General features: G+C 71.6%; 71 protein-coding genes, 1 tRNA gene and 3 pseudogenes. 38 read left to right on the forward strand and 37 right to left on the reverse strand.

Going from position 1 to position 84,746, the window contains the following annotated elements; translation table 11 throughout:
- Positions 1-153: 153 nt before the first annotated feature.
- The gene (locus tag GU5_RS0101220; protein WP_010523758.1) at positions 154-1,647 is read right to left on the reverse strand and encodes a glycosyltransferase family 4 protein; all 1,494 of its coding nucleotides are present in this window, start codon (positions 1,645-1,647) and stop codon (positions 154-156) included.
- A 404-nt stretch (positions 1,648-2,051) separates the two neighbouring features.
- On the opposite strand from GU5_RS0101220, the gene galE reads away from it, so the two are divergent.
- Positions 2,052-2,990, forward strand: a complete 939-nt coding sequence (gene galE, locus GU5_RS0101225; RefSeq protein WP_010523759.1) for a UDP-glucose 4-epimerase GalE — start codon at positions 2,052-2,054, stop codon at positions 2,988-2,990.
- 57 nt (positions 2,991-3,047) lie between these two features.
- Here galE and rsmI read toward each other — a convergent pair.
- A pseudogene (gene rsmI / locus GU5_RS15740) lies at positions 3,048-4,024 on the reverse strand (16S rRNA (cytidine(1402)-2'-O)-methyltransferase).
- Between the two features lie 119 nt (positions 4,025-4,143).
- Here rsmI and GU5_RS0101240 point away from each other — a divergent pair.
- The 6 genes and pseudogenes from GU5_RS0101240 to GU5_RS0101265 all read left to right on the forward strand — a co-directional run bounded on the left by GU5_RS0101240 (position 4,144) and on the right by GU5_RS0101265 (position 13,388).
- Positions 4,144-5,853 (forward strand): dolichyl-phosphate-mannose--protein mannosyltransferase, encoded by a 1,710-nt coding sequence (locus GU5_RS0101240; RefSeq protein ID WP_010523762.1) that lies wholly within the window; start codon positions 4,144-4,146, stop codon positions 5,851-5,853.
- A 26-nt stretch (positions 5,854-5,879) separates the two neighbouring features.
- The gene (locus tag GU5_RS0101245) at positions 5,880-7,712 is read left to right on the forward strand and encodes a long-chain fatty acid--CoA ligase (protein WP_010523763.1); all 1,833 of its coding nucleotides are present in this window, start codon (positions 5,880-5,882) and stop codon (positions 7,710-7,712) included.
- Positions 7,713-7,855: 143 nt separating this feature from the next.
- Entirely contained in the window at positions 7,856-8,794 is a 939-nt protein-coding gene (locus GU5_RS0101250) for a TatD family hydrolase (protein WP_010523764.1), read from the forward strand.
- A pseudogene (gene rsmA, locus GU5_RS15745) lies at positions 8,791-9,802 on the forward strand (16S rRNA (adenine(1518)-N(6)/adenine(1519)-N(6))-dimethyltransferase RsmA). Before GU5_RS0101250 ends, rsmA begins: the two are co-directional and overlap by 4 nt.
- 433 nt (positions 9,803-10,235) lie before the next feature.
- Positions 10,236-11,213 (forward strand): 4-(cytidine 5'-diphospho)-2-C-methyl-D-erythritol kinase, encoded by a 978-nt coding sequence (locus GU5_RS0101260; RefSeq protein ID WP_010523767.1) that lies wholly within the window; start codon positions 10,236-10,238, stop codon positions 11,211-11,213.
- 249 nt (positions 11,214-11,462) lie between these two features.
- The gene (locus tag GU5_RS0101265) at positions 11,463-13,388 is read left to right on the forward strand and encodes an ABC-F family ATP-binding cassette domain-containing protein (RefSeq protein ID WP_010523768.1); all 1,926 of its coding nucleotides are present in this window, start codon (positions 11,463-11,465) and stop codon (positions 13,386-13,388) included.
- Between the two features lie 69 nt (positions 13,389-13,457).
- On the opposite strand, the gene GU5_RS16570 is transcribed toward GU5_RS0101265, so the two are convergent.
- Genes GU5_RS16570 through GU5_RS0101290 form a run of 5 tightly spaced genes read right to left on the reverse strand, consistent with a single transcriptional unit; the run spans position 13,458 to position 19,180 of the window.
- Positions 13,458-15,098, reverse strand: a complete 1,641-nt coding sequence (locus GU5_RS16570; RefSeq protein ID WP_010523769.1) for an HAD-IA family hydrolase — start codon at positions 15,096-15,098, stop codon at positions 13,458-13,460.
- Positions 15,095-16,159: an ABC transporter ATP-binding protein gene (locus GU5_RS0101275; protein ID WP_010523770.1), complete on the reverse strand. Its 1,065-nt coding sequence runs from the start codon at positions 16,157-16,159 to the stop codon at positions 15,095-15,097. The genes GU5_RS16570 and GU5_RS0101275 overlap by 4 nt, the downstream gene beginning before the upstream one ends.
- Entirely contained in the window at positions 16,156-17,157 is a 1,002-nt protein-coding gene (locus GU5_RS13400) for an ABC transporter permease (protein WP_083830259.1), read from the reverse strand. The genes GU5_RS0101275 and GU5_RS13400 overlap by 4 nt, the downstream gene beginning before the upstream one ends.
- Positions 17,145-18,050: an ABC transporter permease subunit gene (locus GU5_RS0101285; protein WP_010523772.1), complete on the reverse strand. Its 906-nt coding sequence runs from the start codon at positions 18,048-18,050 to the stop codon at positions 17,145-17,147. Before GU5_RS0101285 ends, GU5_RS13400 begins: the two co-directional genes overlap by 13 nt.
- Positions 18,047-19,180: an ABC transporter substrate-binding protein gene (locus GU5_RS0101290; RefSeq protein WP_010523773.1), complete on the reverse strand. Its 1,134-nt coding sequence runs from the start codon at positions 19,178-19,180 to the stop codon at positions 18,047-18,049. The genes GU5_RS0101285 and GU5_RS0101290 overlap by 4 nt, the downstream gene beginning before the upstream one ends.
- A 315-nt stretch (positions 19,181-19,495) precedes the next feature.
- Between GU5_RS0101290 and GU5_RS13405 the strand changes: the two genes are divergently transcribed.
- The 4 genes from GU5_RS13405 to GU5_RS0101310 all read left to right on the forward strand — a co-directional run bounded on the left by GU5_RS13405 (position 19,496) and on the right by GU5_RS0101310 (position 23,004).
- Positions 19,496-20,257: a GntR family transcriptional regulator gene (locus GU5_RS13405; RefSeq protein ID WP_010523774.1), complete on the forward strand. Its 762-nt coding sequence runs from the start codon at positions 19,496-19,498 to the stop codon at positions 20,255-20,257.
- Between the two features lie 86 nt (positions 20,258-20,343).
- A tRNA-Gln gene (locus GU5_RS0101300) sits at positions 20,344-20,415 on the forward strand.
- Between the two features lie 84 nt (positions 20,416-20,499).
- Positions 20,500-21,975, forward strand: a complete 1,476-nt coding sequence (glmU, locus tag GU5_RS0101305; protein ID WP_010523775.1) for a bifunctional UDP-N-acetylglucosamine diphosphorylase/glucosamine-1-phosphate N-acetyltransferase GlmU — start codon at positions 20,500-20,502, stop codon at positions 21,973-21,975.
- A gap of 48 nt (positions 21,976-22,023) precedes the next feature.
- Positions 22,024-23,004 (forward strand): ribose-phosphate diphosphokinase, encoded by a 981-nt coding sequence (locus tag GU5_RS0101310; RefSeq protein WP_010523776.1) that lies wholly within the window; start codon positions 22,024-22,026, stop codon positions 23,002-23,004.
- A gap of 117 nt (positions 23,005-23,121) precedes the next feature.
- Here the strand turns inward: GU5_RS0101310 and GU5_RS13410 are convergent, their stop codons facing one another.
- Positions 23,122-23,943: an alpha/beta fold hydrolase gene (locus tag GU5_RS13410; RefSeq protein WP_010523777.1), complete on the reverse strand. Its 822-nt coding sequence runs from the start codon at positions 23,941-23,943 to the stop codon at positions 23,122-23,124.
- A gap of 287 nt (positions 23,944-24,230) precedes the next feature.
- Here GU5_RS13410 and GU5_RS0101320 point away from each other — a divergent pair, with 287 nt between their 5' ends.
- Both GU5_RS0101320 and pth read left to right on the forward strand, forming a co-directional pair.
- The gene (locus GU5_RS0101320) at positions 24,231-24,875 is read left to right on the forward strand and encodes a 50S ribosomal protein L25/general stress protein Ctc (RefSeq protein WP_010523778.1); all 645 of its coding nucleotides are present in this window, start codon (positions 24,231-24,233) and stop codon (positions 24,873-24,875) included.
- A 52-nt stretch (positions 24,876-24,927) separates the two neighbouring features.
- Positions 24,928-25,512 (forward strand): aminoacyl-tRNA hydrolase, encoded by a 585-nt coding sequence (gene pth / locus GU5_RS0101325; protein ID WP_029513917.1) that lies wholly within the window; start codon positions 24,928-24,930, stop codon positions 25,510-25,512.
- 76 nt (positions 25,513-25,588) lie between these two features.
- On the opposite strand, the gene GU5_RS17160 is transcribed toward pth, so the two are convergent.
- The gene (locus GU5_RS17160; protein WP_010523780.1) at positions 25,589-26,092 is read right to left on the reverse strand and encodes a DUF2505 domain-containing protein; all 504 of its coding nucleotides are present in this window, start codon (positions 26,090-26,092) and stop codon (positions 25,589-25,591) included.
- 307 nt (positions 26,093-26,399) lie between these two features.
- Here GU5_RS17160 and mfd point away from each other — a divergent pair, with 307 nt between their 5' ends.
- The gene (mfd, locus tag GU5_RS0101335; RefSeq protein WP_029513918.1) at positions 26,400-30,020 is read left to right on the forward strand and encodes a transcription-repair coupling factor; all 3,621 of its coding nucleotides are present in this window, start codon (positions 26,400-26,402) and stop codon (positions 30,018-30,020) included.
- Positions 30,021-30,026: 6 nt separating this feature from the next.
- On the opposite strand, the gene GU5_RS0101340 is transcribed toward mfd, so the two are convergent.
- From GU5_RS0101340 to GU5_RS0101365, 6 genes are all read right to left on the reverse strand, one after another.
- Positions 30,027-30,293 (reverse strand): hypothetical protein, encoded by a 267-nt coding sequence (locus GU5_RS0101340; RefSeq protein ID WP_010523782.1) that lies wholly within the window; start codon positions 30,291-30,293, stop codon positions 30,027-30,029.
- Between the two features lie 95 nt (positions 30,294-30,388).
- Positions 30,389-31,432, reverse strand: a complete 1,044-nt coding sequence (locus tag GU5_RS13415; RefSeq protein ID WP_010523783.1) for an acyltransferase — start codon at positions 31,430-31,432, stop codon at positions 30,389-30,391.
- Between the two features lie 11 nt (positions 31,433-31,443).
- Complete coding sequence (locus tag GU5_RS0101350; protein WP_010523784.1) at positions 31,444-31,719, reverse strand: hypothetical protein; 276 nt, start codon at positions 31,717-31,719, stop codon at positions 31,444-31,446.
- A gap of 94 nt (positions 31,720-31,813) precedes the next feature.
- Positions 31,814-32,551 carry a deoxyribose-phosphate aldolase gene (gene deoC, locus GU5_RS0101355; RefSeq protein WP_010523785.1) on the reverse strand — a complete coding sequence of 246 codons (738 nt, stop codon included), beginning with the start codon at positions 32,549-32,551 and terminating at the stop codon, positions 31,814-31,816.
- A gap of 144 nt (positions 32,552-32,695) precedes the next feature.
- Positions 32,696-34,483 (reverse strand): phospho-sugar mutase, encoded by a 1,788-nt coding sequence (locus GU5_RS15750; RefSeq protein ID WP_010523786.1) that lies wholly within the window; start codon positions 34,481-34,483, stop codon positions 32,696-32,698.
- A gap of 158 nt (positions 34,484-34,641) precedes the next feature.
- Positions 34,642-35,532: a purine-nucleoside phosphorylase gene (locus tag GU5_RS0101365; protein ID WP_010523787.1), complete on the reverse strand. Its 891-nt coding sequence runs from the start codon at positions 35,530-35,532 to the stop codon at positions 34,642-34,644.
- Between GU5_RS0101365 and GU5_RS15755 the strand changes: the two are divergent.
- The 5 genes and pseudogenes from GU5_RS15755 (at position 35,519) to GU5_RS13430 (ending at position 42,198) form a co-directional block, all read left to right on the forward strand.
- Positions 35,519-37,142, forward strand: a pseudogene (locus GU5_RS15755) (NAD(P)H-quinone dehydrogenase). The gene GU5_RS0101365 and the pseudogene GU5_RS15755 sit on opposite strands and share 14 nt — an antisense overlap.
- Positions 37,139-38,890: a DUF885 domain-containing protein gene (locus GU5_RS0101375; RefSeq protein ID WP_010523790.1), complete on the forward strand. Its 1,752-nt coding sequence runs from the start codon at positions 37,139-37,141 to the stop codon at positions 38,888-38,890. The pseudogene GU5_RS15755 and the gene GU5_RS0101375 overlap by 4 nt, the downstream one beginning before the upstream one ends.
- Positions 38,887-39,579 (forward strand): GNAT family N-acetyltransferase, encoded by a 693-nt coding sequence (locus GU5_RS0101380; RefSeq protein ID WP_010523791.1) that lies wholly within the window; start codon positions 38,887-38,889, stop codon positions 39,577-39,579. The genes GU5_RS0101375 and GU5_RS0101380 overlap by 4 nt, the downstream gene beginning before the upstream one ends.
- A gap of 401 nt (positions 39,580-39,980) precedes the next feature.
- Complete coding sequence (locus GU5_RS0101385; RefSeq protein ID WP_139084255.1) at positions 39,981-40,856, forward strand: hypothetical protein; 876 nt, start codon at positions 39,981-39,983, stop codon at positions 40,854-40,856.
- A 16-nt stretch (positions 40,857-40,872) separates the two neighbouring features.
- Complete coding sequence (locus GU5_RS13430) at positions 40,873-42,198, forward strand: hypothetical protein (protein ID WP_050806545.1); 1,326 nt, start codon at positions 40,873-40,875, stop codon at positions 42,196-42,198.
- Positions 42,199-42,229: 31 nt separating this feature from the next.
- Here the strand turns inward: GU5_RS13430 and GU5_RS0101395 are convergent, their stop codons facing one another.
- Complete coding sequence (locus GU5_RS0101395; RefSeq protein ID WP_010523794.1) at positions 42,230-44,008, reverse strand: tetratricopeptide repeat protein; 1,779 nt, start codon at positions 44,006-44,008, stop codon at positions 42,230-42,232.
- Positions 44,009-44,068: 60 nt separating this feature from the next.
- Between GU5_RS0101395 and GU5_RS17165 the strand changes: the two genes are divergently transcribed.
- From GU5_RS17165 to GU5_RS0101410, 3 genes are all read left to right on the forward strand, one after another.
- Positions 44,069-45,157, forward strand: coding sequence for a glycine betaine ABC transporter substrate-binding protein (locus GU5_RS17165; protein WP_158217709.1), 1,089 nt, complete (start codon positions 44,069-44,071; stop codon positions 45,155-45,157).
- Between the two features lie 121 nt (positions 45,158-45,278).
- Positions 45,279-46,532, forward strand: a complete 1,254-nt coding sequence (locus GU5_RS0101405; RefSeq protein ID WP_010523796.1) for an aminotransferase class I/II-fold pyridoxal phosphate-dependent enzyme — start codon at positions 45,279-45,281, stop codon at positions 46,530-46,532.
- A gap of 80 nt (positions 46,533-46,612) precedes the next feature.
- The gene (locus GU5_RS0101410) at positions 46,613-47,851 is read left to right on the forward strand and encodes a pyridoxal phosphate-dependent aminotransferase (RefSeq protein ID WP_010523797.1); all 1,239 of its coding nucleotides are present in this window, start codon (positions 46,613-46,615) and stop codon (positions 47,849-47,851) included.
- Between the two features lie 109 nt (positions 47,852-47,960).
- On the opposite strand, the gene GU5_RS0101415 is transcribed toward GU5_RS0101410, so the two are convergent.
- Positions 47,961-48,260, reverse strand: coding sequence for an exodeoxyribonuclease VII small subunit (locus tag GU5_RS0101415; protein ID WP_010523798.1), 300 nt, complete (start codon positions 48,258-48,260; stop codon positions 47,961-47,963).
- Complete coding sequence (gene xseA / locus GU5_RS0101420) at positions 48,257-49,597, reverse strand: exodeoxyribonuclease VII large subunit (protein WP_010523799.1); 1,341 nt, start codon at positions 49,595-49,597, stop codon at positions 48,257-48,259. Before xseA ends, GU5_RS0101415 begins: the two co-directional genes overlap by 4 nt.
- A gap of 212 nt (positions 49,598-49,809) precedes the next feature.
- On the opposite strand from xseA, the gene GU5_RS0101425 reads away from it, so the two are divergent.
- From GU5_RS0101425 to GU5_RS0101440, 4 genes are all read left to right on the forward strand, one after another.
- On the forward strand, positions 49,810-50,766 hold the full coding sequence (locus tag GU5_RS0101425; RefSeq protein WP_010523800.1) for a hypothetical protein: 957 nt from the start codon (positions 49,810-49,812) through the stop codon (positions 50,764-50,766).
- A 31-nt stretch (positions 50,767-50,797) separates the two neighbouring features.
- Positions 50,798-51,901 carry a 4-hydroxy-3-methylbut-2-enyl diphosphate reductase gene (locus GU5_RS0101430; protein ID WP_029513919.1) on the forward strand — a complete coding sequence of 368 codons (1,104 nt, stop codon included), beginning with the start codon at positions 50,798-50,800 and terminating at the stop codon, positions 51,899-51,901.
- 39 nt (positions 51,902-51,940) lie between these two features.
- Positions 51,941-52,144, forward strand: a complete 204-nt coding sequence (locus GU5_RS0101435) for a hypothetical protein (RefSeq protein WP_010523802.1) — start codon at positions 51,941-51,943, stop codon at positions 52,142-52,144.
- 104 nt (positions 52,145-52,248) lie between these two features.
- On the forward strand, positions 52,249-53,013 hold the full coding sequence (locus GU5_RS0101440) for a TSUP family transporter (RefSeq protein WP_010523803.1): 765 nt from the start codon (positions 52,249-52,251) through the stop codon (positions 53,011-53,013).
- Between the two features lie 9 nt (positions 53,014-53,022).
- On the opposite strand, the gene rmuC is transcribed toward GU5_RS0101440, so the two are convergent.
- On the reverse strand, positions 53,023-54,303 hold the full coding sequence (rmuC, locus tag GU5_RS16950; protein WP_139084256.1) for a DNA recombination protein RmuC: 1,281 nt from the start codon (positions 54,301-54,303) through the stop codon (positions 53,023-53,025).
- Between the two features lie 123 nt (positions 54,304-54,426).
- On the opposite strand from rmuC, the gene GU5_RS16955 reads away from it, so the two are divergent.
- Complete coding sequence (locus tag GU5_RS16955; RefSeq protein ID WP_139084257.1) at positions 54,427-55,272, forward strand: hypothetical protein; 846 nt, start codon at positions 54,427-54,429, stop codon at positions 55,270-55,272.
- A gap of 96 nt (positions 55,273-55,368) precedes the next feature.
- Positions 55,369-56,124, forward strand: coding sequence for a histidine phosphatase family protein (locus tag GU5_RS16160; RefSeq protein ID WP_010523806.1), 756 nt, complete (start codon positions 55,369-55,371; stop codon positions 56,122-56,124).
- 10 nt (positions 56,125-56,134) lie between these two features.
- Here GU5_RS16160 and GU5_RS0101460 read toward each other — a convergent pair whose 3' ends face one another.
- The 5 genes from GU5_RS0101460 to GU5_RS0101480 all read right to left on the reverse strand — a co-directional run bounded on the left by GU5_RS0101460 (position 56,135) and on the right by GU5_RS0101480 (position 60,833).
- Positions 56,135-57,097: a universal stress protein gene (locus GU5_RS0101460; protein WP_010523807.1), complete on the reverse strand. Its 963-nt coding sequence runs from the start codon at positions 57,095-57,097 to the stop codon at positions 56,135-56,137.
- A 119-nt stretch (positions 57,098-57,216) separates the two neighbouring features.
- Positions 57,217-57,858, reverse strand: coding sequence for a response regulator transcription factor (locus GU5_RS0101465; protein ID WP_010523808.1), 642 nt, complete (start codon positions 57,856-57,858; stop codon positions 57,217-57,219).
- Entirely contained in the window at positions 57,855-59,036 is a 1,182-nt protein-coding gene (locus GU5_RS13445) for a sensor histidine kinase (RefSeq protein WP_139084258.1), read from the reverse strand. Before GU5_RS13445 ends, GU5_RS0101465 begins: the two co-directional genes overlap by 4 nt.
- A 64-nt stretch (positions 59,037-59,100) precedes the next feature.
- Positions 59,101-59,862, reverse strand: coding sequence for an ABC transporter permease (locus GU5_RS0101475; RefSeq protein ID WP_010523810.1), 762 nt, complete (start codon positions 59,860-59,862; stop codon positions 59,101-59,103).
- Positions 59,859-60,833 carry an ABC transporter ATP-binding protein gene (locus tag GU5_RS0101480; RefSeq protein WP_010523811.1) on the reverse strand — a complete coding sequence of 325 codons (975 nt, stop codon included), beginning with the start codon at positions 60,831-60,833 and terminating at the stop codon, positions 59,859-59,861. The genes GU5_RS0101475 and GU5_RS0101480 overlap by 4 nt, the downstream gene beginning before the upstream one ends.
- Positions 60,834-61,054: 221 nt before the next feature.
- Between GU5_RS0101480 and GU5_RS13450 the strand changes: the two genes are divergently transcribed.
- A complete protein-coding gene (locus GU5_RS13450) occupies positions 61,055-61,465 on the forward strand; it encodes a hypothetical protein (RefSeq protein ID WP_010523812.1) in 411 nt (136 codons plus the stop codon).
- A gap of 144 nt (positions 61,466-61,609) precedes the next feature.
- Here GU5_RS13450 and GU5_RS0101490 read toward each other — a convergent pair whose 3' ends face one another.
- The 3 genes from GU5_RS0101490 to betT are packed head-to-tail and all read right to left on the reverse strand — an operon-like array spanning position 61,610 to position 66,871.
- Positions 61,610-63,184 carry a GMC family oxidoreductase gene (locus GU5_RS0101490; protein ID WP_010523813.1) on the reverse strand — a complete coding sequence of 525 codons (1,575 nt, stop codon included), beginning with the start codon at positions 63,182-63,184 and terminating at the stop codon, positions 61,610-61,612.
- A 14-nt stretch (positions 63,185-63,198) separates the two neighbouring features.
- Positions 63,199-64,680 carry an aldehyde dehydrogenase family protein gene (locus GU5_RS0101495; RefSeq protein ID WP_029513922.1) on the reverse strand — a complete coding sequence of 494 codons (1,482 nt, stop codon included), beginning with the start codon at positions 64,678-64,680 and terminating at the stop codon, positions 63,199-63,201.
- Between the two features lie 34 nt (positions 64,681-64,714).
- A complete protein-coding gene (betT, locus tag GU5_RS13455; RefSeq protein ID WP_010523815.1) occupies positions 64,715-66,871 on the reverse strand; it encodes a choline BCCT transporter BetT in 2,157 nt (718 codons plus the stop codon).
- A 211-nt stretch (positions 66,872-67,082) separates the two neighbouring features.
- On the opposite strand from betT, the gene ychF reads away from it, so the two are divergent.
- Entirely contained in the window at positions 67,083-68,168 is a 1,086-nt protein-coding gene (gene ychF, locus GU5_RS0101505) for a redox-regulated ATPase YchF (RefSeq protein WP_010523816.1), read from the forward strand.
- Between the two features lie 522 nt (positions 68,169-68,690).
- Here the strand turns inward: ychF and GU5_RS0101510 are convergent.
- Entirely contained in the window at positions 68,691-69,101 is a 411-nt protein-coding gene (locus tag GU5_RS0101510) for a VOC family protein (protein WP_010523817.1), read from the reverse strand.
- Positions 69,102-69,215: 114 nt separating this feature from the next.
- On the opposite strand from GU5_RS0101510, the gene GU5_RS0101515 reads away from it, so the two are divergent.
- On the forward strand, positions 69,216-70,208 hold the full coding sequence (locus tag GU5_RS0101515; protein ID WP_010523818.1) for a YafY family protein: 993 nt from the start codon (positions 69,216-69,218) through the stop codon (positions 70,206-70,208).
- 976 nt (positions 70,209-71,184) lie between these two features.
- Here GU5_RS0101515 and GU5_RS0101525 read toward each other — a convergent pair.
- Complete coding sequence (locus tag GU5_RS0101525; protein ID WP_010523819.1) at positions 71,185-72,039, reverse strand: NAD(P)H-binding protein; 855 nt, start codon at positions 72,037-72,039, stop codon at positions 71,185-71,187.
- Positions 72,040-72,213: 174 nt separating this feature from the next.
- Between GU5_RS0101525 and GU5_RS0101530 the strand changes: the two genes are divergently transcribed.
- On the forward strand, positions 72,214-72,810 hold the full coding sequence (locus GU5_RS0101530; RefSeq protein WP_010523820.1) for a TetR/AcrR family transcriptional regulator: 597 nt from the start codon (positions 72,214-72,216) through the stop codon (positions 72,808-72,810).
- A 119-nt stretch (positions 72,811-72,929) separates the two neighbouring features.
- On the opposite strand, the gene GU5_RS0101535 is transcribed toward GU5_RS0101530, so the two are convergent.
- Entirely contained in the window at positions 72,930-73,184 is a 255-nt protein-coding gene (locus GU5_RS0101535) for a PspC domain-containing protein (protein ID WP_010523821.1), read from the reverse strand.
- Between the two features lie 116 nt (positions 73,185-73,300).
- Between GU5_RS0101535 and GU5_RS13460 the strand changes: the two genes are divergently transcribed.
- The 6 genes from GU5_RS13460 (at position 73,301) to GU5_RS0101565 (ending at position 78,689) form a co-directional block, all read left to right on the forward strand.
- A complete protein-coding gene (locus GU5_RS13460) occupies positions 73,301-74,836 on the forward strand; it encodes a BCCT family transporter (protein ID WP_010523822.1) in 1,536 nt (511 codons plus the stop codon).
- Positions 74,837-74,917: 81 nt separating this feature from the next.
- On the forward strand, positions 74,918-75,475 hold the full coding sequence (locus tag GU5_RS0101545; protein WP_010523823.1) for a dihydrofolate reductase family protein: 558 nt from the start codon (positions 74,918-74,920) through the stop codon (positions 75,473-75,475).
- Positions 75,476-75,532: 57 nt separating this feature from the next.
- Entirely contained in the window at positions 75,533-76,138 is a 606-nt protein-coding gene (locus GU5_RS0101550) for a bifunctional 2-polyprenyl-6-hydroxyphenol methylase/3-demethylubiquinol 3-O-methyltransferase UbiG (RefSeq protein WP_029513924.1), read from the forward strand.
- Between the two features lie 9 nt (positions 76,139-76,147).
- Positions 76,148-77,335, forward strand: coding sequence for a low temperature requirement protein A (locus GU5_RS0101555; protein ID WP_050806546.1), 1,188 nt, complete (start codon positions 76,148-76,150; stop codon positions 77,333-77,335).
- Between the two features lie 9 nt (positions 77,336-77,344).
- Positions 77,345-78,151: an alpha/beta fold hydrolase gene (locus GU5_RS0101560; RefSeq protein ID WP_010523826.1), complete on the forward strand. Its 807-nt coding sequence runs from the start codon at positions 77,345-77,347 to the stop codon at positions 78,149-78,151.
- A 130-nt stretch (positions 78,152-78,281) separates the two neighbouring features.
- Positions 78,282-78,689, forward strand: a complete 408-nt coding sequence (locus GU5_RS0101565) for a hypothetical protein (protein WP_010523827.1) — start codon at positions 78,282-78,284, stop codon at positions 78,687-78,689.
- 25 nt (positions 78,690-78,714) lie between these two features.
- On the opposite strand, the gene GU5_RS13465 is transcribed toward GU5_RS0101565, so the two are convergent.
- The 7 genes from GU5_RS13465 to GU5_RS17740 form a co-directional block, all read right to left on the reverse strand.
- Complete coding sequence (locus GU5_RS13465) at positions 78,715-79,635, reverse strand: CHAD domain-containing protein (RefSeq protein WP_010523828.1); 921 nt, start codon at positions 79,633-79,635, stop codon at positions 78,715-78,717.
- A gap of 209 nt (positions 79,636-79,844) precedes the next feature.
- Positions 79,845-80,672, reverse strand: a complete 828-nt coding sequence (locus GU5_RS0101575) for an aldo/keto reductase (protein ID WP_010523829.1) — start codon at positions 80,670-80,672, stop codon at positions 79,845-79,847.
- 31 nt (positions 80,673-80,703) lie between these two features.
- The gene (locus GU5_RS13470; RefSeq protein WP_010523830.1) at positions 80,704-81,408 is read right to left on the reverse strand and encodes a maleylpyruvate isomerase family mycothiol-dependent enzyme; all 705 of its coding nucleotides are present in this window, start codon (positions 81,406-81,408) and stop codon (positions 80,704-80,706) included.
- 71 nt (positions 81,409-81,479) lie between these two features.
- Entirely contained in the window at positions 81,480-82,985 is a 1,506-nt protein-coding gene (locus GU5_RS0101585; RefSeq protein ID WP_010523831.1) for an MDR family MFS transporter, read from the reverse strand.
- Between the two features lie 89 nt (positions 82,986-83,074).
- Positions 83,075-83,713, reverse strand: coding sequence for a TetR family transcriptional regulator (locus GU5_RS0101590; RefSeq protein WP_010523832.1), 639 nt, complete (start codon positions 83,711-83,713; stop codon positions 83,075-83,077).
- Between the two features lie 105 nt (positions 83,714-83,818).
- Positions 83,819-84,493, reverse strand: a complete 675-nt coding sequence (locus tag GU5_RS0101595; protein WP_010523833.1) for a M23 family metallopeptidase — start codon at positions 84,491-84,493, stop codon at positions 83,819-83,821.
- Positions 84,494-84,588: 95 nt separating this feature from the next.
- A complete protein-coding gene (locus GU5_RS17740) occupies positions 84,589-84,741 on the reverse strand; it encodes a VOC family protein (RefSeq protein ID WP_033227702.1) in 153 nt (50 codons plus the stop codon).
- Positions 84,742-84,746: the final 5 nt, after the last annotated feature.

Here is an 84,746-nt window from a genome sequence, read left to right on the forward strand (position 1 = left end):
TCCGGGCGGCGCGCAGCCGGCGGCGCAGCGCAGTCTTCGACGACATGCCCCCAGCCTATCCGCTGCCTCCGGCCCGCAGTCGGCGCGGTCGGCACGGTCGGCGGGGCCGGGCGGACGTCGGACACAGCACCTTTCACCCCGGGCCGGGGAAGGTCACGCCGGGTCGGGGGAGGCGGCCTCGTCCGGCGTGTCGGCAGCCGTCGAGGTGTCCACCACCGGAATCGGCGTGGTCAGCCCCACATGCGTGCTGCTGGGCAGGCTCAGCAGGCGCAGGACCTCGCCGGCGCGCCGCGTCCAGGTATGGCGCTCGACGACGGCGGCCCGGCCGGCGAAGGCCATCCGAGCCCGCAGATCCGGCTGGTCGGCCAGCTGGCCCAGCGCCGCGGCCAGGGCGCCGACGTCGCCGGGCGGCACCAGCAGTCCGCGGTCGGCGTCGGAGATACGCTCGGCCGAGTCCACCGGCTCATGGGTCGGCTGATCGCCCGAGGCGTCCTGACGAGAGGCCGGTCCGCGCAGCAGCGCCGGCAGATCGCCGACGGCCGAGGCGACCACCGGCACGCCGCAGGCCAGGTGCTCGTAGACCGTCAGCGGGGAGATCGGTCGTCCCTCGCCCTCCTGCGGGGCGGGGAAGGGGGCCACTGCCACGTCGACGCGGGTGAGCATCTGCGGCATGTCCGAGGAACGGACCGGACCGTGGAACGTCACCTGACGGTAGACGTCGAGCTCCACGGCGCGGACCTGCAGCTGTTCCATCTGCGGGCCGCCGCCGATGATCTCCAGCATCCAGTCCCGTCGCCGCGGGTGGGGCGCCTCGGCCAGCGCGCGCAGCAGCAGGTCGATGTCGTGGCGGGGGTCCAGCGAGCCGACCAGTCCGATGGTGAACGGAGCATCCGGGTCGCGGTCTGCGGGGATGAAACGGTCGGTGTTGACGCCGTGGGGGACCACCGCGATGCGCGCGGCCGCCGCCTGTGCGGCATCGGAGCCCCGTTCGGCGCCGCGCTCGTCCCGCTCGTCCGGGTCGTCGCTCCCGTCGCCGGCGAGCAGTTCGCCGGCCCAGCGAGCCAGCGAGCTCGAGGCGCAGGTGATCAGGTCCGCCGCCGTCAGTGCACGGACGGTGGGCGACCAGCAGGAGGTCTTCGCGTCGGTGCGCTCCTCCACCAGCGGGGCGTCGAGCTCCATGACCAGCTGGGCGGAATGCCCGGCGGCGGCCAGCTGCTCCTTCGCCCGGGCGCCGGCGTCGGAGAACATCGAGCATCGCTCGTAGATCAGGTCGAACGGCACCGCCTCCTCGACCGCGCGGGACGCCAGCTGCGCCGCGGCACGGCCGACGGCCTCGCGGCGGGCGTCGGCGGACACGGCCCGGACGGGCCCCGTCGGGGCCCCGTCCTCGGCCTCGGCCGGCTGCACCGGACTCGGCGGCACCTCGATCGGCACTGTGACCACCGGGAGCCCGCGCAGGTCGGCGGGCTTCAACCCGGGGGCCGCACCCGAGCCCTCCTCCGGGCGGTCCTGCTGGGTCAGGCAGAACACCGTGACGTCGTGGCCGTGCGCCTGGAAGGCGCGGATCATCTCCTGCACGCGGACCGAGGCCCCAGTCGTGCCGAAGAGCCCCACCTCAGGGTCGACGAGCAGATAGGCGATCTTCATGCGAATTCCTTCCCCACCAGGTGCGTCCTGCAGATCGACCGGGCGACGGCGTCGGCGACGAGCTGCCCGGGTCGCCTCGGCGACATGCGGCCGTTCGATGCGACGGGTCGGTCCCGGCGGGACGAGCGGCCGAGCCGGGCCCGGCATCGGCGGTCATAGTACGCGGCGAGTCTCGACGTCAGCTGTGCAACGCCTGAACGTCCGTCGGCGGTCCGCTGGATCCGCAGTGGACCACGGTCGACCCGGCGATCGACCGCGTCGTCCGCCGTCGGGACTGCTAGGCTCCGGCACGGAGCAAGGAGGACGGTGCCTCGGCACGGCGTTCCGGCCCCGTCGAGGGACGACGGCGCCGCGGCGACCACCGGTGGTCCGTCGAGACGGCGAAGCAGCGAGGAGAGACCTGCATGAAGGTGCTGGTGACCGGAGGAGCCGGCTACATCGGAGGCGTGGTGGCCCAGCAGCTGCTCGCCGGCGATCACGAGGTGGTGATCCTCGACGATCTTTCCACCGGCCATGACGACGCGGTGCTGCCGGGGGCGCAGTGGCGCGCAGGCAGCATCGCCGACGCGGGCGAGGTGCTGGACTCCAGCTTCGACGCGGTCATCCACCTGGCGGCCAAGTCTCTGGTGGGCGAGTCCGTCCAGCACCCCGAACGGTACTGGCACGGCAACATCGTGGCCTCGCTGGCGCTGATCGACGCCGTCCGCGCCGCCGGCGTGCCGCGGTTCATCTTCTCCTCGACCGCGGCGGTCTACGGCACTCCCGTCAGCGACGCGATCACCGAGGACCACCCGACTGCTCCGATCAACCCCTATGGCGCCTCGAAGCTGGCCATCGACCACATGCTCGCCGCCGAGGCGACCGCGCACGGGCTGTCTGCGGCGAGCCTGCGTTACTTCAACGTCGGCGGGGCCAGCGACGGACTGTCCGAGCGCCACGATCCGGAGACGCATCTGATCCCGAACCTGCTGCGGGCCGCGGCCGGCGGCGGCGAGCCGGCGAAGCTCTTCGGGACCGACTACCCGACGCACGACGGCACGGCAGTGCGCGACTACATCCACGTGCTGGACCTCGCCGACGCGCATCTGCGCGCGATGGAGCAGATCCGGCCGGGCACCCACGAGGTGTTCAACCTCGGCACTGGCGTGGGCTCCAGCGTGCGCGAGGTCCTCGACGCCGTCGAGACCGTCACCGGTCGGCGGGTGCCGGTGATCGAGGAGGACCGCCGCCCCGGCGACCCGGCCACGCTGGTCGCCTCCGGGGAGAAGGCCCGCGAGGTGCTGGGCTGGACGCCGCGGCGCGATCTGGTCGGCATCGTCCGCGACGCCTGGGAGCACCTCTGAGCCGTCCCCGGCGCTGAGTCGCCCCCGGCGTCGTCGTGGCGCTCCGCTGCGGGACGATCAGCTCTTCCGGGCGGCGACGGCGGCGTCGTAGAGCTCGCGGGAGGTCGTCCCGTGCTCGGCGGCGACCTCCTTGGCCGCGGCCTTGACCTTCTCACCGGCTTCGGCGCGGCGCAGCACCGCGGCGACCAGGTCCTCGTGGGAAGGAGCCGCGCGCTCCTCGGCACCGCCGATGACCAGCACCACCTCGCCGCGCAGCTGCCGGGAAGCGGTCTGCTCGGCCAGCTCGGCGAGGCTGCCGCGCAGCACCTCCTCGTGCTTCTTGGTCAGCTCCCGGCACATCGCGGCACCGCGTCCGCCGCCGAGCTGTTCGGCGCATTCGGCCAGCGTGGCCGCCGTGCGATGCGGGGACTCGAAGAGCACGGTGGTCCACTCCTCGTCCGCCAGCCGGCGCAGCAGCCGACGGCGGTCGGCGCCCTTGCGCGGCATGAACCCGGCGAAGGTGAATCGATCGGTGGGCAGGCCGGAGAGCGCCAGGGCGGTGGGCACCGCCGAGGCTCCGGGGCCGCGGTGACCTCCACTCCCGCCTCGACGGCGGCGGCGACCAGCCGGAAGCCGGGGTCGGAGACGGCCGGCATCCCGGCGTCGGAGACCACCAGCACCCGGGTTCCTGCGGCGGCCTGCTCGACGACCTCCGCGGCGCGGGAGGCTTCATTGTGCTCGTGCAGGCTGACCAGCCGCCCGGCCGGGCGCACGCCCAGTGCCCGGCAGAGGTGCCGGGTGCGGCGGGTATCCTCGGCGGCGATGATCTCGGCGGTGCCCAGCAGCGCGCGCAGCCGCGCGCTGGCGTCGGAGAGATTGCCGATGGGGGTCGCGGCGAGCACCAGCGGCACGTCCCAGAGCCCGGAGGGGGCGGCGTCGGCGGTATGACCGGCGGTGTCATCGGCCGTGTCGTCGGCGCGGTCGGCCGGCGCGCCCTCCGAGGCCTCGTCGTGCGGCCCGCCCCGGAGCTCGTCCTGCGCGTCGTGGTCGGACATGGCGGCGGCCTCCATCGGCGGGCGGGGGTGCGGGAGCGTTCCGGAGATGCGGTGCGACGTCGCGACCGTCCGGAGTGGGAGCGCCGAGGTCTCGGAGCTCGCCACGTAGCATACCCATCGTGACCCGCCAGACTCCCACCGTCGCCGCGACGGACCGCGCGACGTCGACCGAGGCCGCCGTCGGCTCCCGGCGCGCGCGGCTGCTCCGTCGGCTGGGCGCAGAGCCCTTCCGCCCGGGGCTGTGGGGCGTCTGGATCCCGGCGCTGGTGACGATGCTCGCCGCCGCGCTCCGCCTGCCGGGGCTGGCGCGCCCGCACGAGCTCATCTTCGACGAGACCTACTACGCCAAGGACGCCTACGCCCTGCTGCAGGCCGGCTACGAGCTCTCCTGGCCCGACGAGGCCGACGACGCCTTCCTGGCCGGCTCCCCGGCTCCGCAGGACGAGGCTTCGTTCGTCGTCCATCCGCCGCTGGGCAAGTGGCTCATCGCGCTGGGCATCCGAGCCGTGGGCGCGGATTCCGCCGTCGGCTGGCGGATCGCCTCGGTGGTCGCCGGGGTCCTCGGCGTGCTGCTGGTCGCGCTGATCGCGCAGCGGATGTTCCGCTCGGTCTTCCTGGGCGGGGTGGCCGGCGTGCTGCTGGCCGTGGAGGGTCACCATCTGGTGATGAGCCGGGCGGCGCTGCTCGACATCTTCCTCTCGCTGTTCGTGCTGGCGGCCTTCGGCGCGCTGCTGGCCGATCGCTGGCAGGGACGACGGCGGCTGGCCGAGCTGCTGTCCCGCGAACCGGAGGCCGGAGGCGTGGGCGGCGGATCCTTCCGGAGCCGCCGCGGTCCGCTGCTGCTCTGGCGCCCGTGGCGGCTGGCGGCCGCAGTGCTGCTGGGCTGCGCGACGTCGGTGAAGCTCTCGGCCCTGGCCTTCGTCGCCGTCTTCGGCGTCATGGTCGTGCTCTGGGATCTGCAGGCGCGTCGCGCGGCCGGACTGCGCGGCTGGCCGAGCGCCGGGCTGCGCGACGGACTGCTGGCCGTGGTCACCGTGCTGCCGCTGGCCGCCGTCACCTATACGGCCACCTGGACCGGATGGCTGGTCACCTCCGGCGGCTGGGGGAGGGGCTGGCATCTGACGCATCCGGCCGAGGGCATCGGGCAGCTGGTGCCCGGGCCGCTGCGTTCGCTGTGGCAGTACCACGTCTCCATCCTCTCGTTCCACGAGGGGCTCAGCGACGGGCACGACTACGCCTCCTCGCCCTGGACATGGCCGTTCATGGGGCGTCCGGTGTCGATGCACTACGAGTCGATCGAGGCCGGGTCGTCGGGCTGCGGCGAGGCGGCGTGCTCGCAGGCGGTGCTCGACCTGGCGAATCCGGTGATCTGGTGGGGCGGGCTGGTCGCGCTGCTGGTCGTCGTCGCGCTCTGGCTGGGGCGTCGGGACTGGCGCCACGGGGCGATCCTCTCCGGGATCCTCGCCGGTTGGGCGGTCTGGCTGCTCTTCCCTGCCCGGACCATGTTCTTCTTCTACACCGTCGCCTACGAGCCTTTCCTGATCCTGGCGCTCGTCGCCGTCGCCGCCCTGGTGATGCGCCGCGGAGCCGCCCGCGCCGGCGGGGTGGACGCCGTCCGGGCCGCCCGCGCGGCGAGCAGACGGCGCGGGGGACGACGGTCCGTGGATCGCCCCGGGGCCCTCGGTCCGCTTCAGCGTGCAGCGGCGCTCGTGCTGGTCTTCGTGCTGCTGGCGACGGCGGCCTCGATCTTCTTCCACCCGATCTGGACAGCGGAGCTGATCCCGACGGACCAGTGGCGATGGCGCATGTGGCTGCAGTCCTGGGTCTGAGCCGCCCGGCGGATATAGTGGCGGGCGTGACTGCTGAAGCCCCGATCACCGAGGCGGCCACCGAACAGGTGGCGCATCTGGACCCGGCGACCAATGTGACCGACGGCGTCCTCGCCCTGCGCGAGAGCGATCCCGGATGTCCCGTCTACGCAGTGCCCAACGGCGCCGGCGGCTGGGTGGACGTGACCATCGACAGCTTCGTGGACCAGGTGCGTCGCACCGCCCGAGGCCTGATCGGTCTCGGCGTGGACGTCGGCGACCGGGTGGTGGTCATGGCCCCGACCAGCTACTGGTGGGCGGTGATCGATCAGGCCGTCTGGTTCGCCGGCGGCGTCTCGGTCCCGATCTACGAGACCAGCTCCCCGCGGCAGGTCGCCGACGTCGTACACCATGCTGCGCCGCGGCTGGCGCTGGTCGGCGGCGCGGAGATCGCCGAGACGGTCCGCCGCGGAGTCGAGGCCGCCGCGGAGGAGGTCCCTGTGCAGGCCTTCGACGGCGCGGAGGCGCTGCGTGCGATCGCCGCCCACGGCGACGGCGTCGACGAGGCGACGCTGGAGGCGGCCCGCTCGGCGGCGCGCCTGGACGACGTCGCCACGCTGGTCTACACCTCCGGGACCACCGGACGCCCCAAGGGCGTGCGCATCACGCACCGCAACCTGGCCGAGGGAGCGGCGAACATCGTGCCGTTCGCCCGCGACATCCTCGGCGCAGGGCCTTCGCGCACGCTGATCTTCCTGCCGCTGGCCCATGTCCTGGCCCGGGCGGTGCAGCTGATCTGCCTGCACCACGGCATCCAGGTCGCCCACAGCCCCGGCGCCGCCCGGCTCACCGAGGACCTGGCCAGCTTTCGGCCAGAGTGGATGCTCGCGGTGCCGCGGGTCTACGAGAAGGTCCACCAGTCGCTGCAGGAGGCCGCCCGCGACGCCGGCCGCGAGCAGATCGCCGAGTCGGCCCGGCGCACGGCGGTGGAGTACTCGCAGGCCCGGCAGCGGCAGGCCGACGGCGGTGAGGGGCCCTCGGCGGCGCTGCGAGCGAAGCGCGCGTTCTACGATCGACTGGTCTACCGCCGGCTGCGAGCCCGGCTCGGCGGGCAGATCCGCTATATGGTCTGCGGCGCCTCCGCACTCAACCCGGAGATCGCGCACTTCTTCACCGGAGCCGGCCTGCCGATCCAGGAGGGCTACGGGCTGACCGAGTCCACCGCCCCGATCACGTTGAACGTCCCCGGCGCCACGCGGCTGGGCACAGTGGGGCTGCCCGTGCCGGGCAGCATGGTGCGCGTCGCCGACGACGGGGAGGTCCTGCTGCGCGGCTCGGTCGTCTTCGACGGCTACCACCGCGACGGACGGGCCACCGACGAGGCCTTCGACGAGGCCGGCTTCTTCCGCACCGGCGACCTGGGTGCACTGGACGAGGACGGGTACCTGGCCATCACCGGCCGGAAGAAGGAGCTGCTGGTCACCGCCGGGGGCAAGAACATCCACCCGGCGCCGCTGGAGGAACGGATCCGGCTGTGTCCGCTGGTGGCCCAGGCGGTCGTCGTCGGCGACGACCGGCCCTTCGTGGCCGCGCTGATCACGCTTGACGCCGAGGCGGTGGCCTCCTGGAGCGCCGCGGCCGGCCACGAGCAGATGAGCCTGGCCGAGGCCGCCGAGCATCCTGAGGTGCGCGACCAGGTGCAGCAGGCGGTGGACGCGGCCAATGAGACGGTCTCCCGAGCCGAGTCGGTGCGGACCTTCCGGATCCTGCCGCTCGAGTTCAGCGAGGAGACCGGGCACATGACGCCGTCGCAGAAGCTGCAGCGTCACCGGGTGATCGCCGACTGCGCCGAGGAGATCGAGGCGATCTACTCCCGGTGAACAGCACGGGGCGGATCGGCCGGGGCGCATCGGGGCACCGGAACCGACGTCGCTGGGCGGGCCGACGCCGTCGGCGGCTAAGCTGGGGTGCTGTGAGTGATGAAGCTGCGAGCGAGCCCGCTGTCCGCGAACCGCATCCCGTCGTGCCCGGTGAGACCCCGGCGGTCTATCAGCCTCGGGACGCCTCCACCCTCGGGGACGAGGCGCCCCGTCGCGATCCGGCCGAGGAGAACTCCGGCCGTCGTCGGCGTCTGGAGTACCCGCCGGCGCCCGAGCCGCTGGCGGTGCCGGTGATCGACAACCACGCTCATCTGGACTTCCGCGACGGCCAGGTGGCGGTGAGCGTCGTCGAGGCTCTGGACGCGGCCGCGTCGGTCGGCGTCGCCGGGGCGATCAACGTCGGCTACGACGTCGACTCCAGCGAGTTCTCCGTCCGTGCCGCCCGCCAGGATGGTCGGCTCAAGGCAGCCGTCGCGCTGCACCCCAACGATGCCCCGGAGCTGGCGGCCGTCGGCCAGTACGACGACGCGCTGGCCCGCATCGCCGAGCTGGCCGGCGACGAGGAAGTCGTCGCCGTCGGCGAGACCGGCCTGGACTACTTCCGCACCGGCGAGGAGGGCCGTGCCGCGCAGCGACGCAGCTTCGCCGATCACCTGCAGCTGGCCGCCGAGCGGGGCCTGCCGGTGCAGATCCACGACCGCGACGCTCACGACGATGTCGTCGCCGTGTTGAAGGACGCCCCGCGGCTGCCCGAGGTGGTGGTCTTCCACTGCTTCTCCGGCGACGCCGAGCTCGCCCGGATCTGCTCGGAGCACGGCTGGTACATGTCTTTCGCCGGGACGGTGACCTTCAAGAACGCCGAGCCGCTGCGCGAAGGGCTCGACGTCGCCGATCCCGAGCTCATCCTGGTCGAGACGGACACGCCGTTCCTCACGCCGCACCCGCACCGCGGGCGTCCCAACGCCCCCTACCTCATCCCGCAGACGATGCGACTGATGGCCGAGCGGCGCGGCGTCGAGCTGGACGCGCTGTGCCGACAGGTCATGGACAACACGGTCCGCGCCTACGGAGCCTGGCTGTGAGCGGCCCGGGCGACGGCGCCGAGAGCGGCGAGCTGCTCAGCGCGCCGCGGATCCGCGCCCTCGCCGCGGAGCTGGGGGTGCATCCCACCAAGCAGTGGGGGCAGAACTTCGTCGTGGACCCGAACACCATCCGGCGGATCGTCGGCCTGGCCGAGCTCGACGGCTCCGAGCACGTGCTCGAGGTCCGGCCCCGGGCTGGGGTCGCTGACGCTGGGCCTGCTGGACGAGGCCGCGCAGGTCACCGCCGTGGAGATCGACCCTCGGCTCGCCGCGCGGCTGCCGGAGACGATGGAACAGATGCGCCCCGCCGGCGCGCAGCGGCTGCGCGTGATCCGTCAGGACGCGCTGAAGCTGGGAACGGGCCGCGGCGACGGACGGACGATCCACGAAGCTGACTCTCGGGGCGATGCGGCCGCCGCCGGAGACGAGGCTGAGCTGGGCTCTCCGGACGTGCTGGTGGCCAATCTGCCCTACAACGTCGCGGTGCCGGTGGTGCTGCACCTGCTCCAGGTTCTGCCGAGCCTGACTCGTGGGCTGGTCATGGTCCAGGAGGAGGTCGCAGACCGGCTCTGTGCCGGCCCGGGGTCGAAGATCTACGGCGTCCCCTCGGTCAAGGCCGCCTGGGACACCTCCATGCGCAAGGCCGGTGCCGTGGGCACGCGGGTCTTCTGGCCCGAGCCGCGGATCTCGTCGGGGCTGGTGCGCTTCGACCGGCGCGAGCCGGCCTCGGAGACGGTGCGTCGTGAGGAGGTCTTCGCCGTCGTCGACGCCGCCTTCGCCCAGCGCCGCAAGACGCTGCGGGCCGCGCTGTCCTCGCTCGCCGGCTCGGGGGCGGAGGCCGAGGAGGTGCTGCGCGCCGCCGGCGTGGACCCCCGGGCCCGCGGCGAGACCCTGGAGGTCGGCGCCTACACGCGGATCGCCGAGGCGCTGCGGGACCGGGGCGACGTCGACTCCGACGTCGACTCCGACGTCGACGACGGGCGCGGCACGGAGGCGGGCGCGCGCTGAGATGATCCGGCACTCTCCGTCGGCGCCGCCTGGGCGCCGCTGCTCGTCGAGCGGCTGCCCGGCCGGTTCCGTCGAGCGCTGCGCGCGGTCGAGTGGTGCGCCGTCGTCGCGCTGCTGGCCCACGGCGTCGTCTGGCACATGCTGTTCAGCGGGCTCGGGCTGCTCGGGCTGCTCGGCGCACCGGAGGACCCCGCGGCGCTGACCGGCCGCCTGCTGATCTGGGGGCCGCTGTTCTCGCTGTGGGCCGCGGCGCTGCTGGCGGCCCTCGCGCGGTCCGGGCCCTCCAGCAGTGATCCCCTGTTCCAGCTCCTGACCTGGAGTGTTTCCGTCGTGTCGGCTGACTGTGACCTGGACGTCAGCGCGGACGCCGTCCAGTCGAGCGCGATAGAGTGCCGGATCAAGCACATCGATCTCCCAGGAGGAACTCCCCAGGATGAGGGACAGCGAATTCTTCGGCCATGTCACCGCGGTCGCCCCCGGCAAGGTGAACATGAGTCTGCGCGTGGGGCCCCTCCGCGAGGACGGCTACCACGAGGTCGCGACCCTCTACCTGGCGGTCTCGCTGCAGGAGGAGGTCAGCGTCGTCCCGCGCGACGACGAAGCCATCACGCTGAGCCTCTCCGAACGCTCGGCATTCACCGCCGCTCCCGTCGACGACCCTGACGTGGACGACGCCTCCGATCCCGGGGTGCCGCTTGACGAGCGGAACCTGGCCCATCGGGCGGCGTCGAAGCTGCGCGATCGGCTGGGTCATCGCCGCGGGGTGGACATCACCCTGACGAAGAACGTCCCTGTGGCCGGGGGGATGGGCGGCGGATCCGCGGACGCGGCGGCGACGCTGGTCGCCTGCTCGGCGCTCTGGGAGGCCGGGCTGACCAAGGAGCAGCTGGCCGAGACCGGCGCCGAGCTGGGGGCGGACGTGCCCTTCGCCATCCTCGGCGGCGCCGCCGTCGGGCAGGGCGTCGGCGACGAGCTCTCCCCGCTGCTGACCCGCGGCGAGCTGCACCTGGTCATCGTCCCGGCCGCCGCGGGACTGTCGACGCCGCAGGTCTACCGGCGACTGGACACGATGCGCGCCGAGTCCGAGGTGGAGGTCGAGGCTCCGCAGCTGGACCCCGACCTGGTGCGCGCGGTGTGCACCGCCGACGCCGAGATGATCGCCACGCTGATGGCCAACGACCTACAGGCTCCGGCGGTGAGCCTGATCCCGTCGCTGGAGGACATGCTCGACGCCGGACTCGTCGACGGCGCGCTGCAGGGCATCGTCTCCGGCTCCGGGCCGACGGTGATGTTCCTGGCCCGCGACGCCGAGTCGGCCGGCCAGGTCGCCACACGGCTGCAGGAGCGCACCTCGGCCTGGGCGATCCCGGTGACTGCTCCGGCGCCGGGGGCGCGGCTGCTGACCGCCTGATCGACGGGAGCGGGTGCAGCTCGTCGCCGTCGCACCGACTCTGCGGTTCCGGGTCTGCGTCCCGTCCGTCCCGTCCGTCCCGCCCGTCCCATTCGCTCTCGTGTCACGTCCGCACCGTGTCGTCACGTCCCTGTGCGGGCGTGAGAACCCGGTGCGGACGTGACACATCGCAGTGGGCGAACCGGAGTCGTCGCCCCGCTCGGGCCGCTGATTCTGCCTGAATCCGGGCGGTTCAATACCCTGGAGTCCATGGCGCATCTCCTCGGAGCCGAAGGGCTCACTCTGACGTTCGGCACCCGCACCATCCTCGACGGGCTGACCATCGGCATCGACGCCGGCGACCGGATCGGCATCGTCGGCCGCAACGGCGACGGCAAGTCGACTCTGATGCGTCTGCTGGCCGGCCGCGCGGAGGCCGACGACGGCCGGGTCACCTGGCGCGGCGGCGTCGACGTCGGTTATCTGGACCAGTCCGACGTCCTCGACGGCGACGACTCGATCCGGCGGGCGGTGGTCGGCGAGATGGCCGACTACGAATGGGCCTCCAGCCCGGTGCTCCGCGACGTCGCCGACGGGCTGCTGGGCGGCCTCGACTGGGATCAGCCGGTCGGCGCCCTCTCCGGCGGCCAGCGGCGTCGCGTGGCGCTGGCGAAGCTGCTGATGGGCGAGCACGACGTGCTGATGCTCGACGAGCCGACCAACCACCTCGACGTCGAGGGCGTCGCCTGGCTGGCCGACCATCTGAAGAAGCGCTGGAAGGCCGACGAGGGCGCGTTCCTGGTGGTCACCCACGACCGCTGGTTCCTCGACGAGGTCTGCACCACCACCTGGGAGGTGCACGACGCGACGGTCGACACCTACGAGGGCGGCTATGCCGCCTACACGCTGGCCCGCGCCGAGCGGGACCGGGCCGCCGCCGTCGAGGAGCAGAAGCGCCAGCAGCTGGTGAAGAAGGAGCTCGCCTGGCTGCGCCGCGGCGCCCCGGCGCGCACCTCGAAGCCCAAGTTCCGCGTGGACGCGGCGACTGCGCTGATCAACGACGTGCCCGAGCCGCGCGACACCGTCTCGCTGCGCCGGATGGCCACCGCCCGGCTGGGCAAGGACGTCCTCGACCTGGAACATGTCACCCTGCGGCTGCGCGGCGAGGGCGACGAGCCGGCGGTCGCCGACGGGCGCACCCTCTTCGACGATGTCACCTTCCGGCTCGGGCCCGGCGAGCGGGTCGGCGTCGTCGGCGTCAACGGCGCCGGCAAGTCCACGCTGCTGCGCCTGCTGGACGGGCAGGTCGAGCCGGACGACGGGCGGATCAAGCGCGGCAAGACCGTCCAGACCGCGATCCTCTCCCAGGAGGTCGAGGAGCTGACGGCGAAGGCGCATATGCGCGTCCACGAGGTGATGACCGAGGAGAAGAACGTCTTCTTCGTCGGCGGCAAGGAGCTCTCCGGGGCGCAGCTGCTCGAGCAGATCGGCTTCAGCCGCACGCGCCAGTGGACGCCGGTGGGCGACCTCTCCGGCGGCGAGCGACGGCGGCTGCAGCTGCTGAAGCTGATGACCGGCGAGCCGAACGTGCTGATGCTCGACGAGCCGACCAACGACCTCGACACCGACACGCTGGCGTCGATGGAGGATCTGCTCGACGACTGGCCCGGCACGCTGGTGGTCGTCAGCCACGACCGCTATCTGCTCGAACGGGTCACCGACCATCAGGTCGCGCTGCTCGGCGACGGCTCGGTCCGCCTGCTCCCCGGAGGAGTCGAGCAGTACCTGCGCATCCGGTCGGGCAAGGAGCCGGCCCCCGGCGAGGCGATCCGCACGTACCACGGTCAGACCAGCACCGAGGCCGGGGCGACGGCCGGATCGCGCGGACCGGCGGCCTCGAAGGCGACGGCGCGCTCGGCGTCGTCCTCCGGCTCCGCGCCCGCCGGCGGGGCTGAGGGAACCGACGGCGTCTCCGAGGCCGCGAAGCGGCAGGCTCGCAAACAGATGCAGCGGGTGGAGAAGCAGATGGAGAAGCTCTCCTCCCGGCAGCAGGAGCTGCACCAGGAGATGGCGGGGGCCTCAGAGGCCGGCGACGTCGACCGGCTGCGCACGCTGCAGGCGAAGCTCGACGACGTCGACGCCCAGCTCGGCGAGCTCGAGGAGACCTGGCTGGAGGCCGGCGAGCTCGTCGAGTGAGTCCGCCCTGCGGCGGGACAGCCTCTCCGGTCGTCGGGAGGCGGTCCCGCAGGGGAGAGGCTTCGGGCCTCACTCGGCGGCGAGCACCGTGCGCACCGCCAGGTGGTCGGACGGAAAGTCGTTGTCCTGATGGTCAGGGATGTGCCGGCACACGCCGCCGAACTCCACGAAGCCTTCGTCGGCCGGGGCGTCCTCGGCATCGGCCGCGCCGCCGAGGTGGTCGGCGGCGAGCACGTCGAGCCCGCGCACGTAGACGAAGTCGATGCGGTCGCGCGGCTCGTCGTCCAATGTGTGGATCTGCGCCCAGGAGCGCCCCGGTGCGCGGCGCGGGTCCGGGTGCACGATGCGGAAGGCGTCGGCGTAGCCGGCGTCGACCAGCCGGCGGGTCGCCGGCCAGTCGACCGCAGGGCGGTCTGCGCCGTCCCAGTCGACGGCGGAGGGCACGTTGAAGTCGCCGGCGATGATGACCGGCATCGAGCCGTGCTGCTCGAGCAGTCGGTCCGTCTCCTCCAGGACGCGCTGCGCCTGTCGGTCGCGGGCGACCTCGCCGGACTGCGCGAAGACCTCCTCGCTGGCCGCGGGCAGCTCGTCGGCGCGATAGGGGCCGTAGTCCTCGGGAGCCAGATGCACCGACCAGGCCAGCACCTGGCCGGCGGCAGTACCGACGACGGCCGCCGTGGCGTAGGGGGCGGTGTCGGTGGTCAGCAGCTGAGCGGGCCCGGTGCTGAGCACCGCGTTGTCCCAGGACTGCTGCGCGACGGTCATCCCGAGGGTGCGGCCCAGCCGGCCGCCGGCGTCGCCCCAGCATTCCTGGAGGAACAGCAGGTCCGCCTGCTGCTCGCGCAGCACGTCGACCTGCTTATGGCGGCCGTTCTCGACCTCGGCTCCGCCGAACCAGAGGTTCCAGCTGATCAGGCGCAGAGTCGGACGGTCGGTCTCGGCGGTGAGTGCGGTGACAGGCATGGTCTCCTCCAAGGAGCGGGCGGATCGGTCGGCGGAACGGGTGGGATCGGTCGGTCGCGTCGGGAGGACGTCCAGCCCGACCAGGGAGTCGATTCGGTGGCTGCAGGGCATCGTGGCCTCCTCGGCGTCGACGCCGACGACGGTCATACCCGCCGCGCGGGCCGCCTCGGCCCCGGCGACGGAGTCTTCGAAGGCCACGGTCCGGGACGGGTCGACGTCCAGGGCCCGGGCCGCGGCCAGGTACACGTCCGGTGCCGGCTTGGCCGCGTCGACGTCGTCCAGCGTCCGGACGACGTCGACGAGCTCGAGCAGCCCGACGTCGGCGAGCATCGCGGCGACGTCGGCCCGCAGGCCGTTGCTGGCCACGGCCACCGGGACGCGGCCGACGAGGGCGCGGACCAGAGCCACCGCCCCGGGCATCGGCGTCACGCCGGCGGCCAGCCGGGCGGAGTAGTCCTCGACCAGGACGTCGCGCAGTTCGGCGACGGGTTGGGTCTCCCGGCTCCGGGAGGCCAGGCGTGCCGCGGCGTCGCCGACGTCGAGTCCGCGGAACTGTCCCGCGGCCTCGACGGCGGCCGTCGCCGAGAGTCCCAGCCGGCGGTGCTGCTCGGCGATCAGCTCCAGCCAGACCGACTCCGAATCGACCAGCAGGCCGTCGCAGTCGAAGACGACCGCCTCGGCGTCCAGGAGGAACTCGGGGGAGCGGGACGAGATGATGGCGATGCCGCGCGGGGCCTCGGCGCTCATGCCGGGACCCGCTCGGCGGCCGATGCCGCGGCCGGCAGGCGCAGCGCCGGCTCGTCGAGGACATGCGGGATCACTCGGGTGCCGGGGACGAGGTCGGCGGCCTCGGCGGCGGAGACCGAGCTGATCAGCTCCGGGCCCTCGTCACCGGAGGCGCGGACGATGGTCCGCTCGCCGGTGAACGTCTGGGAGACCACAGTGCAGGTGCCCTCCGCCGCGGGGCTCAGCGTGAGGTCCTCAGGGCGGACGAACAGCGTGTCCAGGCCGTGGGCGGGCCCCTGCACCGGCAGCGCGCCGCGGGTGAAGGAGGGATCGGCCCCGAGCCGGGTCACCGTGCCCACGAACTGGGCGACGAACTCGGTGGCCGGTCGGCGGTAGATCGTGCGGGGCTCGTCGACCTGCTCGATCACCCCGCCGTTGAGCACGGCGACCCGGTCGGCGATGGCCAGCGCCTCCTCCTGGTCGTGGGTGACGAACATCGTGGTGATGCCCAGCTGCTGCTGCAGCCGGCGGATCTCCTCGCGGATCTGGTGGCGCACGATGGCGTCCAGGGCCGAGAGCGGCTCGTCGAGCAGCAGCACCGAGGGCTGGACGGCGAGCGCGCGGGCCAGCGCCACCCGTTGCTGCTGTCCGCCGGAGAGCTGGTGGGGGTAGCGGTCGGCCAGCTGCGGCAGGCCGCACATCTCCAGCAGCTCCTCGGCGGTGCGACGGCGCGCTTCGCGCCGGACGCGGCGCACGCGCAGTCCGTACTCGACGTTCTGCCGGACCGAGAGGTTCGGGAAGAGGCTGTAGGCCTGGAAGACCATGCCGATGTCCCGGCGGTTCGGGGCGACGGCGGTGAGGTCCTTCCCGCTGACCAGCACGCGGCCGGTGGTCGGCTTCTCGAAGCCGGCGAGGATCCGCATCGCAGTGGTCTTGCCGCAGCCCGAGGGACCCAGCACCGAGACCAGCTCGCCGGCGGAGATGTGCAGGCTGAGGTCGTCGAGCACTGTGGTGGGGCCGAAGCGCTTCGTGATGCCGTCGAGGACGACGGCGTTGTCCTGGGTGGTGGTCGTGCTCATCATCGGGTCACCTTCTCGGGGTCGGCCTGCTCACAGGTGGGTGAGTGCGGGGCGTGGGCGCGGGTGCGGTCCTCGGCAGATGAACCGTCGGGGGAGGGCCCGTCCTCGGCGTCGTCGGCGGAGGTCTCCTCGCCGGTGCCGCCGGTGCCGCCGGAGCGGCCCGGGGCGAATCGCTGGGTGGCGAGGGTGCCGATCAGCATCAACCCCCAGGTGGTCAGGTTCAGCAGGACCGCGACGGCGATGGAGGCCCGGAAGTCTGTGTTCGAGACGGTGAACAGCCAGACCGGCACCGTGTCCTGGCTCAGCGTGGCCGCCACGGAGAACTCGCCGAAGCACAGGGCGGTGGTGAAGAAGATCGAGAACAGCACGGGGCCGCGGATGTTGGGCAGCACCACCCGCAGGATCGTCCCCCAGGTGCTCGAGCCCAGGCTCGCCGATCCCTCCACCATGGCCTTCAGCGGGATGGTGCGCAGCCCGGCGTCGATGGAGCGGAAGGTGAACGGCAGGCAGAGCACGACGTAGGTGCCCACCAGGATCAGCGGCAGGTCCGGATGCTGGACGAACTGGCTGATCGCATTCGGCAGCGTGCCCCGCCCCTGCTGGGCGCCCCACCGCAGCAGGGAGACGATGCCGGCGGCCAGCGCGATCGCCGGGACGACCAGCGGCAGCGTGCACAGGATCTCCAGCACCGGGCGCAGCCGCGGGGCCCAGAGATGCACGGCGACGACGGCGGGCACCAGCGTCAGCAGCAGCGCGACCACGGTCAGCACCGCCACGGTGACGGTGCGTCCGGCCGCCGAGAGGAGGCTGGCGTCGTCGCCGAGCACCGAATAGGCGCTCAGCGAGAACGACCAGCCGGGCAGCACGGCGTAGCCGATGCTGCAGAGCAGCGGCACCGCGATGTAGATCGCGACGGCGAGGACCGGCAGCCACATGGTGGCGCGGCCGCTCCGCCGGGCGAGGGTCGGGCGGTCGTGCGGGACAGGGGTCACTGCAGCCATCGAGCGCTCCTCCTCTGCAGACGGGTGAACAGGAACAGCACGACGACGGCGATGACCACCATGGTCACGCCGAGGGCCATGGCCGTGGCCTCCCCGCCGGTGCTCGCCCCGGAGCGCAGCTCGGAGGCGATGGTCAGCGGGACCAGCGGGTAGACGCCGGTGCCGATGAGCACTGCTGCCGAGGCGTGGGTGGCATAGGCTGAGCCGACCAGCAGGATCCAGCCGCCCAGCAGCCCCGGTGCGGCGACCGGCAGCCCCACGCGACGCCAGAAGGTCCAGGAGGATCCGCCCAGGGCGGTGTTGGCCTCGCGCCACTGACGGCGCAGTCCGGCGAAGGTCGGCAACGTGACCATCACCATGGTGGGGATCAGGAAGTACTGGTACATCACCACCAGGCCCTGCCAGCTGTAGAGCGAGAAGCCCGTCGCATCGAGATGCAGGAGGCTGAACAGCAGTCCCGCATTGCCCAGCGTGACGATGAAGGAGAACGCCAGCGGCGCCCCGCCGTCGTTGGCCAGCACCGAGGACAGCACGGCGACGACGGAGTCCAGCCGACGGCTGCGGATCTGCGAGATGCAGAAGGAGGTCACTGCGCCGATGGCCGCGCCCACGGTCGCGCCGATCAGCGAGACGCGGGCGGAGTTTCCCAGGGCCTCGGCATGGTCGGTCAGATCGGCGAAGTGCGTCAGCCCCGCCCGGGCCGCGCCGGAGGGTCCCTCGACGGTGAAGGCGATCAGCGCCATGCCGCCGATGGGCAGGGCGAAGAAGAGCAGCAGCACCAGCGTCATCGGTGCCAGCGAGACCACGGCCGGCGAGCCGAGGCGGCTGAGCAGTCGCCCGCCGCCGGACCGGGCGCCGGCGGCGGAGTCGGTGGGTGTGGTCGCCGAGCTCACTGGATGGCTCCCGACCACTGCTCCTCGAGCACCTTCTGGTTGGCCTCGCGCTGGGCCAGCGTCGGGATCTCGCCGGCGATGCCCTCGTCGGAGGGCAGCGCGTCCAGGGCCTCCTGGTCGATGGTGCCGGCCTCGATCATCGCATCCAGGCGTACGGGGGTCACCGCGCCCTCGAGCAACAGGTTCTGGCCCTCGTCGGAGAAGAGGAACTCGTAGAACAGCCGGGCCACCGCCGGGTGCGGGGCGTCGTCATTGATCGAGGCCGCGTAGAACGAGGAGATCCGGCCGTCCTCGGGCAGGGTGATCTCCAGTTCGATGCCGGAGTCTGCCTGCAGGTCCTCGGCGATGGGCTGCAGCAGGTAGTCCCAGTTGAGCACGATCGGCGTCTCGCCGGTCTCGATGGTCCCGGCGCCGGCCTCGACGGGGATGAAGTTGCCGCCGGAGGAGAGCTCGGAGAAGAACTCGACGCCGGGCTCGATGTCGTCGAGGCTTCCGCCGTTGGCCAGCGCGGCGGCCTGGACGATCATGAAGCCGGACTCTCCGGTGGTCGGGTCGCCGGGGATGGCGACCTGGCCCTCGTACTGCTCGTCGAGCAGATCTTCGAAGGAGGTCGGGCACTCCTGGACGCGGGAGGTGTCGCAGCCGATCGCGACGGTCCCGCCCAGGTGATTGATCCAGGTGCCGTTCTCCCCGATGTGCTCGTCGGCGATGTCGTCGACGCTCGCCGGGCTGTATTCGGCCAGCAGGCCGTCGGCGTCGGCCTCCTCCGCGAAGCTGGTGCCGGTGTCCAGATAGTCGAGCGAATCGTCCTGTCCCTGACGATTGACCACGGCGTTGATCAGGTCCTGGCTGGATCCGGTCGAGGTGTCGTTGACGATCTCGATGTCGTACTTCTCGGAGAAGGCCTGCAGCAGGCCGCCGTAGTTCGCCCAGTCCTCGTAGAGGCCCATGGCGTTGAACGTGCCCTCGGCCTGGGCGTCCTCGATCAGTTGCTCCATGCCGCCGCCGTCCTCGGCGGAGGTGGCCTCGCGCCATCCTTCGGAGGCCGCGCCCTCACCTCCTCCGCAGGCGGTCAGCCCCAGGGTCGCGATGGTCAGCGTGCCGAGCAGCGTCCGCGTCGTCGTGCGCATCGTCCTCATCAGCGGTGTACCAAGCCTTTCAGCGTCGTGGTGTCGAGTGTCGTCGCGCCGGACTCCGGCGGCGGCAACGAACACTATGTTCACTAGTGAAGTTGTGGGAGTCAAGTCTAAGGTCACTAGTGGAAATGACGATCAGGGCACGCTACAGTGGATCAGCGATGAACAGTTCTCGACGGCCCGGGTCCGCCGGGGGTCTCGTCGGGATCGGGCCGATCGGAGCCTCCGCGTACACTGGCCGACGACGTCGGGGCGCTGTGCGGGGGCGCCGTCGAGCACTGTCGTGATCGGTGACGAGGGGGAGATGACGTGGGCGCATTCGCCTTCCGGCACATCGCCGAAGCTCTGCGCGAGGACATCCGCGGCGGCGTCGTCGGCGTCGGCGGCTCGCTGCCGTCGGAGCGCGAGCTCAGCCGCCGTTTCGAGGTCTCGCCGGGGACGGTGCGCGTGGCGCTGAAGGAGCTCGTCGCCGAGGGTACCGTGGACGGTACGCGCGGGCGGCCGAAGACCGTGGTGCGGGTCCCGCGCCCGAGCTCCAGCTTCGACGAGTTCCACAGCTTCGCCCAGTGGGCCCGCGGCCACGGCCGTGCTCCGGGCGGCCGCGTGGTGGAGAAGCGCTGGCAGATCGCCTCGGAGATGGACGAGACGCTGCTGCAGGCGGCGCCGGGGCGTCGGATCCTGGCGGTGACCCGCGTGCGCACGCTGGACGGGGAGACGGTGATGCTCGAGCGGACCCACTACCCGGAGTGGCTCGGCGAGATCGTCGACGCGCTGCCCGACGACGTCGCCTCCGTCACGTCCCGGCTCGCCGACGAGCACGGAGTGCATTTCAGCCACGCCGAGCACATGTTCGGCGCCGAGGGGGCCAGGGCCAGGGATGCGGCGATGCTCGGGATCTCGCGCGGGACCGCGCTGCTGATGCACCGGCGCGTCTCCCGCGACCCCGCGGGTCGGCTCCTGGAGTGGGCGACCGACCGTTATATCTCCGGGCGGATCATGGTCTCGGTGGGAAATTCGCGGAACTCCAACCCGCTGCGCTGGGCGCTCCCCGGCTCCGAGCCGGGGATCTGAACGGTTCCGCGCCGGGCGGACCGGCGGATGTGAACTCCCCGCGCCTCCCATGCGAAGATGGACTGCATGCGTGCCCGCGCGTGTGGTCCGCCCTGGTGTAATGGCAGCACGCCAGCCTTTGGAGCTGTGCAGTCTAGGTTCGAGTCCTAGGGGCGGAACGGCCCCGGCCCCAGGCTCCCGGATCGTCGGGTTCCCGATAGGATCGAGGGGTCCTCCGCCCCCGTGTCAAGGAGCATCAGCACGTGCCCACGCTCAAGACTCGCCCCGCCGCAGTGATCGTCTTGGCGGCCGGCGCCGGCACCCGCATGAAGTCGCGGACGCCGAAGATCATGCATCGTCTCGGGGGAGTGTCCATGATCGGGCACGCTCTCACCGCCGCCGCCGGCCTGCGCCCCGAGCACCTGGTGGCCGTCGTGCGCCATCAGCGCGAGACCGTCGCCGGGCACATCACCACCTTCGACCCGTCGGTCGTCCTCGCCGACCAGGACGAGGTCCCCGGCACCGGTCGCGCCGTCGAATGCGGCCTGGAGAAGCTCGCCGCCGACGGCGTCGCCGCCGAGTCCGGCACCGTGGTGGTCACCTACGGCGATGTGCCGCTGCTGAGCACCGAGATGCTGACCGAGCTCGTCGCCGCCCATGAGGCCGACTCCAATGCCGTCACCGTGCTGACCACGGTGCTCGACGACGCCGGCGCCTACGGCCGGGTGCTGCGCGCCGAAGACGGGTCGGTCACCGGCATCGTCGAATACAAGGACGCCACCGAGCAGCAGCGCGCCGTCCGCGAGATCAACTCCGGGATCTACGCCTTCGACGCCGCCGTGCTGAGCCGTGCGCTGGCGCAGGTCTCCACCGACAACGTCCAGGGCGAGAAGTACCTGACCGATGTGCTCTCCCTGGCACGGGCCGAGGGCGGCCGCGTCGCCGCCGTCGTCACCGAGGACCGCTGGCAGGTCGAGGGCGCCAACGACCGCGTCCAGCTGCAGGCCCTGGGCGCGGAGCTGAACCGGCGCACCGTCGAGGCGCATATGCGCGGCGGCACCACCGTCGTCGACCCGGCGACCACCTGGATCGACGCCACCGTCACCCTCGACGAGGACACCACCGTGCTGCCCGGCACCCAGCTGCACGGTGCCACGCGCATCGGCCGCGACGCCGTCGTCGGGCCGGACACCACGCTGACCGACGTGATCGTCGGCGAGGGCGCGGAGATCGTCCGCACCCACGGCGAGGGTGCGGAGATCGGCGACGGTGCGCGCGTCGGCCCCTTCACCTACCTCCGCCGCGGCACCCGGCTCGGCGAGACCGGCACGATCGGCGCGTTCTACGAGACGAAGAACGTCGAGATCGGCCGCGGCGCGAAGCTCTCCCACCTGGGCTACGCCGGCGACGCGGTCATCGGTGAGCACACCAACATCGGCTGCGGCAACATCACCGCCAACTACGACGGCGAGGCCAAGCACCGCACGGTGATCGGCTCGCATGTGCGCACCAGCTCGAACACGGTGTTCGTCGCGCCGGTCGAAGTCGGCGACGGCGCCTACACCGGCGCCGGTGCGGTGGTCCGCAAGGATGTGCCCGCCGGAGCGCTTGCGCTGTCGGTGGCCCCGCAGCGCAACGCCGACGGCTGGGTGGAGCGCAGGCGTCCGGACAGCGGATCGGCCGAGGCGGCCCGTCGCGCGGCGGGATCCTCGGACGAGCCGGCGGATGCGGCGGAGTAGAGTCGAGACAGCAGCCAGGGAACCGACCGGAGAGAAGGAAGAACAGGCATGGACGAGATCAGGCTGAGCGGGGAGAAGACCCTCGTCGTGGCATCCGGACGGGCACACCCCGAGCTGGGGGACGAGATCGCCGCCGAGCTGGGGACCGAGCTGCTGCCGATGAGCGCCTACGAGTTCGCCAACGGCGAGCTCTATGTGCGCTCCTCGGAGTCGGTGCGCGGAAAGGACGTGTTCCTGCTGCAGTCGCACCCGTACCCGCTGAACAACTGGCTCATGGAGCAGCTCATCATGATCGACTCCATGAAGCGCGCCTCGGCCAAGCGCATCACCGTCGTCTCGCCGTTCTACCCGTATGCGCGGCAGGACAAGAAGGGCCGCGGCCGTGAGCCGATCTCGGCGCGCCTGGTCTCCGACCTGTACAAGACCTCCGGCGCCGACCGGATCATGTCGGTCGACCTGCACACCGCGCAGATCCAGGGCTTCTTCGACGGCCCGGTCGACCATCTCTTCGCCGTCCCGCTGCTGGCCGACCACATCAAGGCCCAGGTCGCCGGCGACGAGGTCACCGTGGTCTCGCCGGACACCGGCCGGGTGCGCGTCGCCGAGCAGTGGGCCGAGCGCCTCGGCGGGGCCCCGCTGGCCTTCGTGCACAAGACCCGTGATCTGACCCAGCCGAACATGGCCGAGTCCAAGCAGGTCGTCGGCGAGATCGAGGGCCGGACCTGCGTGCTCATCGACGACATGATCGACACCGGCGGCACGATCTCCGGTGCGGTGAAGGTGCTCAAGGACGCCGGCGCCAAGGACGTCATCATCGCCGCCACCCACGCGGTGCTCTCCGAGCCGGCGCCCGAGCGCCTCGAGCAGTCCGGCGCCCGGGAGGTCGTGGTCACCAACACGCTGCCGATCCCGGACGAGAAGCGCTTCAGCAACCTCACGGTCCTCTCCATCGCCCCGATCCTGGCGCGGGCGATCCGCGAGGTCTTCGAGGACGGCTCGGTGACCTCGCTCTTCGAGGGCAACGCCTGACGGACCCCGCCGTCGGCGGCTCAGCACAGCGTGAGCCGCGGGCCTGAGCCGGTGCACAGTGCGGGCCGCCGACCGGATGGTCGGCGGCCCGCACTGCGTCCGCGGCCGGGCGGCGCACTAGCCCTGCAGGAAACCGCGCAGCAGCTCGGCCGTCTCGGCCGGCTTCTGCGTGGGGATCTGGTGGGCGACGCCGGGCACCGTCGTCGCCGATCCCTGAGGCACGCCGGCGGCGATGGTCTCGGCCTGCTCCGGCGGGGCCACCGGATCGTGCTCTCCGGCGACGGCGAGCACCGGCACGGCGACCTCGGAGAGCCGGTCGCGCAGGTCGAAGCGGCTCTGCACGCTGCACAGCGCCGCGTAGCTGGCGTCGTCGGCGGTGCGCAGCGAGTCCAGCACCGCCTCGACCTCGTGAGCGTGCTCGCGCCGGAAGTCCTCGGTGAACCACTTGCCCGCGCTGCCCTCGGCCAGCGAGGCGGTGCCCGCGGCGCGGATCGTCTCGGCCCGCTCGATCCAGGTCTGCGGGTCGCCGAAGCGCGGCGCCCCGCCGACGACGACCAGGCGGGCGAAGCGGTCGGGGTGGTCGATGCCCAGCTGCAGCATCAGACCCCCGGCCAGCGAGGTCCCGGCGGCGCTGACCGGCACCTCGGTCAGCTCGGGGCGGCGGGCGCGGTGCTCGACCACCGCCTCGACCAGCAGGTTCCCCAGGGCGCTCATCGTCGGCTCCGCAGGGGCGTCGGTCCACGGGGCGGAGAGCCCGTGGCCGGGCAGGTCGACGCCGATCACCTGGGGGCCGGCCGCGGCCCCGCCGTCGACCAGGTGGGCGGCGGTGTGCGCCCAGGTGCTCGCCACGTCGGTGCCGAGACCCGGCACCAGGACGAACAGCGCGGTCGGCTCGCTCGGGGCGTGCAGCGTGGTGGTGCTCAGCGTGGTGTGCTCCATGGTGCCGAGTATCGTCGTCCGCGCCGTCGGCGGGCAAGGTCGGGGTGCGCCGTCTCCGGTCGCGGGCGGCTGCGGCGGCGTCGTGGGCGTCTTGGGCGCCGCCCGGGCCGTGATAGCATGAGCGACTGTGCCCAGGCGAGGGAGCGCGGTCGGCGAGGCCGCCGCGACTCCGTGATCGACGAGGCGACGCTCGAGAGCCCACCGCATGCTGTGCAGCGTGCGACGGTCCGACGTCTTCCCCCGTCGGCCCCTGGACGTCAGGACCGTCGACCAACGAAGGACACATCATGTCGGACAAGATCGTCATTCAGGCCCACCTCCGGAGCGACTTCGGCAAGGGTGCGGCCCGCCGGGCCCGCCGCGAGGGCTGGATCCCCGCCGTCGTCTACGGCCACGGCGAGGACCCGCAGCACCTGCTTCTGCCGAAGCACGAGACCACGCTGGCGGTCCGCAACCCCAACGCGCTGATCACCCTGGACATCGAGGGCAAGGACCAGATGGTGCTGCCCAAGGACATCCAGCGCGACGCCATCTACCGCAGCGTCGACCACCTCGACCTCATCGTCGTCCGTCGCGGCGAGAAGGTCGTCGTCGACGTCACCGTCGAGGTCATCGGCGAGCCGGCCGCGGGCCTGGCCCACCTGCTGGACCAGCCGACCGTCTCCGTCGAGGCCGAGGCGACCCACCTGCCGGAGTCGGTCAGCATCGACATCACCGACCGCACCGAGCACGCGCTGCCGGAGCTGCTGCAGCTGCCCAAGGGCACCACCCTGGCGCTGTCGGACCTCGAGTCCCCGATCGTGACCATCTACGAGCCCGCCGCGCAGGACCTGGGCGAGGACGAGGAGTCCGACGAGGACGAGGACGAGGCCGCCGAGGCGTCCTCCTCCGAGGAGTCGGGCGAGGGCGAGGGCTCCTCCGAGGAGGAGTGAGCGCTCCGGAGCCGATGCGACCCGCGGCGAGCGGGTCGATAGACTCGACTCCATGAGTTCAGAGAACTGGCTGGTGGCGGGGCTCGGGAATCCCGGGCCCCGCTACTCGCGCACGCGGCACAACGTGGGGCAGATGGTCGTCGACGAGCTCGTCGGCCGCATGGGGGCCGGCCTGGCCCGCACCAAGGTCGGCGCGCGGATGGTCGGCGCCCGCCTGCAGCCCGGCGGTCCCAAGATGCTCTTCGCCGTCTCCGAGGGCTATATGAACACCTCGGGCCAGCCGATCCGCCGGTTGATGGACTACTACGACGTCGACCCGGCGCGGCTGATCGTCGTCCACGACGAGGTCGACCTGGACTTCGAGCGGATCAAGCTCAAGCGCGGCGGATCCGAGGGCGGGCACAACGGGCTGAAGTCCATCACGCAGCACCTCGGCGGCGACCGCGACTACATCCGGGTGCGGGTGGGCGTCTCCCGCCCGCCGGGGCGCATGGACACCGCCGACTATGTGCTGCAGAACTTCTCCGCCGAGGAGCGGAAGGCGCTGCCGCAGCTGCTGCAGCGCGCCGGCGACGCCGTCGAGAACGTCATCACCGACGGCCTGACCGCCGCGCAGAACCGCGTGCACCAGCTCTGAGGCTCCGGTTCCGACGACGCCGGCCCGGGCTCCGCTCACCGCGGGGCCCGGGCCGGCGTCGTCGTGTCGGGGCGGATCAGCCCTGCTGGTCGATCCAGGCGGAGACCTCCCGGGCCTGCACCGCCACGAACTTCTTCATGTAGGGCTCGGCCGCTGAGGCCAGCTTCTTGCCGATCAGCGGCACCGACGTGGTCACCTCGCCGCGCACCGTCGCCAGCGTCTCGGAGTCGCCGCGCGCGTGCAGCACCTGCGAGGCGGTGGCCTTCACCGGGGCGGAGTGGATCGCGACGTCCATGTCGGAGCGGCGGGAGCCGTCGGCGTCCGGACCGGACCAGGTCTCGGTCACGGTGACCTGGACCTGACCCTTGATGACCTTCTTGGCGATGTCCGGCAGCTGGTCCACCGACATTCGCTGCTCGGAGGTGACGGTGACGGCTCCGGCCGGATCGCCGTCGACGGCGAAGCTGATCAGCTCCGAGCCGACGCGATCCGCCAGATGCGCGTGGAAGTCGCGGGAGGTGTAGGCCTGCAGGATCTGCTCGGCGCCGTGGGGTATCACGGTCTCGGTCTCGAGGGCCACGGAGGGGTCTCCTTCGCTGGGGGACGTATCCCGATCATCATAGGGGGCGGCGCGGTCGATCTGCTCTCGGCAGGTCCGCCGTGAGCAGGATTCGTGGGCGCCGGGACGTCGCCGCGCGGCCGGCCGACGTTCCGTTCGCGCCTCCGTCCGACGTTCCCGCTGAGCGGACGCATGTGCCCGCGGCCCGGCGGGGCAGTATCCTGTGGAGGTCCTCCCGACCGGGGCGCGGGATCCGTCCGCCGGCCCGGACGGCACCTGCGAAGGCACCCCGACGACGGTCCTGTCACGAAGCGAGGCGAGCAACTCCATGGCATTGTCCGGTCTGCGTACTGCCCTGGCGGCGGATTCCTCCTATGCGCGGGTCGCCGCGGCGGCGTCGAGGCCGGCGCCCGAGCGGACCGAGGAGCTGCAGATCGCCGCGACGCCCGGCATGCGCCCGGCGCTGGTCGCCGAAGTCGCCGAGCAGCTGCGCGCCGCCTCCGACTCCGGAGTGCTGCTCACCGTCACCGCCACCGACCGCGAGGCCGAGGACCTGGCCTCCTCGCTGCGGGCCTACCGGCCCGACACCCGGGTCGCCCACTTCCCCTCCTGGGAGACGCTGCCGCATGAGCGGCTCTCGCCGCGCTCGGACACCGTCGGCCGTCGGCTGGCGGTGCTGCGCCGGCTGGCCCACCCGGAGGAGGCCGGCGCGCTCGACGTCGTCGTCGCCCCGGTGCGCGCCGTGGTCCAGCCGATCGTCGCCGGGCTGGGGGAGCTGGCCCCGGTGCGGCTGAGCGTCGGCGAGGAGCGGGACTTCGACGCGATCGTCTCCGCGCTGGCAGACGCCGCCTACTCCCGTGTGGACATGGTCACCCGGCGCGGCGAGTTCGCCGTCCGCGGCGGCATCCTCGACGTCTTCCCGCCCACGGAGCCGCATCCGCTGCGCGTGGAGTTCTTCGGCGACGAGGTCGAGCAGATGCGGTACTTCTCCGTGGCCGACCAGCGCTCCCTCGACGACGAGGGGCCCGCCGTCCTCGACGCGGCTCCCTGCCGCGAACTGCTGATCACCGACGACGTCGCCGCCCGGGCGAAGGCGCTGCTGCCGCAGATGCCCCATGCTCAGGACCTGCTGACCAAGATCGCCGAGGGCATGGCCGCCGAGGGCATGGAGTCGCTGGCTCCGGTGCTGGTCGAGCAGATGGTCCCGTTCGTCTCCGAGCTGCCGGAGAGCTCGCTGACGATGGTCGTCGAGCCGGAGAAGACCCGCACCCGCGCCCACGACCTGAACACCACCAACGAGGAGTTCCTCGCCGCGGCCTGGCAGGCCAGCAGCGACGGCGGCTCCGCCCCGCTGGACCTGACCAGCGCCGAGCGCGACGACCTCGCGGCCGGCTCCTTCGCCAGCCTCGCCGAGACGCGGGAGGCCTCGCTGGAGCACGGCGCCGGCTGGTGGTCGATCACCTCGCTGGGCCTGGACGAGGAGCTCGAACAGGACGCCGACATCGCCTCCATCGACTCCCGCGAGCCCTTCGGCTACCGGGGCAGCGTCGACGAGGTGATGACCTTCCTCGCCGAGCGCGCCCGCGACCGCTGGTCGGTGGTCGTCACCACCGCCGGCGCCGGATCCGCCCAGCGGGTGGCCGAGCTGCTCACCGAGAACCGGGTGCCGGTCGAGCGGGTCGAGGAGCTCGCCGAGCCGCCGACGCCGGGACGGATCACCGTCACCACCGCCGAGGTCTCGCAGGGCTTCGGGATCGACTCGCTGCAGCTGGCGCTGCTGACCGAGTCGGAGATGCTGGGCCGCTCGATGCGTTCCAGCCCCGGCGAGGGGCGGAGGATGCCGGCGCGGCGCCGGCGGCACGCCGTCGACCCGCTGGCGCTGAGCCCCGGCGACTACGTCGTCCACGAGCAGCACGGCATCGGCCAGTTCGTCGAGCTCGTCCAGCGCAAGGTCGGCTCCGCCCAGGCGGTCAAGGCCGGCACCGCCGGCATCCGCGAATATCTGGTGCTGGAGTACGCGGCCTCGAAGCGCGGCGGGCCCAAGGACCGGCTGATGGTGCCCACCGACCAGCTCGATCAGGTCAGCCAGTACGTCGGCGGGGATGCGCCGAGCCTGTCGAAGATGGGCGGCAGCGACTGGGCGCAGACGAAGAAGAAGGCCCGGAAGGCCGTCCGTGAGATCGCCGGCGAGCTGATCCGGCTCTACGCCGCCCGCATGGCCTCCCGCGGCCACGCCTTCGCTCCCGACACCCCCTGGCAGGCCGAGCTGGAGGACGCCTTCCCGCATCCGGAGACCCCGGACCAGCTGACCACCATCGACGACGTCAAGCGCGACATGGAGCGCGAGATCCCGATGGACCGGCTGATCTCCGGCGACGTCGGCTACGGCAAGACCGAGATCGCCGTCCGCGCGGCGTTCAAGGCCGTCCAGGACGGCAAACAGGTCTCGCTGCTGGTGCCCACCACGCTGCTGGCCTCCCAGCACTATGAGACCTTCACCGAGCGCTTCGCCGGCTTCCCGGTCACCGTGCGCGCACTCTCGCGCTTCCAGACGGCCAAGGAGTCGCGCGAGGTCCTCGACGGCGTGCACAGCGGCGAGATCGACGTCGTCATCGGCACCCACCGGCTGCTCAGCAGCGAGGTGAAGTTCAAGGACCTCGGGCTGGTGATCATCGACGAGGAGCAGCGCTTCGGCGTCGAGCACAAGGAGGCGCTGAAGAAGCTGCGCACCAACGTCGACGTGCTGGCGATGTCGGCGACGCCGATCCCGCGGACCCTGGAGATGTCGATGGCCGGCATCCGCGAGACCTCCACGCTGGCCACCCCGCCGGAGGAGCGCCACCCGGTGCTGACCTACGTCGGGCCCTTCACCGACAAACAGGTCTCGGCGGCGATCCGCCGCGAGCTGATGCGCGAGGGCCAGGTGTTCTTCGTGCACAACCGGGTCTCGTCCATCGAGGAGACCGCCGCGAAGGTCCGTGAGCTGGTGCCCGAGGCGCGCGTGGAGGTCGCCCACGGGCAGATGAGCGAGTCCCGGCTGGAGCAGATCATCCAGGACTTCTGGGAGAAGCGCTTCGACGTGCTGGTCTCGACCACGATCATCGAGACCGGCCTGGACATCTCCAACGCCAACACGCTGATCGTCGACCGCGCCTCGACCTACGGACTCTCCCAGCTGCATCAGCTGCGCGGCCGCGTCGGGCGCTCGCGGGAGCGCGCCTACGCCTACTTCCTCTACCCGGCGGAGAAGCCGCTGGGCGAGGTCGCCCTGGAGCGGCTGAAGGCCGTGGCGGCGAACAACGAGCTCGGCGCCGGGCTGCAGCTGGCGATGAAGGACCTCGAGATCCGCGGGGCCGGCAACCTGCTCGGCGGCGAGCAGTCCGGTCACATCGCAGGCGTCGGCTTCGACCTCTATCTGCGGCTGGTCGGCGAGGCGGTGGCCGACTACCGAGGCGAGGCCGAGGAGCGGACCACCGAGGTCAAGATCGAGCTGCCCGTCGACGCGCATCTGCCCGAGGACTACGCCCCCGGCGAGCGGCTGCGGCTGGAGGGATACCGGAAGCTGGCCGCCGCCGACACCGACGAGGCGATCGAGGAGGTCGTCACCGAGTGGCGCGACCGCTACGGCGAGCCGCCGCAGGCGGTGGCGAACCTGGTCGAGGTCGCCCGGCTGCGCAACCGGGCCCGGGCGATCGGCATCGACGACATCGGCACCCAGGGGAAGTTCATCCGCTTCGCCCCGGTGGAGGAGCTGCCCGAGTCGCGGCAGATGCGACTCGATCGGATGTACCCGGGCAGTCAGATCAAGTCCTCGCTGAAGGCGGTTCTCATCCCGAAGCCGACCACGGGCGGGATCAGCGGCCGGGAGCTGGCCGACGCCGAGCTGCTGTCCTGGCTGGACCAGGTGCTCACCGCGATCTTCGAGCCCGCGGCGTCGTCGACGAGCTGAGCCGGATCAGTGGCCGGACGCGTCCGCCGGCGTCGGCGACGATGGCGAGGCGAGGGCGGCGGCGCCGCGCCTGACCGCCTCGCGGCGGTGGGACCAGCGCACGACGGTCAGCGCCGCATAGCCGCTGCAGAAGACCGTGACGAGCACATACAGACGCGGCCATCCGGTGAGCTGGACGAGGATCTCGGAGAGCACGGCCAGCAGCACGGGGAAGAGGGCGAGCGACAGTCGCTCGCCCCGTGTCGAGCCGTCGTGGGCGCCCTTCACGATCACCGGTCCCGGAGCATATCGATGTCAGTGATCTCCATGTCGGACATGGTGTCACATATCATGTCGCCCCGGCGACGGCATCCTGACCGCCGACGGCGTCAGGCTCGCGCGGCGGCGCCCCGGGCCGGCAGTCCGGTCAGGCAGGGCGACAGCCGCGTGCGATTGACCAGCACGCCGAGCGCCCAGCACACCAGCAGGGCGAGGATCACCCGCAGTCCGGAGGACTCGACGCCCAGCGCCTGGTGGGTGAGATGCAGGATCACCGGGTGCAGGAAGACGACCAGCGTGGCCACCCGGACCAGCTCGGAGACCACGGTCACCGCCGGCCGGGACCGGCTCAGCAGGTCGTCCACCGGATGGGCGAAGATCAGCACCATTCCGCAGGAGATCAGCACCGCCAGCGCCGGGGAGAGCAGGAAGGTGCCGAAGCCCGACCACTTCATGTTCATCGGCTCGGCCCCCAGGGCGACGGCTCCCAGTCCGACGGCGACGGCGAGCGGTCCGGTCAGCCGCGGCAGCGGCACCCGATGCCGGATCCGGCGGAACCAGAAGCCGGCGAGCATGAAGCCCAGGCAGGCCGGCACCAGCCCGATGCCCAGCGGAGTGTAGGCCGCCGCGGAGTCGGGCAGTTCGGCGAGCACCAGTCCGGCCAGCGTGATCGCGGCTCCGACCCACCAGGGCAGGCCGACCACTGCGCGCATCAGCACCGCGGTGAAGAACAGCACGGAGATGAACCAGATCGCCAGATACGGCATGTCGGTGAAGGCCCCGCCGATCAGCGCGCGGGCGACGACGCCGTCGTCGAAGGGCCAGGGAGTCGCCGCCATCGCGGCCACAGCCGCCGAGACCAGGACGAACCAGACGATGTAGGGTACGCCCAGCGTCCGCCAGCGGGTGCGGACCTCTCCGCCGAGGGTGCGGGCGTCGGAGAAGAAGAAGCCGGCCAGGACGAAGAACAGCGGCATCCGCCAGATCTGCAGGAACTCGGCGCCGGGCATCCCCGGAGTGGCATGGCCGACGACGACGGCGCTGACCGAGACCACGCGCAGCGCGTCGATGCCGACGTTGCGCCGCGCGGTCTCCTGGATGCGCGAAGAGCGCGGTGAACGACGTCCCCGCCGGTCACCGCGCTCTCGGTCCATGCTGTCCAGGCTCAGTGGGCCTTCGGCTCGACGGGTTCCCCGTGCTCGCCGTGGATGTCCTGCTGGGTCAGCGTGTCGCCGCGGCCGAGGAACTGCTTGGTCACCAGGAAGGCCAGGGTCCACAGCAGCATGAAGGACAGGCCCGGGATCCAGGCGTCCTCCAGCGTCCAGAACGACAGGGCGTAGACCGAGCCGAGCAGCAGCCCGAAGACGAAGATGAAGGCGACGACGTTCCCGACGACGTTGCCCTGGCCGGAGTAGGAAGTGACCTTGCCGTTGCTGATCATGGAGTCGGATCCCCTTGTGAGTGCTGCGGTGCGTGCTGCGTGCGGGTGGTGTCGTCTGTCGCCGTCGTCGGCTCGGCGCCGGTCCTGCGCCGGCTCAGTAGGAGCCGGTCGCGGAGGAGGCGGACGACGCGTCGTCGCCTGCCAGGATATCAAGCGAGGAACTGGCCCCGATCCGGGTCGCACCGGAGGCGACCATCGCCGCGGCGTCCGCGTAGGTGCGCACGCCGCCGGAGGCCTTGATGCCCAGCCGTCCGCCGACGATGCGATGCATCAGCGCGATGTCGGCCTCCGTCGCCCCTCCGCCGGCGAAGCCGGTGGAGGTCTTGACGAAGTCGGCACCGGCCTCCGCGGCGGCGCGGCAGACGAGCTCCTTGGCGTCCTCGGTGAGCAGGGCGGTCTCCAGGATGACCTTCAGGATGGCCCCGCCCTCGTGCGCGGCGGTGGCCACGGCGCGGATCTGCGAGACGACCTCGAACTCCTCGCCGGCGTTCGCCGCGGCGATGTCGACGACCATGTCGATCTCTGCGGCCCCGCCGGCGACCGCGTCGTCGGTCTCGGCGACCTTGGTCGCGGTGGTGCTCGCGCCCAGCGGGAAGCCGACGACGGTGCAGGTCACCGTCGAGGACCCCTGCAGCTCGGCGTGGACCTGCCGGACCCAGCGCGGATTCACGCAGACGGAGGCGAAGCCGTGCTCCCGGGCCTCGGCGGCCACGCGCAGCACAGTGGCCTCGTCGGCGTCGGGCTTGAGCATCGTGTGGTCGATGAGCCCGGCCATCTGGGCCGGGGCGGGGAGGGGGGAGCCGTCGGGGGCGGTGGCGGAGGCGGTGGCCATGGGGATGTCCTCTCCGGATCCCGGTGGGGATCCGCGTCGGGGTGATCGGGCCCGGGATCTCCGGGCGAGCGTCTGCGGCGGTGGTCCCGCCGCGGGGACGGGCGACGGCGCGCGGTCGTCGCCGCACGGTCGCGGTCGGGACGGTCAGCCCAGCAGCCGGCCCATGTCCTCGCGCAGGGCCTCGAGCCGCTCGCCGGCCCGGGCGCGGGCGGCGGCGATCTGCTGGGTCGAGGCGTCGGCGCCGGGGGATTCGGCGACGGCCTCCAGGTAGCACTTGACCTTCGGCTCGGTGCCGGAGGGGCGGACGATGACGCGGTCGCCGGCCTCGGTGAGGTGGATCAGCGCATCGGTGGTCTTCGCCTCGTCGAAGGTCGCACCCGGCAGCGGTTCCCGGGCGAGGTCCAGCGACTCGACCACCGGCGAGCCGGCGATCGCCGTCGGCGGCGTCGCCCGCAGACCCGCGGTGATCTCGCCGAGCTGGGCGAGGTCGTCGACCCGGACGGTCACCTGGCCGGTGACGAAGATCCCGGCCTCGGCGGCGATCGCGTCCAGGGCGTCGAAGACGGTGCGGCCCTGGGCCTTCAGGGTCGCGACCAGCTCGGCGAAGATCAGCGCGGCGGAGACGCCGTCCTTGTCCTTCACGCTCGTCGGGTCGACGTTGAAGCCGATGGCCTCCTCGTAGCCGAAGCTCATGCCCGCCACGCGCGCCAGCCACTTGAAGCCGGTCAACGTGGACTCGTGGCCGACCCCGCGAGCCCGGCACAGGGCGGAGAGCTGGCGGGAGGACACGATCGAGCTGGCCATCACCGGTTCGGCGTCCTCGTCGCCGGCGGCGCGCAGCGGCCCGCGGTCGAGCAGATGCGCGCCCAGCAGCGCGCCCATCTCATCGCCGGTGAGCTGGCGCCAGGCCTGCTGCGCCGGGTCGAAGAGCGCCGCCGAGAGCCGGTCGGCGTCGGGGTCGTTGGCCAGCAGCAGGTCGGCGTCGTGCTCGGCGGCGGCCTGCAGACCCAGGTCCAGCGCGCCGGGCTCCTCGGGATTGGGGAAGTCTGCGGTGGGGAAGTCCGGGTCCGGGTCGAACTGTGCGGACACCGGGATCACGCGTTCGAAACCGGCCGCGGAGAGCAGGTCGGTGACCATCTCGCCGCCGACGCCGTGCATCGCGGTGTAGATGACCGTCAGGTCCCGGTGCGGGTGCTCGGTCGGGTCGAGCAGCTCGAGGGCGCGCTCGCGGTAGGCGGTGCGCGCCTCGTCGCCGATCGTCTCGGCCGCGTCCGGGAAGTCCGGACTCGGGGTCGGGGCCACCTCCGGGGCCGGAGAGTCGGCGGCGAAGTCCTCGGCGACGACCTCGTCGATCGTCGCGGCGATGGCCTGGTCGATCGGCGCGGTGATCTGCGCGCCGGTCCCGCGGCCGTGCGGCTCCAGGTGCTGCGAGAGCGCCCCGCCCAGGTAGACCTTGTAGCCGTTGTCCTGCGGCGGGTTGTGGCTGGCGGTGACCATCACGCCGACGTCGGCCGAGCGGACCAGCACCTGGCGGGCCAGCAGCGGCGTGGGTCCCGGACGGTCGAAGAGGTGGACGTCCCAGCCGGCGTCGGCGAAGAGCCGGGCCGTCTCGGCGGCGAACGCGTCGGACTGGTGGCGGGCGTCGTAGCCGATCACGATCCGGCCGGAGCCGTCGCCGCCGGCGGCGGCCAGCTCGCGGGAGGCGTGGCGCAGCAGCCCGGCGGCGGTCTGCCGGACGACCAGGCGGTTCATCCGCAGCGGGCCCGGGCCCAGCTCGGCGCGCAGCCCGGCGGTGCCGAAGGCCAGCCGCCCGGCGAAGAGCTGCTCGAGGCTCTGCCGGGCGTCGTCGGCGCCGGCCGCGGCGGACTCGGCGCGGTCCAGCAGCTCGGTCAGCTGCTCACGCGTGGTCGGGTCGGGGTCAGCTCGATCCACCGGTGGACGGTGGTCAGCAGCTGATCGGCGGAGGCGGTCTCCGGCACGTCGCTCATCTCCTCTGCGGCGGCTGTGTCAGTGGTCTGGGGCTCGGGCGAGTCCCGGGACGTCTCGGGCGTCTCGATGGGGCTCGCCCCGGGCGCGGCGGTCGGGTCCGTTCAGTCCTGCAGCGAGCGGGCGATCACCCGGGCCAGCAGGTCGGAGATCCGCGGGGCGGCCTCGCGCCCGGCGTCGACGACCTCCTGGTGGCTCAGCGGCTCCGGCGAGATGCCGGCGGCCTGGTTGGTCACCAGCGAGATGCCGAAGACCTCCATGCCCGCCGCCCGGCCGGCGATCGCCTCCAGCGCCGTGGACATGCCCACCAGGTCGGCACCGATGATGCCGGCGTGGCGGACCTCGGCGGGGGTCTCGTAGTGCGGGCCCGGCATCTGGGCGTAGACGCCCTCGGGCAGAGCGGGGTCGATCTCCCGGGCGATGCCGCGCATCCGCGGCGAGTAGAGGTCGGTGAGGTCCACGAAGTGCGCTCCGCGCAGCGGGGAGATGCCGGTGAGGTTGATGTGGTCGCTGATCAGCACCGCCGTGCCGGGGGCCCAGTCGGGGTTCAGCCCGCCGCAGCCGTTGGTCAGCACCATCGTCTGCGCGCCGGCGGCGGCCGCGGTGCGCACGCCGTGGGCGACGGCGTCCACGCCGCGGCCTTCGTAGTAGTGGGTGCGGGCGCCGACGACGAGCACATGCGCGCCGGACTCGGTGCGGATGATCGTCAGCCGCCCGGAGTGGCCGGCGACGCCGGAGACGTGGAAGCCGGGCACCTCGTCGGCGTCGACGACGGTGACGACCTCGCCGAGCTGGTCGGCGGCGCCGCCCCAGCCGGAGCCCAGGGTGCAGGCCAGGTCGACGGATTCGACGCCTGCGCGGTCCAGCAACACGGCGGCGGCCTCTTCGGCCAGCCGGTTGGCGGGCGCAGTGGGGTCGTTGGTCGGGGTCAGGTCCTGGGGCGCGGCCGTCCCGGGCGCGCCGTCGGCGTCGGTGCGGACTGTGTTCTCACTCATCGCCCACCAATCTACCGGCTGTCGGCCCCCGACGCTCCCTCCGCAGGCCGGGGGAGGAGATCGCTCGGCGCCGACCGGCGCTGACCGGCGGCGTCGTCGGCCCGCCGCCGGTCGGCGGGGCGCGGCGCCGTGTGCGGCGGACCTGACAAGACGCGCCCGACTCGGCAGAATGGCTCCTGTGACTTCTGAGACTCCGAACAGCCTTTTCGCCCCTGCACGCGTCGCGATCCTCGGAGGCGGCCCCGGCGGCTACGAGGCCGCGCTGGTCGCCGCCCACGCCGGTGCGGACGTCACCATCGTGGAGGAGAAGGGCGTCGGCGGCTCGGCGGTGCTCACCGACGTCGTCCCGTCGAAGACGCTCATCGCCACGGCGGACGCGATGCGCCGGGTCAACGCCTCCACCGCGTTCGGAGTCCGCTTCGGCCAGGACGACGGCGACTCGTACACCACCGACGCCTGGGCCGACTTCTCCACCGTCAACTCTCGGCTCCTCGAGCTGGCCCGCAGCCAGTCCCAGGACATCCGGGAGTCGCTGGAGGCCGCCGGGGTGACGATCATCGACGGCCGCGGGAGGCTGAAGCCGCCGCACAGCATCGAGGCGACCCGCGCCGACGGCTCGGTCGAGCTGGTCGAGGCCGACGCGGTCATCGTCGCCACCGGCGCCCACCCCCGCCGAGCTGCCCACGGCGGTGCCCGACGGCGAGCGCATCCTCAACTGGACCCAGGCCTACTCGCTGACCGAGCCGCCGGAGCACATGATCGTCGTCGGCTCCGGCGTCACCGGCGCGGAGTTCGCCTCGGCCTACTGCCGGCTGGGCACCGAGGTCACCCTGGTCTCCTCGCGCGACCGGGTGCTGCCCGGCGAGGACCCCGACGCCGCCCGCGTGCTGGAGAACTCCTTCGCCCGGGTGGGGGTCAACGTCGCCTCGCGGACCCGCGCGGAGAAGGTCGAGCGCACTGCCGACGGCGTGGCCGTGACGCTCTCCGACGGACGGGTCCTGGAGGGCTCGCACTGCCTGATGGCCGTCGGCGGCGTGCCGAACACCGAGGGCATCGGCCTTCAGGAATGCGGGGTGCAGACCGCCGACTCCGGCCACATCATGGTCGACACCGTCTCGCGGACGACGGCGACCAACATCTACGCCGCCGGCGACTGCACCGGCCAGATGCCGCTGGCCTCGGTGGCGGCGATGCAGGGCCGCGTGGCGGTCTCGCACATGCAGGGCGATGCGGTGAAGCCGCTGAAGCTGCACCATGTGGCCTCCAACGTCTTCACCTCTCCGGAGATCGCCACCGTCGGCGTCAGCCAGGCGCAGGTCGACTCCGGCGCCTACCAGGCCGACGTGGTCAAGCTGGACCTGGCGACGAATCCGCGGGCGAAGATGACCAACATCCAGGACGGCTTCGTCAAGATCTTCGCGCGCAAGGGCTCGGGCACGACGATCGGCGCGGTCGTCGTCGCCCCGCGCGCCTCCGAGCTGATCTTCCCGCTCGCGCTGGCGGTGACCCAGAAGATCCACGTCGACGACGTCGCCTCCACCTTCACCGTCTATCCGTCGCTGACCGGCTCGCTCTCCGAGGCCGCCCGTCGACTCCACGTCCACCAGTGAGCGGCGCGACGACGCCGCGGCAGCGGCAGGATCAGGCGCCGGAGCCGTCCCTCCGCTCGGCGGGGGAGCGGACTCCGACCGCCGTCGACGTCTGCGCCGAGGAACACTTCGAGCGCTGGCTGGCGCTGCACCCGGACGAGGCGACGGTCCTCGGGCGCTCCGGCGTCGAGACCCAGTACGCCGACTATTCGCCCGCCGGCCGGGAGGCCGTCGCCGCACTGAACCGCGAGACGCTGGCGCGGCTGGAGGACCTCGAGCCGGCCGACGTCGTCGACGAGGTCACCGTCCACGCGATGCGCGAGCGGCTGGGCCTGGAGCTCGAGCTGCACGCGACCGGCCGCACCGAGCTGAACAACCTGGCCTCCGTCCCGCAGGAGGTGCGGATGGTCCCCGAGCTGATGCCGCAGTCCACGGCGGAGGACTTCGCGCACCTCGCCGGCCGGCTGCGGAATCTGCCCGGGGCGCTCGAGGGCTGGTGGGAGTCGCTGCGCGCCTCGCAGGCGGCCGGGCACGTGCCGGCGGCCCGGCAGATCCGTGCGGTCATCGAGCAGTCGCGCAGCTATGCGGCCTCCGACGGCGCGCTGTCCACGTTCGTCGACGCCGCCCGGCAGGCGGGGCTCGACGACGCCGAGGTGACGGCGGTGCGCGAGGGTGCGGCCGCCGCGGCGGCCGGCTATGAGCGGCTCGCCGACCGGCTGGCCGAGGATCTGCTGCCGACGGCGCCGCAGACCGACGCCGTCGGCGTCGAGCACTACCGACTGGCCTCGCGGGTGTTCACCGGCACCGAGCTCGACCTCGAGGAGACCTACCGGTGGGGCCTGGAGGAGCTCGAATCCATCGTCGCCCGCCAGCGGGAGGTCGCCGAGCGCATCCGACCCGGCGCCGACGTCGCCGAAGCCCGGCGGATCCTCGACGCCGACCCGGCGCGCCGGCTGGAGGGCACCGAGGCCCTGCAGACCTGGATGCAGCGGCTCTCCGACGAGGCCGTCGCCGCGCTGTCCGGCACCCACTTCGACATCCCGGCTCCGATGGACGTGCTGGAATGCCGGATCGCCCCGACCCAGGACGGCGGGGTCTACTACACCGGCCCCAGCGACGACTTCTCGCGGCCGGGCCGGATGTGGTGGTCGGTGCCGCCGGAGGACACCAGCTTCACCACCTGGGCGGAGACCACCACGGTCTACCACGAGGGCGTGCCCGGCCATCATCTGCAGATCGGCACCGCCACGCTGGTGAAGGACCGGCTGAACAGCTGGCGGCGGCACGGCTGCCATGTCTCCGGATTCGCCGAGGGCTGGGCGCTCTATGCCGAGCAGCTCATGGACGAGCTGGGCTTCCTCTCCGACCCGGGCGATGAGCTCGGCATGCTGGACATGCAGCGGATGCGCGCCGCCCGCGTGGTCTTCGACATCGGCGTGCACTGCGGCTTCGCCGCGCCCGAGGCCTTCGGCGGCGGCGTCTGGACCCCGGAGCAGGGGCGGGAGTTCCTGCGCGAGCACCTGCCGATCTCCGAGGCCCAGCAGGAGTTCGAGTTCGTCCGCTACCTCGGCTGGCCGGGGCAGGCGCCCTCCTACAAGGTCGGCCAGCGGGTCTTCGAGCAGCTGCGCGCCGAGCGCCGCGCGGCCGAGGGCGAGGCCTTCGACCTGCAGGCCTTCCACACCGAGCTGCTGCAGCTCGGCATGGTCGGCCTCGATACGCTGCGCCTGGCCGTCGGCCCCCGCGATGGAGCGTCCCCGGGAGCGCGATGAGGCTGCGGCGTCGAGCGTCCGGCTGGCCGGTGGAGCTCTCCGTGGAGGTCGACGGCGGGCTGCTGAGCCTGCGCCCCTGCGCGCTGCGCGACGAGCACCGCTTCCTGGCGCTGCGGCTGGCCAACGAAGACTGGCTGGCCCCCTGGGACGCCACCGTCCCGGAGGCTCCGCGGGCTCGGATGACCTCGACGGCCTTCCGCACCATGGTCCGCGGGCTGACCCGCGAGGCCCGCGCCGGGACCCAGCTGCCCTGGTTCCTCTGGTTCGCCGACGCCGCCGGCGCGCCGTCGCTGATCGGGCAGCTGACCGTCGGTCCCATCATCGGCGGCTCGGCGCGCAGCGCAGGGCTGGGCTACTGGATAGACCGCGACCATGCCGGCCGCGGGCTGATGACCGTCGCCGTCGCCGCCGCCGTCGATCACCTGATCCTGGAGCGCCGGCTGCACCGGGTCGAGATCGCCGTCCGTCCGGAGAACGTCGCCAGCCTGCGCGTGGTGGAGAAGCTGGGGCTGCGCGAGGAAGGGCTGCGCGAGCGCTACCTGCACATCGACGGCGCCTGGGTCGACCACCGCTGCTTCGCGCTCACCGCCGAGGATCTCGGCTCGGGACTGCTGCCCCGCGTGCCGGGATCCGGGCCGCTGCGCACCCGGTACCTGCGGGACTCGCCGCTGACCCCCACCGGTGCGTGACACGCCGCACGCTCCGCGGGGCGGATCCCCCGGATCCGGGAGGATCGTCGGCTAGGGTGGGGCACTGAACTTCATGATCAGCGACACCCTCGGCCGCGGCGCCGCGGAGTGTGCGAAGAAGGGCAGGTGGGGGCACGGTGACGCTGGGCCTCGGTCGCCTCGACACGGCGATCATCGACGTGCTCCCCAGTCTGCCCGTCCATTCTTCGGCGCTCTTCGCCGTCGTCGCCGGGCTCTTCCTGGCGGCGCTGATCACGAGGGCCCAGCGGATGCCGAACCGACCATCCGAGAATCCGACGGCGCGACCGACTGTGCGCCGGACCCGACGCGGGCGCGACGCCGCCGGCGCCGGGCCCGCTCCGCCGGCCGGTCGTGCGGAGCATGCAGGACGAAGGGCTTCCATGACTGACGCGACATCCCGCGGCGACGCCAGCGCCGCAGCCGCCGATTCCGCCTCCCCGGCCGCCGCGCCGCGCGGGGCGGTCTCCGGCGGCGAGTTCACCGTCCACTGGGGCCGCTCCGCCGTCGCGCTGATCGTCGCGCTGGCGCTGCTGACCACGCTGGCCGCCGGCCTGCTGGTGGGCGTCGGCGTCGTGCCGGGACCGGTGCCGCTGGTCTCCGGCGGCGTCGCGCTGCTGGGCGTGGCCACGCTGCGCACCATGGCGGTGGTCCGCCGTCGTCGCCGGCGTCGCGCCCGGCTGGACGAGGCGCTGCGCGAGGCGATGAACCCCGACGTCGAGGCCTCCGACGTGCGCCGGCCGAGCGTGCCGACCACCGACCGGGCGGCCACCGAGGCCCGCACCTCGCCGTTCGACGCGCTGACCCACGACGAGAGCGGCCGCGGCGGGCCCGGCTCGCTGCAGGAGCTCGACGCCGACGGTCTGCCGAGGGAGCTGGGCCGGACCTTCGCCGACGCCCCGCACGAGCAGCCCGTCCCGCCGGCGGCGCATGCGGCCTCGCCGGCCCGCGCCTGGGAGCCGCGCGAGGTTCCGAAGCCGAAGTACCTCGAGGCGCGCGCCGCCGAGCGTCCGGCGCCGGAGCCGCTGGTCCCGGAGGAGCCGCGGCCGGAGGGGGAGGTCAAGCTCAAGGACGCCGCCGCGCAGGTCCGCGCCGAGCAGCAGGCGGCCGCCGGGGAGGTCTCCGACGCCTCCGACGTTTCTGACGCCCAGGACGCCGAGGCGGCCGACGAGGTCCGCGAGATGCCGCGGCCGCGCCGGCAGGTCGCGGTCCAGGAGTCGCTGGACCTGGATGCCGTGCTCAAGCGGCGGCGGGCCTGAGGAGACCGGCGACTCGATGGAGCAGCCCCAGGACGTATCCCGCGCCGCCCCGGAGAGCCGCAGCGCCGAGCAGGAGGCTCGGCAGATCGCGTTCCTGGAGTCCTACGACGCCCATTCGCCCATCGCGGCGGCGATCCAGCACACCGGCGTCTATGCCACCTCGGTGCATCTGGAATCCATCCAGCATCGTCCCGGGGCGGGGGTGACCGGCATCTACCGGGTCTCCACCGCCCGGCCGGTGATGGCCCGGTCCTGGCCGGCCGGCGCCTACACCGAGACCTCCGACCACGTCGACGACCTCTACGTCGGCATGACCACCGAGTCCGTGCCCGAGCATGGGCCGGGGGTGATCTATTCGCACAGCCCGCACGGGCGGCTGGCGATCTGGCAGCATCCGCTGGACCCGGCGCTGCCCGGGCTGCCCATCGCCACCGACCCGGTCTCGGTGGTCGAGACCTGGGGGCGAGGGCGTCGTCTGGTGGGTCTGGAGACGATCAGCTATCGGCCGCTGCGTCGGGCGGTCATCGCCGCGGCCTTCGACGACGGCTCGCGGCTGTACCTGAAGGTGCTGCGCGCCGGCCGTGCGGCGGATCTGCACGCCCGGCACCGGATGCTGCTCGACGCCGGCATTCCGGCTCCGGTGCCGGTGCGCGAGCCGGTCGACGACGTCGTCGCCCTGGAGGCCGGTGCCGGCGAGCCGCTGGCCGAGCACATCCTCGCCGACGGCGGCGAGACCCTCGACCCTGCCCGGTTCCTCGGGCTGCTGCAGGCGATGCCGGCGGAGGTGATGACGCTGCCCGCCCGCGACGCGTGGACCGACCGGCTGCCGGCCTACGCCTCGGCGGCGCTCTCCGCCCTGCCGCGGCGCACCGAGCGGATCCGTCGGGTGGAGCAGACGATCCTCGACGGGCTGCCGCACACCGAGCGCGGACCGGTGGTGCCCACCCATGGGGACTTCTACGAGGCCAACGTGCTGATGCGCGGCCAGGAGGTCTCCTGCCTGCTCGACGTCGACTCCCTGGGGCCCGGCCATCGGGTGGACGATCTGGCCTGCTTCCTCGGGCATGTGGCCGTGCTGCCGGCCGTCGACGTCCGCTACGTCCACGCCCCCGCCGCACTGGCCCGCTTCGCCCGGGCCTTCTCCGCGGTCGTGGATCCGGAGGCGCTGCGGCTGCGCTCGGCCTCGGTGGCGCTCTCGCTGGTGGCCGGTGCGCGGGACGCCCACCGGTCCGACTGGCAGCACCAGGCCGAGCATCGGCTGGCCTGCGCCGAGGCGCTGCTGGGGTTCTTCCCCACTGACAGCCCTGTGCCGGAGTGGCCGGCGGAGCTGCTGCCGCGGTGACCGCCGGCCGGTGCGCTCCGGTGTGCCGTCGTCAGCTCCGGTGGCGCTTCAGTCGGGTGAGCTCCCGTCGCAGCTCGGCGGCCTCGTCCGCCTTGTCCTGGTGCATCAGCGCCTCGATGCGGGCCTCCAGCGCCTCGAGGAGCAGGTCCTGCTCGGGCTCACGCTCGCCGACGGCCATGCGCAGGATGGCCTCGGCCTCGTCGGGACGTCCCATCTCCAGCAGCACCTTTCCTGCGAAGACCTCGGCGCCGCCGGCGGCCCGCTCGTCGCCGGCCGCCCCGAAGAGGTCGGCGGCGTCCAGCGCCTTGGCCACCGCCTGCGTGCCCTCGCCCAGGGCGACGTAGCCGCGGGCCAGCGAATCGGTGATGTCGGCGACCTGCCATTCGGTGCCGTGCTCCTGGGCGACGTCGAGGGCGCGCTGCAGGTAGCCGACCCCCTCGGAGTCCTCGGTGCGCGTGAGCAGGTGGCCCAGCGCATGCAGCGCCTGCACCAGCGTCAGCGGGTCCTCGTCCTCCTCGCGGCGGGCCAGCTCCAGGCCCTGCTCGTAGTGCCGCCGCGCCTCGTCGAGCCGGTCCAGCGACGCCGAGAGCGCCCCGGCGGCCAGATGCGCGCGGGCGGCCTCCTCGGGCTCGTCGGACCGGGCGAAGAGCCGGGCGGCCTCCTCCCAGTGGGCCAGCGCCTCCAGCGGGCGCTGCTGCTGGGTGACCGCGTGGCCGAGCCCCATCAGCGCCCTCGCCCGAGTGGAGAGGTCCTCCTCGGTGCTGCCCAGCCGCAGTGAGAGCGCGTCGAGGACGCTCTCGGCCTCGGCATGGTCCTCGAGCTCGAGGAGCTGCTGGCCCAGCGCCAGCGAGAGCATCCGCGCCTCGGGGAACTCGCCGAGCTCGGCCTGCTGGACTGCGATCCGCCAGGCGAGCACCGCGGCCTCGCCCTGGTCCAGGGCCGAGACCATGCCGGCCAGCAGGGCCGCGGCCGAGGCCGCCCCCTTGCGCACTCCGCAGGCCGAGTAGAGCTCGGCCGAGGTGATCGCGCTGTCCACCGCCTCGTGGTGACGGTCGTCGTGATGGTGGATGGTGGCCTTCAGCATGGCCATCGCCCCGCGCACTGCGCGGTTGGCCGGGCCGTGGAGCACGTCGTCGGCGATCTGCAGGGCCGCGGCCGACTCGCCGGTGAGCAGCAGCGTGTGGGCCAGGAACATCCGTGCGCCGGCCAGCGCCTCCTGGCGGTCGTGCCGCTCGAGAACCTCCACCGCCTCGCGCACCAGCTCCAGCGCGGGCTCGGGGCCCTCGTCGTGCAGCACCCGCACCGCCAGCGAGGAGAGCACGTCGGCCAGCTCCAGGCTGCCGCCCGTGCCGGCGGCGCGGTCCTCGTCGCGCAGCTCCTCGGCGACCCGGGCGAGGATGTCGCCTTCGACCGCATCGGGCTCGCGCAGCAGCATGCCGCCGAGCTCCTCCTCGATGCGGGCCTGGCGGCCCCGGCCGAGTTCGCGCAGCAGCGCGACCCGCGCGGCGAGGTGCGGGGCGGAGGCGGCCGTGTCCCCGCGCATCTCGTGGACCCCGGAGAGGATGCGCAGCAGCATCAGCCGATTCTCCGGATCGTCGCCGCCGCGGGACTCGAGGCCGCGGGAGGCGGCGTCGGCGGCCGCGTGGTAGCGCTCGCCGTAGGCGGCCTCATAGGCGAGGTCGAGCCAGCCGCGGGCGGTCCGCGCCTCGGGCTCGGTCGGCTGCGGACCGTGCAGCAGCGCCTGCAGGCGCGTGACGAGCCGCGCCGCACCGGGGAGCTGGACCTGGTCATCAGCCGCATCGGAGGTCATCCGTCCAGCCTAAGACGTCCGCGTGGGAAGCGGAGAACCTTCGTCCGTAGAATGAAGCCCATGACTCCTGAGCACCGTCCGTCGCGCCCTGCTCCGGGACCCGGTCGGCGGTCGGCGGTGCAGAGCGTCGAGCAGGCCTCCGGGCGGGTCTGCGGGCGCGTCGTCGGCGTCGCGGTCCTCGCCGTGCTCGCGACGGCCCTGCCGGGCTGCTCGGGCCCGCCCCCGGCGGAGGAGCCCACCGGTGAGGAGGCCGAGGAGGCGCTGACGATCGCCGTCGCCGAGGACCCGCTGGAGCGCGCCGTGGCCGGCATCTACTCGCTGGCGATGAATTCCCGCGACGTGCCGACGGTGGTCGAGGTCCGTGATGCTCAGCCCGGCGAGCTGGTCGCCGCCTTCGCCGAGGACGGCGGAGACGCGGAGGCCGCCGCCGATGCCATGGTCGTCGCCGGCACGCTGGACCTGGCCCGGCAGCTCGACCCCGAGGGCTATCAGGAGCAGGCCGTTCCCTCGCCGAAGACGACCGCCGCGGCCGCCGCCCCGGCGCCGACGGCCGAGGACGTGCTGGAGCTGGTCGAGGACGCCGTCGACGGCGCCGAGGTTCTGGAACCGTCCGCCGCGGTGTTCGCCGAGACGCTGGTGGTGACCACTGTCACGGCCGTCGAAGAGGACATCCCCCGCGACTCCGCCGACGCCGGCGACGCGTCCGTCGCCGACGCCTGCGAGCACCTCGCGGTGGGCGTGCGCGAGGACCTGCCCGCTCCCGAGGAGTCGCTGGCCGCGATCTACGACTGCGAGCCGTCCTCGGTGACCAGCGGTGCCGAGGATGAGCTGGTGCAGCAGGTGGTCTCCGCCGAGCTCGACGCGGCGGTGATCAGCTCGACCCATCCGGGCATCGACCAGCACGCGCTGGTCGCCCTGGACGACGCCGACCATGCTTTCCCGCGCGAGCAGATGGCGCCGGTGGTCGACGAGGCCGCGGCCGACGAGATCCCCGACATCGTCGGCCAGGTCTCCTCGCGGCTGGATGCCGGGGCGGTGACCACGCTGCGCCGGCTGCTCTCCGGCGAGCACGGGCTCTCGCCGCGCGAGGCCGCCGAGTACTGGCTGGTCGAGGAGGAGCTCATCGCCGCGCCGGAGGACTGGGGATAGGGTGGAGCGCGGCCTCCACGACGCGGGGGATCGGAGGGCGGCGGCGATCTCCGCAGCGTCCGGGGACATTCCTCCGCGGCGACCCCTGTGCGGGAGCGAGCCGATGAGGCAGGATTGCTCCATGGAGGAGTTCGAGGAGTTCACCCAGGCGGACAAGCTGCGCGGCGTCCGGTACGACGTCCGCGGTCCCATCGCGACGGAGGCGGCACGCCTGGAGGCGGCCGGCCACCGCATCACCAAGCTCAACATCGGCAATCTCGCGCCCTTCGGCTTCGAGGCTCCGGATTCGATCCTGGTCGACATGATCAAGAATCTGCCGACCGCCCAGGGCTATTCGGACTCGCAGGGCATCTACTCCGCCCGCACCGCGGTCGCGCAGTACTACCAGACTCGCGGGATGAAGGAGGCCGACGTCGACGACGTCATCCTCGGCAACGGGGTCTCCGAACTGATCACCATGGTGCTGCAGACCATGCTCAACCCGGGCGACGAGGTCCTCATCCCCGCCCCGGACTATCCGCTCTGGACTGCGGTGACGACGCTCTGCGGCGGCCGGCCGGTGCACTACATCTGCGACGAGCAGAACAAGTGGTATCCGGACGCCGAAGAGATCGAGTCGAAGGTCACCGACCGGACGAAGGCGCTGGTGATCATCAACCCGAACAACCCCACCGGCGCGGTCTACCCGCAGGAGGTCCTCGAGGACCTGGTCGACGTCGCCCGGCGGCACAACCTGATGCTGCTCTCCGACGAGATCTACGAGAAGATCACCTACGACGACGCGGAGACCGTCAACGTCTGCACGCTGGCCGACGACGTCTTCACCATCACCTTCTCCGGGCTGTCGAAGACCTGGCGGGTGGCCGGCTTCCGCTCCGGCTGGATCTACATCTCCGGGGCGAAGCATCTGGCCAAGAACTACCTCGAGGGCCTGAACCTGATGTCGAATCTGCGGATGTGCCCGAACGTGCCGGCCCAGCACGCCATTCAGACCGCGCTCGGCGGCTATCAGTCCATCGACGAATTCATCCAGCCCGGCGGGCGGCTCTATGAACAGCGGAACGTCGCGCACAAGCTGCTCTCGGAGATCGAGGGCGTCGACGTCCATCAGGCCGACGGCGCGCTGTATCTCTTTCCGCGGCTGGATCCGGAGATCTACCCCATCGAGAGCGACGAGGCTTTCGTCATCGAGCTGCTGCGCCAGCAGAAGATCCTGGTCTCTCACGGACGGGCCTTCAACTGGATCGACGACAACCACTTCCGTCTGGTCACCCTGCCCGCCGTGGAGGAGCTGGAGGAGGCCATCGCCGGCATCGCCGACTTCCTCGCCGGCTATCGCGATGCGGTGTCGCCGGGGGCCGTCGGCGTCGACTGAGCGCTCTCGGAAGCGCTCGGAGTCCTTCATGAGACGGCATGTGGCCGCAGGCACCCGGCTCGGTGAGGCAGGATAGGGGGATGGAGGAGTTCGAGGATTTCACCCAGTCGCCCAAGCTCCGCGAGGTCCGCTACGACGTCCGCGGGCCGATCGCCCGGGAGGCCGCCCGACTCGAGCGTGAAGGGCACCGCATCACCCGGCTGAACATCGGCAATCCGGCGCCCTTCGGCTTCGAGGCGCCGGACTCGATCCGGATGACGATGATCAACAACCTGGCCACCGCCCAGGGATACTCGGACTCGCAGGGCATCTACTCGGCACGGATCGCCGTCGCGCAGTACTACCAGAGCCGCGGGATGACCGAGACCGATCCGGACGACATCTACCTGGGCAACGGCGTCTCCGAGCTGATCTCGATGGTGCTGCAGGCGATGCTCGGCCCCGGGGACGAGGTCCTCATCCCCGCGCCGGACTACCCGCTGTGGACCGGCGCGACGACGCTGGCCGGCGGCACCGCGGTCCACTACATCTGCGACGAGCAGAACAACTGGTGGCCGGATCCCGAGGAGGTCGAGTCGAAGGTCACCGACCGGACGAAGGCGCTGGTGATCATCAACCCGAACAACCCGACCGGGGCCGTGTACCCCCGCGAGGTCCTCGAAGGGCTGGTGGACGTCGCCCGGCGGCACAACCTCATCCTGCTCTCCGACGAGATCTACGAGAACATCACCTTCGACGACGCCGAGATGGTCAACGTCTGCACGCTCTCCGACGACGTCTTCACCATCACCTTCTCCGGGCTGTCGAAGACCTGGCGGGTGGCCGGCTTCCGGTCGGGGTGGATCTATGTCTCCGGACCGAAGCACCGGGCGAAGAACTACCTCGAGGGCCTGACTCTGCTGATGAACATGCGCATGTGCGCCAATGTGCCGGCCCAGCACGCCATCCAGGCCGCGCTCGGCGGCCACCAGTCCATCGAAGATCTGATCAGTCCCGGCGGGCGGCTGCACGAGCAGCGCACCGTCGCCCACCGGCTGCTCTCGGAGATCGAGGGCGTCGACGTCCATCAGGCCGACGGTGCGCTGTATCTCTTCCCGCGGCTCGACCCGGAGATCTATCCGATCGAGGACGACGAGGCCTTCGTCATCGAGCTGCTGCGCCAGCAGAAGATCCTGGTCTCGCACGGCCGCGCGTTCAACTGGATCGACGACAACCACTTCCGGCTGGTGACCCTGCCCGGCGTCGAGGAGCTGGAGGAGGCCGTCGCCGGCATCGCCGACTTCCTGCAGAGCTACCGCGACGCGACGGTGCGCGCCTGATCGCCTGACCTGGAAACGACGACGGCGGCCGCCCGGTCGGCGCATGCCGCGCCTCGGGCGGCCGCCGTCGTCGCGCGGGGCTCGTCCGCGGTGTTCGGGACCTGCCGGGTCAGGAGGAGGCCGTGTCCTCGGAGCCGCCGTCGGCGCCGTCCGGACCGTCGGACTCCAGGCTCGCGCGGACCTCCTGCAGCTTGGTGCGGGCGCCGTCGAGCCACCGCTCGCAGCGGTCGGCCAGCGCCTCGCCGCGCTGCCACAGCGCCAGCGACTCCTCCAGCGGCGCGCCGCCGGTCTCCAGCTTGGTCACCACCTGGACCAGCTCGTCGCGGGCCTGCTCGTAGCTCATCGACTCGACGTCGTCGAGCTCGGCGGTGCTGAAGCTGGTCTCGGGGGTCTCGGGGGTCTCGCTCATCGGGGCTCCTCGTCCTGGGTGGTCTGATCGTCCTGGGGGTCCTGGATGGTCCGATCCTGATCATCCGGGCCGCCGCGCCGCTCACGGATCGTGCGGACCTCGGCGTCGAACTCGCCCGAGGCGACCATGACGCGCACGTCGTCGCCGGGGGAGAGGGCCGCGGCGTCGCGGACGATGCCCTCGCCGTCCTGGACGACGGCATAGCCGCGGTCCAGCGTGGACTGCGGCGACAGCGCGGTGACCCGGGCCCGGGCCTGGCCGATCCAGTCCTGGGCGCGGGCCGTCGCGGACTCCATCGACACCAGCGCCCGTCGGCGCAGCCCGGCGATCTCCTCGGCACGGCCGGCGACCATCGTCTCCGGGGCGGCGAGCACCGGGCGGGAGCGCAGCGCGGCCAGCCACTCGACCTCGCGGCCGATCATCCGCTCCACACCGGAGGACATCCGGGAGCGGGCCTGGGTGATCTGTTCACGCTCGACGGCCTCGTCGACCACCAGCAGCCGGGCCGAGCCGGTCGGGGTGGAGGCACGGACGTCGGCGACCTCGTCGAGCAGCGGCCGGTCGGCCTCGTGGCCGATGGCCGAGACCACCGGAGTCGAGGCCTCGGAGACCGCGCGGATCAGCCGCTCGTCGGAGAAGGGCAGCACGACCTCCTCCAGGGCGCCGCCGCCGCGGGCGATGACGATGACGTCGACGTCGTCGCGGGCGTCCAGCTCGGCCAGCGCCACGGAGACGTCGACCGGGGCCGCGGTCCCCTGGGTGGCGACCTCGCGGATCTCGAACTCCGCGGCGGCCCACCGGGCGCGGGTGTTGCGCAGGATGTCCTTCTTCGCGTCCGAGTCGCGGCCGGTGATCAGCCCGATGCGCCGGGGCAGCACCGGCAGCGGCTTCTTCCGCGCCGGGTCGAAGAGCCCCTCTGCGCCCAGCTGGCGCTTGAGCTGCTCGACGCGGGCGAGCAGGTCGCCCAGCCCCACCGGACGCATCTGGTGGGTGACCAGCGACAGCCGCCCGGTCTTCGCGTAGAGGTTGGGCTTCACCTGGGCGACCACGCGCGCACCGGGCTGGACGACGCCGTCGAGCCCGGAGGCGACGTTGCGCCAGGCCACCGCGTTGAAGGAGATCTCCTGCTCCAGATCCCGCAGGGTCATCCACGCGTTGCCGTTGCGCATGCTGAACTCGACGAGCTGGCCCTCCACCCAGGTGGGGGTGACCTTCTCGATGTGGGCCTTGAGCTTGCCGGAGAAGTGGCTCAGCGGCCACGGGGTGTCCGGCGAGGTCTCCTGGCTGGTCGCCGGCAGGGCGGCGGGCCCGGAGGACTGCTCCGCGGATCCGGTCACGTGCGTCTCCTCGCGGTCGTCGGGCGGGTCGAGCTGGTCAGGTCGTCCGGTCGGGGCTGGCAGTCCGGCCGCCGGCCAGGATGGGGCAGTACCCTGGGCTTCCGGCGAGGGGCCGGCCCGTCGTGCGCCACTCTACCGAGCCGCGGCGTCACGGTCCGCCTCGTCGTCCCCGTTGTGGAGAACATCTCACCGCCCACGTCAGGAGCTCGTCGATGCGTCACGTCCTCAGCGCGATCTGTCTGGTGCTGGCCGGGCTGCTCGCCGCGGCCTCGACCGCCGGCCAGCAGGTCGACCAGCTGCTGCGCGAGCCGGAGCCGATCCGTGAGATCGCCGGGCAGCTGCCCGCCGACGAGGCCTTCGCCGACGCGGTCTCCGAGCGCATCGCCGACGACGCCGCCGAGCAGCTGCCGGCCGGCATCTCCGGCCTGGTCGGGTCCGGTCTGGAGAACCTGGTCTCCTCGGCGGTGTCGGATCTGCTGGAGGACGAGGACGCCCGTGCGGCCTGGGAGGAGTCGCTGCAGAGCACACGGGCCGACTATGCCGATCAGCTGGAGGCGATCTTCCACGACGGGGCCGCCGGCGAGGCCGGGGAGCTGGCGGTGTCGCTGGACCTCACCCCGGTGGCCCAGGTGCTGGTCGGTCGGATCCCGATGGTCGGCGAGGAGACCGCCGAGCAGCTCGCCCCGGAGATCGTCGTCGACGTCGATCCGGTCTCGGACTCCGGCGCCGACGCCTACGGAGTCGCCACGCTCGCCCAGGCCTCCTCCCACTGGTCCGTCGCCGCGATCGCCGCGGGCGTGCTGGCGGTGCTGGGCCTGCTGGCCGGCCGTGGCCGCGGCCGCTGGATGAACCTCGCCCTCGGCGGGCTGGCGGCGGCGGGCGTGGGGCTGGTCGTCGCGCTGGGCCCGGCGTCGCCGGATCCGCCGGCGACGGCGGGGGCGAGCCCGGCCTCGGCGGCGGTGGTCGAGCATGTCGCCGACGAGTTCGCCGCCTGGGCCCAGCCGACCTGGTGGCTGTTCCTCGCCGGGGCCGGCGTGGTCGTCGTCGGCGGCCTCGTCGGACTGCTCGCCGCCCGCGGACAGCGCGGCGTCGACGGCGATCGGTCGGGGCCGCGCGGAGAGGGCCCGGCGGTCCATCATCCTGATCACAGCGCCGTCTCCCAGGTCTGATCGCCTTGTCCTCGGCCGGTAGACTGGGGCCATGACTACCAGCACGACTACGGAGGCTCCCGCTCACGGCCAGCACATCTCGGTGCCGACGCCGATGGTTCCGCGTCGGCGACGTTCGCCGGAGGACGTCGCCGCCGCCTCGACCTTCGAGGGCGAGCGGCGAGTGCTGCTGGCGGCCCCGCGCGGGTACTGCGCCGGCGTCGACCGCGCCGTCGTCGCGGTGGAGAAGGCCCTGGAGCGCTACGGGCCGCCGGTCTACGTGCGCAAGGAGATCGTGCACAACCGCCACGTGGTCGACACGCTCACCGAGAAGGGCGTGATCTTCGTCGAGGAGGCCGACGAGGTGCCCGAGGGGGCGCTGCTGGTCTTCTCCGCCCACGGGGTCTCGCCGCAGGTGAAGCAGACCGCCGCGGATCGGAACCTGCAGACCATCGACGCGACCTGCCCGCTGGTCACCAAGGTCCACCGCGAGGCGGTGCGCTTCGCCAAGGACGAGCGTGAGATCCTGCTCATCGGCCATGACGGCCACGAGGAGGTCGAGGGCACCTACGGCGAGGCGCCCGAGGCGACGACGGTGGTGAACAACCCCGAGGAGGCCCGCACCGTCGAGGTGCAGAACCCGGACCAGCTGGTCTGGCTCTCGCAGACCACGCTCTCGGTGGACGAGACCATGGAGATCGTCCAGATCCTGCGCGAACGCTTCCCGAACCTGCAGGATCCGCCCAGCGATGACATCTGCTATGCGACCAGCAACCGGCAGGCGGCGATCAAGAAGATCTCGCCGGAGTCCGACCTGGTCATCGTGGTCGGCTCGGCGAACTCGTCGAACTCGGTGCGGCTGAAGGAGGTCGCCCTGGAGCACGGCGCGGCGCGCGCCGAGCGGGTAGACTTCGCCAACCAGATCGACGAGTCGTGGTTCGAGGACGCCCGCACCATCGGCGTGACCTCCGGGGCTTCAGTGCCCGAGGTGCTCGTCGACGAGGTCCTGCGGCTGCTGGCCGACTACGGCTACGGCGAGGCCGCGGAGGTCGTCACCGCCGAGGAGGACATCGTGTTCTCCCTGCCCAAGGAGATCCGCAAGGCATTGCAGGACGCCGGGCACGAGGACACCGGCCGCGGGGGCCGGACGCGCTGAGCCGGGGCCGCAGCGCCACGCGTTGCCCCCCAGACTCCGATGGGCCCCTATGCCGACGAGACCCACTCCTGGACCGATGCGATGGCCCTGACCCCTGACGAGACCGACCGCACCCCGTTGCTCTACACCGGCGGCACGGCCCGGGGCAGCGTGGCGATCGCCGTGCCGGACGACGGCGACGGCATGGTCCGCACCCGGGGTGGACTGTTCAGCACCACCGAGGTCTTCTTCGATGTACGGTGACTGCAGCACGGCGGGAGCGGAGCCGAGCGTGAGGTGACGGTGAGTCCGACGCGCGTGTCGTCTCCGGCGTCGTCCGCCCGGCGCGAGCTCATAGGCTGTGGTTCATGACGACTCTGACTCTGGTGCTCGCGATCGTCGCCGCGGTGCTGTTGGGCACGGTGCTGCAGCGGGTCTCGGGCACCGGGGTCGGCCTGGTGGTCTCGCCGGTGCTGTCGATCCTGCTGGGTCCGGCGCTCGGGGTGCTGATCACCAACATGACCACTGTGGTCTCCGGGGCGTTGATCATGGCCGCGGTCTGGTCGCGGATCAGCTGGCGGCGCTTCGCGGTGATCCTTCCGGCTGCAGTGGTCGGCGCAGTCCCGGCTGCCTGGATGGTCGGCGCCGTCGATGCCGGGTGGCTGTCCATTCTGGTCGGGGTGATCGTGGTCTGCGCGCTGCTCGTCGCCGTCTCGCTGCCGCGGCTGCCCGAATGGTCCTCGACGAGCTCGCGGCTGACCGCCGGGCTGCTCGGAGGATTCTTCAACACCGCCTGCGGAGTCGCCGCCCCGGTGATGGTCATCCACGCGAAGCTCTCGCGCTGGGAGCAGGGCAGCTTCTCCGCCACGCTGCAGCCGATCTTCCTCTCCATGGGCCTGACCTCGGTCGTCGTCAAGCTGATGATGGGATCGGTGCCTCTCGACGACGCCGTCGGCGTCGCACCGGCGCTGCTGGCTTCGGCGACGGTGGTCACCGTGCTGGCCGGCGTGCTGATCGGCGGGCGCGCGGCCCAGGCGGTCACGCCGACGACGGCGCGGCGGGTCGCGGTCACGCTGGCCGGCCTCGGCGGGGTCGGCGCGATCCTGCGCGGCGTGCTGGATCTGGCCGGGTGATCGGGCGGATCAGGAGCGTGGAGGGGTCGCCGCGCCGTCCGTCCCGGCGTCCTCTCCGGCGAGATCGGCGCCCTGGGCCAGCCGCGGGCCCAGGTCGTTGACGTCGTGGCCGACTTCGGCGACGGTCAGCGTCTCGCCCAGGTCCTCCAGGGCGGCGTCGTCTGCGTCGGCGCTGTCGGCGACCTGCAGCCGGCTGATCGCCTCGACCTTCGGCAGCACCTGCCGCTCGATGTTGCCGATCAGCCCGTTGTAGGCCTGCACCGCCTGGCGCAGCCGGTCGCCCGTCCTGCCCAGGTGGTCGCTCATCTTCTGCAGCCGCTTGTAGAGGTCGCGGGAGTGGTCGACGATCTCACGCATGTTCTGCGCCAGCCGCTCATGCCGCCAGGCCGTCTCCACCGCCTTGAGGCTGGCCAGCAGCGAGGCCGGCGAGACCAGCGAGACCCCGCGGGAGAGCGCGTGGTCGAGCAGCTCCGGATCGGCCTCCAGAGCCGAGGAGAGCAGCGACTCGGCCGGCACGAAGCAGAAGATCACATCGGGGGAGCGGTCGACGGTCGCGGCGTAGTCCTTCGACGCCAGCACCCCGACATGCTGCTTCAGCGCCTTGGCCTGGCCGGCGGCGTCGGTCAGGCTCAGCGGCGCCTTGGCATCGATGATCAGCTGACGCTCGCCCGGCAGGTGCACCACCATGTCCGGGCGCAATGCGGCGCCGTCGCCGTCGGTGCCGCTGTGCTGCTCGACGAAGTCGACGTGCGGCAGCATGCCCGCGGCCTCGACGATGCGGCGCAGCTGCACCTCGCCCCAGTAGCCGCGTGCGGAGGTGGAGTGCAGGCTGCCGAGCAGCGCCTGGGTGGAGTCGTAGAGGCGCTGGTCGTTCTTCGCCGCCTCGCTCAGCTGGGCCTTCAGCTGCGAATGCTGGGCGGTGCGCTCCTTCTCCAGCGTCTGGACCTGCCGGTGCATCTCCGTCACCCCCTGGCGGACCGGCTGGAGCATCTCCACCAGCGATTCGCGCTCGCGGGCGGCGTCGGCGTCCTCGGCCCGCTGCTGCTCGACTGCCTCCAGCCGGGAGCGCAGCGAGGCCGCCTGCACCTCGGCGGCGTGGAGCTGCTCGCGGAGGCGCTCACCGGAGGAGCGGGCTTCGTCGCGCTCGGCGCGGGCCTCGTCCCGCTCGCCGCGCAGCATCTCGGCCTCCTGGGAGGAGTCGGCGGCGTCGGGCCTGCTGAGCAGGCGGGCGCCGACGGCGCCGGCGAGCAGACCGATCACGAGTCCCAGCAGCAGCATCGTCCACATCATGCCTCCAGCATCCCACCTGCCGCCGACACGGCCGGGGGCCACGGACGCGACGTGCACCGCCGGCCGAGTCGTGGAATCCTGGAACGCCTCGGCCATCTGTGAGGACACTGGAGGAGGACACCGATGACCAGCAGTCGTCCGTCCGTGGAAGTGCCGTCGGATCCGTCGTCGACGAGCACGTCGACGGCGCCTGTCAGTCGTGAAGGCCTGGGTGCTCTGGTGGTCGCGCTGGCGGTGCTCTGGCAGGGGATCGGCACCGGCGTGGTCGGCCACGTCGTTGCTCCGGAGCACTCGGTGCTCACCACGGCGACGGCCTTCCTGGTCGCCGCCGTCGTCGGGGTCGCCGGCTGGCAGCTCGACGGCCTCCGCCGCGGGAATCGGCCGCGGCCGGGACCGCTGCTGGTCACGTGGCGGTCCGTCCGGCATCGTGCCGCGGCCTGGATCCATCCGCTGCTGGTGCTCGTCCTCGCCGGGGTCACGGCGACGCTGATCCTCGCCGAGGCCTCGCGCTCCGGCGTCGACGCCGGTCGGCTGCTGCTGGGCACGCTGCTCTGGCTGGCCGCCGGCGTCTGCGCCGTCGGCGTGCTGCTGGTCTCGAAATCCATGGCCTCCCGGGGAATCGAAGCCTGGGAGATCAGCGCGGTGCGCTTCCACATCGTCTGGACGGCAGGCCTGGCGCTGACGGTGCCCGGCGCCGTCGACGCCGGGCTGTCCGCCGGCGAGCTGACCGGCATCGTGCTGGTGGGCGCGGCGGCGATCGCCGGGCCGATCCTGCTGCTGCAGTGGGGCGTGACGCTGGCGAAGACGCTGCATGCCGCGCTGCTGCTGGCCTGCCTGCCGGCGGTGGTGCTGGCGGCCGACCTGGTCCTCGGCGCGCAGTTCCCGTCGCTCGTCGTCGCCGGCGTCGTCGGCATCGTGCTGGTCTCGGTCTGGTCCACCATCCGCGACCGCCGGCAGGCCGCCGGATGAGGGCATAGAATCGAAGCCGGTCCGCAGGCCGTCGGGCCCCCTCCGATGCCGCGCCCCCCGTCGACTGTCCCGCCACGACCTTCCAGGAGCGTCCCCATGATCCGAGTCCTGCTCGTCCGCCACGGAGAGACCCCGTGGAACAAGGAACACCGGCTGCAGGGCCGGTCGGACATCTCGCTGGCGGACTCCGGCCGTGAGCAGGCGACGGTGACCGGCGGCTTCGTCCGCGCACAGAACCCGTGTCAGGGGCATGCCTCGGCCCTGGTGCGCACGCAGCAGACCTATGCGGCCTTCGGGCTGGAGCACCCGCCGCGCATCTGGGATGACCTGGTCGAGCAGGGTCTCGGCGAGTGGGAGGGCGCCTACGCGGCCGCCGTCCGCGACGCCGAGCCGGAGGAGTTCGCCGGCTGGCGCGCCGGGGCCTACACCCCGGCCGGCGGCGAGACCCAGCAGGAGCTCAGCGACCGGATGCTCGCGGCCTTCTGCGAGATCGCCCGGGCGACGGCGGAGAGCGAGCCCACGCCGTCGCCGGACTTGAGCTTCGACGTACGCACCACTGTGGCCGTCAGCCACGGAGCGGCGCTGCGCGTGCTGCTCGAGCGCCTGCGACTCATCGACCGGGCGCAGTCGATCCCGCTGACCCCGGCGGCGGTGACCGTCGTCGACGTGCCGCTGACCACCGGGCCGGTGTCCAGCTCGCTGCCGCACGGCGGCCTCGACGACGACGCCGCCCGCCAGGCCGAGCAGATCGCGGGACTGACCGACGACGAGATCATCGGCCAGTCCCGACTGCGGGTGCTGAACCTGTCCCCGGAGTTGCTCAACCCGGCGGTGGACTCCGTCGCGGTCTGAGCCGAGGCGCTCAGTCGGAGACGCGGTCGTCCGCCAGGGCGGGGACGACCATGACCGGGCTGTGCGCGTGATGCAGCACCCCGCGCGAGGTCGATCCCAGCAGCGTGCCGGCCACGGCGCCGCGGCCGCGGGTGCCGACGACGGTCAGCTGCGCCTCGCGCGAGTGATCCGTCAGCAGCGGGACCGAGCTGCCGATCTCGACCGAGGAGCGGATCGTCACCTCCGGGACGTGGCGTGCGAGCCAGGCGGCCTCGGCCTCCAGCGAAGTCTCCAGCTCCTGCCGCTGCGCCGCGAGGGCCTGCTCCTCGACGAGATTCGGGTACCACTGGGCCAGTCCGTCGCGGGACGGGGCGGCCATGACCAGCTGCAGCTCGGCGCCGCGCTCCTCGGCGGCGTGGGCGGCGTGCAGGGCGGCGACCCGGCTCTCCGGCGAGCCGTCGACGCCCACCACCACCGGCCCCGCGTCGCCCGCCGCGTGCGAGGCCGCAGCCTCGTCCGCAGGGACGATGACCGTCGGCGCCTTCGCGTGGGACGGCAGCGCCGAGGCGACCGATCCCAGGACGAGCTCCAGGAAGCCGCCGCGGCCGCGGGCGCCGACGACGACCAGTTCGGCGGAGGCCGAGAGCTCGGCCAGCACTCCGGTGGAGTCTCCACGCTCGGCGCGATAGTCGACGCGCCCCGGGTGGCCGGCCAGGTGTTTCCGCGCGGCTTCGAGGACCGCCTCGACTTCGCGGCGGCGGACCTCTTCCTCGGGCTCCTCCGGCACGGCGGCCAGCGTCGTGTAGATCGGCGGCGAGGAACGATAGGCGGTGACGACGGTCAATGGCGACTCCCGGCGCCGAGCGATCTCGGCGGCATGGTCGAGTGCGCGTCGGGAGTTCTCGGAACCGTCGAAGCCGACGACGACGCCGAGCGGTCGCTGAGCGGCGTCGAAGGCGATGGAGGAGTGAGCGGTGGTCGTCTCTCGTGACATGGTGTTCCTCCTGTGTCGGAGTCCTGAGTGAGACGACGGCGGACCGCCCTCGATCCGGCGGACCGCCGTCGAGGGCGAGTCTACTCCCCGATTTCTACACGCTGTAGAACTCTCGTCCGTCACAACCACCCGTGCTCGGCGGCGAGGCGGGCGGCGTCGTGTCGGTTCTGTGCATGGGTCTTGCCGATGATCGCCGAGAGGTGATTGCGCACCGTGCCGGGGGAGAGGTGGATCGTCTCGGCGATCGTCCGCACCGAGGCGCCGTCGGCCGCGGCGCGCAGCACCTGCTGCTCGCGCGCGGTGAGCGGGTTCTCGCCGCCGGCCAGCGAGGCGGCGGCCAGCTGCGGGTCGACGACGCGTTCGCCCGCGGCGACCCGGCGCACCGCCTGGGCGAGCTGCTCGGCGGGGGTGTCCTTGACGATGAATCCGGCCGCGCCTGCGTCCATGGCCCGGCGCAGGTAGCCCGGTCGGCCGAAGGTAGTCACGATCAGGCACCGGCAGTCGGGAGCCTCGCGGGTCAGCTGTCCGGCGACGGCGAGCCCGTCGGCGCCGGGCATCTCGATGTCGACCAGCGCGACATCGGGACGATGGGCCTGCACGGCGGCCAGCACCTCGTCGCCGCGGCCGACGGCGGCGACGACGGTCAGGTCCGGCTCCAGCTCGAGCAGCGCGGCGAGCCCGCCGCGGACCAGGTCCTGGTCGTCGGCCAGCAGCAGGCGGATCGGCGCGTCGGCGGTCGAGGGGGCCTTCGGCGAGCTCATCCGGCGATCACCTCCACACGTGTGCCGGACCCGGAAGCCTCGTCGGCCGGCCCCAGCCGGACCTCGGCCCCCTGGGCGGCGGCGCGCTCGCGGAGTCCGCGCAGCCCGGTGCCGCCGGCGGCACCGTCGTAGGACGCGACGGGGGCGGGCGCCCCGTCGCCGTGGGGCCGCGGGCAGCCGACGCCGTCGTCGACGATCTCCATCCGCTCCGGCGTCACGGTGATCCGGCAGCGCTCCGCCTGCGCGTGGCGGACCACATTGGTCACCGCCTCGCGCAGCGCCCAGGCGAAGAGCCTCCGGCGCTCGGCCTCGTCCTCTTCCGGGCCGCCCGGCTCGGGCGGATCCTCGAGCCGCAGCTCCTCGGCGACGTCGATCTGCGCGGTGATCCCGGCGGCGGCCAGCGTCCTGCGCGCGGTGGCCAGCTCGCCGGCCAGTTCCGGGGTGCGCAGCCGGCTGACGGTGCTGCGCACCTGATCCAGCGCCTCGCGGGAGAGCGCGTCGATGGTGTCCAGCTCGGCGCGGGCCCGCTCGGGGTCGGTGTCGATGAGCCGCCGGGCCAGCTGCGTGCGGATGGACAGTCCGGTCAGCGAGTGGCCGAGCACGTCGTGGACGTCGCGGGCGATGGCGTCGCGCTCGGCGGCCGAACGCAGCCGATCCTCGACCAGCCGCGTGCGCCGCTCGTTGTGCTCCACGAGCCTGGCGAAGATGATGATCAGCACGCCGAATCCCGGGCCGGCCAGCACCCAGATCTCCTCGGCGACCAGCGCCCAGACGACGCTGGGGACCAGCCAGAGGGCGACGCCGAGCGGCAGCCCGAGGCGCAGCGGCAGGGTGAAGACCAGCAGGGCGGTGAGGAACGGGGTGTAGGCCGTCGACCAGGAGCCGGCGCCCGGGGCGGCCAGCACGATCAGTCCGATGAGCACGATCAGTCCGACCAGCAGGATCCTGCGCTCGCGCCGGCCCACCAGATGACTGTCCGGCAGGCGCCAGAACAGCCACAGGTAGACGATGCTGAACAGCAGCGTCGCCGCCACGGTCAGCGCGGTCCAGACCGGCGCGACCGGCCGCAGGAACGCCGAGCCCACCGGCAGCGCGAGCACGGCCAGCCAGATGCCGGCATAGGCGACGCCGTGGAACGACCCCGTGCCGTCGTGGCTGGGCTGGCTGTCGGTCCTCATGCCGCCCATGCTACGCATCCCCTCCGTCTGCTCCGCGGTGGACCTTCGCCGCTCATGCCCACGCTCACTGCCGACGTGTCCGCCGTCGTTGGGCGAGCAGGCACAGTGCTCCGAAGATCAGCGTCCAGGCGAGGACGTTGGCCAGCACCATCCACAGCGGATCGGTCCCGCCGGGTCCGGCCATGCCGACCAGCATCCCGTCGGTGAGCGGGTAGCGAGCCAGCGCGACCAGGCCGTACATCGGGGTGAGTCGACCGATGTCGAGGAGGACGCCGTCCAGCGGCATGAAGCCGTTGCCGAGGAAGCTGAAGATCACCAGGATCCCGCTGGCGGTGCCGACGGCGGCGTCCGAGCGGAAGGTCAGTCCGATCGCCAGCCCGTAGAGGGCGAAGGGGGCCGCACCGAGGATGGTCAGCGCCGCGGCGGCCAGCCAGGTGCCCAGCGGCATGTCGGCGATGGTGAGCACCCCGGCGAGGTTGAGCACCACCACCGGCAGCGCGGCCATCGCCAACGAGATCACCGTCTTGGCTCCGACGAAGACCCCGGGCGGCATCGCGGTCAGCGACAGCTGCCGACCCCACCCCTGCTGCAGCTCGACGGCGGCGGATCCGGCCAGCGAGGCGGTCGCCATCGCCGCGCCGTAGCAGGCGATGCCGATCATGATCCAGGCACTGACGTTGCCGTCCTCGACCGGGCGGTCGGACCAGTCCATCGAGGCGCCGAAGAACAGGAACAGCGCCGTGGGCAGCACGATCACGAAGAAGGAGTTTCCCGCATTGCGCAGGTTCCTCCAGAAGTCCATGGCGATGTAGGTGGTCAGTCTCATCGGAGCAGCTCCTCGGGATTCTGGGCGGTGGCCTGGTCGGTGGAGCGGCCCGCGGCGTCCCCGTCGTCGCCGGTGAGCATCTGGAAGGCCTCCTCGAGACTCGCCGGTCGGACGGTGAGGTCGTGGGCGGCGGTGCGGGTGAGCAGATGGACCGCCGCGGCGTCGGGGTCGTCAGTGCGCAGCGCCAGTCGGCTGCCGCGCTGCTCGACCGCGCGGACGTCGGGCACGGCCTCCTGCAGGACGGCGAGCTCGGCCTCGGTCGGCGACCAGGTCACCTGCAGATGCGCCGCGCCGGCGCGGGAGCGGACCTCGTCGGTGGCGCCGTCGGCGAGCATCCTCCCGTGGTCGAGCAGCATCGTCCGGCGGGCGAACTGCTCGGCCTCCTCCAGGTAGTGGGTGGCGAAGAGGACGGTGGCCCCGGCGTCGGCCTGGGCGCGCATCCGGTCCCAGAACTCGTGGCGGGCGGAGACGTCCATGCCGGCGGTGGGCTCGTCGAGGATCAGCACTTCCGGGCGGGGCAGCAGCGCCAGGGCGAAGCGCAGGCGCTGCTGCTGGCCGCCGGAGCACTTGCCGACCCGGCGAGAGGCGAAGGGGCGGACGCCGGCGATGTCGATGACCTCGTCGACGTCGGCGGGGTTCCGGTGCAGCGCGGCGATCATCCGCACCGTCTCCACGGCGGTGAGATCCGGCAGCAGCCCGCCGGTCTGCAGCAGTGCGGAGATCCGGCCGTCGCGCACGGCGGCGGTCGGCGTGGTGCCCAGCACCTCGACAGAGCCCTGCTCGGGCGCCGTCAGGCCCAGGAGCACGTCGATCAGTGTGGTCTTGCCGGCGCCGTTGGGCCCCAGCAGGGCGGTTACTTCGCCGCGGGAGACGTCGAGGTCGACGCCGTCGACGGCGTGGACTCTGCCGCCGGCCCCGTCGGGATAGGTCACGCGGACGTCGCGGGTGGTGATGACTGAGGTGCGGCTCATGCCTTCAGTCTGCTCCGGGCGTCGGACCGCGCCCAGGGCCGGGAGTCATCGATCAGCCATGACAGATGTCAGGTCCCGCCCGCGCCGTTCGGTCCAGGGCTGGCGGGGCGAGCATCACGTCAGTAGTCTCAGGGGCGACGCCGCCGTCGCGCCGCCGTCGCGCCGCCGTCGCGCCGCCGTCGCGCCGCCGTCGCGCCGCCGTCGGCGGGGAAGGGAGGAGCATGGAGCCGATCGACCTGCTGCTGCCCGGCGGCCTGCTCCATGCAGGGCTGCTGACCGTGGTGATCTGCTGGGCCGGTCGCACCGGCGAACGGAACTCGCTCATCGGCATCCGCCTGTGGTCCACCGGCTCCTCGTGCGCGGCTTGGCAGGCCGGCCATCGGGCCGCACTGGGCTGGGCCTGTGCGATGCTCGGCGTCGCCGCGGCCTCCTTCGCCGTCGGCCTGGTGCTGCTGAACGGTGTCGAGAACCTGGTCGCAGGCGCGTCGATATGGCATGCGGTCCTGACCGTCGTCGTCTTCTCGGCCTGCGGGGCACTCATGATCCGTCGGGCCGATCAGGCGGCGAAGCAGATGCTGCTCGCCGAGTATGAGGAGACCGGCGAGGTTCCGGGCGCCGGAGCCGGACCCTGAACCTGCTGCTCTCGCGCCGTGAGCGCTCCCGTCGACGCACGAACGCCCCGGGCGACGGGGGAGACATCGTCGATGCCGTCCCATGCCCGGGGCGTCCGAGGGGGTCGCCTGTCGACGGTCAGGGACCGTCGGAGGCGGGGAGCCTCAGCGCGTGGCCTTGATCAGGTCCGCGCAGCGCTCGCCGATCATCATCGTGGTGATGTTCGGGTTGACCGTCGTCAGCTCCGGCATCACCGAGGCGTCGGCGACGCGCAGACTACTCACGCCCTTGACCCGCAGCTCGGGGTCCAACGGGGACATGTCGTCGTCTGCCGCGCCCATCCTCACGGTGCCGGCCGGGTGGTAGACGGTGTTGTGGGTCCGCGAGACGTAGTCGGCGATCTGCTCGTCGGTGACCACGTCCTTGCCCGGGTAGAGCTCCTCGCCGGCCCACTCGGCCATCGCCGGCTGCGAGACGATCTCGCGGGCCAGCTTGATGCCCTCGACGGCCACGCGCATGTCGTGGCCCTCGGCGTCGGTGAAGTACCGCGGGTCCACATGCGGCTTGTCCCGGTAGTCCCGCGACTGCAGCCGCACGGTGCCGCGCGACTTGGCGTGGGTGATGTTCGGGGTCAGGCAGAAGGTGTTCTCACTGGTGGGGTACCCCTGACGCAGCGTGTGCATGTCGAAGGGCACCGCGCCGTAGTGCATCATCAGGTCCGGACGGCCCGGCTTGTCGGACTCGCCGTTGCCCTCCTTGGTGTCGGCGAAGATGCCGATCTCCCACCACTGGTAGCCCTCCTCGATCATCGGCTTCTTCGCATCCCAGCCGATGACCGCCTCGGGGTGGTCCTGCAGGTGCTCGCCGACGCCGCGCGAGTCCACGCGGGAGGCGATGCCGTGCTCGGCCAGGTGCTCGGCCGGGCCGATGCCGGAGAGCATCAGCAGCTTCGGCGAGTCGATGGCGCCGGCGGAGAGCACGATCTCCCGGTTCGCGGTGATCGTGTGGGCCTTGCCGAAGGCGCCGCCGACCGCCGAGAGCCCGACGGCGCGGTCGCCGTCGAAGAGGATCTCCTTCACCCAGGTGTCGGTGAGGATGGAGAGGTTCTCGCGGTCCAGGATCGGATGCAGGTAGGAGACCGACGACGACGAGCGCGTGCCGTCCTCCTTGCGATTGACCTGGAAGAAGTTCGCGCCCTTGACCACGGTCTCGCCGGTGTTGAACTGCACCCGCGGGATGCCGGCCTGCTCGCAGGCGTCCAGCAGCGAGACGCCGCAGGGGTCGTGCGGCGGGATGGTCATCAGGTTCACCGGGCCGGTGCGGCCGTGGTGGTCGCCCTCGGCGTCGTTGGTCTCCAGGCGCTGGTAGATCGGGTAGGTGGCTTCGGCGTTCCAGCCCGCCGCGCCCATCGACTCCCACTCGTCGAGGTCCTCCTTGGGCGCCCAGAAGGCGATGCAGGAGTTGTGCGAGGAGCAGCCGCCGAGGACCTTGGCACGGGCGTGGCGCATGAAGGAGTTGCCGTTCTCCTGCGGCTCGATGGGGTAGTCCCAGTCGTAGCCGGACTCGAGCAGCTCCATCCAGCGGTTCAGCCGCAGGACGACGTCCTTGTCGGCGTCGGTCGGGCCGGCCTCCAGCAGCGCGACGCTGACCTCGGAGTCCTCGCTCAGCCGGGCGGCGACCGCCGCGCCGGCGGAGCCGCCGCCGACGACGACGTAGTCGAAAGTGGTGTTCTCAGTCATTCTCTCTCCTGTCCTCACTTCTCCGGCATCGAGAACCAGCCGCTGACCGCCGGCTCGGTGTTCTGATAGATGTGCTTGGTCTCGCGGTACTCCTCCAAGCCGCCCAGGCCGAGCTCGCGCCCGATGCCGGACTGCTTGAAGCCGCCCCACTCCGCCTGCGGCAGGTAGGGGTGGTAGTCGTTGACCCAGATGGTGCCGTGGCGCAGCTTCGACGACACCCGGTGGGCGATGCCCGCATCGGAGGTCCACACCGCGCCGGCCAGTCCGTAGTGGGTGTCGTTGGCCGTGGCGATGGCCTCCTGTTCGGTGGAGAAGGTCTCCACGGTGATCACCGGGCCGAAGGCCTCCTCGACGACGACGCTCATCCCGCGGGTGACCTGGTCGAGGACGGTCGGGGCGTAGAAGCAGCCGTCCTTGAGCTCCTCGCCGCCCCAGTGGCCGCCGGTGCGCAGCCGCGCACCCTCGGCGACGCCCTGCTCGACGTAGCGGGTGACCTTGTCGCGGTGCTCGGCCGAGATCAGCGGGCCGGTCTCGGCGGACTCGTCGAACGGGCCGCCCATGCGGATGTGCTCCGCGCGGCGGACCAGCTCGTCGACGAACTTCTCCGCGATGGTGTCCTGGACGATCAGCCGGCTGCCGGCGGAGCAGACCAGGCCGGAGTCCAGGAATCCGGCGTTGAGCGCGTTGTCCACCGCGGCATCGAAGTCGGCGTCGGCGAAGACCACGTTGGGGTTCTTGCCGCCGAGCTCCAGGGCGATCTTCTTGACGGTCTCCGAGGCGGCCGCGGCGATCTTCCGGCCGGTGACCAGACCGCCGGTGAAGGAGATCAGGTCGACGTCCGGGTGAGAGGACAGCGGGGCACCGGCGGTCGCGCCGGCACCGAGCACCAGGTTCGCCACGCCGGCCGGGAGGCCCAGCTTGTCCAGGACGTCCATGATCAGGATCGCGGTGTGCGGGGTCAGCTCGGCGGGCTTGAGCACCAGCGAGTTGCCGGCGGCCAGCGCCGGGGCGATCTTCCACGCGGCCTGCAGCAGCGGGAAGTTCCACGGGGTGATCATCCCGCAGACGCCGACAGGCTCGTGGACGACCTTGGAGACGACGGTCGGGTCGCCGGCGTCGACGATGCGGCCGGCGTCGGCGTCGGCCAGCTTCCCGAAGTGGCGGAAGCAGCCGATGATGTCGTCCATGTCGATCTGAGCCTCGACGAACCGCTTGCCGGTGTCGAGGGCCTCGGCGCGGGCGAACTCGTCCTTGCGCTCGGTGATGGCGTCGGCGACCTTCATCACCAGCGCGCCGCGCTCGGCGGCCGGGGTGTCGACCCAGACGCGGGATTCGAAGGCCTTCTTGGCCGCGGCGATGGCCTTCAGCGTGTCGGCCTCGCCGGCCTCGGCGACGACGCCGACCTCGGCGCCGTCGGCCGGGCAGGTGATGGTGCGGGTCTCGCCGGATTCGGCGGGCACCCACCGGCCGTCGATGTACAGGGTCTCTGTGGTCATGGGGAACTCCTCGTGATCGGTGGTCTCGGGGTGGTCACTCGGACGGACGGCTGCGGTCATGGTCCCAGTCGTCGGGGACGGCCTCGGTGTTCAGCGTCACGAGCTGACCGCCGTCCTGCTGGCTCATGTGCAGCACCGCGAGGTGGCGCTCATAGGAGTCCAGCACATCGGCGATGACCTGCTCCTTGTTGCAGCCGAAGATGTCCCGGCCGGAGGATCCGGTCGTGGAGAAGATCTCCACGCGGAAGAAGTTCTCCTCGGCCGAGCGGAACCGCATCGCGAAGTGCGGCACCGCGTACTCCACCGGGTAGGCCTGGTACTTGAAGAGCGGGTGGCCGTCGAACTCCACATGGAGGTCGATCTGCGGCAGGTCCGTGTCCGGGACGGTGCCGCGGGCGCAGTAGACCTGCACGCCCTGCTCCTCGAGCTCTGCGGCGACCTCCTCGATGGCCGGGGCGGCGGTGGTCTCCATGAACTCCGTGACCTCGTCGGCCGTGGGGTAGTGCATGTCGCGGGCCAGCCGCCGGCGCCACCGGCCGCCGGCCGAGCCGCCGTCCATGATCCGCTCGGAGAGGGCAGCCGGCAGGGCCGCGCGCATCGAGTCGGCCGAGTACTTCTCCTGGCGCAGGGTGCGCCAGACGCTGGCCATGAGCATGTACAGCACGATGGACAGCGGCACACCGATGATCACCGCGGCCATCTGCAGCGAGTAGACGCCGTCGAGGATGAGCATCACCAGTGTCAGCGCGCCGATGATGACGCTCCAGACGATGCGCAGCCACGGGGGACCGTCGGAGTCGGCGGTCTTGGTGTTCGAGGTGAAGTTGGCCAGCACCAGCGCTCCGGAGTCGGCCGAGGTGACGTAGAACAGCAGCCCGACCACGACCGAGACGCCGATGACGAAGGTGGCCCCGGGGAACTGGTTGATCAGCTCGTAGAAGCCGGCGCCCTCGGCGTCCTCGGCTGCGGCGGCGAAGTCGGCGTCGCCGCCCATGATCCGGAAGACGGTGGCGTTGCCGAAGATGGAGATCCACAGCGCGTTGAAGGCGAACGGCACCAGCAGCACGCCGATGATGAACTGACGCAGCGTGCGGCCGCGCGAGATGCGGGCCAGGAACAGGCCGACGAACAGCGCCCAGGCCATCCACCAGGTCCAGAAGAAGATGGTCCACCACTCGAGCCAGCCCTCCTGGGCCCAGGCATCGGAGGTGTTGTAGGCGAAGGTGTCCATCAGCATGCTCGGGGCCTGCACGAAGGAGTCGCCGATGTTCTTCACCAGGGCGTTGAGCAGCCGTGCGGTCTCTCCGGAGATCAGCACGTAGAACATCATGATGATGGCCACGACGACGTTCAGCTCGGCCAGTCGCCGGATGCCCTTGTCGACGCCGGAGACGGTGGAGAAGGTCACCACGACGGCTGCCAGCACGATCAGCGCGGCCTGCACGCCGGTGGTGGCCTCGATCCCGAACAGGTGATTCAGGCCGTAGGACAGGAACACGACGCCGATGCCGAGGCTGGTCGCGATGCCGAAGATGGTGCCCAGCACGGCGGCGATCTGGACGCTGGTGCCGGCGGCTCCTTCGGCGCGCTTGCCGATGATCGGGTAGAGCGCCGAGCGGATGCTCAGCGGCAGGTGATGGCGGTAGGCGAAGAGGCCGAAGGCCATGCCGGTCAGCGCGTACATCGCCCATCCGGGGAAGCCGTAGTGGAACATCGTCCAGATCGCCGCGTCGCCGGCGGCCTCCATGGACTCGGGGCTCGTGCCGGGGCCGACGCGGTAGTTGGCGGCCGGACCGATGACCGAGAAGTACATCAGGTCGACGCCGATGCCGGCGGCGAAGAGCATCGAGGCCCAGGTGAACAGATTGAACTTCGGCTTCGCGTGGTCCGGGCCGAGTTTGGTGTTGCCCACCCTGGAGAACGCGACGATCAGCACGAAGACCAGGATGATCGCGGCCGTCAGGATGAAGTACCAGCCCAGGTTGCCGCTGAGCCAGGTGAAGGCGCTCTCGAGGGTGTTGTAGGCCGCGGTCGGTGCGAGGGCGGCCCACAGGGTGAAGGCGACGATGATCGCCGCGGAGATGATGAAGACTGGCCAGTTGACACTGGCCGACTTGGGACTCTCGCGACGTCGACCGCCGCCTGCGGTCTGCGCAGCCGACGGCTGCGGATGATCCGTGGCGGATGGCATGTGAAGTTGTCCTTCCTCCGGTGCGATGACCTCATCGGTGCGTGAAGTACTCAGGAGTTCCGTGATCGATGTCTCACCCTGCCCATACTGCAGGGTGAACCTGGTGGATCCTAGCCAATCCGGCCGAGCGGCCGACATGGGGTGACGCTCATCGCGGTGAACCGGGGCCGGAGTCGCTTCCCCCGCGCAGAGCGCGATAGGTTGGGTGACCGTGGCACTGACTATCGGAATCGTGGGACTCCCCAACGTGGGCAAGTCCACACTCTTCAACGCGCTGACCCGGCAGACCATCCTCGCGGCGAACTACCCGTTCGCCACGATCGAGCCCAACGTCGGGGTCGTCGACCTGCCCGACGACCGGCTGGGCGAGCTCGCCGAGATGTTCGACTCGGAGCGGATCCTGCCGGCGACCGTCTCGTTCGTCGACATCGCCGGCATCGTCAAGGGCGCCTCCGAGGGCGAGGGGCTGGGCAACCAGTTCCTGGCCAACATCCGCGAGGCCCATGCGATCGCCCAGGTGGTGCGCGCCTTCGAGGACGACAACGTCGTCCACGTCGACGGCGACGTGGACCCGACCTCGGACATGGAGACGATCAACACCGAGCTGGTGCTGGCGGATCTGCAGACGCTCGAGAACGCGATCCCCAAGCTGGAGAAGCAGGTCAAGGGCAAGAAGGCGGATCAGGCGCAGCTCGACGCCTACCTCGCCGCCCAGACGGTCGCCGAGCGCGGCGAGACCATCTTCTCCGCGCTGTCCTCCGGCGAGCTCGACGGCGAGCACCTCGGCCAGCTGAACCTGCTGACCGCCAAGCCTTTCATCTACGTCTTCAACTGCGACGAGACGGTGCTGGGCTCCGCGGAGAAGCAGAAGGAGCTGGCCGACCTGGTCGCGCCGGCGCAGGCGGTCTTCCTCGATGCGAAGCTCGAGGCCGACCTGGTGGAGCTCTCCGAGGAGGAGGCCCGCGAGATGCTGGAGATGAACGGCCAGGACGAGTCCGGCCTGTCCCAGCTGGCGCGCGTCGGCTTCGACACTCTGGGGCTGCAGAGCTACCTGACCGCAGGGCCGAAGGAGGCCCGCGCCTGGACGATCAACCAGGGCGACACCGCACCGCAGGCGGCCGGCGTGATCCACACCGACTTCCAGCGCGGCTTCATCAAGGCCGAGATCGTCTCCTACGAGGACCTGATGGCCGCCGGCTCGATGGCCGAGGCCAAGTCCAACGGCAAGGTGCGCCTGGAGGGCAAGGACTACGTCATGAAGGACGGCGACGTGGTCGACTTCAAGTTCAACGTGTAGAACGTCAGATCAGGCGGGCGCACAGGGTGCTTCGCACACAGTCGAGCGCAGGAAGCCGGACCGCGAGGATGGACGGGACCAGGTGAAACATCGCCTCGGACGCCCTGGTCCCTGACGCCTGAGTTTCGACGACGCGGGATCGACAGGGTCATGGAGGCCTTCACCTGACGTGTTGTGATGCGTGCGCACATGATCAGGTCGAGTCCGATGGGAGTGAGCCCGGCTCCATGTGTCGGTGCCCTTCGTCGACCACCGCGGTGCCGAACTCGACGACGGGGAACGCGTTCAGCACCGCGGTAGCAGTCTCGCAGCTGCTCGACAGGCGCGTCGGACGGACCCAGCAACACGTCACAACGTGAAGAGGGGGGGGCAGTGGTAGGTGCGCCCCGCAACCTGAGACGATTCGAGGTTCTCGAGAGGGATCAGGCTGCCTGGTCGCGTCTGATCATCGGGGACTTCGGCCTCCATCGGCAGCCTGGCACGCCGCCAGGGCTGCTTCCGGCCGGATCGACGAAGAGTCTTCTACCCACGGACCTCGTCCGCGAATCGGGTCCGAGCCGTCTTGCTGATCGGCGTGAAGAAATTGATGAGGTTGCCGTCCGGATCCCTGGCGAGCAGCGAACGATTTCCCCAAGGCATGTCGGTCGGCTGGTTGACGAACACATCGACGACTTCCTGAAGAGCCTCGCAGGTCTCGTCGACGTCGTCGACGAGGAAGTCCAGGGTGACGCTGCGGTTCGCGCGATCCTCGGCGACGTTCTCTCCGAGCAGCGGCACCGTGGCGGAGCTGGCGATGGCCAGCGTGCCGGACGGGGTGCGAAGTTCGGCGAACATCGGGTGAAGACGCTCCGGAGTGATGCCGGTTGCTGTTTCGTAGAACGCGACGAGCGCGTCGACGTCGTCGGTGATGATCCGGGTGGCTGCCAACTGCATGGCGGTCTCCTTCTGTCGTGAATCATGAATGTGGCCCGCGGACCCGGCCACGCACATCACGGTACGGTCAATACCGGGCGAAAATGGCCCGGTATATGAACGACAATGGCTGCCATGGCCGACACCACCGCTCGAGCGTTGCAGTTGCTCGAACTCCTGCAGTCTGCGCAGCAGCGCACGGTCGCGGAGCTGTCAGATCGCCTCGGCGTCGACGAGCGGACTGTTCGCAGGGATATGGCGCGGCTGGTCGATCTGGGCCTGCCCGTCGAGACGATGCGAGGGCGCTACGGCGGCTATCGGCTCGCGCCCGGCCGGCGCGTCCTCCCGCTCATGTTCAGCTCTGAGGAGGTCGTCGCGGTCTATCTCGGGCTCGCCCGTGCGCAGGCGGCTTCACGCGAACCGGAGATCGCCGCGCAGACTGCCTTGTCCAAGATCAAACGAGCCTTGCCGACCGCTGATGCGGAACGGATCGATGCCCTTCTCGGGGTGATGACGCGTACTTCCGAGCAGTGCGACGTCGCTCCCGACCCTGCTGTGATGCTGACTTTGGCGGAGGCCGTGGACCTTCGACACGTCCTCGACCTGCGCTATGTCAGTGGCCAAGGTGTCCCATCTCGGCGCACGATCCACCCCTACGGTCTGGTCGCGCACTCGGACCGGTGGTATCTCGTCGCCTTCGACACGGACCGCCAGGAGGAACGGACGTTCCGGGTCGATCGGATTCGGACGGCTCGGTCGATACGCGGAACCTTCGCGCCGCCGCCACAATCCGATGCGGCAGGGCGCCTGCTCGATCTCTTCGTCACGGCCGACTACCGCTGGCATGTCGTGCTGCACATTCGAGGGACGGAGGGGCACATCAGGGGCCATCTTCCGCGGAGTGTGGCTCGACTCGACAGGTCGGACCATGGGCATGTCGGGGCGCCTGAAGACGCCACCTGGTATCGAACTGAGATCCATGCTGCCGCCCTCGATTGGTTGCCGCCCGTCATCGCGGCTCTCGACTGCGAAGTGGTGATCGATCGCCCCGACGAGCTCCGAACGCGGGTGAGGGCCGCAGCCGCATGGATGCTGCGCGCAGCCGGCGACGACCGGGACTCGACCTGAGCATGGTCCGGAAACCCTCGCCAGGGGCACGTGTTGGAACTCCAAATCAGCTTCCGCAAGATGCGCCATGAGCTGGGATGCTCCACATAAGCCTGGTGGCATGACCGACGTCGCACCGTCCGCTGAGATGCTCGTGCGTCGCGAGCTGCTCGATGCGTGCAGCGGCGAGTTCCACACGCTGCCGGTGAGGTGAGGTCCGTGGAATCCTCGCCTGTTCGACCTCGCGCATCTGTCGTTCCTCGTCGCCACTCCGGGGCGCGGCATCGACGAACGCGTCCCGACGTCCTCGCATCCGCGACCTGCGCGTCCTCGCGCTCGCCGCATTCCAGGTTCGATTCCAACGGGGTCTGCCGCTCGTGCTGGTGCACACGTTCGCGAACGCGCCTGTGATCTTCATCGACTGCGACGCGCCCCTTGTTGTCGATGCCGCCAGGTCACACCGGGCTGGCCGTGGTGGACGGGGGTGCTGACGACCGCGCGAAGGACCCGTCGGATCGGGGCGCTGGGCGGGCATCGGTGAGTGCGCGGGCCGATTGACGTTTCTCAGGAGTCCCTTGCTCAGCCGATTTTGAGACGTCGCGTCGTATCGTGCCGGAAGTCGGTCGACTTCACTTTCAAGACGCGAAGCCTTGACCAGGAGCGGCGATGGCCTCGGGATCGGCCACACAGCCCGGGGCCTCATACCGTCCGAGGGCTGTGCGCTTCTCGTGCGTGCATGAGATGTCCCGATCGTGGGAACTGGGTCTCCGCGGTCCGGCGCCTTCGCCGAGGGCGAGCCGGTGGGGAGTGGACCACCTATGACGCTCAGGGCAAGCCGTACAAAGCCACGGACCGAGGCGTCGGTGGGTAGGCGACGTGAGTCGCGGACGGTCGTGCCCTTTGGCATCCGAAGCTTGAGCTCGAGCGTCGTCGTCGGGTGCGCTCCGGGACGTTTCTCAGGTGCCGGGTCGGCGACTGGTGAAACTGTCTTCGAGGCTCAAACGGCGATCCGATGTGCCAGCTGGTCAGCAATGCTGCGCGGAGCCCGCCCGAGGAGCTGGGTCAGCATGGGAGCGGATCTCGCGAAATGGCCGCTCCGTGTCGCCTGGAACATCGAGAGCGTGAATCGTGCCGCGCCCTCCGGTGTGCCGTTCGCCACCTCCTCGGCGACCCATTCCTCATCGTCGACGACGACGCGCTCGACGTGGCGGCCGGTGATCTCGGATGCAGCTGCGGCGAAGTCGGCGAGGGTGACGGGGGAGGGCAGCGTCAGATCGACGGGACCGTCGAAGGCGGCATCACTGGTGAGGATCGCGGCGGCAGCTTCGGCGGCATCACGCCGATCGACCCATGAGAACGGGCCGTCGGCCGGCTTGGTGATGGCTCCGGTCTCCTGCCAGCGGCCGAGCAGCTGACCGGGATGCCCGTAGAACCCGTTGCGCAGTGCCGTCCATGGCACGCCTGTCGCGGCGAGGTGCTGCTCCGTGGCGGCATGGATGGCCAGCGGCGGATACGGGGTGTCGAAGCCGGTCCCATGGGCGCTGGTGTACAGGATCCGTCGGGCACCAGCCTCTGCCGCGGCATCGATCGCCGTCCGGTGCTGGGTGACGACGTCGGCGGTGACGTCGCTGGAGGAGACTAGAAGCACCTGCTCAGCGTCGGCGAAGGAGTGACGCAGCGCCGCCGGGTCGTCGTAGCTTCCCCGCCTCACGCGGACTCCCTGATCGGACAGGTGCTTCGCACGTTCCGGGTCACGCACGCTGACTCCGAGGTGGGCCGCAGGAATCCGCTGCAGAAGGTAGTCGACGGTGGCGCCGTTGAGGACGCCTGTCGCTCCAGTCACGATGATCATGAGGATGTCCTTTCGTCGAGGCGGCGCGACGTTGTCGTGCCGCTGAGAGTGGCGACGACGGCGCGCAAGGAGCCCGCTCGATAAATTGACCCGTTCCGTCAACTTATGGTCATGAGACAGCTTGCGGTAAGTTGACTTGGTCGGTCAAATTGTCTCGGCGTGGAAGGAGGAGCAATGGCTTCCAGCACGGGGTCCTCACCGGGGCTTCGCTCGGATGCCCGACGCAACGTCGAACGCATCCATATCGCTGCGGTGGAGGCATTCCGGGAGCAGGGCCTCGCAGTGCCGCTCGAGGAGATCGCTGCCGCAGCCCGTGTGAGCAAGGCGACCATCTTCAACAGGCTCGGAGGACGGGTCGGCTTGATCGACGCCGTCATCGGCGACGTGGTCGCAGGCGAACTCAGGGGCGTCATCGACGACGCGCGGTCCGTCGCGGGGGCCCGAGAACGGATCTGTTTCTATGTCAGGGCGATACGGGATCTCCAGTATCGCCTGCCGGCTGTCAACGACGTCCTGCTGCAGGAGTTCCCCGACTCCGAGAAGCTCATGGCGCTGTGCCACGCCGGAGGGGCCTTCCACGAGACCCTGGTCGCAGAAGGGCACGCGGCCGGTGTGCTGGCCCAGGGGCTCACGCCCGACGACTTTCATGCCTTGACCCTGAACAACGCCCTCGCCCTCAAGTACGGCGGTCTACCTTCCAAACCGGACTACGACCGCCGCACCGCATTCGTCCTCGGCGGGATCTGTGGACCAGTGCAGCGGCCGAGCTAGTGCCGCGGGGCCGCGGTCGCCGTCAGCTGCGGCGCCGGCGGGGCTCTCACGTCGCACGTCGGGGGCTGGCAGGAAGACTCGGGCCGTGGGGCCGGCCCAGCGCGGTATGGACCGACGACTCAGCGGTTCCTGGGCGCCCCTCCGAGGATCTGTTGCAGCGGGATGCGGCCGTCCTGCCACGGGGTGAGCAGCCAGATCACCAGGTAGGCACCGATGCCCACCACGGGCAGCAGGGAGAGGACGACGAGCAGCAGGCGGACCAGCCAGACATTCATGCCCAGCTTCTCGGCGAGGCTGCCGCCGATGCCGGCGAGGAGGCGCTTCGGCCCGCGGCGGAATCCGATCCGGCGGATGGCGTCGAAGAAGTGTTCCATGCCCTGATGATACGCATCCTGGCCCGTCGACTCGTCCAGGAGAGCCGCATGCCGCGGCCTCGGGCAGACCGGCGAACCCTTGGGCGCACCCGCGCTCCGGCATAGACTCAGACGCCATGACCGTGCCAGCGACTGCTCCGGAATCCCGGGGGCGCCTCGGGCCGGTCTTCTACGCCTCGCTGGTGCTCTCGATCGCGTTCGTCGCGTTCGGGCTGCTCTTCCCTCGCGTGCTCACCGATTCCCTCACGGCCGTCCGGGAGGTCGTCGTCGGGAGCTTCGGCCCCGTCTACCCGATCACCGTGTCGCTGCTGCTGGTGTTCATCGTCGTGCTCGCGCTGTCTCCGGCAGGGAAGAGGCGCCTGGGCGGGCAGGATGCGACGCCGGAGTTCGGCGTCGTCTCCTGGGTGGCGATGTTGGTGAGCGCCGGCGTCGGACTCAGCTTCCTGTTCTGGGGAACGGCCGAGCCGCTCATCCATCTCGCCGATCCTCCGTACGGCGCCTCCGATCCCGGTTCGACGGAGGCCGCCCGCGCCGGAATGCGCTACTCCTTCCTGTTCTGGGGCCCGCACGCCTGGGGGATCTACGCGGTGGTCGCGATCGCGATCGGCTATGCGGCCTTCACCCGGGGGACCGGCATGCTCGTCAGCTCCGCGCTGCGGCCGCTGCTCGGGCGCCTCGCCGACGGCTGGATCGGCGCCGTCGTCGACACGCTGGCGGTGCTGGCGATCCTCTTCGGCGTGGCCACCTCGCTCGGGCTCGGGACCGGCGAGCTCAACGCCGGGCTCTCCGACCAGTTCGACGTGGCCGACTCCTACGGTGTGAAGATCGCGATCATCGTCGGGCTGATGACCTTCGCCACGATCTCCTCGATGACAGGACTGGGGCGCGGCATCCGGGCTCTGAGCCTGGTGAACGTCACCCTCTGCGGCCTGCTGCTCGTGCTCGTCCTGAGCCTGGGCCCCACCGGATCGATCGTCTCGACGCTCGGCACCGGCGTCGCCGGCTACGTCTCCACGTTCGTGCCGATGAGCCTCGCGACGGAGGGCGCGGCCGGCGACGCCTGGACGGCGGACTGGATCTACTTCTTCTGGGCGTGGTGGATCGGCTGGGCGCCGTTCGTCGGGACGTTCATCGCGCGCATCTCCCGCGGCCGCACGATCCGTGGCATCGTGACCGGCGTCGTGCTGGTGCCGAGCCTGGTGAGCATCGTGTGGTTCTCCGTCTTCGGCGGCACCGCCCTGGCGCGCGAGCTCAGCGGAGCGGTGTCGGTGTCCAGGATCGCCTCGGAGGCGAAATCGATCGCCACCCTCGCCGTCTTCGACACCCTGCCGCTGACGGAGATCGCACTGGTGGTGCTCGTGCCGGTGCTTGCTCTGCTGTTCATCACCTCCGCCGACTCGGCGTCGTTCATGCTCGGCAGCACGACGACGGGCGGCGCCATGAAGCCCCCGCGTCCGGTGCGACTGATGTGGTCCTTCGCGGCCGCCTTCGCCGCTGTGCTGCTGCTCAGCGGAGGTCAGGACGACCTGCGCAGCGCGGCGGTGATCGCCGCGGCGCCCTTCACCGTGATCCTCCTGGGCCTGGCGGTGTCCCTGGTGGTCATGCTGCGACGGGACCGTGTCGGGGTCCTGCGGAGGGGACCCGGCCGATGACCGGTGAACCATTGTGGCGAGGTCCCCGGCGAACTATGGTCTGTGCCACCCGCATCGGGCGGCACTTCAAGGAGGAACGCCGTGGGCACGCTCATCGTCTGGAACGTCATCTCGATAGACGGCTTCTTCGAAGGAGACCAGCCGTGGGATCTGCGACTCCATGAATATATCTGGGGCGAGGATCTGCGCCGTCTCAGCCTGCGGTTCGGCGAGGAGTCCGGCCTCCTCGTCTTCGGGCGGAACACCTATGAGGGCATGGCGGCCCACTGGCCGACCGACACGGGCGAGCCCGAGATCGCCGAGTACATGAATGCCATCCCGAAGCTCGTGGCCTCCCGCACGCTCACCGCGCCGGAATGGAACAACACCGAAGCGACCTCCGATCCCGTCGCGGAGCTGACGCGGCGGAAGCAGCTCGACGATCGACCGATCTACGTCTTCGGCAGCGCGAACCTGGTGGAGGCTCTGCTCGATGCCGGCCTCGTCGACGAGCTGCTGCTCGGCATCGCCCCGGTGATCCTGGGCTCCGGCACGCCGTTCTTCGCGACGAGTGAGGCCGCACGGCCGCTCGAGCTCCTCGAGTCCCACGCCGTGGACACCGGAGGCGTTCTACTCCGCTACCGTCCCGCCCGCGGGTGAACGACCTCTCCGGGCCGACGTGCCGCGCATCCCGCCGCTCGCCCGTAGTCTGGTGGCATGGCAGAGCCGACGCGTTGGGCGACAGAGACGAAGGACGGCCACTCGCAGTGGTACATCGAGCGATTCCGGACTATGGCCGCCGAGGGGCACGACCTCGTCGGCGAGGCGCGACTGGTCGACGCGATGGTGCCGCGGCAGGCGCGGATCCTCGACGCCGGCTGCGGGCCGGGCCGTCACGCCGGTGAGCTGCATGCTCGCGGACACGCCGTCGTCGGGGTCGACGCCGATGCCGAACTGATCGCCGCGGCCGAGGAGGACCATCCGGGCCCGCGGTACCTCGTCGCCGATCTGGCCGAACTTGATCTGGAGTCGCTCGGGGAATCGGAGCCGCTCGACGCCGTCCTGCTGGCCGGCAACGTGATGGTGTTCCTCGCCTCGGGAACCGAGACGCACGTGCTGCGTCGGCTCGCCGCCTGTGTGGCCGCCGACGGATTCCTGCTCGTCGGCTTCCACATCGACCGCCACCTGCGCCTGGAGGACTTCGACCGGTTCGTCGCCGAGGCCGGGCTGCGGGTCGAGCACCGCTTCTCCACCTGGCAGCTCGACGCCTGGCAGGACGACGCCGACTTCGCCGTCACCGTGCTTCGCCACGCCTCCGGATAGTCTGGGGCTGTGAACGTGGCACCGACCAGCACCTCCCGCACGTCCCTGGCCCGGCCGGCCTCACGCCGCTCCCAGGTGGCCCCTGTGGAGCTGTTCTTCGATCTGGTCTACATCTTCGCCGCCGTCCAGCTCGCACAGATCCTGCTCGGCGACCTCAGCTGGACCGGGGTGCTGGAGGTCGTCATCCTCTTCGCGGCGGTGTGGTGGGGCTGGAACTACACCGCGTGGGCGATGAACTGGCTCGATCCGGCGCGCACGCGGATCCAGCTGCTCTCGGCGGTGCTGATGCTCGCCGCGCTGGGCATGGCCGTCGCGATCCCGAGTGCCTTCGACGGGCAGAGCTGGATCTTCGTCGGGTGCTATCTGTTCATGGGGATCCTCCGGCCGGTGGTCATGATGCTCGCCTTCTCCGGTCAGCAGCTGGCCCGCAACTACCGGATGCTGCTGCTGTGGACGATGTTCGCCGGCGTCTTCTGGATCTTCGGCGCGGCGGCCCCGGACGGCTGGCGGATCCCGCTGTGGCTCACCGCCGTGCTCGTCGACTATGCCGCCCCGCTGGCCCAGTTCCGGGTGCCCTTCGTCGGCTCGGCGCCCATGCATCTCTGGGACACCGATGCCGAACACCTGTCCCGGAGGAACCGCCAGGTCTTCGTCATGGCTCTCGGCCAGTGCATCCTGCTGATGGGCGGGGCCGTCGTCGACCAGGCGCCGCTCGCCCTGCCGCTGATGGCGAGCCTGACCGTGGGCTTCGCCTCACTCTTCGTCCTCTGGTGGAACTACTTCGCCCTGGCCGGGTCCGGCGCCGCGCACGGCAACACCTCCACCGGCGCGCTGCGCACGGCCTTCGCCTACGCCCATGCGCTGATGGTCCTCGGGGCCATCCTGGTGGCGGTGTCCATCGAGCTGCGCCTGACGCATGGCGCCTTGACACCGGCGATCGTCGTGGTCACCACGGCGGGGCCGCTGGTCTATCTGGCCGGGAATCTGATGTTCATGCGCTCGCGCTTCGGACGGCTGGCGCAGTCCCGCATCCTCGCTGCGGGGTTGCTGGTGGTCATCACCGGAGTCGCCGTCGCCCTGCGCGAGGTGATCCCCGTGGCCGTCCTGAGCCTGACGGTGCTGGCGATCACGACGTCGCTGGCGGTGTACACCGCCGTCCAGCGGCGCGCCGCCGCGCACGGCGGACGCGCGACGTAGGCTGGAACGGTGAGCGACGCATCCGACTTCACCCTGCACACCACCACGGTCGACGGCGACGGCTCCACCGTCGTCTTCCTCCACGGCCTCTTCGGCCAGGGCAAGAACTTCACCCAGATCGCCAAAGGGCTGGCCGATGAGCACGAGAGCCTGCTGGTCGACCTGCCGGACCACGGCCGTTCGGACTGGACCGAGCATCTCGACTACGAGCAGCTGGCCGACCTCGTCGCCGCGGAGCTGCGCACCGGCGTCGCGAGCGAGGCTCCGGTGCATCTGGTGGGCCACTCGATGGGCGGCAAAGTCGCCATGGTGCTCGCGCTGCGGCACCCGGAGCTGATCGAGCGGCTCGTCGTCGTCGACATCTCCCCGGTGGCCTCCGGCGGATCCATGGGCCAGTTCGAGCACCTGCTCGACAGCCTCGCCCAGCTGGATCCGGCGGGACTCTCCTCGCGACGCGAGGCCGATGAGCAGCTGCAGGAGGCGATCCCGTCGTCGATGATCCGCGGGTTCCTGCTGCAGAGCCTGGTCCGCGACGGCGACGGCTTCCGCTGGCTGTCGAACCTGGAGCTGCTGCGCGCCGAGCTCGACGTGGTCGGCGGATTCCCGGACCTGGGCAATCGCGAGTTCGCCGGCCCGGTGCTCTGGATCGCCGGCGCGGAGTCGGACTATGTCGCCGAGGAGCATCGGCCGGCCATGCGGGAACACTTCCCCCAGGCGCAGCTGGTGCGGATCAAGGGGGCCGGCCACTGGGTCCACGCCGAGCAGCCCGAGGTCTTCACCTCTGTGCTGCGGCGCTTCCTCGCGGCCGAGGGCTGAGGTCCGCGGCGGCAGGGGAGCGAGTCGTGTTCGGGCCGCGGTGTCAAGGCATCGGTGCACCTGTGGACGCTCCATCCACATCTGCGCGGGTCCGCTGGCGGGCGTGTTCGGGCTCGTCGAGGATCGAGTCATGGCATTCGATGATCTTCCACCTCACTGGACCGAGCTTCCGCTCTCGACCCCGTACCTGGCCGGCGACGTCGTCGACCTGGTGGTCAAAGAATCCGATCGCGCGCAGAACACCTTCGCGGTGCTGCCCTGCGACGACGACGACATCGGCTTCCCGACGCCGGTGCTCATCGACCAGACCGACTGGCTCGTCGACGACGAGGAACGCCGGGAGATGCTGGGGGCGCTGGCCGGGATCGGTGTGCCCGCGGTAGTCCTGGCCTTCTCCTCCGCACGGCGCCTTCCCGACGGCATCCTGGGCCGGTGGCGTGCCGACGCCGAGACGGCGTTCGGCGCGGCCGGCACGCGGGTGATCGGCGTCTTCACCGCGTGGGCGCACCACGTGGAGCCGGTGCCCGCGCCGGTGTGAGGGCCCGGCACGGGGCGGGTGCCGCTCAACCGGTCGGCAGGGCCGCGGACCGCAGCTTCTTCATCGCCTGAGGCAGGTCTGCCAGTGCTGAGGCAGCCCGGGCCTCGGCGGCGTCGGCGAAGGCCCGGAAATCGCCGGCGGCGCGCGGTGTGGATGCCTCGGCCGCCAGGCGCCGAGCATGGGCGCCGAGCAGCAGCGCGTCGCGGTGGTCGCCCAGCACCGTCTGCAGCCGTGACCCTCTCTTCGCGGCACGGCGGGCCTTCTTCCCCAGGACTTCCGCAGGAGGCTGGGTGAAGGCTTCGGCGATGTAGCGCAGGCGTCGTCCCGCCTTGCGCAGCCGGTGGGCGTCGGCCAGCGTCCGGTCGTCCGGGCCGTCGAGCAGTCCGACTTCGAGTCGGTCGGCCATGGTCCGCGCGCGTGTGATCTCTGAGCGGACCGCGTCCTTCAGGAACGGCTTCGCCGACTCCTCGGCCAGGGCGGGGTCGACAGGGGCGTCCTCGGCCCAGTGCTCCAGCGCCGTCGTCAGGTCCTCGCCGTGCTCCTCCCACCATGCGACGAAGGCCTCGTGGGCCGTCGCCCGCTCCTCGAGAATCGCATCGATCAGCGTCGCTGGGATCTCCTCGACGGGTTCGTCGTCGCCGGAGGTGCGCAGCTCCTCCAGCACCGAGCCGGCCAGCTCCGCGGCGACCTCGAGATCGCGAGCCTCACCGAGGATGTCGCCGAACGTCGAGAGGCGGTGCCGCAGATCGGTCACCTCGTCCCCCAGGAAGCGCGAGCGAAAGGCAACCAGGAGCGACCGTAGTCGGCGCACTGCAGTGCGCAGCTGATGGACGGCGTCGTATTGGTCCTCCACTGCGGCCGGCAGCCGGTCGAGGACGACCTGCGCCCGCAGTCCGACGGCGGCGGTCAGCACCTCCTGGGCGGTGCGGTGCTCTGGACGCGACATGGGCTCCCTCCTGCGAAGCTCCTGGCATGGTGGGTGGACGGTCGGGCGGCGAGAGCCGGACCCGGCCCCATTCAACCCGCCTCCGGCCGCCACGACCAGAGCTGGCAGGGTGCCTGATCGTTCCGATGTCCGACCGGCGGACCGGCGTTGGTCGTGCGCTCCTCCGTCGGCGGAGACTCGCGCCCCGACCGCGTCGCGGTCGGAGAGCCTCAGCCGCGCAGCTCGATCTCGTCCGGATGCGGAGTGCGGCGCCCGGCCTCGCCACGGTCCAGGGCGTCGAGCGCGGCGACGTCCTCCTCGTCCAGCTGCCAGTCGAGGATGTCCAGATTCGCCGCCATGCCCTCAGGGCGGGAGGACTTCGGGATGATCACGTCGCCGCGCTCGAGATGCCAGCGCAGGATCACCTGCGCCGGGCTGCGCCCCAGCTGCTCGGCGAGGGCGACGACGGCCGGATCCGCCAGGTCGTCGCCCTTGCCCAGCGGGCTCCAGGCGGTGACCATGATGCCGTGCTCACGGCAGAAGGCTCTGAGCATGTCGTTCGCGAAGGACGGATGGACCTCGATCTGGTCGACGGCGGGCACCTCTCCGGTCGCCTCGATGATCCTCTCCAGATGGTCCTGCTGGAAGTTGGAGACGCCGACGGCGCGAGCCCGTCCGGATTCGCGGGCGGCGAGCATCGCTCGCCAGGTGTCGACGTAGGAGACCTCCAGCCGCGGCATCGGCCAGTGGACCAGGAACAGATCGACGGCGTCGAGATCGAGACGCGCCAGCGACTCGTCGAGGGTGCGGTCGACGTCGGCGGGCGCGTGATGGAAGTCGTCGAGCTTGGTGGTGATGAAGAGATCCTCGCGCGGCACGCCCGAGGTCCGGATCCCCGCGCCGACGCCGGCCTCGTTGCCGTATCGCTGTGCGGTGTCGAGGTGGCGGTACCCGGCCTGCAGAGCGGCGGCGACGCGCTCGGCGGCGTCCGGCGTGCCGCCGGTGCCGAAGCCGATCTGCGGAATGGACGGTCCGGAGTTCAGCGGAAGGTGCTCCATGGCACGAGCCTACGTCGTCGCGGCCGGCAGTTCACGGGGTCAGCGCCGCGGAGAGCTCCCGACGGGCGAGCTGGGGATCGCCGGTGACGTCGACGCCGGCCGCATCGAGGTCGAGTCGGCGCCAGAGCAGCAGCGCCAGATCGCGGGCCGATCCGCGCAGCGTCGCCGCCGGCGCGGGGTCCTCGCCGACGAGCTGCCAGGCGGCGTCGGCGTCGGTCGCCTCCAGGCGCAGCGAGACTTCCGGCGCGGCCGTCCGCTGCAGGCGCAGCTGGCGGGGATGCATCACGGTGATGACCTCGTCGACGGCGTCGGCCCACAGCTCGTGGCCGGGATCCGGCATGACCGTTCCTGCGGCGCGGTGCAGATCGTGCAGATGCACCAGCGCCTCGTGAGTCTGCCGACGCCGCCAGAACGCCGACGGTCCGGTCCCGGACATCGTGCGCACCGGCGTCTGCGGGGCGAGGGCCGAGAGCGTCCGGTGCAGTCGTGCCGCCTGCCGCGCATAGTGCTCGGGGACCGACGTCGTGCGCTGCGGAGGCCTGATGTCCTCGGCACCGCGGACCAGCGCCTCGGCCCAGGCATGGACTCCGGCGACGTGCTCGCCCAGATCGCCGACGCTCCACCCGGGGCAGCCCGGCACCTGCGTCTGCTCGTCGACGGCGAGCAGGCCGGCGTGCAGGTGTTCCTGCAGGTCGGCCAGACGGGCCAGCAGGTCGAGGTCATCCGTCGCAGTCATGGCGACGAGCCTACCGGCGTCGCGCTGACCACTCCAGACGGCCGGCGGGCGCGTTCTGCGTGCCTCCCGGGTCAGGCCGGTTCCTTCTCCCGGTTCCCGTCGGCGGGCTCCTCGCCGGGCGCCGCCCGTGAGGCCAGGCCCTTCGAGTCCTTGCTGAAGAAGGCCCCGATGATGCCCAGCACGCCGACGGAGCCGGCGACCATGAAGGCCACGTTGGCGCCGTGGATGGGGCCTTCGACGCCGTAGACCTGCGGGTCGCGCGCCGAGGCGGACATGATGGTGACCAGCCCGGCGGTGCCCACGGAGGCGGCGATCTGACGCAGCGTGTTGTTCAACGCGGTGCCGTGCGGCACCAGGTGGCGGGGGAGCTGGTTCAGCGCCGCGGTGGTCACCGGCATGATGACCATCGCCGTGCCGACCATCCGCACGGTGTTGACTCCGGCGATGTAGGCGAAGGTGGTCTGCGCATCCAGATCGGCCAGGAAGAAGGTCGAGCCGGTCACCAGCGTGAAGCCGAGGACGGCGAGCCAGCGCGCCCCGACGGCGTCGAAGATCCGTCCGGTGATCGGCGACATCAGACCCATGAGCGCCGCTCCGGGCAGCAGGGCCAGACCGGACTCGACGGCGGTGTGGCCGGTCATGTTCTGCATGTACAGCGGGATGATGAGCATGCCGCCGATCATCACGATGAACACGCACATGCCCAGGGCGGTGTTCAGCGTGAACATCGGATAGCGCAGCACCCGGAACTCGAGGATCGGCTCGGGCAGCTTCAGCTGGCGCAGGATGAAGATCACCAGCACCACCGCGCCCAGGATCAGCGGGAGATAGACCTGGGGGCTGGTCCAGCCGGCGTCGCCGGCCGTCCCGAAGCCGAAGAGCAGGCCGCCGAAGCCCAGCGAGGACAGGATGATCGAGAGCACGTCGAGGCGCGGGAAGGTGCGTTCGGTGACGTTCTTCAGGATGAACAGCCCGATGATCAGGTCGACGATCGCGATCGGCAGCATCATCAGGAACAGCGTCTGCCACGGCAGGTGGTCGACGATCCAGCCCGAGAGGCTCGGGCCGATGGCCGGGGCGAAGCCGATCACGAGCCCGAACGTCCCCATGGCGCTGCCGCGCTTCTCCACCGGGAAGATGGCGAAGAGGATCGTCTGCATCAGCGGGATGATGATGCCTCCGCTGGCGGCCTGCACCACGCGGCCGGTGAGCAGCAGCGGATAGACCGGCGCCGCCGCGCAGATGGCGGTGCCGACGATGAACAGGATCATCGCGGTGAAGAACAGCGCCCGCGTGGTGAACTTCTGGATGAGGAATGCGGTGACCGGGATCATGATGCCGTTGACCAGCATGAAGATCGTCGTCATCCACTGGGCGGCGCTCGCCGAGATGCCGAAGTCCGCCATGAAGGCCGGCAGGGCGGTGTTCAGCAGCGTCTGGTTCAGGATGATGACGAACGCGCCCGAGACCAGCACCGCCATCACGACGCGGCGATTGATCGGCTTCGGCGGCGAGTCCGCGGCGGGACGGCCGGCGGCCTCCCCGGCGACGTCGGGGGAGCGGTGTTCAGTCGACAAGGGGCGACCTTCCTTCATCTGTCATGACTCGTCCCCGACGCGTCGGCGCCGGGGGTGCGTCGTGCGCGCGGCGGGGCGCCGCGTCGCGGTCAGCGGTGGTGTGCGTCGGCGGCGGGCGTCCCGCCCTGCTCCAGCAGGTCGAAGGCCGAGCCGATGAGCTCGTCCAACGTCGACGTCTCGTCGGTCGTCCAGCGCCGCACGGCGATGCGGACCGCGCTGACCGCGGCCCCGGCGATCAGCGCCGGCCTCAGGTCCTGCTCGACGTCGACGTCGAGCCGTCGGGCCACCGCCGCGGCGAAGGCCTGCTCGAGCTGGGCGTATTTGCCCAGCTGTCGCGCCAACAGCGCCGGATGCTCCTGGACCAGCTGCTGGCGGGTCCGGGCGCGTGCCCGGCTGGCCTGCATCAGCGAGGCGGGGTCGTTCTCCGTCATGGCCATGCGGATCGCGCGCAGGGGTGCTTCCTCCGCGGGTCGGGCTTCGACGAGCGCGCGCAGCAGCTCGGCGACCGCCCCGGCGTCGGTGACGAGGGCGTCCTCCTTGCAGGAGAAGTAGTTGAAGAACGTCCGGGGTGAGATCTCGGCGGCCTCGGCGATCATCTCCACCGTCAGGTGCGAGAGGCCGACGTCGAGGGCGAGATCCAGCGCGACGCTGCGGATCGAGCGACGGGTCAGGAGCTTCTTGCGCTCCCTGCGGCCCATGGCGCCGACCGACTGCTCCGCGTCCTGCATGACCGCGACGATATCGAAAAACTTGCACAGCCTGCAAAAATATTGGGCTGTGATCCTGGTCGCCCGTCGGCGCCTGACCTGTCCGGGCCGGCCGCCGGCTTCCACTCATCGGGCCTCCACGACGGACCCTTCGGCCGGCACCCCCGCCTCGACGTCGAACGGGCCGCGACCGGAGGCCGGCCACTCGCGGTAGTCGCGGAAGAGCACCGGCACTCCGCGGGCCGTGACGAGATCCGCGGTGTCGGTGACCTGCACGTGGACATGCGGCTGGGTGGAGTTCCCCGAGTTCCCGCAGGCGCCGATCTGCTCGCCGCCTCGCAATCGGTCGCCGGGCGCGACGCGCACCGAGCCGCGACGCAGATGCACCAGCGTGACGACCAGGCCGGTGCTCGTCTCGCGCAGCAGCACGTGGTTGCCGGCGACGGCGGTCAGCCCCTGCCGCAGTCGCCCTCCCTGCCCGAGCATGTAGCTCAGCAGCCCCAGCGGCGAGCGACGGGCCTGATGATCGGGCTCGCCGTCGTGGACCGCGACCACGGTGCCCGCCACCGGGCTGAGCACCGGGCGGCCGAAGGCGACGAAGCGCTCGGGAGCCTCGGCGCCGACCAGTGGTCGCCGGGGCGCGGCCGGCGCGGAGCGGTGCTGCTCGTCGACGCCGACGAGGTCGATCGCATGGCGCAGCCCGAAGCGGTCGGTGCCGTGGCTGGGGACCCGCCGGGCGGGACTGTTCTCGACCGCCCAGCGGTCGGCGACGGGCAGCGGGATGCTCAGTGGTGCGGACATGAGGTCATTCCACGGGGCTGGAGCTCCTCCGGTCCAGGTCCGGCGGGCCGGAGCCGCATGCCCGCCGGCGGGACCGCAGGAGATTCTGCCGATGATCAGCGATGCATGCCGACGTTGACCACGCGTCCCGAGGCGTCGCGGTAGAAGAAGCGGCGGACTCCCCAAGGCTCGTCGGTGAGCGGATGCACGATCTCCGCGCCGGCACGTGCGGCGGCTCGGTGCGCGGCGTCGACGTCGTCGACGAACACGGAGA

It is taken from the genome of Nesterenkonia sp. F, assembly GCF_000220985.1.
GTDB lineage: Bacteria > Actinomycetota > Actinomycetes > Actinomycetales > Micrococcaceae > Nesterenkonia.

Coding starts and splice junctions, on each gene's coding strand:
- GU5_RS13460 (WP_010523822.1), top strand. CDS start 73,301: ATGACCGTGCCAGCGACTGCTCCGGAATCCCGGGGGCGCCTCGGGCCG.
- GU5_RS0101475 (WP_010523810.1), bottom strand. CDS start 59,862: ATGAGACTGACCACCTACATCGCCATGGACTTCTGGAGGAACCTGCGC.
- GU5_RS13465 (WP_010523828.1), bottom strand. CDS start 79,635: ATGTCGCGTCCAGAGCACCGCACCGCCCAGGAGGTGCTGACCGCCGCC.
- GU5_RS0101425 (WP_010523800.1), top strand. CDS start 49,810: ATGCGTCACGTCCTCAGCGCGATCTGTCTGGTGCTGGCCGGGCTGCTC.
- GU5_RS0101530 (WP_010523820.1), top strand. CDS start 72,214: ATGGCTTCCAGCACGGGGTCCTCACCGGGGCTTCGCTCGGATGCCCGA.
- galE (WP_010523759.1), top strand. CDS start 2,052: ATGAAGGTGCTGGTGACCGGAGGAGCCGGCTACATCGGAGGCGTGGTG.
- GU5_RS13445 (WP_139084258.1), bottom strand. CDS start 59,036: ATGAGGACCGACAGCCAGCCCAGCCACGACGGCACGGGGTCGTTCCAC.
- GU5_RS0101515 (WP_010523818.1), top strand. CDS start 69,216: ATGGCCGACACCACCGCTCGAGCGTTGCAGTTGCTCGAACTCCTGCAG.
- GU5_RS0101310 (WP_010523776.1), top strand. CDS start 22,024: ATGGACGAGATCAGGCTGAGCGGGGAGAAGACCCTCGTCGTGGCATCC.
- GU5_RS0101510 (WP_010523817.1), bottom strand. CDS start 69,101: ATGCAGTTGGCAGCCACCCGGATCATCACCGACGACGTCGACGCGCTC.
- GU5_RS0101380 (WP_010523791.1), top strand. CDS start 38,887: ATGAGGCTGCGGCGTCGAGCGTCCGGCTGGCCGGTGGAGCTCTCCGTG.
- pth (WP_029513917.1), top strand. CDS start 24,928: ATGAGTTCAGAGAACTGGCTGGTGGCGGGGCTCGGGAATCCCGGGCCC.
- GU5_RS16160 (WP_010523806.1), top strand. CDS start 55,369: ATGATCCGAGTCCTGCTCGTCCGCCACGGAGAGACCCCGTGGAACAAG.
- GU5_RS0101595 (WP_010523833.1), bottom strand. CDS start 84,493: ATGTCCGCACCACTGAGCATCCCGCTGCCCGTCGCCGACCGCTGGGCG.
- GU5_RS16570 (WP_010523769.1), bottom strand. CDS start 15,098: ATGAGCGCCGAGGCCCCGCGCGGCATCGCCATCATCTCGTCCCGCTCC.
- GU5_RS0101260 (WP_010523767.1), top strand. CDS start 10,236: ATGAGGGACAGCGAATTCTTCGGCCATGTCACCGCGGTCGCCCCCGGC.
- GU5_RS0101410 (WP_010523797.1), top strand. CDS start 46,613: ATGGAGGAGTTCGAGGATTTCACCCAGTCGCCCAAGCTCCGCGAGGTC.
- GU5_RS0101575 (WP_010523829.1), bottom strand. CDS start 80,672: ATGGAGCACCTTCCGCTGAACTCCGGACCGTCCATTCCGCAGATCGGC.
- GU5_RS0101415 (WP_010523798.1), bottom strand. CDS start 48,260: ATGAGCGAGACCCCCGAGACCCCCGAGACCAGCTTCAGCACCGCCGAG.
- GU5_RS0101395 (WP_010523794.1), bottom strand. CDS start 44,008: ATGACCTCCGATGCGGCTGATGACCAGGTCCAGCTCCCCGGTGCGGCG.
- GU5_RS17165 (WP_158217709.1), top strand. CDS start 44,069: ATGACTCCTGAGCACCGTCCGTCGCGCCCTGCTCCGGGACCCGGTCGG.
- GU5_RS13415 (WP_010523783.1), bottom strand. CDS start 31,432: ATGGACCGAGAGCGCGGTGACCGGCGGGGACGTCGTTCACCGCGCTCT.
- GU5_RS0101220 (WP_010523758.1), bottom strand. CDS start 1,647: ATGAAGATCGCCTATCTGCTCGTCGACCCTGAGGTGGGGCTCTTCGGC.
- GU5_RS0101465 (WP_010523808.1), bottom strand. CDS start 57,858: ATGAGCTCGCCGAAGGCCCCCTCGACCGCCGACGCGCCGATCCGCCTG.
- GU5_RS0101365 (WP_010523787.1), bottom strand. CDS start 35,532: ATGAGTGAGAACACAGTCCGCACCGACGCCGACGGCGCGCCCGGGACG.
- GU5_RS13470 (WP_010523830.1), bottom strand. CDS start 81,408: ATGACTGCGACGGATGACCTCGACCTGCTGGCCCGTCTGGCCGACCTG.
- GU5_RS0101490 (WP_010523813.1), bottom strand. CDS start 63,184: ATGACTGAGAACACCACTTTCGACTACGTCGTCGTCGGCGGCGGCTCC.
- GU5_RS0101440 (WP_010523803.1), top strand. CDS start 52,249: ATGACGACTCTGACTCTGGTGCTCGCGATCGTCGCCGCGGTGCTGTTG.
- mfd (WP_029513918.1), top strand. CDS start 26,400: ATGGCATTGTCCGGTCTGCGTACTGCCCTGGCGGCGGATTCCTCCTAT.
- GU5_RS0101525 (WP_010523819.1), bottom strand. CDS start 72,039: ATGATCATCGTGACTGGAGCGACAGGCGTCCTCAACGGCGCCACCGTC.
- GU5_RS0101290 (WP_010523773.1), bottom strand. CDS start 19,180: ATGCGCACGACGACGCGGACGCTGCTCGGCACGCTGACCATCGCGACC.
- GU5_RS0101565 (WP_010523827.1), top strand. CDS start 78,282: ATGGCATTCGATGATCTTCCACCTCACTGGACCGAGCTTCCGCTCTCG.
- GU5_RS0101275 (WP_010523770.1), bottom strand. CDS start 16,159: ATGATGAGCACGACCACCACCCAGGACAACGCCGTCGTCCTCGACGGC.
- GU5_RS0101435 (WP_010523802.1), top strand. CDS start 51,941: ATGGGCCCCTATGCCGACGAGACCCACTCCTGGACCGATGCGATGGCC.
- GU5_RS0101350 (WP_010523784.1), bottom strand. CDS start 31,719: ATGATCAGCAACGGCAAGGTCACTTCCTACTCCGGCCAGGGCAACGTC.
- betT (WP_010523815.1), bottom strand. CDS start 66,871: ATGCCATCCGCCACGGATCATCCGCAGCCGTCGGCTGCGCAGACCGCA.
- GU5_RS0101265 (WP_010523768.1), top strand. CDS start 11,463: ATGGCGCATCTCCTCGGAGCCGAAGGGCTCACTCTGACGTTCGGCACC.
- GU5_RS0101385 (WP_139084255.1), top strand. CDS start 39,981: ATGACTGACGCGACATCCCGCGGCGACGCCAGCGCCGCAGCCGCCGAT.
- GU5_RS0101550 (WP_029513924.1), top strand. CDS start 75,533: ATGGCAGAGCCGACGCGTTGGGCGACAGAGACGAAGGACGGCCACTCG.
- GU5_RS16955 (WP_139084257.1), top strand. CDS start 54,427: ATGACCAGCAGTCGTCCGTCCGTGGAAGTGCCGTCGGATCCGTCGTCG.
- GU5_RS13430 (WP_050806545.1), top strand. CDS start 40,873: ATGGAGCAGCCCCAGGACGTATCCCGCGCCGCCCCGGAGAGCCGCAGC.
- GU5_RS0101590 (WP_010523832.1), bottom strand. CDS start 83,713: ATGCAGGACGCGGAGCAGTCGGTCGGCGCCATGGGCCGCAGGGAGCGC.
- rmuC (WP_139084256.1), bottom strand. CDS start 54,303: ATGATGTGGACGATGCTGCTGCTGGGACTCGTGATCGGTCTGCTCGCC.
- GU5_RS0101495 (WP_029513922.1), bottom strand. CDS start 64,680: ATGACCACAGAGACCCTGTACATCGACGGCCGGTGGGTGCCCGCCGAA.
- GU5_RS0101430 (WP_029513919.1), top strand. CDS start 50,798: ATGACTACCAGCACGACTACGGAGGCTCCCGCTCACGGCCAGCACATC.
- deoC (WP_010523785.1), bottom strand. CDS start 32,551: ATGGCCACCGCCTCCGCCACCGCCCCCGACGGCTCCCCCCTCCCCGCC.
- GU5_RS0101405 (WP_010523796.1), top strand. CDS start 45,279: ATGGAGGAGTTCGAGGAGTTCACCCAGGCGGACAAGCTGCGCGGCGTC.
- GU5_RS13450 (WP_010523812.1), top strand. CDS start 61,055: ATGGAGCCGATCGACCTGCTGCTGCCCGGCGGCCTGCTCCATGCAGGG.
- GU5_RS13400 (WP_083830259.1), bottom strand. CDS start 17,157: ATGGCTGCAGTGACCCCTGTCCCGCACGACCGCCCGACCCTCGCCCGG.
- GU5_RS13410 (WP_010523777.1), bottom strand. CDS start 23,943: ATGGAGCACACCACGCTGAGCACCACCACGCTGCACGCCCCGAGCGAG.
- GU5_RS0101320 (WP_010523778.1), top strand. CDS start 24,231: ATGTCGGACAAGATCGTCATTCAGGCCCACCTCCGGAGCGACTTCGGC.
- GU5_RS0101480 (WP_010523811.1), bottom strand. CDS start 60,833: ATGAGCCGCACCTCAGTCATCACCACCCGCGACGTCCGCGTGACCTAT.
- GU5_RS0101460 (WP_010523807.1), bottom strand. CDS start 57,097: ATGTCACGAGAGACGACCACCGCTCACTCCTCCATCGCCTTCGACGCC.
- GU5_RS0101535 (WP_010523821.1), bottom strand. CDS start 73,184: ATGGAACACTTCTTCGACGCCATCCGCCGGATCGGATTCCGCCGCGGG.